The organism is Streptomyces sp. NBC_00287, from assembly GCF_036173105.1.
Classification (GTDB): Bacteria; Actinomycetota; Actinomycetes; order Streptomycetales; family Streptomycetaceae; genus Streptomyces.
Map to the genome: position 1 here is coordinate 620,827 of NZ_CP108053.1, position 113,223 is coordinate 734,049.

A 113,223-nucleotide genomic window follows, 5' to 3' on the forward strand; every position below is an offset into this window, starting at 1 on the left:
GCACATCGCCACGCTCGGGGCATGGGTGCTGGAGAACGCCGTCCACGATGCCGCGTCCCTCCAGAACCTGTCGCCGCCGCACGACGGCCCACCGTTCATCAGCGTCAACGTCTCCGCCCGGCAGTTCCGCGACCACGGGTTCCTGGACCAGGTAGGCCGGGCGCTGCGCACGCCCGGTCTGGCGCCGGGATCGCTCCAGCTGGAGCTCACCGAGACGGTGCTCCTGCGGCGTGACAGCGAAATCCAGGCGGTACTGCACGCGCTCAAGGACCTGGGGGTGCGCATCGCGGTGGACGACTTCGGCACCGGGTTCTCCTCGCTGCGCTATCTGCGGGACTTCCCCATCGACGTACTGAAGATCGACAAGTCCTTCATCGACGACATCACCAGCGATGCCCAGCAGGTCGCGCTGGTCGAGGGCATCGTCCGCCTGGCCGAGACCCTCGGCCTCCAGGTGATCGCCGAGGGCATCGAGGACCCGGCGCAGCGGGATCTGCTCGCTGGCATGGGATGCCGGCTCGGGCAGGGCTATCTCTTCGCCCGGCCGATGTCGATCGAACAGACCGAGCGGATCCTACGGCGGCGCGGCACCGGCAGTGCCACCGCCAAGGCCCACCCCGCTCCGCCCGTACGGCGCAGCCGCTGGGCCGACCTCGACCGGCTGCGCCGTACCAGCCCGATGAGCGACGCGGTCCTGGACGAGGTGCGCGGCCGCCACATCCGGTGCCGCGACCACTGGCTGATCGACTTCGCCTCGTGCAACTACCTCGGCTTCGACTGGGACCCGGAGATCGTCGCCCGCGTCGAACCCGCCGTACGGCACTGGGGCACCCATCCGAGCTGGTCCCGGCTGCTGGGCAGCCCGCGTCTCTACCCCGAGATCGAGGAACGGCTCAAGGGACTGCTCGGCGCACCGGACACCCTGCTGCTGCCGACGCTCACCCTCATCCACGCCTCGGTCATCCCCGTCCTCGCCGAGCAGGGCCATGTCTTCGTCGAGGCCACCGCCCACCGCACGGTCTACGACGGCTGTCTGGTGGCCCGCGGTCAGGGCGCCACCCTTCGCCGCTTCCACGCCGAACGGCCCGACGAACTCGAGGTGTTGCTGTCCTCGGCACCGGCGGGCGCGCCCCGGCTCGTGTGCCTGGACGGCGTCAACAGCATGACCGGCAACATCTGCGACCTGCCCACACTCGCCGCCGTGTGCCGCAAGCACGGGGCCACCCTGTACGTCGACGACGCGCACGGCTTCGGGGTGATCGGGGAACGCGGCCCGGGCGAGCCGTGTGAGTACGGTTCGCGCGGCAACAGCGTGGTGCGGCACACCGATGAGACGTACGACGGAATCGTGCTGGTCGCCGGGTTCTCCAAGGCGTACTCCTCGCTGCTGGCCTTCGTCGCACTGCCGACCGAGCTGAAGAACCGGCTGAAGACTGCCGCGGCGCCCTATCTGTACTCAGGTCCTTCCCCTACGGCGTCCCTGGCGACGGCGCTTGCCGGTCTGGACGTCAACGACCGCCGCGGCGACGCCGTGCGCGCCGATCTGCACCGCAAGACGGTCCGCGTCCTGGACCATCTGGCCGCTCTGGACGTGCACTGCCTCAACCGCGACCGGCTGCCCATCCTGGAGGTCCCCCTGGCCAATCCGGACGACCTGGACGCGGTCGCGCGATTCCTGTGGGACGAGGGCATCTATGTGACGCTCGCCGCCTATCCGCTCGTCCCGCGCGACCGGGTGGGCTTCCGGGTCCAGATCACCGCGCTCAACTCCGACGAGGACATCGGCCGGCTCAACGACACGCTGACCCGGCTGTCCGCGCGGTACCCACTGCGGCCGCGCGGAGAGCAGGCCGAGGCGCAGGGACCGGTGCGGCCATGACGACGCACAACGACGACGTGGACTGGGACCGCTGGCCGGTCGCGGACTATCTCGCCGAGAACTACCGGGAGGTGCACCCCTCGGACGCGGCGGTCATCGCCCACCACTCGGCGTTCTACCGGCGCCTCGCCCCCGGTTCCGTGGCCCGCTCGGTCGAGTTCGGTGCGGGCCCGAACCTGTATCCGCTGATGCTCGCCGCCGCCGTCAGCCGCCGCATCGACGCCGTCGAGGCAGGGGCCGGGAATGTGGCCTATCTGGAACGGCAGATCCTGTGCGGGCCGGAAGCGAGCTGGCTGCCGTTCCACGCCCTGTGCCGGCAGCTCAACCCCGCGGTGCCGGAGACCCCGGCGCGGGCGCTGGCCCAGGTGTACGTGGTGCACGCCGACGTCCGTGACCTGCCGCCGGACAGCTACGGTCTGGCGTCCATGCACTTCGTCGCGGAGGGCGCCACCGAGGACTTCGCGGAGTTCACCGCCTTCTGCCGGGCCTTCGTACGCTGTGTCGAGCCGGGCGGGTATCTGGTGGCGGCCTTCATGGAGAACATGCCGACGTACCGGATCGGCCCGGCCTCGCGCTGGCCCGGCTGTCCGATCGACCCGGACCGGGTCACCGAGGTATTCACGCCCCTGACCCGGGAGCTCTCCGTCACCCACATCGACTCGGACCCGACCCTTCCGGACTACGGCGACTCGGGGATGGTGCTGCTGTCGGGCGTCGCGCGCTGAGAAGCGCCGGAGGCCCCACCGGTGGTGCGCCCGGCGGGGCCTTCCGTCCTTGGCGTCAGCGCGTCGCCCGGACGCGGAAGCGCCGGTAGAGGGCGGCGCCACCGAGGACGAGGGCGGCGCTGCCCGCCACCGCGGGGACGGTGTGGTCGGCTCCGGTGTGGGCGAGCGAGGCCACGGGGCGGTCCGGGACGTGTGGCACGGGCTTCGGTGCGGGCCGGGTCCGGGGCGGCTCGGGAGCCGGTTCCGCGGGGCGTTCGGGTCGTACGGGGCGGTCGCCGGAGGTGTTCTCGGAGTCGTTGCCGACGGCCGCGTTGCCGATGCCGACCACGTTCACGCTGTTGCCGCTGACGTTCACCGGGAGGTGCACCGGCAGCTGCACGCCATTGCCGGAGACCACACCCGGCGAATCCTTTCCGCCGCCCTCGGCGGACGCCCCGCCGGGTGCGCCGCGCTCATCGCCCGCGCTCTTGTTGGCGCAGGTGTTGCCCGCGGCCGGGTTGAGCACCCCCACCACGTTCACGGTGTTCCCGCACACGTTCACCGGGACGTGCACCGGGAGCTGGATGGTGTTGCCGGAGATCACCCCGGGCGAGCCGACCGCGGCGCCGTCGGCCCCGGAGTCGGCCTGCGCGGGCATCGTCACAGCCATCGCACCGGACGCGGCGGCGACGGCGATCACACCGTTTCGGGTAACCCGTCTCATAGGTTCCCTGCCTTCCAGACATGGACGCGGGCACTCGCCCGCACCGGATAAAACGCAGGCGAACCATCCGAGTTATGGCTAATCGGCCTTTCACCCCATCGAGCGGCACGGTTATCGAACTAGCGGTAAAGCTGCCCTGAGCGGATACAGCGGGCGATGAGGGAAGCGCGGAGGGTAACCCGCCTCGCACTGTCCCGCTCGCCCGGAGGCGGGGCCCGCGGGGGCCGCTTATCGTGATCGAGGGCGCCGGATCCCGGTCCGCCGACGGGCGCCCCTGGAGGCATCGATGCTGGGCAAGCTGTGGAAGCGGCCCGCCCTGCGGCGCTGCGCCGTCATCTCGGCCGCAGGGCTGGCCGTGCTGGCCGTGGGACTGCCGGCCGCGGACGACGACGAGCCCGATCTGACGCGGTTCTACCGTCAGAAGGTGTCGTGGGGAAAGTGCGAGGGCATGGACGCGCCCAAGGACCTCCAGTGCGGCAAGGTCACGGTCCCCCTCGACTACGCGGACCCGGCGGCCGGGACGCTCGAACTGGCGCTGGCCCGCTATCGGGCCACGGGTGAGTCCAGGGGCTCGGTACTGCTGAACTTCGGCGGCCCCGGTGGTGCGGGTGTCGATCAACTCGCCTACGGCGGCAAGGACTTCATGAGCCTGACCAACGGCTACGACCTGGTCACCTTCGACCCGCGCGGCGTCGGCCGGTCCTCGCCCGTCAGCTGTGGCGACAGCTCCGAGGAGACGGCCGACTCCGCGGACGACAGCACCGAACTCGACGCCGATCCGCAGGCGGTACTGGCGGAGATACGCGCCACGGCCGCCGCGTGCGCCAAGCACTCCGGGCCCGTGCTGCCCCACATAGGCACGGTCAACGTCTCCCGGGACCTCGACGTGATGCGCCAGGCCGTCGGTGACAAGAAGCTCAACTACCTCGGTTTCTCCTACGGCACGCGCCTCGGCGCGGTGTATGCGACACAGTTCCCCGACCAGGTCGGCCGCATGGTGCTCGACGGCGTGGACACCCTCACCGAACCGCTGACCGAGCAGGGCGTGGCGGGCGCCGCGGGGCAGCAGACCGCTCTGGACGACTTCATCGACTGGTGCACCAAGGACATCGGTTGTCCCTTCGGACAGGATCCACGCACCGCGCGCACGGAGGTCGTACGGCTCGTGGAGTCGATGGACGAGGATCCCGTGCCGACGGACTTCGGGGACGTGTTCACCGGGCAGGATCTGGTGGGCGCCATCGGACAGGCGCTGTACAGCGAGGACTTGTGGCCTGAGCTGCAACGGGCCCTGACCTCCCTGGTCGAGGACGGCGACACCCGGGGCGTGATGGGCTTCGCCACCGGCGGCCTGGCCGCGCCCGGCCGGGACGAGGACGGCGACGGCGGTCTCGTCGACGCGGAGGACGTCCCCCTGGACAATCTCCCGGCGGCACTCATGGCGATCAACTGCGCGGACGATCCCGACCGCCCCACCGCCGAGGACATCACCCGCAACCTCGACCGGCTGCGCGCCGAGTACGAGCGGGCGTCCCCGGTGTTCGGCCGCTACCGGCTCACCGAGGTCCTGATGTGCTACGGCCGCCCCAAGGGCACCGACTTCATCCGCGAGAAGGTCAAGGACGTGGACGCCCCGAAGATGCTCCTGGTCGGCACCCGCGGCGACCCGGCGACACCGTACCGCTGGACCGTGGAGACCGCACGCCGCCTCGGCCCCTCGGCCGTGGTCCTCGACAACCGCGACGAGGGCCACACCGGCTACGCCTCGTCCCGGTGCGTACACGGCAAGGTGGACGCATTCCTGCTGTACGGCTCCCTGCCGGCGAGCGGCAGTTCGTGCGGGTCGGCGGAGGACGAGTAAGGCGTCAGAACGCCGCCGCGTAACAGCGGACGACCACCGTCTGCTCCGGGCTCCAGACCTGATCGACCGTGTCCAACAGTCGCCAGCCGAGCCGCTCGTACAGGGCCGCGGCGGCGGTGTCGGAGGCCACGACGTCGAGTACCGGGTGCCGCCCGAGTTCCCGCGCCGCAGCGACCGCCCGCTGCAGCAGCAGCGCACCGATCCCGTTCCCGCGCGCGGCCGGAGCGACGAACAGCCGGTTCACCACGGCGGCCTTGTCGGCGCCCACACCCGAACGGGCGCTCCACAGCTCCGGCGCCGCGTCACCTGGGCCGCTACGGGACAGACAGACATGCCCGACGACGCGCCCGTCCATGACCGCCACCCAGGCGGCGAGGAGCGAGGGCGGGGTCAGCCAAACGGCAGGATCGGCGGGCCGGTTGACCGGGTACCCGTCCTGGTCGTGTACCTCGGCAAGCACCTGGGCACAGGCGTCGAGGTCCGCGTCCGTCCTGGGACGCACGCTGATCCCGTAGGCGTCCTCCAGGGTCGGGATGCGCGGTGACAGCAGGGGTTCCGCGTGGTGCGTGACGGTGCCTCGGACGAGCCTGAGGACCCGCGCCTCGTTCTCGTGGCCCGGGGCCTCGTCGTCGAGGATGTGGAGGAGGCCGTAGGAGCCGGGGGCGAGCGTCGCCACGTGTTCGAACAAGGCGATGACGTCCGGCTCCGAGCGGTGGTTGGAGTGGCCTCCCAGGTGGATGAAGGCTTCGCCGTTCATCCAGCGGAGGTCGAGGAGGTAAGGGCTGGCCATCCGGTCGATGCACAGCCGTAGCTCGTCCACGATCTGGCCCAGGCGGGCGTCATCGTCGTCGGCTGCGGTCTCCCTGACAGTGATCCAACCGTGGTATTCGAACACATCGGGATCCTAGCCAACCGCGTTGTCAGTGGCGGCTGCCATGATTCCCGAGAACGTCACAAACCGGGGAGCGGGATCATGGTGGACCAGGCGGTACGGCCGATCGTCGAGGCGATGCTCTCGTACATGCCGGGCAGCTGGACGGAGGCGGTGATGCACGGCCGGGCCGGGCGGAGCGGCACGTCGGTGGCCGGTGGTTACAGTCCGCGCCGGAGCGACTGGCACTCCAGGGTGCCCGGCCGCCATGAGGAGCTCATGACCCTCGGGAAGATCCTGGGCCAGGAGCGCGGCTGGGATCCCGCCAGCCTGGAGATCCGGTGCCGGCCGTCTGGCGAGTACCGACTCGTCGCCTTCCACGACGCGGTCACCTGAGTCACCGGGACGGGAGGCGGCTTCCAGGTGGTCCTCGATCCCGGTTACCGGCTTTCACAGCCCGGGCTGCGGCAGGAGGCCGGCACCGCGGCCCCGGCGGGCGATCCCGAGCTGGCCGTAGCCCGTTTCCGCACGTATCTGGAGCGGCGCGCCGCGATCCTGGGACGCCCCCAGGAACTGGCCCCGCCCGCCACCGCCGCCGCGATCGACGCGGCCGAACGCCGGCTCGGCCACCGGCTGCCCGCCGACCTGCGGGCGCTCTACCTGATCGCGGACGGCGACAGCAGCCGCTGTCTGTTCCCGGGCAACGCCTGGCTGTCGCTGGACGGCATGGTCGCCGAGCACACGGAGTGGGGCGCGGACCAACGGCCCTGGTACGGCTGGGACTTGGAGTGGGAGTCCGTCGTCTTCGACACCACCCCGGCCGACACCGTCCGCCGATGCGGGGGCCACCCCGGCTGGCTGCGCTTCGGTACCGGCGAGGACGGCAATTTCCTGGCCGTCGACATGACCCCGGCCCGCGACGGCCACCCAGGCCAGGTCATCGAGACCGGCCGCGACTACGACGAGGCGCCCGCCTACGTCACCGACTCGGTCACCTCGCTCCTCGGCCGCTGTCTGGAGTTGCTGGAACAGGGCGCGTACGAAGTGCACGGCGACGACCTCTACTTGGAGAACCCGCGCTCCGAACCAGCCGAGACCCAGCAGATCATCGGCGTCGGCCTGCCCGACGAGATCCCACCGACCCTCCAGGCCCTGCACAGCAACAACACCCCCGGCATCGTCGACCTCACCCCGCTCAGCGCCGCCCCACACCTGCGCCGACTGCACCTCAACCGCTCCACCACCGCCGATCTGACGCCGGTGCGCGACCTGCCCGTGGAGTCCCTGCGCGTCACCCTCGACGACGGCGATCTGACCCCGCTCACGGGCCACCCCCACCTGGCCTCCCTCGATCTCACCACCACCGCCCCGGTCGACCTCGCGCCCCTGCGTACCGTCCCGCGCCTGCACGGCCTCGACCTCTCGGGGGCCGACATAGCGGACCCGTCCGTCCTGGCCGACCTGGGCGGGCTCCGCTACCTCGCCCTCACCGGACGGCAGTGGAACGCCCTGCTGGACGGCGCCGGAGCGCCTCCCGGTCTCGTGGCCGCCCATCTGGCCGACGCGGACGCCACGTTCGACGAGGCCCTCGCCTGGGCGGCCCACCTCGGCCTCGACACCGAGGGCGCCCTGCGCATCACGGGTTCCCTGAGCGCCTAGGAGGCGCTCAGTCCTCCCCGTACGCGATCCGGTGCAGGGCGGCGGCGGTCCGGCCGAAGCCGTCGTCGCCGAGGAGGGCACGCAGTTCGGCGTTGAAGCGGTCGATCTCCGGGCGGGCGGCCTCCAGGGCCCTCGCCCCGACGTCGGTCAACTCCAGGACCACGGCCCGGTGTTCGCTCGGATGCGCCCGCTTGGCGAGGAGACCGGCCGCCGTCAGCCGGGTCACCAGGCCAGTGACGGCCGACTCGCGCAGGCCGAGCGTGCGGGCGAGCTGTTGCTGCGTGATCCCCGGCCGCTCCTCGACGGCGAACAGCGCGCCGAGCTGGGCGGTGGTGATCCCGGCCGCCGCCAGACAGCGACGGTCGGCGGTGATGCGCAGCCGGTGGGCGGCCCGTTGCAACAGGAAGTACAGGCGCTGGTCGGGCTGGGACATGGGCCGATCTTGACAGAGGCGGCTGAACCGCGCCACCCTCAGTTCACTACTGAAGTGAGGCTTTCATGACCGAGGAACTCGACCTGGCGTCGGCCAGGAAGGTACTGGCCGCCCAGCCCTTCAGCACCCTGCTCGGGGCCCGGCTGACCGCGTTCGGCAAGGGCGCGGCGACGTTGGAACTGGACATCCGCGACGAGCTGCTCCAGCAGTACGGCTATGTGCACGGCGGGGTGCTCGGCTATGCGGCCGACAACGCGTCGGCCTTCGCCGCCGGCACCGTGGTCGGCCCCCGGCTGACCACCTCCGGGCTGACGCTCGACTTCCTCCGCCCGGCCAAGGGCGAACTCCTGCGCGCCCGTGCGGAGGTCGTCCGCGCGGGCCGTACCCGGGTCGTCTGTCGCTGCGATCTGCTCACTGTCGACAGCGAGGGCACGGAGACGCTCTGCGCGGTCTCGCAGGGCGCCATCGCGGTGACCTGACCTCCTGCCGTCAGAAGTCGACGGGATCCCGCACGATGGGGCAGGTCATGCAGTGGCCGCCGCCCCGGCCGCGGCCCAGTTCGGCGCCGACGATGGTGATGACCTCGACCCCGGCTTTGCGCAGCAGGGTGTTGGTCTGGGTGTTGCGGTCGTAGGTGAACACCACGCCCGGCTCCAGGGCCACCGCGTTGTTGCCGCTGTCCCACTGCTGGCGTTCGGAGGCGTAGACGTCCCCGCCGGTCTCGACCACGCGCAGCTTCGGCAGGCCGAGTGCCTTGGCGACGACGTCGACGAAGGGCGAGGGTGCCTCGTCGATCAGTTCGACGCCGGGCGACTTGTCGTTCGGTCGCAGGGAGAAGGTGTGGACGCCGTCCATGATGGCCGGGTAGAGGGTGACCAGATCGCGGTCCGCGAAGGTGAACACGGTGTCCAGATGCATGGCCGAGCGCAGTCGTGGCATTCCGGCGACGATGACGTGCTCGGCGGCGCCGCCCTCGAACAGCGCCTTCGCGACCTGGGTGATGGCCTGGCGCGAGGTGCGCTCGCTCATGCCCATCAGGACGACGCCGCGCCCCACCGGCATGATGTCGCCGCCTTCGAACGTCGCCTGGCCCCAGTCGAGTTCGGGGTCGCCCCACCACACGGTGGAGCCCGTGTAGTCGGGGTGGAAGGTGTAGACCGCCTTCATCAGCAGGGTCTCGTCGTGGCGGGCGGGCCAGTACAGCGGGTTGAGGGTGAGTCCGCCGTAGAGCCAGCAGGTGGTGTCGCGGGTGTAGAGGGTGTTGGGCAGCGGCGGCATCAGGTACTCGCGTACGCCGGTGGACTCGCGGGCCAGCGCGATACAGCTGGAGCGGTACTCGTCCGGCAGGTCGCCGGTGGCCATGCCGCCGATCAAGTACCGGGCCAGCTCCGCCGGTTCGAGGGTCTCCAGGTAGGCGCGGGTGCCGTCGACGAGGCCGAGGCCGACCTCGTTGGGGACGATCTTGCGGTCCAGGAGCCAGTCGCGGGCGCCGGGGACGGCCATCGTCTGTGCCAGCAGGTCGTGCAACTCGACGACGTCGACGCCCCGTTCGCGCAGCTTGTTGACGAAGTCGGCGTGGTCGCGCTGGGCGTTCTCGACCCACATCACATCGTCGAACAGCAGGTCGTCGGAGTTGGTCGGGGTGAGTCTGCGGTGGGCGAGCCCGGGAGCGCAGACCAGCACCTTGCGCAGCCGGCCGACCTCGGAGTGGACGCCGTACATTTCCTGACTGGTCACGGTGCACCTTTCCAGCAGCGGTTCAGAGGCTGATCCAGCCCAGCGCCAGGGCCGCGACGCCGGTCACCGCGCCGGCCACCGACACGGCGAGGATGACGAGTTCACGCGCGGTGAACGCCTGTCGGCCCTGTTCGCGGCGGGCCATCACGAACAGCACGGTGGCGGGGGCGTAGACGATCAGGGAGACGAGGAGATACTTCAGCCCGGCGGCGTAGATGAGGAATGCGGTGTAGATCGTCGCGAGCGCGGCGACGACCAGTTCGGTGGAGCGCTGCCGTTCCCCGGCCGCGGCGATCTTCAGAGCGAAGCCCGCGGCGAGCAGGAACGGGATCAGGGTGAGCGCGCTGGTCAGGTTGAGGGCGAAGTCGAAGGCGTCGTCCGAGAACAGCGTGACGACGAGGACGATCTGGCTCAGCGCGGTGGTCATCACCAGCGCGGGCACCGGGACGTCGGCAGGGGTGGACCGCTTGAGGAAGCGGGGCATGTCGTCGTCCTTGGCGGCCACGAAGAGCACTTCGGCGGCCATCAGGGTCCAGGCGAGATAGGCGCCGAGGACGGAGACGATCAGACCGACGCTGACGAAGACCTGCCCCCAGGTGCCGACCGCATGCTCCAGCACCTCCGCCATGGAGGGCTGGCGCAGCTCGGCGATCTCGCTCATCGGCATCAGGCCGTACGACACGATGGTCACCGAGGCGAAGATCGCGAAGACACTCAGGAAGCCCAGGATGGTCGCCCGGCCGACGTCCTCGCGGCGCCGCGCATGCCGGGAGTAGACGCTGGCGCCCTCCACCCCGAGGAACACGAAGACGGTGGCCAGCATGGTGCCCTTGACCTGCTGGAACAGGGAGCCCGCGTAGTCGGCGCCGCCCCAGTTGTCGGCGAAGACGCCGGGCTCGAAGTAGAAGAGCGCGAGCACGACGAAGACGAGGATCGGCACCACCTTGGCGATGGTGACGATCCGGTTGATGGCCGCCGCCTCCTTCACTCCGCGGCTGATCAGCCAGAAGAACAGCCACAGCCCGACGGAGGAGAGCACCACGGCGAGCACGGTGTCGCCGTCGCCGAGCGCGGGGGCGATCGCTCCGATGGTCGACATGATCAGCACCCAGTACGTCACATTGCCGACGCAGGCGCTGGCCCAGTAGCCGAAGGCGGAGAAGAAGCCGAGGTACTCGCCGAAGCCGGCCTTGGCGTACGCGTACACGCCGGCGTCGAGGTCGGGGCGGCGCACCGCGAGCGTCTGGAAGACGAACGCGAGCATCAGCATGCCGGTGCCGGCCACGGCCCAGGCGATCAGGGCACCGGCGACGCCGGTCTCCTGGGCGAACCGGCGCGGCAGGGAGAAGACCCCGGCGCCGACCATGGACCCGACCACCATGGTGGTGAGCGTCGGCAGGCTGAGCTTGGCGCTACGGGTTTCCTGGGCCGCGGTCTCGACCTCGGGCATGGGGGTCCTTGGACGGTCGGGCACCACCGCAGATCGGCGATGCGGAGACGTCATCCGGCGACCTGAGCGAGATTAACAGCGGAATGTCTTGAATGCCCGGCCAGTTTGCCCCCGATGCCCGATCGGGGAATCAGTCCTATCGTGCTGTCATGGAGCATGCACTGAGTCCCGCCACACTCGCCGAGCTGCGCCGCCCGCGCCCCTATCCCGCGGTGTCCGTACTGACCCCGACGCACCGCAGGGAGCCCGAGAACGCCCAGGACCCGGTCCGGCTGCGCAATGTCGTGGCCGACGCCAAGAAGCAGCTGGAGGCGGATCCCGCGGTCACCCGTGAGCGGCGGATCGACGTCGTCCGGCAGCTCGAGGAGGCGCTCGCCGAGGTCGATCTGACACACGCCGAGGACGGCCTGGTGATCTTCGCCGCGCCGGGTGAGCACCAGGTGTGGTCACTGGCGCGCCCGGTGCCCGAACGCGTGGTCCTCTCGGACACCTTCCTCACCCGCAACCTCGTCTCCGCGCAGGCCGCCGAACGGCCGTACTGGGTGCTCTCGGTCTCCGCCGACCGCGTCACGCTGTGGAACGGCGGCGCGGAACACGTGGTCGAGGAGCACGTCGCCGGCTTCCCGCTCACCCGGAGCGTGGACAACTTCGACGCCGAGCGCCAGGAGCAGATCGGCGATCTGCCGAGCACCTTCCGCGACGAGGGCACCAAGCACTTCCTGCGGGAGGCCGACACCGCGATCGGCAAGCTGCTGCGGGAGGATCCGCGCCCGCTGTACGTCACGGGCGAGACCGCGGCGCTGTCCCTGCTCGACGAGGTCGGCAGCGTCACCAAGGACGCCGTCCACGTCCGGCACGGCGGCCTCTCGCACGCCACCCCGGACGCGGTGTGGCAGGCGGTGCGGCCCATGGTCGCGGCCGACGGCCGCAGGACCACCGACGAGGTGGCCCGGGAGCTGGAGACGGCCATGGGCCGCAAGGCGTACGCGGCCGGTGTCGACGAGGTCTGGCAGAGCGCCCGCGAGGGCCGGATCCGGCTGCTGGCCGTCGAGGAGAACTACCGGGCGACCGTCCGTGACGAGTCCGGCGACCATCTGATCCCGGCCGAGAGCGGCGACCTCGACGCCCGCGAGGACATCGTGGACGAGATCGTCGAGCAGTGCCTGGAGACCGGCGCCGACGTCCGCTTCGTACCGGACGGCACACTGGGCGACGCGACCGGGATCGCGGGAGTCCTGCGCTACTGAGGGCCCGCGTCACACGCTCCCGAACAGCGCGCTCAGGCCCTCGTCGACGGCCGACTCGACATCCTCCTGGCCGGCCGCGACGACGGCGTAGCTGCGCAGCAGGAAGCGGCGTAGCGTGGCGCTGTCGAACTGGAGCAGGGCCAGCCCGTGCGGCGAGTGGAACTCCAGCACCGTACGGGCCGGGCCGCACGGCCAGATGTGCACATCACCGCTCCCGGCCGGGGCGCGCAGCCCCTCCGCCAGCAGCGTCCGGGCGAAGGTCCAGGTGGCACCGTCGCCGTCGAGAGAGATCTCGGGTGGAAAGTCGATGTGCACGGCCAGCGGATCCGCCGAGCCGTAACGGAGCGTGGCGGGAGCGGGCAGTTCCTGCTCGTCGGCGGTGATGAGGCGAGCGCGGACAGGCTGTTCAAGGGTGATGTCCATAACGATCTCCCCCGTGGTTGAGAGGTCGGACCGGCCGTAGCCGATGTGTTCTTTAGACCTCCCAGACGCCGCTTGCATTACACCGGAGCCGGACTGTTTGGCGTGACCTGCGTCACGGCCAAACGGAGCATTTTCCCTTTACGGCCATGAACCCTCTCGAAGTCACCACAGGGGTCGAGCCAGTTCCCGAACATGTGGCCGTCGAACACCCGGATGGGCTTCCGCACGTCGCCCCGACGCCCCGTCAAACCGCGTACGCTGTCTACGACTTGACCCACTCGGCGGTGTACCTCATTTACATGGCGGGACTGCCCCGTGAAGACTGTGGCATATGCCAGATGCACCACCGTATCGGGTGTTGCCAAATCCCTTACAGGGCGTCGCGCGCTGTGCAACAGTCGTAACGGTCCCTCCGTCAATCTGGTCGTACCGTCCCCTTCACCGGAGTGCGTCATGCCGTCCCATCTCTCTGCGGACCGCCCAGCCGCCCAGCCGCCCGGACGCGGCTCGGTCGACGCGCTGATATCGCAGGCACGGCGCCTCAAGGGCGACGTGGACGCCGTACGGCGGGACACGCCCAGTGACGCCACGGACCCACAGGAGCGCTGGCAGCGCGCGCTGTACGATCTCGCGCTCACCCAACTCGACGACCTCGACGCCCACTTGGCCCAGCTGCGGGAGGGGCCGCCGCCGGTGCCCGACGCACCGGCGACGCCCGCCGCCCCCGAATCCGTGCCGCCCGCCCCGCGCAGCGGCTCGCTGCTCAGCCGGGTCGGCAGCGCCGAGTGGAACCTGCTGACGGACGAGGCCAGTTGGTCCGGCGAGCTGTACCAGATCCTGGGCCGGGACGCCTCCGCTCCCCCGCTCACCCTCGACGAGCTGCCGTCCCTGGTGCTCGACGAGGACCGGCCGAGGCTGACCGCGATGGTCACCGACTGTCTCGTCGACGCCAAGCCCATCGACGGGGAGTTCCGCGTCGTCCGCCCGGGCGGCGAGGTGCGGACCGTCCACATGATGGGCGAGCCGGTGCTCGGCGCCGACGGCAGCACCGCCTCGATGTGGGCCGTGCTGCGTGACGTCAGCGAACTGCGCCGCAGCCAACGCGCGTTGAGCGAGACCCGTGACTCGCTCCAGCGCCAGCAGCACCGCGCGCAGACCGAGCACCGGCTGGCGGTCGAGCTGCAGGAGGCCGTGCTGCCGCCGTGGCGCGGCTCTCTGCGGCTCCCGCACCAGGGCCCGGAGACGCTGGACCTGGCGGCCCACCACCTGCCGTCCTCGACCAGTTCGCTGATCGGTGGGGACTGGTACGACGCGCTTGAACTCCCGGGCGGGGAGACGCTGTTGAGCGTCGGAGACCTCACCGGTCAGGGCGTCGCCGTGGCCTCGGGCATGGCGACCCTGCTGGGTGCCGTGCGCGGGATGGCGATGGCCGGCACCGAGCCGGGCCAGCTGATGTCCTGGCTCAACCAAATGCTCGACGCCACCGTGCAGCCGGCCCTCGGCAGCGCGGTCTGCTGCCGCTACCGGCCCGCGACCCGCACCCTGGTCTGGGCACAGGCAGGACACCCCGCCCCGCTGCTGTTCCGCAACGGGACGGGGTGCAGGTTGCGCTCACCGGACGGCGTCCTGCTGGGCGCGACGACCGGTGCCGCGTACGACCAGGCCGAAGTGACCCTGGAGACCGGCGACCTGCTGCTGATGCACACCGACGGACTGGTGTCCGGGCACAGCGGCGGCACGGATGCCGTGAACCGTCTCCTCGACCTGGCTCCGCGCTTCGGCGAGGCGCGCAGCGCACGGGACTGTGTGCGGATGGTCGTGGAGGAGTTCAGCGAGACCGAGCGCGCCGACGACGCCCGCGTGCTGGTCGCCAGGGTGACGTCCTGATCTGTGAGGCGGGTTCCGGCGCACAGGCCCCTAAGCCCGTGCGCTGTTGCCGCCCTTCGCCGCCTTGGGCAGGGCCAGCTTGATCTCCTCCCGCAGCTCGTTGATCCTCGGGTAGCTGGAGTACTCGGCGGTCAGCCGGTACATCTGGCGCAGCCGGTCCCAGGTGCGGTGGGAGGAGTTGGATCCCATCGACACCAGCGCGAGGCGCGCATAGCGGTCGGCCTGTTCGGGGTCGTCGGCGATGAAGCAGGCAGAGGCCATGGACAGGAAGTCGAAGATCTTCGACCGCTGCCGCCCGTCGACCCGCAGGGCCAGGGCCTTCTCCGCGTAGTGCTGGGCGTGCACGGCCGCTTGGGGCTCGAACTCCGCCAGCGTGCGGTAGGCCAGAGCCGACATGCCGTACAGATCCTCCTCCTTGAAGGTCTGCATCCAGCTCGGGGGCGGCACATCGCTCTTGTCGGAGACGAACAGGTCCTCCGCCTGTCCGAGGGTGCGGCGCATCGCCTGGCCCTTGCCCATGGAGGCCTGTGCCCAGGCCTCGATGGTGTACAGCATCGCCCGGGTCCGCGGCAGCACCTCTTCGCCGGAACCGGACTGGGCGAGCTTCATCAGGTCCAGTGCGTCGTCGGGCCGGCCCAGATGCACCATCTGGCGAGCCGCTCGGGAGAGCGCCTCCCCGGCGCGGGGCCGGTCGCCGCCCTCACGGGCCGCGTGGGCGGCGATGACGAAGTACTTCTGGGCCGTGGGCTCCAGGCCGACGTCGTGCGACATCCAGCCCGCGAGAACGGCGAGATTGGCGGCGACGCCCCACAGGCGCCGCTGAAGGTGTTCCGGGTGCCGGTAGGCGAGCATGCCGCCCACTTCGTTGAGCTGTCCCACCACAGCCTTGCGCTGCAGCCCGCCACCGCGGGCCGCGTCCCAGGCACGGAACACCTCTACGGAACGCTCCAGTTCCTCGATCTCCTGCGACCCGATGGGGGCGGCCTCGTAGCGGTCGAACCCAGCGGGGTCGGCGTGCAGGGGATCGTCGAGTCGGGGAGCGTCGGCCTTGAGAGTCGGATCGGTGTGCAGCCAGTCGTGCATGGCGCTGCTGAGTGCGGATCCTGCGGCGAGCGCGGCGCCCGCGCCCACCAAGCCGCGTCGGTTGAGCATGAGGTCCATTCCCGTGAATTCGGTGAGGACCGCAGCTGTCCGTTCGGGCGCCCACGGCACGCCGTCGGGATGTTCCACACTCCCGCCGCCCTGCCGTTTCCCCGCACGCCCGTGCCGGACCAGACCGAGGTCCTCAATGGTCACGACACGGCCGAGTCGCTCGGTGAACAGAGCCGCCAGCACCCGCGGTACCGGATCGCGCGGGATCTCTCCCATGTCGATCCAACGCCGCACCCGCGAGGTGTCGGTCGACAGCTGGGGGTGGCCCATGGCCGCCGCCTGCCGGTTGACCAGCCTCGCGAGCTCGCCCTTGGACCAGCCGGCCAGGCCGAACAGGTCCGCGAGGCGGGTGTTGGGTTGTCCGTTCACATCAAGCCCCCAGGTTCTCGGCTGAGTTGACAGTAGCCCGGTGAGAGTTGCCGGGCGACTATTCGCCAGGGTTCGCCAGGGTGCGCCAGATGGTGTGCCACTGGGCATCAGGTGTCAGGTAGGAACGCGCCACCCCGACCCGGTCGCCGCTCTGCAAAGGGCGCATTCCCCAGGGTGCACCCGTGCGACCGGGCCGGGTAGCGCGTTTGCGCAGAGCAGACACTGCAGGCACACGAAGGGATCTGTTTCGCCCATGTACGCAGCATCGTCCTCCGTGTCCGCCCCGCCCCGGACGCTGCACCCCCGCCCGGCGGGCAGCGGCCCCTACCTCGACCCCGCTCGCTCGGCGGCGACCCCCGTCATCGGAGCGGGCCGTCCACGGCGCGCCGCGGGGCTCGGCACCCAACCGCTCAGCGGGAGACTCGACTTGTCCGGCCCTCAGGGCGCCCAGCTGCGTACGGCCATCGCGTCGGTGCACCGGATCTACCCGGAGTTCACTCCGGTCCAGGTGTTGCGCCGCAGCGGGCGGTCCGTACTCCTCGTGGGGACGACAGGACGCAGCACGGCCGTCGCCAAGTGTTTACTCGACCACTCCCCGGTCTGGGCCGAGCGGATCAGGCATGAAATAGCTGCCTACCGCTCGTTCGTCCGGCACCGCCCGCCCGTGCGGGTGCCCCGGCTGATCGCGGCGGATCCGGACAACTGCACACTGGTCATCGAGCGAATGCCGGGGCGCGTGGCGGCCCTTCAGCGGCATCCGTCCGAGGCCCCGCCCCGCGCGGACGTCAGGGCGGCGCTTGCGGCGATCTGCCGGCTGAACGCCTGGCGGCCGCCGGCGGGCACCTTCGACGCCCCGCTGGACTACGCCTCGCGCATCTCCCGCTATCACGAGCTGGGGCTGCTCACCGATCGGGACATGGGCGATCTGCAGAAGCTGCTGCACGGCATCGCGCACTCGGCGGGCCGGCAGGGCATGGGCCAGTTCTGCCACGGCGAGGCGCTGCTCGCGAACATCCTGCTCTCACCGGCCGGTCCAGTGCTGGTGGACTGGGAGCACGCGGGCTGGTATCTGCCGGGGTACGACCTGGCCACCCTGTGGTCGGTCCTCGGAGACGCACCGGTCGCGCGTCGGCAGATCAGTCAGATCGCCCAGTCGGCCGGTCCGGCCTCACGGGACGCGTTCCTGGTGAATCTGATGCTCGTGCTGACCCGTGAGATCCGTACCTATGAGACGGCCGTGCAGCGTTCGATGCACGAAACAGCCCCGGCGGCACCCGGCTCGGCCCACCCGGGTGCTGCGCCGTCCGGCGAGGAACAGCGCCTGCTGCTCAGGCGGCTGCACGACGACTGCCAGCTGGCCCGCCGGGCCGTACGCGCTGCGGTCGGCACTCGCTGACGGGGACGGCGGTCCGCGGTGCGCCCTGAACAAGGGGGCGCACCGCGGACCTTCGTATGTCCGGGGCGAACGCCAACTGGCCCACGGAGCCATGAGGAAGGACTGTCGGTTCTCTTTACGTCGGCTACACACGGCGGTAACTTCCGCCCTCGAAAGCGATTGCAGCAACTTTCCGAAGTTTCTTGCACCCGTGCACACGGTCTGCTGACGAGGGAGTCCCATGGAACGCAGTCCCGCCCGACGGCTGAGACGGCCGTTGACGGCGTTGTTGATATCGGGCTCGCTGCTGAGCCTGGTGCAAGCCGTGCCGCAGGCCGACGACCTGGCTGCGGAACCGGTCGCGGACGCGGCGAACACGGCGACAGTCTTCTACTACACGAAGACGAGGAACTGGTCCCAGTACAACCTGCATTACGCCCCTGACGGCGGCGCCTGGACGACCGTCCCGGGCGTGACGATGGAGGCGGCCTGCACGGACTGGGTCAAGAAGACGGTGGACCTGGGCTCCGCGAGCGGTCTGCAGGCCACCTTCAACAACGGCAACGGCACCTGGGACAACAACAACGGGGCCGACTACACCATCCCCGCCGGCACCAGCACCGTGAAGAACCGCACCGTCGTCGAGGACGCCGCCGACCCGTGCGCCACCGAGGCCCCCGACACCGAGGCCCCCACCGTTCCCTCCGAGGTGAGCGCGAGCGCGGACGGGGTCTCGGTCGTACTGACCTGGGAGCCGTCGACCGACAACAAGGGCGTCGCCAAGTACCAGGTCACCCGGACGGGCGGAACCACGGGCACGACCGTCATGGACGTCGGCTCGACCGTCCTCACCGACACCGGCCTGGAGGAGAAGACCGACTACACCTACACGGTGGAAGCCGTGGACGCGGCCGGTAACGTCTCCGCCGCCTCCGCGCCCGCCCAGGTGAGTACCGGCGAGAAGCCCGCCGCCCCGGCGGCCGGCACTCCGCTGGGCACCGACCCGCGCAAGGACCCCATCTACTTCGTCCTCACGGCCCGCTTCAACGACGGCGACAGCTCCAACAACCGCGGCGGCAGCCAGCATGTGAAGTCCGGTAACGCGGCGAACGACGACCCCATGTTCCGGGGCGACTTCAAGGGCCTGGTCCAGAAGCTGGACTACATCAAGGCCCTCGGCTTCTCCGCCGTGTGGGTCACCCCGGTCGTACTCAACCGCTCCGACTACGACTACCACGGCTATCACGGCTACGACTTCTACAAGGTCGACCCCCGCCTGGAGTCCGCCGGTGCCTCCTACCAGGATCTGATCAACGCCGCCCACGCCAAGGGCATGAAGATCTACCAGGACGTGGTCTACAACCACTCCTCCCGCTGGGGAGCCAAGGGCTTGTTCACGCCGACCGTGTACGGCGTTCGTGAGGCGCAGTGGAGCTGGTACTACGACGAGAAGAACGAAGGCTTCGAGTACGACGGCCTGACCGTCGAGACCAAGAGCGGCAAGTCGTATTACAACGGCGACCTGTGGTCCACAGCGGAGCCGTCCGGCAACACCTGCGTCAACTGGGGGAAGCCGACCGGCGGCAAGAGCGCCGAAGGCTACACCGTCTACAACTGCCAATGGCCCAGCCCCACGTCCGGCATGTTCCCCACCGCGCTCTACCACCAGTGCTGGATCGGCAACTGGGAGGGCGAGGACTCCCGTTCGTGCTGGTTGCACGAGGACCTCGCCGACTTCAACACCGAGAACGCGGCGGTGCAGAACTACCTGATCGGCGCCTACAACAAGTACATCGACATGGGCGTCGACGGCTTCCGCGTCGACACCGCCGTCCACATCCCGCGCACCACCTGGAACCGCCGCTTCCTGCCCGCCATCCAGGAGCGCGTCACCCAGAGGTTCGGGGCCGAGGCCGCGAAGAACTTCTTCGTCTTCGGCGAGGTCGCCGCCTTCGTCAACGACAAGTGGAACCGCGGCTCGGTCAACCACTCCGCGCAGTTCTACACGTGGAAGGAGCGCAAGGAGTACGACGCCGACGACGCCAAGGCCGCGCTGGAGATGTACGACTACGAGCAGCAGCTGGGCACGGGAAACCAGCCCACCTCCACCAACGCCTTCCTCCAGGGCAACGGCTACCACACCCCGGACCACTCGAAGTTCTCCGGCATGCACGTCATCGACATGCGGATGCACATGAACTTCGGTGACGCGCACAACGCCTTCTCCAACGGCAAGGACTCCGACGACAGTTACAACGACGCCACCTACAACGTCGTCTACGTCGACAGCCACGACTACGGCCCCAACAAGTCGAGCGAGCGCTACACCGGCGGCACGGACGCCTGGGCCGAGAACATGTCGCTGATGTGGACCTTCCGCGGCATCCCCACGCTCTACTACGGCTCCGAGGTCGAGTTCCAGGCGGGCAAGAAGATCGACTGCGGCCCCAGCTGCGCGCTCGCCACCACCGGCCGCGCCTACTTCGGCGACCACATCGCGGGCGAGGTCAAGGCGGCCGACTTCTCGAAGGTGGAGTCCGCCACCGGCGCCGTCGCCGCCACTCTGGACAAGCCCCTGGTCAAGCATGTGCAACGGCTCAACCAGATCCGCCGGGCGATCCCCGCCCTGCAGATGGGCCAGTACTCCACCGAGGGCATCTCGGGCGGCATGGCCTTCAAGCGCAGATACACCAGCGGCTCCACGGACAGCTTCGCGCTGGTCACCGTCACCGACGGGGCCACCTTCACCGGCATCCCCGACGGCAGCTACGTGGACGCCGTCACCGGCGATGTCCGCCAGGTCAGCGGCGGCACCCTCACCGTCACCGCCCCCGGCAAGGGCAACTTGCGGGTGTACGTCCTCAATGGCCCTGGCCGGATCGGTACGGCGGGCCCCTACCTGAAGTAGGCCGCGGAAGTCACCACCGTGGGGTGCCGGATGAAACCGCATCCGGCACCGGTGTATGCCTCTGACGCCCCGCAGGCCCGAGAGCCGGCACGGCGAAACTCCCGGGAACCCTGGTTGACGAGGGAATTCTCCTCTGCCTGGGCATGATTGACGGATCGTCGGCCAGCCGGTACCACTGACGCACGCCCGGCCCCGCACGGCTCATCGCGCCCGACCGTCCCAGGAGGCTGCATTGCGACGATCCGTCACCGCCCTGAAGAGAGCCGCCGGTCCGGTGGCCTGCGCCGCGCTGATGCTCCCGCTGATCGGCGCGGCCCCGTCCGAAGCCCAGTCGTCCGCACTGCGCCTGCAGTCGGCGTTCTCCTCCGCCGCCGCCGAGTACGGCGTGCCGCGGAGTGTGCTGCTGGGCGTCTCCTATCTCCAGTCCCGCTGGGACGCGCACGCCGGAGCGCCGAGTGTGACCGGCGGCTACGGCCCGATGCATCTGACCGACGCCCGGACCGCGCTCGCCGGGGCGGCCCATCACAGCGAGGGCGCTGAGGACGCCCGCGGCGACGAGGCCCGTGCGCCGCTCGTCCCCGAGGAGCGGATCCCGGACAGCGGCGAGCTCCCGGCCCGCCTGAAGACGCTGCCGAAGGCCTCGGAGCTGACCGGTCTGAACCCCGAGCGGCTCCGTACGGACCCCGCCGCCAATGTGGCCGGCGGTGCCGCCCTGCTCGCCGCGGCCCAGCGGGAGCTGGGCGAACCGGCGAGCGCGGATCCGGCGGACTGGTACGGAGCGGTGGCCCTGTTCTCCGGCGCCGACGACCACGCCACGGCGGCGGCGTACGCGAACGACGTCTACGACGTGATCCGCACCGGCGGCGAGCGCCTCACGGACGCCGGACAGCAGGTCGCCCTGGCGGCCCAGCCGGACCTGGCGCCCGACACCGGAACCCTGGAAGGTGCGGGACTGCGCGCTTCGGCCGCCGGTGACACGGAGTGCCCGGCGTCGGTGTCCTGCGAGTGGATTCCGGCGCCGTACGAGGAGTTCGGGGAGGGCGACTACGGCAACCACGACCTGGGGAACCGGCCCACTTCCCAGAGCATCAAGTACATCGTCGTGCACGACACGGAGGGCGCCTGGGAGGGTGTGCTCAAGCTCGTCCAGGACCCGACTTATGTGTCCTGGAACTACTCCCTGCGCTCCACGGATGGTCACATCGCCCAGCATCTGAAGGCGAAGGACGTCGGCTGGCACGCGGGCAACTGGTACGTCAATGCCAAGTCGATCGGCCTGGAGCACGAGGGTTTCCTGGCGAACCCGGACGCCTGGTACACCGAGGCGATGTACCGCTCCTCGGCCCGCCTGGTGAAGTACCTCGCCAAGAAGTACGGCATCCCGCTGGACCGGCAGCACATCCTCGGCCATGACACGGTGCCGGGGCCGACCAGCGGGACGATCAGGAACATGCACACCGACCCGGGCCCGTACTGGGACTGGCGGCACTACTTCGAGCTGCTCGACCGCCCGTTCGAGCCGACCGCCGGGAAGAACGGCGGCGTGGTGACGATCCGCCCGGACTACGCCACACACCGGCCGGTGTACACGGGCTGCACGGCAGCGGGCGAGCCGTGCGCGCCTCACGGGTCGAGCGCGGTACGGCTGTACTCCGGCCCTGGGACGTCGTACCCCCTGATCAAGGACATCGGCCTGGGGACGACCCCGGGCACCGGGGTGAACGATCTGTCGTCCCGGGTCTCCACCGGCCAGCAGTACGCGGTCGCCGGGCAGGAGGGGGACTGGACGGCGATCTGGTACCTGGGGCAGAAGGCCTGGTTCCACAACCCGGCGAAGGAGCCGACGGCCGTGCACGCGACGGGCCTGGTGGTGACGCCGAAGGACGGCCTGGAGGATGTGCCGGTGTACGGGCGGGCCTATCCGGAGGCGTCCGCCTATCCGGAGGGGGTGCCGGCCCAGCCGGTGTCACCGCTGCCGTACCGGCTGGCGAAGGGGCAGAAGTACGTGGTCGGGGACAAGGTGCCCGGCCAGTACTACTACGCGGTGACCTTCGACGAGGCCTCGCACCGGGTGGTGACCGGGAAGGATCTGTACTACGAGATCCAGTTCGGCCACCGGGTGGCGTTCGTGCGGGCCGCGGATGTGACGGTCGTGCCCGCGGCCGGGTAGCCGCTTCAGCCCTGCTGGAAAAGCTCCGCGGGGAGCGGCTTCAGCAGGGCGTAGAGGTCGTCGGTGATGGGGCGGTCCCAGGCGGCGATGGTCACCAGGACGTTGTCGCTGCGGTCGAACTGCACGCAGGAGATCCGGCTCTCGGAGAGCTTCAGGCGGCGCACGATCAGGAGGTTGTCGCCCTGCATCACCGGCACGTCCTCGGTGCCGACGACGGTGATCTCCTCGTCGTTCTCCAGCGCCAGCAGCAGCTGGGCGACCTCGAAGGGGATCTCGCCCTCGGCGACGTCCCGGGCCGGGGAGCCGTCCGGCAGATTGCCGATGATCATCGCGGGGCCGCGGCCGCCGAACAGGTCGTAGCGCAGGAAGACGCCCTGGCAGCTGCCGTCGGGGGCGGGCAGCAGCCCGGCGCCCAGATTGCCTGGCCAGTCGCCCGGATCCATGGCCAGTACGTCGAAGTCGGGCCCGGCGGGCGTGGCGCTGCGGCGGCGGAGGAACGACATGTGGCCATGCTACTTGGCCGTGCGCGTAACTGGGGTGCCGCCCTGTGCCGTCGGGCGGGTGCGGATTGGCGTGCCGCTTCTCAATCCTCCGGGGGCGTTGGGGGCACTACCGCGATCGGGGCTGCTGCGTGCAGCAGGACTGCCTGGGTTACCGAGCCGAGCATGCGGGTCGGGGCCAGTAGACGGCGGCGGTGGCGGCCAACCACGATCAGGTCTGCGTCCTTCGAAGCCGCGACCAGGTGGCCGGCCGCGTCGCCGGGGGCCACGTACGGGTCGGTGCGGACGTCCGGGTGGCGGGCTTGGTGGGGGGCCAGGAAGCCCTCGGTCAGGGCTCGGGTCTCGTTTTCCACGGCCTTGTCGTCGACGGTCTGGGGCAGGAGCTGGCCGGGGGCGGTTGTCCAGATCTGTACGGGGGACGGGTAAGCGGCCACCACCTGGAGGCGGGCGGCGCGACGGGCGGCCTCGGTGAAGGCGAAGTCGAGGGTGGCCTCGTCGGGGCTGTCGACCTGGAGGCCGACCACGACTCTGGGGCCGGGGCCGGTCGGTACGCCCTCGTGGACCTCGCGGCCCGGCCGGGGTACCACCACGACGGGGCACTCGGCGTCCCGGGCGGCGGCCATGCCGTTGGAGCCCAGGATCAGGCTGGCGAAGCCGCCCCTGCCACGGGAGCCGAGCACCAACAGCTGAGCCGTGGCTCCCAGTTCGGGCAGTACGGCGCTCGGGGCGCCCTCCAGTGCGACGTACTCCGTCTCCGGCCGGTCCGGCACCGCCGACAGATGGCCGCGTACCTGCCCGAGCACCGGATCCTCCTCCGCGTCCGGCGGTCCCGACACCAGCACATCGGCCTGCATCCAGGCCGCGTACTGCCGTACATGGACCACGCGCAGTGGCGCCTCGCGTCGGCGGGCGGCGTCCAGGGCCCAGTCCAGGGCCCGCAGGCTGTCGTCCGAACCGTCGACGGCCGCGATGACCGGCAGGGTGCTCATGGGTTCCTCGCTTCCCGAGTACGACCGTCCCCCTCCGGGGTCAGCCTGGCTCAGGCCCCGCTCCCGAGAGGGTGCTGGAGGTCGCGTGTCCGGAAAAACGGGCGGAACACCCCCCGGATCGGCCCGCCGGACGGCTCCGGCGGGCGCGGTTCGTGAGGTCTGCCCGGCTCAGGTGAGGTCGAACTCTCCCTCCCGCGCGCCCGACACGAAAGCGCCCCATTCGGCGGGTGTGAAGATCAGCGAGGGGCTCTGTGGGCGGCCGCTGTTGCGCATCGCGATGAAACCCTCGACAAAGGCGATCTGGACGTCCCCCAGACCGCGGCTGCTCGAGTGCCACTCGGCGCTGCTGAGGTCCAGCTCCGGCTTGTCCCAGCCCGTGAGCGGCTGCTGCTGGATGGTGGTGCTCTCGGCCACGTCCGTGCTCCTCCCGGTTCGTCGTCCGCGGCCAGCCTAGCGATCGGTCCGGGGTGCCAACAGGCCACGTGAGGGGGACCTTTCCGGAGCGCTCTCAGGAGTCGGGGGGCTCGGCCCCCACGAGCCATATGGAGAAGAACTGCGATCCGCCGCCGTAGGCGTGTCCCAGGGCCCTGCGGGCACCCGCCACCTGGTGTTCCCCGGCCTGTCCGCGCACCTGGAGGGCGGCCTCGGCGAACCGGATCATGCCGGAGGCGCCGATGGGGTTGGACGACAGGACGCCGCCCGACATGTTGACGGGCAGGTCGCCGTCGAGCTCGGTGACCCCGGACTCGGTGAGCTTCCAGCCCTCGCCCGCGGCGGCGAAGCCGAGGTTCTCCAGCCACATCGGCTCGTACCAGGAGAACGGCACGTACATCTCGACGGCGTCGATGTCCCGGCGCGGATCGGCGATGCCGGCCTGCCGGTAGACGTCGGCCGCGCAGTCCTTGCCGGCCTGCGGCGACACGGCGTCCTTGCCCGCGAAGAGGGTGGGTTCGCTGCGCATCGCGCCGCCGTGCATCCAGGCGGGCGGCCCAGGTGCGCGGGCGGCTCCGGCACGGTCGGTGAGGACCATCGCGCAGGCGCCGTCGGAGGAGGGGCAGGTCTCCGAGTAGCGGATGGGGTCCCACAGCATGGGCGAGGACTGGACCTTCTCCAGGGTGATGTCGTGCTCGTGGAGATGGGCGTAGGGGTTCTTCAGGGCGTTGCGCCGGTCCTTGTAGGCGACGAGGGAGCCCACGGTGTCGGGGGCGCCGCTGCGGCGCATGTACGCGCGCACGTGCGGGGCGAAGAAGCCGCCGGCGCCGGCGAGCAGCGGCTGCTGGAAGGGGATCGGCAGGGACAGGCCCCACATCGCGTTGGACTCGGACTGCTTCTCGAAGGCGCAGGTCAGCACCGTGCCATGGACGCGGGAAGCGATGAGCCCGGCCGCGACGAGCGCGGTGGAGCCGCCGACCGATCCCGCGGTGTGCACGCGGAGCATGGGTTTGCCCACGGCGCCGAGCGCGTCGGCGAGGTACAGCTCGGGCATCATCACGCCCTCGAAGAAGTCGGGCGCCTTGCCGATGACGACGGCGTCGATGTCGGCCCAGGTCAACTCGGCGTCCTCCAGGGCCCTTTGGGACGCCTCGCGGACCAGCCCGGCGATGGAGACGTCCCGGCGCGCCGCCACATGCTTGGTCTGGCCGATCCCGACGACGGCCACGGGTTCCTTGCTCATCGCGGATCCCCTTCCAGTACGGCGACCAGGTTCTGTTGCAGACAGGGGCCGGAGGTGGCGTGACCGAGGGCCCGGTCGGACTCGCCCAGGTGGATGCGGTCGGCGGCCTCTCCGATGCGGATCAGCCCGGCGGCCATGACCGGGTTGGCGGCGAGGGCCCCGCCGGAGGGGTTGACGCGCACACTGTCGTCGAGCCGGAGCGCCTTGCGCAGGACGACCTCCTGGGCGGTGAAGGGCGCGTGCAACTCGGCGGTGTCGACGGGCCGTTCGAAGGCGCCGGCCTTCTCGGCGGCGAGGCGGGTCGAGGGCGAGTCGGTCAGATCGCGGACGCCGAGGGAGTGGGCCTCGATGCGGTGGTCGATGCCGCGGATCCAGGCGGGGCGGGCGCACAGGTCCCGGGCGCGGTCTCCGGCGGCGAGGATGACGGCGGCGGCGCCGTCGCCGATGGGCGGGCAGTCACCGGTGCGCAAGGGCCGTACGCGATAGTCCCCTTGGGGCACTGGACCCCGTAGCTGTGCGTGCGGGTTGTCGGTCGCGCGGCTGCGGGCGGCGATCGTCGCCAGCTCGGGTTCGTCCGTCTCGCCCGCGTCGATCAGCGCCTGGGCCTGGAGGGCGGCGAGGGCGATGGAGTCCGGCCACAGGGGGGCGACGTAGTACGGGTCGAGCTGGCGGGTCAACACGTCACGCAGCGATCCCGGGGAGGATTTGCCGTAGGCGTAGACGAGGGCGGTGTCCGCGTCGCCGGTGAGGAGTTTGGTCCAGGCCTCGTACAGGGCCCAGGCGCCGTCCATCTCGACGTGCGACTCGGAGATGGGGGGCCAGGCGCCGACGCCGTCGAGGGCAAGGGTGAAGGAGAAGGCGCGGCCTGCGAGGTAGTCGCTGGAGCCGGAGCAGGTGAAGCCGATGTCGGCGGTCTTCAGGCCGGTCCGGTCGAGGACCTCGTGCAGGACCGGCATGAGCATCTCGACCTCGGAGCGGTCGTCACTGGTGCGCTGGTGGTCGGTCTGGGCGAAGGCGACGACGGCGATCTCGCGGGTCACAGCAGCTCCCTGTATGTGTCGTAGTCCGCGTCCGGCTCGCCGGTGGGCCGGTAGTGGTCGGGGAAGCGGGCGCCCTCGGTCCACACCGGTTCCACCCGCAGCCCCATGCGGACCTGGTCGTAGGGGATGCCGGCGATACGGCCGTGCAGGGCGAGGCCCGCGCCGTCGAGGGCGATGTGGCCGTAGACGTACGGGACTTCGATGTCGAGGTTCTTCGCCTTGATGTTGACGATGCAGAAGGTGGTGACCGTGCCGTGCGGGCCCACCTCGACCTGTTCCGAGGTGGCGACGCCGCACGTCGGGCAGGCGCCTCTGGGCGGGACGTACACCTTGCGGCAGGACGGGCAGCGTTCGCCGACGTTGCGGCGGTCGGCGAGGGCGTTGATGTAGGCGCTCTGGGCGCGGCCGGGTGAGTAGGTGTAGTCGAGGCGGGCGGGGGCGACGATGCCGGTGACCATGTCCTCGAACCGGCCCGAGTGGCCGCCGGGTTGGGCGGGGTCGCCGTCGTACGGTTCGAAGCAGGCGATGTCGGTGATGGCGCCGGTGCGTTCCTGGGCCCAGCGGACGCGGACGCGCAGGCCGGTATGTACGGCGTCGGGGCCGGGGGCGTCGAGGGCGTGCAGGAGGGCGGTGTCGGCGCCGTCGAGGCGGACCAGGACCCAGGCGAAGGGGGTGTCCAGGGGCTGGCCGCGGCGGGGTTCGTGGTTCCAGGCCCAGGTGGTGACGGTTCCGGTGGGGGCCACCTCGACGAGGTCGCGCAGTTCCTCGGCGGTGACCGGGTCGTACTCGACGGGTGGGACGAGGGTGCGGTCGTCGGTGGTGCGTACCCCGAGGACGACACGTTCGCGCAGGCCGGTGAGGAAGGCGCTCTGGACGGGGCCGAGGGAGCGGGTGAAGGGGAACTCGACGACGAGGGGGGCTTTGAGGACTTCGGGCATGCCGGGTCTCCTTCAGTGGCGCTGGTAGTCGGGCGGTCGCTTCTCCGCGAAGGCGCGGGCGCCCTCCTTGGCGTCGGCGGTGTCGAAGATCGGCCAGCCGCGCTTGAGTTCGGCGGCGAGGCCCTCGGTCTCGGTCAGCTCGGCGGTCTCGTAGACCGATGCCTTGACGGCCTCCACGGCGAGCGGGCCGCAGGCGTTGATCTGTTCGGCGATCTCCAGGGCCTTGGCGAGGGCGGTGCCGTCGGGGACGACCTGGCCGATCAGACCGATGTCGGCCGCCTCTTGGGCGCTGTAGGGGCGGCCGGTGAGCAGCATTTCCAGGGCGTGGGTGCGCGGGATCTGGCGTTGCAGACGGACCGTGGAGCCGCCGATCGGGAACAGGCCGCGTTTGACCTCGAAGAGGCCGAAGGTCGCGGACTGTCCGGCGACGCGGATGTCGGTGCCCTGGAGGATCTCGGTGCCGCCGGCCACGCAGTACCCCTCGACGGCGGCGATCACCGGCTTGCGGGGGCGGTGGTGGCGCAGCATGGCCTTCCAGTGCAGGTCGGGGTCGGCGGTGAGCCGGTCTCGGTAGTGCTCGCCCGCCATGCCCTTCCCCGCGAGGGCCTTGAGGTCCATGCCGGCACAGAACGCGCCGCCCGCGCCGGTCAGCACGATCGAGCGGACGGTGTCGTCATCGTCGGCCTCGATCCAGCCGTCGTACAGGCCGACCAGCATGGGCAGCGAGAGTGCGTTCTTGGCCTCGGGCCGATTCAGTGTGAGCACGAGTGTGGCGCCCTCGCGCCGCACGGTGAGGTGTTCGGTTCCACCCATCGCCCGTCTCCCCTCTTGAGAACGAGAACAGGTTGCAGGAGGCGACGGAGCACTTCAAGAGTTTTCTGACAGACAGTCAGATTTGTTGTGCGCGGAGTCTTCACAGTCGTGCCGCCCTTTGCTCTGATGACCGGCAACCGAGGGACAGCGAGGTCAGGAGGAGCGGTGGAGTACAACCTTGCCGACCTGTTCGAGTCGGTCGTGGACGTGGTGCCGGACCGCGAGGCGCTGGTGTACCTCGACCACCCGGGCACGGGCGCGGAGCGCCGGCTGACGTACGCCGAACTGGACGCGGCGGCCAACCGGATCGGGCACCATCTGCTGGACAGCGGGATCCGCCCCGGCGAGCACCTCGGACTGCACCTCTACAACGGCGTCGAGTACCTCCAGACGGTGCTCGGCTGCTTGAAGGCGCGGATCGTGCCGGTGAACGTCAACTACCGGTATGTGGAAGAGGAGTTGGTCTACCTCTACCGGGACGCGGATCTGGTGGCGGTCGTCTTCGACGCCGAGTTCGAGGACCGGGTGGCGGTGGCCCGGCCGCGGGCGGAGAAGCTCAGGCATCTGGTACGGGTGGGGGAAGGCACCACGGGCATCGCCTTTGCGGAGGCGGAGGCCGGGGGCTCGCCGGAGCGGGGGTTCCCGGCGCGGTCGGGCGACGACCAGTTCATCATCTACACCGGCGGCACCACCGGGATGCCCAAGGGGGTCATGTGGCGCCAGGAGGACCTGTTCTTCGCGGGGCTCGGTGGCGGGGCGCCGACCGGTGAGCCGGTCAAGAAGCCCGAGGAACTCGCCGAGCGGGTCGCCGCCGGCGGGTCCGGGATCACCTTCTTCCCCGCTCCCCCGCTGATGCACGGCACCTCCACCCTCACCGCGTTCATCGGCTTCAACTTCGGTCAACGGGTCGTGCTGCACCGCAAGTTCGCGCCCGAGGAGGTCCTGCGCACCATCGAGAAGGAGAAGGTCACCAGCATGTCGCTGGTCGGCGACGCGATGCTGCGGCCGCTCATCGACGCGCTCGGCGGGCCGATGAAGGGCACGGACTGCTCGTCGATGTTCAGCGTCTCCTCGTCCGGGGCGATCATGTCGGAGACCGTGCGCCGGCAGTTCCTGGAGCTCGTGCCGAACGTGATGCTGCTGAACAACTTCGGCTCCTCCGAGTCCGGCTTCAACGGCACGGCCACCGAGGACGCGGGCCCCGAGCGGGGCTTCCGGGTCCGCGTCAACTCCCGTACCCAGGTGGTCGATCCCGCCACGCGCGAGCAGGTCGCCGTCGGCGAGGTGGGCCGGGTCGCCCAGTGCGGGCATGTGCCGCTCGGCTACTACAACGACCCCGCGAAGACCGCCGAGACCTTCTTCGAGAAGGACGGGCAGCGGTGGGTGCTGCTCGGGGACATGGCGACCGTCGACGAGGAGGGCGTGGTGACCGTCCTCGGCCGCGGCTCGCAGTGCATCAACACCGGTGGCGAGAAGGTGTACCCGGAGGAGGTCGAACAGGCACTGAAGTCCCATCCGGACGTGTACGACGCGCTGGTCGCCGGGGTCCCGGACGCGAAGTGGGGCCACCATGTGGCGGCCGTCGTCCAGCTCCGCGAGGGCGCGGACCGGCCCTCCCTCGAGGACATCCAGACGCACTGCCGGTCTCATCTCGCCGGGTACAAGATCCCCCGCCAGCTGGTGGTCACGGACGCCATCCGCCGCTCGCCGAGCGGGAAGGCGGACTATCGGTGGGCGCGGGAGGTGGCGGGGGCGGCGGAGGGGTAGCGCCCCGGCCATCGGCAGGCTGTTCTTTCCCTGGTCAGCGGCTTGAGGCGGCCGTCGGGCCGGCGCACCGCATGCCGACGCGTGGAGAAGCTGGGACTCTGGTGAAGGAGGACTGACCATGGCCTGACGGATGGTGGTGATGGTCGGCATGGTGGCGGTCGAACCGAGCGAGCCGGTCACACCGACGGCAGGGGTCGATCCCCTGGGCACGCCGTATCTGCCCGGGCGGTTCGCCATTCCCGCCAGGCCCCCCACCTTCCTGCGCCGCGGGCGTCTGCAGCGCCACCTCGATCTGGGCCGGACGACGCCGTTGACCATGGTCAACGGGGCGGCGGGGGCGGGCAAGACCCTGCTGGTCGCCGACTGGGCCGCGAGCCTGGACGGGCCGGTCGTCTGGCTCACCGCCGACGCCGGCCAGACACCCGGGCTGTTCTGGGCCTATCTGCTGGAAGCCCTGCACCACCAGGACGTGCTCGCGCCCGCCGAGGTCGGCTTCCCGGCGGACGCGCACCGGGTGGACCGCAAGCTGCTGGCCCGGCTCGCCGTCGGCCTCGCGGCCCGTGAGCGGCCCGTGGTCGTCGTGCTCGACGAGTTCGAGCGGGTGACCGGCCCCGCCGTCAGCGAGCAGGTGGAGTTCGTCCTGCGGCACGCCTGGCCCGGCCTGCGTCTGGTGCTCGTCACCCGCACCGAGCCCCTGCTGCCGCTGCACCGGTACCGCGCGGCCGGCACCCTCACCGAGGTCCGCAACGCCGACCTGGCCTTCACGCCCGAGGAGGCGGTCGGCCTGCTCGGCCTGCACGGTCTCGAGCTGTCCGTGGACGCGGCGCGGGCGCTGGTGGAGCGGACCGGGGGCTGGGCGGCGGGCCTGCGGCTGTGTGCCCTGGCCGCGCAGGAGGCCGATGACGCGGAGACCTGTCTCAAGGAATTCGAGGCCGGGCACAGCACGGTCGCCGACTATCTGCTCGACGAGGTGCTCAAGCGCCAGCCGGCCGAGACACAGGACCTGCTGCTGCGCGTCAGCGTCCTGGAACGGTTCTCCCCCGGTCTGGCGAACACGCTCACGGGCCGGTCGGACGCCGAGCCGATCCTGAACGAACTGCGCCGCCAGAACGCCTTCGTGGAGTCGCTGGGGCACTCGTGGTACCGGCTGCACCCCTTGTTCGGCGAGATCCTGCGGTCCTATCTGGAAGTGACCCGGCCCGGTCTGCGTCCCCGGCTCCATCGCCGGGCGGCACAGTGGCTGCGCCGCTCCGGGTACCTGCCGGAGGCGCTGGCCCATGGCGCCGCCGCGGGCGACTGGGAGTTCACCGCCGGCGCCCTCGTCGACGACCTGGCCATCGGGCAGCTCTTCACGGGCCTGCGCGCCGAGGGCCTGGCCGAGCTGTTCTCCCGTATGACCTGCGAGACCACGAGCCCCGCCGCCGAACTCGTCCGGGCGGCCCGCGCGCTGACCCACCACGACGTCGACCGCGCGCTGACCCATCTGCACCACGCCGAGCGGACCCTGGCCGACGAGGCGTCCGACCCCGCCGCGGCCCAGCTCAGCTGCGCCCTCCTGGAGGCCCACGCGGCCCGGCTGACCGGCGCCCCGGGCCGGGCGGAGAAGGCGGCCCGGTCGGCCCGGCACCTCCAGGGGGACGTGCCCGCCCGGCTCCTCGAACAGCATCCCGAGCTCAACGCCCTGCTGCTGACCCACCTCGGCACGGCTCATCTGTGGGCCGGGCGGTTCCAGGACGCGCGCGACGCCCTGGACGCCGTCGTCGCCTGCCCCGCCGGTGCCGCCACGGCACTGCCCCGCCAGGAGAGCCTGAGCCACCTCGCGCTCATCGACTACCTGGACGGCTGGCTCGACCGGGCCGAACGCAAGGCGCTCGCCGCGCTGACCGAGACCGAGCGGTACGGGCTGCCCCCGTCGGCGGGGTCGGGCGTGGGCCACCTGGTCCGGGCCGCCGTGGCCGTGGAGCGCGATGAACTGGAGGAGGCGCAGTATCTCCTCGACGAGGCGGCCGCGTGCGGTACGGCGGGACAGGACGACCCGGTGACAGCGGCGGGCCGGGCGCTGACCACGGCACGTCTGCGGCTCGCGCAGGGGGACGCGCCGGCCGCTCTCGCCGCGGCCGAGCCCACCATCACCGCCGACGTGGTCTCCCCCTGGGAGCGGGGCCGGACGGCCGCCATCGTCTGCGCCGCCCATCTCGCCGAGGGGCACCCCGAGACCGCCGTGCGGGCGCTGCTCGAAGCCCCGGACGACCAGACCGCCTGGGCGGTGGAGAGCGCACGGGCCCTGCTCGCCGCGGGGCATCCCGGCCCGGCGCTCGAACTGCTCGACGCCCTGCCGCCCGAGGACGGGGCCGGTCCCGCCGTCACCGTGCCGGCCCTGCTGGTCCGCGCGCAGGCCTGTGAGCAGGCCGGGGACCCGGACACCGCCCGGCGGATCCTCACCCGGGCGCTCCTGGACGCCCGCAGGGAACGGCTGCGCAGGCCATTCCTGGACGCCGGGCCCTGGGTCCTGCGGCTGCTGGGCACAGGGCCGCCGGAGGGACTTGCCGAGGGGTGGCTGCTGCGGGGCCGGGACCTGCCCGGGCCGCTCGTGGTGGAGGAGCTCAGCGCCCGCGAGCACGACGTCCTGGTGCGGCTCGCGCAGCTGATGTCCACCGAGGAGATCGCGGCCGACCTCTATGTCTCGGTGAACACCGTCAAGACCCATCTCAAGGGCGTCTTCCGCAAGCTGGCGGTGAACCGGCGCACCGACGCGGTGCGGCGGGCACGGGAGCTGGGCCTGCTGTGACCGGCGCCCCGGGCCTCCCCCGTGGCGGGTGAGGCGTCCGCGGGTCGCGTCGGGTGCCATGGGAGTGGTGGCCGGGCAGTCGAGGCCGCCGCCCGGCCGCCCTCACCGGCGCCCCGGGCCGAGTTCTGCGAGGTGGCACGTGGCGCACTGGCGGGCTCTGATGGTGCTCGGCACGGCCCAGTTCCTGATGGTCCTGGACACCTCGGTCATGAATGTCTCGATCAGCCAGCTGGTCGAGGACTTCGACACCGAGGTCACCGCCATCCAGGCCGTCATCACGCTCTACGCGCTGATGATGGCCGCGTTCATGGCCGTCGGCGCCAAACTCGGCGACATCCTGGGCCGCCGTCGGCTGTTCCTGCTGGGGCTGGTCGTCTACGGCGTCGGATCGGGACTCACGGCGGTGGCACCGAGCGTGTGGGTGCTGGCGATCGGCTGGTCGGTCATCGAGGGGCTCGGCGCGGCCATGGTGCTGCCGGCCATGGCCGCGCTGGTCGCGGAGTCCTACCGGGACCGGGAGCGCGCCGTCGCCTACGGCGTCATCGGCGGGCTCGCCGGTGCGGGCATCGCGGTGGGGCCGCTGCTCGGCGGCTGGGTGACGACGTATCTCACCTGGCGGCTGGTCTTCGCCGGTGAGGTCGTGCTCGTCGTGGCCATGCTGCTGTGCCGCGGGATGATCACGGAGGCTCCCCGGACGGGGCCCCGCCCCCGGATGGACGCCGTGGGCGCGGCGCTGTCCGCGACCGGCCTCGCACTCGGCGTCCTCGCCGTGCTGCAGAGCGGCAGCTGGGGCTGGGTCCAGCCCAGGAACCCGCCGTTCACGGTCCTCGGCTTCGCCCCGACGATGTTCGTCATCGGTGCCTCGGCTCTCGTCCTGGGCGCCTTCGTCCGGTGGGAGCACCGGCGTGCCGCCCTGCGCCGGGATCCGCTGGTGCACCTGGCGTTGCTGGAGCGGCCCGTTCTGCGGGCCGGGCTGCTGACGATGCTCAGCCAGAACCTCATCCTGCTCGGACTGTTCTTCGCCATCCCGCTCTATCTGCAGGTCGTTCAGGGCTTCGACGCCTTCGAGACCGGGCTGCGGCTGCTGCCGGTCTCGGTCACCATGCTCGTCGCCTCCCTGGGCGCCTCCCGGTTCGGGCGCCGGGTCGCGCCGCGCACGCTGGTCCGGGCCGCTCTGCTGACCTTGGCGGCGGCCATCGTCTGGCTGCTGGCCACCATCGATCCGAAGATCGACGACGCCCAGTTCGCCGCGGCCATGGCCCTGCTGGGCCTCGGGATGGGCCTGCTGGTCTCGCAGTTGGGCAATGTCGTCCAGTCCAGCGCCGCCGAGGAGGAGCGCAGCGAGGTCGGCGGGTTGCAGTACACCGCCCAGAACCTGGGCTCTGCGCTGGGGACCGCGCTGATCGGGTCGCTGCTCATCGGTGCGCTGGTCCACGCCTTCACGGCACATGTCGAGGACGACACGCGGTTGTCGGAGCAGGCACGGCAGCAGACGAGCGTCGCTTTGGAGGCCGGGGTCTCCTTCGTCCCCACCGATCAGGTGCGGACCGCGGCCGAGCGGGCCGGACTGCCGCCCGCCGAGGTGGAGGCCGTCGTCGACTCCTATGCCTCGGCGCAGTTGCAGGGCCTGAAGGCGGCCATCCTCGCGGCCGGCGGGGTCACCCTGGCGAGCTTCCTGATCACCCCTCGGCTGCCGGGGCGCGCCGACGCCTCCGTGGGTGAGGAGCACGTCCGGTGAGGCGCCCGGCAGTGGTCAGCGCGCACCACGAGCGCCGTGCGGAACGGCGAGCCCACGCCGATTTCACCGGAGGCGTGTACGGATCACTGCTCGCCGCCTCCGTGGTGCTGGGTGCCGGTTCGCTCGGGCACTTCCCGCGGGTGGAGCTGGTCCTGCTGCTGCTCCTGACCGGCACGGTGTTCTGGCTCGCGCACGTACACGCCAAGCTCTTCGGGGAGCGGCTGGCGCGCCAGGCCCTGCACCGCCGGGATGTGCTGCATGTGTGCCGCGAGGAATGGCCGATCCTGCGGGCCACCCTGCCGCCCGCCCTCGCCGTGGCCATCAGCCCGCTGCTGGGTCTGGACGTGAAGGGCGCCGTCTGGCTGGCGCTCGGTGTCGCCGTGGCGGGGCAGGTGGGCTGGTCGGTGCGGGGGGCCCGGCGGGCGGGGGCCTCCTTGCGGCTGGTGATCGTCACCGCGTCGATCAATCTGCTGCTCGGCCTGGTGATCGTCGCCGTCAAGCTCTTCGTGAAGCACTGACTGAGAACCCGGTATCACCTGTGCCGGGTGAGGACGTGTGGCGCCGTGGGCCGGAGTATCGGAGTGCGGGGTGCGGTCCGCCCGCTCAACGCCTTTCGCGGGAGAACGGCCATGCGCTATGAGATCCGCGTCGACGGGCAGATGTCGGAGACGCTCGCCAAGTCCTTCCCGGAGCTGAACCATGTGGTGATGGCCGGTCAGACCATCCTGTTCGGCTCGGTGATCGACGAGGCGCATCTCTACGGTCTGGTGGCCCGCTGCCAGTCCCTGGGCCTGCGGATCGTGGAGATGCGCCGACAGCCGGAGTGAGACGGCCCCTCGTCTCACAGGGTCCGCTGGTCTCACAGGGTCCGCGCGGTCACCCGGCCGGAGCGGACGGCCGCGGCCAGCGTCTCGAAGTCCCGCTCGTTCTGGTCCGCGTAACTCTGGGCGAACTCGGCGAGCGCGCGCTCGAAGCGGTCGCTGCCGCCGAGGTAGGCGGTGATGGCGAGGGGGTCGCCGGAGCGGGCGTGCGCGCGGGCCAGGGAGGCCCCGCACACCTGGGCGAAGAGCTCCAGCAGCCGCGGCCCCATGGTGTCGGGGCGGGCAATGCCCTTCCAGTCCCGCAGTTGCCGTACATAGAAGTCCCGGCCGCGGCCGTCGAGGCCGATGACGTGGGTCCAGCCCAGGAAGATGTCGCTGGTGGTCTGGATGAGCCGCTGCCCGCTGACCACGCGTTGGCCCTGGTTGTCGTAGTCGTCGCCGCCCGTGTGGGGGGCGAGCACCGAGCGCTGGGCCTCCTTGGCCTGGAGCAGGAGGGGATCGTCGTCGTCCCTGCCGAGCAGGAGCAGGATCCAGCAGCGGGTGCCGACGCTGCCGACGCCCACGACCTTGCGGGCCATGTCGACCAGCCGGAAGTGTCGCAGCAGATGGCGCCGCTCGGAGGACAGGCTGTCGGCGTACTGCTCGACCAGCGCCGCCAGTTCCTTCTCGTCATCGGCCTCGCCGGTGTCGGTGAGATCGGCGAGAGGGGTGATCAACGGTGGGTCCGGCGCGATCCGGCGCCCCTCGGGCGTGTTCCTGGTCAGCTGTGCGAAGGCCTGCATATGCGTGCGGGTGCGGGCCTTCGACGAGGCCTGCGCGGTGCGCCGTCTGGCCTTCTTGTCCATGGACGAGGCCAGCAGCTCCCTCATCCGGTCGGCGTCGTCCTGGGCGTACCAGATGTCCAGGGTGCGCATTTCGGCGAGCTCACGCATCCGCAGCCGGTAGGCCCGTACGCATTCGAGGACCGCGCTGTCCTGTTCGGCGGTCGTGAAGCCGTTGGCGCGGGCGGCGATGGCGAAGCTGGCGGCCAGCCGCTTGACGTCCCATTCGAACGGTCCGGCCAGGGTCTCGTCGAAGTCGTTGATGTCGAAGACGAGATGCCGCTCCGGCGAGGCCAGCAGCCGGAAGTTCAGCAGATGCGCGTCGCCGCAGAGCTGGACCGTGAGCCCGGTGTCCGGGGCGGCGCCGAGGTCCGCCGCCATGATCGCCGCCGCGCCGCGGTAGAACCGGAACGGCGACTCCAGCATGCGGCCGTAGCGGATGGGCACCAGCTCGGGCAGCCGGGTGGCCGACTGGGCCTCGATCACGTCGACCGGATCGGGGCGCCGGGGGCCGGGTTCGAACCGTGCCTGGGCCATGCGGGGCACGCGCGAGCGTGCCTGCTTGCCGTGGGCCGCCCGTTCGTCCGGTGTCAGGGAGAAGGAGAACGCGCTCCTCGAGGTCATGGCCGCCTCCTCGTCCGCGCCGTGTGCCGAGTCCACTGTTGCCGCCCCTCGGTGCGCGGGGATCACCCTTGACGGGTGATCCGGTCCGAGGCCGGGCGCGCGACGCTGGCCCGGTGGGAACTTCCCACACCCGTCCCGTCGGGGCGAGGAGGAGCCATGACCGAATCGCGCACGTCAGCGCAGCCCGGCGACCCCGAGGAGGTGCTCGGCCGGCTCGGCAGCTCGTGGACCTGGATGCTGGGCTCGGCGCTCGCCACCTTGGTGCCGGGCATCCTGCTCCTGGTCTGGCCGGACGCCACCCTGCAGGTCGTCGCCGTCCTCTTCGGGCTGTATCTGCTGGTGACGGGTGGCTTCCGGTTCGTGGCGGTCTTCGGTCAGGAGCGCGGCGAGCGGGTGCCCGGGCTGCTGATCGCGGTGTTGTACGTGCTGGCCGGGGTGCTGTGCATGCGCAACCCGCTGCAGACCATCGCCGCCCTGTCGGTGATCGTCGGCATCGTGTGGCTGGTGTCCGGGCTGCTGACCGCGTACGCGGCCCTCGCCGCGCCAGGTCTGCCGCACCGGGGCGTCCTCCTCGGCGCGGCCCTCCTCGGCATCGTCGCGGGCATCGTCGTACTGGCCCTGCCGAGCGAGTCGGCGGTGGCCCTGACCAGGCTGCTGGGCCTGTGGCTGGTGCTGCTCGGCGTGATGGAGCTCGCGGTCGCCTTCGCCTGGCGCTCGGCCCTGCGCCGTCTCACCCCCGGGGGGTGAGGCCATCCTCCTCTTGCCGTGCGCACGCTGAGAACGGACAAGCACTTTCGGGCACAGTGCCCGGACGGAGGCGACGACATGAACACAGCGATGTACCTCGCGTACGACTTCCCCCTGCTGAGCGCCTTCTGGGCGATGCTGTGGTTCTTCCTGTGGATCCTGTGGTTCATCCTGCTGTTCAGGATCATCGTGGACATCTTCCGCGACGACGCGATGAGCGGCTGGGCCAAGGCGGGCTGGCTCGTCTTCGTCATCGTGCTGCCCTTCCTGGGCGTGTTCGTCTATGTCATCGCCCGGGGCAAGAACATGGGACGCCGGGAGGTCGCGCAGGCGCGCGCCCAGCAGGAGGCCTTCGACTCCTACGTCCGTGAGACGGCCGGCGGCCACCTCAGCAGCGCCGACGAGCTGACCAAGCTGTCGCGGCTGAAGGAGAGCGGCCACATCACGGAGGACGAGTTCCAAAGGGCCAAGCAACTGATCTTCACCGACTACGGCCCCGCCGGCGCCCGCAAGCAGCCGGAATCCGCCACTCCTTCAACCGGCAGCTGAGGCCGGCGCACGACACGAGATGAGGCAAGCGGCATGACTGCGACACAGAGCGCACGTCCCCCCACGGCGAAGCAGAGCTGGGCCGAGGGCCTGACGGCCTTCGCCGCCGTGATGCTGATGATCGGCGGCGTGCTCGCCATCACGCGGGGCATCATGGCCATCGCCGAGGACGACGTCTTCGTCAACACCCCGAACTACGTCTTCGAGTTCGACCTGACCAGCTGGGGCTGGATCCATCTGATCCTGGGCGTGTTCGCCGTGCTCGTCTCCCTCGGTCTGTTCACCGAGGCGACTTGGGCCCGCGTCTCCGGCGTGGCGATCGGCTCCCTCGTCATCATCGCCAACTTCCTGTCCCTGCCGTACTACCCGGTGTGGTCGGTCGTCCTGATCGGAATCTCCGCGCTGATCATCTGGGCTCTGTGCGTGGAACGGCCCGGCCGCTCCGCCCCATGAGGCGACACGGCCGCGAAGGCCACTGACCTGCCCTCCTCGCGCGTACCGTGTGCGTTCGATCGACGCGTCGTATGAACAGAAGACGACGGCCGACCGTACGCATGATGACGGGACGCAGGGAAGGGATCACGGGTGTCGCAAGTCACGGGCCAACTGCCGGACGCCGAGACGGAGGACGACAAGGCCGAGGGCACGGCGCAGCGCCCCGGGCCGCATGGCTGGCGGCAACGACATCCACGAGCGGCCCGGGGCGTCACCGTGACGACCAACGTGCTGGCCGGCGCCCTCGTCCTGGCCGCGCTCCTGCTGCCCAACCGCGTCGAACGGCTGTCGTTCGGCGCGTTCTTGCGCATCCCCGCCGAGGGAGTCCTCCTCGCCGGTCTGCTGCTCTCGCTGCCGCCGCGGCCACGGCGGATCGCGGCGATCGTGACGGGCGCGCTCCTCGGAGTGCTCACCGTCCTCAAGTTCCTGGACATGGGCTTCTACCAGGTGCTGGCCCGCCCCTTCGACCTGGTCCTGGACTGGATCCTGCTCGACGACGCGACGGACTTCCTGCGCGAGTCGTTCGGGCGGACGGGCCAAGTGCTCGCCGTGACAGGGGTATTGGCACTCCTCGTGACCGTCCTCGTCGCGACGACGCTTGCGGCCGTACGCCTGACGAATCTGATGGTCCGGCATCGCCCGGTCGCCGCCCGCACGACGCTCATCCTCGGCACCGCATGGATCACCTGCGTCACACTGGGCGTGCAGGTCACCGAGGTGCCGGTCGCCTCGAAGATCAACGCCGATTACGTCGACAACCGTGTCGAGCAGGTCCGAGCGGGGCTGCGGGACGCGGAGGTGTTCGAGAAGCAGGCGGCCGTCGACGCCTTCGCCGACACGCCGCCCGAGCAGTTGCTGACCGGGTTGCGCGGCAAGGACGTGCTGTTCACCTTCATCGAGAGCTACGGCAGAGTCGCGATCGACGATCCGGCGATGGCGGGGCAGATCGACTCGGTGCTCGACGAGGGCGGCGACAGGCTGGAGTCGGCCGGGTTCGCCTCGCGCAGCGGCTGGCTCAAGTCCCCGGTGACGGGGGCGGGCAGTTGGCTCGCCCACTCCACGTTCCTGTCCGGTCTGTGGATCAAGAACCAGCAGCGGTACCGGAGCCTGACCACGAGCGACCGCGCCACGCTCGGCAGCTACTTCCGCAAGACCGGCGCGTGGCGCACGGTCGGCATCGTGCCGGGGGTGCGCAGGGCCTGGCCGGAGGGCGAGTTCTTCGCCCTGGATCACATCTACGACTCCGAGCATCTCGGCTACCACGGCCCGTACTTCAGCTGGACGCCCGTGCCGGACCAGTTCAGCCTGGAGGCCTTCGAGCGCCTGGAGCACGGCAAGAAGGACCGCGAGCCGATCATGGCCGAGATCATCCTGGCCTCCAGCCACAACCCCTGGGCACCGGTCGCCGGCATGATCGACTGGGAGGACCTCGGCGACGGCTCGGTCTTCCACCGGATCAAGGAGCAGGGCAAGGACCCCAAGGAGGTCTGGAAGAACCCCGACAGCGTCCGCGCCGAGTATGCGAACGCCATCGAGTACTCACTGCGCAGCCTCGTCGAGTACGTCGAGCGCTACGGCGACGACGACACGGTCCTGGTCTTCCTCGGCGACCACCAGCCGGTGCCGACGGTCACCGCGGGCAGCAGGAGCAAGGACGTCCCCGTCACGATCGTCGCCCGCGACCCGAAGGTCCTGGACCGTATCGCCGACTGGGGCTGGACGGACGGCCTCAAGCCCGCCGAGGACGCCCCGCAGTGGGGCATGGACAAGTTCCGGGACCGGTTCATGACGGCGTACGGCAAGTGAGGAACGGCGAGACCGCGGCAAGGAACTCGTCCGGACACGTCTCGTGCACGAGATGCCCGGCGTCGACGGTCACCAGCCTCGCCCCGGGAATGGCAGCGGCGACCGCGGCGACCTGATCCTGCGGAATCGGACTGCTGGGCCCGCCCCCGATCACCAGCGTCGGCATGGTGATCCGCCCCATGTGCTCCCACCACAGGGGATCGGGCGCATTGCGCTGTCGGTCGGTCGCCAGCACCATGGCCCAGTCGAACGGCAGGTCACCGTCGGGCCGTTCGGCCTCAGGCCGTGGCGGGTCGAGGGGAAAGGGCGCGGGGACGTCCTCCAGGACGAGGCGTCGTACGAGTCCGGGCGCCCGCTGGGCGAGAAGGCAGGCGACAGTGCCGCCCAGCGAGTGCCCGATGACGTCGGCGCGCTCGATGCCGAGCACGGTGAGGAAGTCCCGGATGTCGTCCCGCATCGCCTCGCACGCGTACGTGCCGGGCCACTCGCTGCGGCCATGCCCGCGCAGATCAGGGGCGTACACGCGACGCGGCCCCCGTGCGAGCCGCTCGGCGACCGGCGTCCAGTCCGAACCGTCGGCCCCGCGGCAGTGCAGCAGGACGACGGGCGGCGCCTCTTCGGGCCCCCAGGTCCGGTACGCGAGCGTGATGCCGTTCGCCTTCACGGTCTGCATACCGGGAGATCCTTCCGCAGCCGCCCCGGTCACGCTCCCTACTCTGCTGACGGCAGAGCGGTCCGGTCGAGGAACCCGTCAACGCATCCCGCGAACCACTGCGGGTCGTCGAGCCAGGGGTAGTGGCCGGCGCCGGGCTGGACCGCGAGCTCGGCGTACGGGAAGACGTCCATGGTGCGGCGGGCCAGTTCGGGGTTGGGAGCGCCGTCGAGTTCGCCGGCCAGGACGAGGACGGGAGCAGTCAGCCGGGCGAGCGCGGCGCGGGTGGCGGGTGGGTCGTAGGCGCCCTCGGAGCCGTACACCTCGGCCGCCTCGTCATTGAACTCCTCGTCCGCACGGGCATCGTGCTCCTGCGCCACCCGGTCCCAGCGCCCGTAGAAGAAGGGCGCGAGTTCCGGCCCGACCTCGCCTTTGCCCGCGAGCCAGGACTCGAAAGCGGGGAACGCCTCCTCGAACCAGGGCTCCCCCTTGCGCAGTCGCGCCGCCGAGAGGCGGTCCTCGGGTGTCGCGGTGGTGCCCAGTGCCCACGGGTTGGCGGCGACCAGCACCAGCCGTCGGACCCGCTGCGGATGGCGGGCGGCGTAGAGCAGCGCGAGGCTGCCACCCGCGGAGTGGCCGAGGAGGTCGATCCGTGCCAGACCCAGTTGGATCCGGAGCGCCTCCACGTCGTCCACGAGCCGATCGCAGCGGTACGTCGCCGGATCCGCCGGTATCTCCGAGTCGCCCGTGCCGCGCAGGTCCAGGAGGATCAGTCGGCGCTCGGCGTCCAGGCCGCCCAGGTTCCCGAGGTAGGAGGAGGCGCGCATCGGCCCGCCGGGCAGGACGACGAGCGGTTCGCCCTCGCCTTGCGGGTGGTAGGCGAGGCGGGTTCCGTCGGATGCGGTGAAGATCGGCATGGCGCCGATCCTAGGAGTCGGCGAACCGGTCGCGCAGTTCCCTCTTGAGGATCTTGCCGCTGGCGTTGCGGGGCAGCGCATCGACGAAGACGACCCGCTTGGGCGCCTTGAAGTGGGCGAGCTTCTCGCGGGCGTGGTCGATCAGTTCGGCCTCGGTCACGTCTCCGCGCGGGACGACGACGGCGGTGACCGCCTCGATCCAGCGCTCGTCGGGCAGTCCGACCACCGCGACCTCGGCCACCGCCTCATGCGTGTAGAGCGCGTCCTCGACCTGACGCGAAGCGACCAGCACGCCACCGGAGTTGATGACGTCCTTCACCCGGTCGACGATCGTGAAGTAGCCGTGGGTGTCCTTCACGGCCAGGTCGCCGGAGTGGAACCAGCCGTCGCGGAAGGCCTCGGCGGTCTCCTCGGGCTTGTCCCAGTACCCCTCGCACAACTGCGGGGAGCGGTAGACGATTTCACCCGGGGTGCCGTCGGGCACGTCCTTGCCGTCCTCGTCGACCACGCGCGCGTCGACGAAGAGCACTGGCCGGCCGCAGGAATCCATCCGCCCCTTGTGCTCGTCGGGGGCGAGGACGGTCGCCAGGGGACCGATCTCGCTCTGGCCGAAGCAGTTGTAGAAGCCAAGCTCCGGCAGCCGTTCCCGGAGCCGCTCCAGCACGGGCACCGGCATGATCGAGGCGCCGTAGTACGCCTTGCGCAGCCCGCCGAGGTCGCGCGTGGTGAAGTCGGGCCGGTTGGCCAGGCCGATCCAGACCGTGGGCGGCGCGAACAGGCTGTCCACACGGCCGGCTTCGATCAGGTCGAAGAGCCGGTCGCCGTCGGGCGCGTCGAGGATGATGTTGGTCGCGCCGACCGCGAGGTAGGGCAGCAGGAAGACATGCATCTGCGCGGAGTGGTACAGCGGCAGCGAGTGCGCGGGCCGGTCGCCCGCGCTGAGGTCGAGCGCGGTGATGGCACTCAAGTACTCGTGCACCAAGGCGCGGTGCGTCATCATCGCGCCCTTCGGCAGGGCCGTCGTACCCGAGGTGTAGAGGAGCTGTACCAGGTCCTCGCTGCGCGGCTCGGGCCCGTCGTACGCGGGGGCGGAGGCCAGCAGCTCCAGCAGCGACCCGTCGGCGTCGCGCAGGGGCAACGTCCGTACGCCGTCGGGCAGTCGGTCCGCCAGGCCCGGATCGGCGAGGACGAGGGAGCTGCCGGACTGGCCGACGAGGTAGGCCAGGTCGTCGCCGGTCAGGTTCTGGTTGACCGGGACGTGGACGAGCCCCGCGCGGGCGCAGGCGAGGAAGCCGATCAGGTAGGCGTCGGAGTTGTGGCCATAGGCGCCGACGCGGTCGCCGGGTTGGAGCCCCTGGTCGAGCAAGACGCTCGCCGCGCGGGAGACGGCCTCGTCGAACTCCTCGTACGTCCATGTCCGGTCGCGGTACTCCACCGCGACGCGTGCCGGGGTGCGGCGGGCGCTGCGCCGCAGTACTCCGTCGACCGTGCTGCCGTGTCCGGGCGTCATGACAGTTGATCCTCGGCCCCTGCCGAAAGGAGGTCAAGACACCTGACGATCGACACATTCCGCGGACACATACCGGTTGGTACGCTCAACCGCCCCTTCCCCCAAGGACGTTGGGAGGCTCGATGCGCACCCGCCTGAGACGGATCATCATCACGGCCGTAGCCCTGCTCACCGCCACCGCCACACTGCCTGCGGCCGCGGCCGACCGCGAGGACCGTCGTGAACATCCTTCGCACGGCGGCCTTTCGGCCGTGATCCGCTATACCGAGTACGGCATTCCGCACATAGTCGCGAAGGATTACGCGAACCTCGGCTTCGGCACCGGATGGGCGCAGGCCGCCGACCAGGTGTGCACCCTTGCAGACGGCTTCGTGACCGTGCGCGGCGAGCGCTCCCGCTTCTTCGGACCCGACGCGGCAACCGACTTCTCCCTCTCCTCGGCCACCAAGAACCTCTCCAGCGACCTGTACTTCCGCGGCGTACGAGAGGCGGGCACGGTCGAGAAGCTGCTCGCCGAACCGGCGCCGCGCGGTCCCAGCCGCCAGGTCGAGGAGCTGATGCGCGGCTTCGCGGCCGGCTACAACGCCTGGCTGCGCAAGAACCCGATCACCGACCCGGCGTGCAAGGGCGCCGCCTGGGTGCGCCCGATCACGACGCTCGACGTGGCCACGCGCGGCTTCGCGCTCGCGGTGCTGGGCGGTCAGGGCCGGGCGGTCGACGGCATCACGGCCGCACAGCCGCCAACGGGTACGGCCGCGGCGGCGCCCGACGCCCAGGCCACCGCCCGCGCGGCGCGCGAACTCCTCGCCGCCGACACGGCCGACATGGGCTCCAACGCCGTAGCCTTCAGCGGCTCCACGACGGCGAACGGCCGCGGGCTCCTGCTGGGCAACCCGCACTACCCCTGGCAGGGCGGCCGCCGCTTCTGGCAGTCGCAGCAGACGATCCCCGGCGAGCTGAACGTCGCGGGCGGTTCGCTGCTGGGCAGCGCCACCGTGTCCATAGGCCACAACTCCCAGGTGGCGTGGAGCCACACGGTCGCGACGGGCGTCACGCTCAACCTCCACCAGCTGACGCTGGATCCAGCGGATCCCACGGTGTACCTCGTCGACGGGAAGCCGGAGCGCATGACGAAGCGCACGGTCACGGTGGCCGTGAAGGACGGCGCCCCGGTGACGCGGACGCAGTGGTGGACGCGATACGGGCCACTGGTCACCTCGCTCGGCCCCTCGCTGCCGCTGCCGTGGACGACCACGACGGCGTACGCGGTGAACGACCCCAACGCCGTCAACCTGCGCGCCTCCGACACCGCGCTCGGCTTCAGCAAGGCCCGCAGCACGGCGGACGTGCTGGGTTCGCTTCAGCGCACCCAGGGCCTGCCCTGGGTGAACACCATCGCCGCGGACTCGGGTGGCCACACCCTGTTCACGCAGTCGCAGGTGCTACCCCGGATCACAGACGAGCTGGCCCAGACGTGCTCCACCCCGCTCGGCAAGGTCACTTATCCCTCCTCGGGACTCGCGATCCTGGACGGCTCCAGCAGCGCCTGCGCACTCGGCGCCGACCCCGACGCCGTACAGCCAGGCATCTTCGGGCCCGCGAAGCTGCCGACCCTCAAGGACGCGCCGTACGCGGAGAACTCCAACGACAGCGCCTGGCTGTCCAACGCGGACCGACCCCTGACCGGCTACGAGCGAGTCTTCGGCACGATCGGCACGCAGCGCTCGATGCGCACGCGCGGCGCGATCGAGGACGTGGCGGGGATGGCGGAGCGCGGTGAGCTGACGGTGCGGAAGCTTCAGGAGCAGCAGTTCGCCAACCGGGTACCGGCGGGCGACCTGGCTGCGAAGGACGCGGCAGCGGCCTGTGCCGAGTTGCCGGGCGGCACGGCGACGGGCAGCGACGGCAAGGCGGTTGACGTGTCCGGCGCCTGCGCGGCACTGGCGGCGTGGGACCGCACCACGGACACCGGCAGCAGGGGCGCGCTGCTCTTCGACCGGTTCTGGCGCAAGCTGACGGCCACGGTTCCGGCGGCCCAGCTGTGGAGGGTGCCGTTCTCTTCCGCGGACCCGGTGGGCACCCCGAACACCCTGAACACAGCAGCGCCGGGCTTCACCACGGCCCTGGCAGACGCGGTCGCCGAGCTGCGGGCGGCGGACATCGCGCTCGATTCCCCGCTCGGGGAGAACCAGTTCGTCGTACGCAACAGCAAGCGCATCCCCGTTCCGGGCGGTACCGAGTCCCTGGGCGTCTGGAACAAGATCGAGCCGGTGTGGGACGCGACGAAGGGCGGCTACACGGAGGTCACGACGGGCTCCAGCTACATCCAGGCCGTCGGCTGGGACGGCACCCGCTGCCCGGTCGCGCGCACGCTGCTGTCGTACTCCCAGTCCTCGAACCCGAACTCGGCCCACTTCAGCGACCAGACGCGGCTGTTCTCGGGTGAGAAGTGGGTGACGTCCAGGTTCTGCGAGAAGGACATCATGTCCTCGCCGGGGCTGCGGGTGGTGGTGGTTCGCGAGCGGCGTTGACGGTGCTCACTGCGCGGCCGTGCATGAGCCGTCGCAGCATCGCTTCGGCGGGGCTGCGGCGGTTCGCGTGTTCTGGGGCGTGGGCGAGACCCGGACGCTCCTTCACGCCGGCCAGGCATCATCCACCACGAAAGAGACCACCGTGCCACCGAAGGGGCTGGGCCCGGAGTGCCACGAGTCGGCGATGGCGTCGAGCAGGATCAGCCCGCGGCCGTGAGCTTCATCGGCATCCGGGTGCCGCAGCCGGACGGCGGCCGGGAATCCCGGGTTGTGTACGTCGACCCGGAGGGAGTTCTTCTCTCGGAACCACTCCACTCGTACGACCCAGTCGCCCTCGGATCGGCCGTAGAGGATGGCGTTGGTGACTAACTCCGAGATCATCAGCTCGCAGTCGCCGAGGGCGCAGGCCGGGTTGTACGGGGCGATGAACTTCCGGAACCAGTGACGGGCCCGGGGCACTGACTCGGCGACCGGATGCAAGGTCATCGCGCCGAGCCGGGGGGACTCCTCAGAGGGGTAGCGGTCGATCGTGTAGGCCATCCGCGCTCACTCCTTGCCGCTGCCCTCGCAGTCGAGGCAGCGCCGCTTCGATGTGGCACGGGCACAGTCGGCGGTAGTGGCGAGCGCCGGTGTCGTACGCGACGCACCTCCAGCCGCGCCCCGACACCCTGGTCCCCGGCCGCTGACTCGCGACGCCGTGCCCCATCCGATCAAGTGGCCTTAGCCACTTACTGGATAGTGGCATTAGCCACTTTGCCGCGCAAGTGGTTCACGGTAACTGGCGCACTGTCAGGTGAGTGGGTAGCCCTGCTCGAACGCCCAGCGATGCGGCGGGTAAGTGGCTTCGGCGAACTCCAACGGCCGGTCCTGGAGGTCGTAGACGACGTGATGCACGACCAGGACCGCGGATCCAGGATCAAGCCGGAGATCGACTACTTCCTCATCCGTCGCCGTCCGGGCGCACATCCGGTCTTCGGCGTAACTCCCCTGCCGTCCCGTCATGTTCTCGACGTGCATGAGGGTGCCTTCCTGGATCCGCCCCGGGTCCAGGAGCTTGGGCGCCCGCTGACCAACGTCCGGCGCGAACCACGACGTGGACAAAGTGATGGGCCCGTCCTGGTTGTTGGTCACGCGCCGACGGTGCACGGCTCGCCGGTCCTTCACCAGTCCCAGCGCCTCAGCCACGTGATCCGGCGCTTCCAGCCAGCCGGCCGAGGTGATGACGGCGTACTCGCCGGTCGTGTAGATCTTCCCCGTCTGCCGGGCACGGCCGTACAACTCACGTGCCCGCCGGTTGACTTCGAGGCTGCGCACGTACGTGCCGGACCCCTGCCGCTTCTCGACAAGCCCCTGATGACTCAGTGCTTCCAGCGCTCGCGCGGCCGTTGGCCTGGACACCTTCCAGTCCGACGCCAGTTGCCGTTCCGAGGGAACCTCGTCCCCCGCCCGCAAGTCGCCCCGAAGGATCTGATCGCGAATGAAGTGCGCGATCTGAAGATACTTCGGCTGAGCCTCCTCGATCTGGGGCACGTGCCCTCCTCGTCCTGGTCCCGGCCGCAAATGGCCAAGTGGCTAAGGCCTCTGGCCACTATAGGGTGAGTGGTCAAGGCCGTACCCCGTACGCTTGGGCCCATGACGCGGTTGATCGTCGCAGCAGGAGGAGGGGGCGACGCAGTCGCCGCCGCAATGCTTGATGCCGCCCTGTACGGCGACGCCGACCAGGCGGTGATCCTCACCTACGCGTGGGACCGCCTCCTGATCGACCCGGTGCCGGGCCCGCGAGGACCCAACGACTTCACCGGCCTGGAACCGATCACCCCAGCGGTCTGGAAGGTACCGGCGTCAGCACGCCCGATCGCTCCAGCAGGCTCCACGCTTCCGCGACTTGCTGCGGAGCTGCCCCACACGTTCGCGCTCATAGATCCCCGGCAGGGCGTGGAGGGCGTGACGCACCAACTCGAAGAGCTGGTGACCCACTTGGAGCCCGAGTCGATCGATCTCCTCGACGTGGGCGGCGACGCACTGGCCCGGGGTGACGAACCGACGCTGAAGAGCCCGCTCGCTGACGCCCTCACGCTGGCAGCATGCGGCCAAGTGAACGCGCAGATCCGCCTGCTGGTCGCGGGCCCGGGCCTGGATGGCGAACTGCCACTCGACGACTTGCGCGGCGCGCTCGGCCCCGTCGTCCACATCCTCACGCCGAAGGACGTGGACCCGATCAGCTCGGTCCTGGAATGGCACCCCTCCGAGGCGACGGGGATGCTCGCGGCGACGGCCCGAGGCGTACGGGGCACATGCGAAGTCCGGGACGCAGGCCTACCCATCCCCCTCACCGACGAGGGACCGACGGTCCACGAAGTCGACCTGGAGGAAGCCCTGAGCCGGAACGAGCTGGCCCGCGCCATCATGGCGACGGCCACGCTGGACGAGGTAGAGGCGCTGAGCCGCGAAGTGTGCGGCTTCTCGGAAATCGACTACGAACGCAACAAGGCCTTGTGGCTCAAGGAACAACGGCTGGTGAGGCTCGACCCCGAGTCCCTGCTTCCCCAACTCGACCAGTTCGAGGCGGAGGCCCGTAGCCGCGGAGTCACCCACACGACGTTCCGCCACCTCACCGAGGTCCTGAATCTCTCCGGCATCCAGCGCGATGCACTGCGCCAGCTACTCATGAACAGTCGGCCAGAGCGGTACGCAGCCCCGCTGTGGAGTGTCATCGCACCGCAGTAGACGATTTTGCCTGTAGCCCTACCGAGGCGTCGGACTCAGAGTTTTGCCGCCCTTGGCTGGTTGTGGAGTTGAGGCGCCCTGACCATGACGTCATGACCGACTCCTGGGATGCCCTGAGCGCCGTTGGAACCTGCGCTGCCACGATTGCCGCGGTAACCATTGCCACGCTCGATGCTCGACGCAACCGCCGCAAGGAGCTGGAGCAGCGGCTTGAGGACGCCGACCTTGAGAAGGAGAAGGCTCGTACGGTGGTGCCAGAGATTGACCACGATCTCACCAAGGCGCACGTGACGAACTTCGGCACCAGTCCAGTTCTCAACCTCGAACTACTAGGCGCGCAGATCACCATCACTCGTGAGTCCGGAGCCCAGGAACACCACTACCGTTCCCGGTGCGAGCGTGAACAGTTCGGATGGCAGGTAGTCGGGCCGGGGCAGACCACACAGGCAAGATCGATCTAGAAGAAGGTCTTGTGCACGTGACAGCAGGGCCAGAGGTGTACGACGTCGTGATCGATGTGATCTTCACCGATGCAGACGGACGGATCTGGAGACGACTCGGGGACCAACAGCCGGAGAGAATCACCGATGCTGAACGGCAGGTCCCTGGTGCTGATACCTATCGAAGCAGGCATCGCCCTAGCTGACAGGTCGGGGTGCTGCGAGAAAGCTCCCGAGATCGGACAAAGCACCAGCAGACCGACTGAGTTACAACTTTCTCTACTGGTCAAGGCGGCTCGCTCCGCTCCCCGCGCGCGGCCCGCCGCCCGGCCGGGCCTGCGCTCCTGTCTCCGCCCCGCTCCAGCCCGGCCGGCGCCCGTGCCGCGCGCACAACAATCAGCCGCTTGCCGTAGGCGGGGTGCGTCGTGGCTGGGGCGGTCGGCTCCACGGCTTTACGCAGCCACTTTGGCGCGAGCCTCGAAGATCATGGCCCCAACGTCGTGCTTTACCGGGCAGGTCCACAGACTGCCCGACGCGCGGAGGCTTACGGGGCCATGATCACTCGCGCCAAAGCAACTCCAGCCCAAAACCGTTCCACCGACCTCCGCAGGCCAGTCACAGGCGCCGTCCAGGCTGCGTCCACCGTCAGTGGCTGAGCTCCCCACTGATGTCCTACGACAATGCGCAATCGCTCTGTCGGGAGGTCCATTGGTGGGTCGTGAATGGGCTTCTGGGTGTTCGTATGGCAGTGCAAGGCGCCAACGGCGTAGCTGTCGGGCCTTGGCCGGCTCAGCGTGTCCCGTGGCGGGAACGCTGTTCGCGATCTTTACTGCCGCGCGGCGGGGAGGCAAACCGCGGAACGGGACCGATCGGGCAGTTGAGCTGTCTTACGATCCACTGCAGTGGTGGCGGTCGGCGACGTTAGGATGACGCGTGGTTACCGGTTTGGTTGTGGACTCCAACGGGTTTGAGCTGGTCGTTGCCGGGCACCGTGTCGGTCCACGTCGGATGCTGCAGACCTCCGACGTCGACCTGCTCAATGCCGTCGCCGCCCAGTATGTGGACGCCGTGCGCACCGGCTCCAGGGAACAGGCGTTGCTCGCGGTGGGGCGCGAGTTGTACCGGTGGCTCGACGGCGACCTTGGCCAGTTGACAGGCCTGCTCGATGCGGCTCCGGCGCCGCTGATGTTCGAGGTTAGGGCGTCGGCGAGACCGTCTGTGGCTGCGTGGGCGCTGCTGCGGGCCCCGTTCGAGCTGCTGGCCGTCCCCGAGGGCAGGTTTCTGGCCGAGGCGCCGGAGTTGTTCGCTGTGGCGCGTCGGCTCGGTCAGCCGGGCCCGGTACAGGCTCCGGACGGGTACCGGCTTGGGGTGGCGTTCATGGCTTCGGCGCCCCGGGGCCAGCATGAGCTGGACTTTGAGGCCGAGGAGATGGCCATCCTCACGGCTGTTGGGGAGACGAGCCTTGATCTTGTTGTTGAGGACTCCGGTAACCCCGAGCGTCTTGGGCTGCGTCTGTCCGAGCTCGGCGGGATGCCGGTGGTTCATCTGTCGTGTCACGGGCTGCACAACTGGCGGCCAGGTCCAGACGGGCCCGCCACCCCTGTCCTGCTGATGGAAGACGATTTAGGAGACGAGCGTCCGACCAGCGCGGACACTGTGGTGGGCCTGTTGACTCCTCGGCCGCGGCTGGCGTTCGTGTCGGCCTGCCTGACCGCCACCGGTGCCGACGTGGCCGGGCATGTACCCGCCGGCGCCGGCCACCGCGGCGGTGCGACAGGCGAGCCGGGCGTGCCGGTGGCTCACTCGATGGCCACCGGTCTAGTGGCCGTCGGGATTCCCGCGGTCATCGGCTGGGACGGCTCGGTCAGCGACCAGGCCGCCACGCATTTCGCCGAACACCTGTACAAGCAGCTCAGCCGTCGTGTCGACGTGGCCGAGGCCGTCGCCAGCGCCCGCCGCCACCTGCTGGCCTGTCCGGATGAGCTCCTCCGCGCCGACTGGCACCTGGCTCGGCTATGGCTGGGGCCGACTGGTGGCGGCCCGCTAGTGGCAGGAACCCGCAAACGCCAGATGGTGCCACCGCACCATGTGACCAAGACGTTCCTGGACCGCAAGCACGAGCTGCCGGTCGCGGCCGCGGAAATGTTCGTCGGCCGCCGCCCGGAAATGCAGCACACGCTGCGGGCCCTGCGCGGCGGGCAGAAGGCCGGGGTCCTGCTCCACGGGCAGGGTCGGCTGGGCAAGTCGAGCCTGGCCGCCCGAATCGCCGACCGTCACCCCAACCGGGCCGTCGCGGTCTTGTTCGGCGACTACACCCCGACGGCGATCCTTGACGCCATCGCTGACGCCGTCGCCGCCAACCCCGCCGCCCGCACCCTCATCGACGCCAGGCGCGACGAGGTCCGCCACCAGCCAGAACGCCTCAAGCCACTCCTGATCGATCTGCTGGCCGGACCATGCGCCCAGGAACTCGACGACGGGGGCAAACCCCTCCTGCTGATCATCGACGATCTCGAACAGATCCTGACCGCCAACCCTGACGGCCCGCACCGGCTCGACCACGAATACGCCACCGTCCTCGCCGACGTCCTCTCCGCGTTCAACCCCGCCATCACAGACAGCCGACTGCTGATCACCAGCCGCTACACGTTCACACTCCACGGCCTGGAGGCCAGCCTGGAACCGGTCCAGTTGCAGCCACTGTCACCGGCCGCCCAGCGCAAACTCCAACGCCGTCAGCAGGACCTCGCCCCGGCCGGATACCGGACCCAGCGCGCCGACCTGGCCCAGCGGGCCCTGGACGTCAGCTGCGGCAACCCCGGACTGCAGGACCTCATCGGGCTGCGCCTGGTCTACAGCAGCCAGGTCGACCATGCCCGCGCCGAAGCCGCCGTCGCCAGCATGGAGGAATACCTTCACCAAGGTGACCTCCCCGCCGACAACGCCGACATTCGCAAGTTCCTGGAGAACCTGGCTCTCGACGCGCTCCTCGACCAGGCCGGCCCCGCCCACCGCGACCTGTTACGGGCCTGCACTCTGTTCACACTACCGGTCCCGCAACCCGTCATCGACGTCCTCGCCGCCGCGGTCGGCGGATCAGCGTCCCGCCTGAGCGGCCTCGGGCTCCTGGACTCCTTTCCCGACCAGTACCGCAGCGCCATCCCAGCCTTGGCCGTCAACGCCCTCGCGGCCGGACGCCTGAAGCCCCTCACCCCCGACGAACAGGCCGCCCTCGCCACCCTGGCCGCCGAACCGCTGTACGACCAGTGGGGCGGTGCCACACCCGGCCCTGCCCGCGGCAGCGACCTTGACCTGCAGCTGACCCAACTCGCCCTGGCCGCCGACAACCCGACCATCACCGCCGACTGCGCCGCCGCGGCCGTGTCCGCCCTGCGGCAGGGCCCGGCCTCCACCGCCGCCGAGCTCGGCCACCAAGCGGTCACCCTCCTCGACCGCCACAGCCACGAGGTTCCCGTCACCCTGCTACGGGCCGTCGCCGACGCGGCCGTCACCAGCGGCGACGGCGACCACGCCGACACCCTGCTCCACCGTGCCGTCCAGCAGACCCGGACCAGCGACCGGCAGACCGAGCCGGCCGACCACGCCGCACTCCTCTACGACCACGCCAACCGCCTGATCACCCGCGGCGAGGTCGACCAGGCCGAGGACCTGCTCCACCAGGCCCGCCAACTGTTCACCGACGCCGGTGACACCCGCTCGGCCGCGGTCACCTGGGGGAAGATCGCCGACATCCTCCAGCAGCGCGGCGAAGTCGACGAGGCGCTGCGGATCCGCCGCGAGGTCACCCTGCCCGTGTACGAGCGGATCGGTGACACCCGCGAGGCCGCGGTCACCTGGGGCCAGATCGCCGACATCCACGAGCAGCGCGGCGAAGCCGACGAAGCACTGCGGATCCGCCGCGAGGTCGAACTGCCCGTGTACGAGCGGATCGGTGACACCCGCTCCACCGCGATCACCTGGGGCCAGATCGCCGACATCCACGAGCAGCGCGGCGAAGCCGACGAAGCACTGCGGATCCGCCGCGAGGTCGAACTGCCCGTGTACGAGCGGATCGGTGACACCCGCGAGGCCGCGATCACCTGGGGGAAGATCGCCGACATCCACGAGCAGCGCGGCGAAGCCGACGAAGCACTGCGGATCCGCCGCGAGGTCGAACTGCCCGTGTACGAGCGGATCGGTGACACCCGCTCCACCGCGGTCACCTGGGGGAAGATCGCCGACATCCACGAGCAGCGCGGCGAAGTCGACGAAGCACTGCGGATCCGCCGCGAGGTCACCCTGCCCGTGTACGAGCGGATCGGTGACACCCGCTCCACCGCGATCACCTGGGGGAAGATCGCCGACACCCTCCAGCAGCAGGGCGAAGTTGACGAGGCACTGCGGATCCGCCGCGAGGTCGAACTGCCCGTGTACGAGCGGATCGGTGACACCCGCTCCACCGCGATCACCTGGGGGAAGATCGCCGACATCCACGAGCAGCGCGGCGAAGCCGACGAAGCACTGCGGATCCGCCGCGAGGTCGAACTGCCCGTGTACGAGCGGATCGGTGACACCCGCTCCACCGCGATCACCTGGGGCCAGATCGCCGACACCCTCCAGCAGCGCGGCGAAGCCGACGAAGCACTGCGGATCCACCGCGAGGTCACCCTGCCCGTGTACGAGCGGATCGGTGACACCCGCGAGGCCTCGGTCACCTGGGGGAAGATCGCCGACATCCTCCAGCAGCGGGGCGAAGTCGACGAGGCGCTGCGGATCCGCCGCGAGGTCGAACTGGCCGTGTACGAGCGGATCGGTGACACCCGCTCCACCGCGATCACCTGGGGGAAGATCGCCGACACCCTCCAGCGGCGCGGCGAAGTCGACGAGGCACTGCGGATCCACCGCGAGGTCACCCTGCCCGTGTACGAGCGGATCGGTGACGTCCGCTCCACCGCGGTCACCTGGGGCCAGATCGCCGACATCCTCCAGCAGCGGGGCGAAGTCGACGAGGCGCTGCGGATCCGCCGCGAGGTCACCCTGCCCGTGTACGAGCGGATCGGTGACTCCCGCTCCACCGCGGTCACCTGGGGGAAGATCGCCAACATCCTCCAGCAGCGCGGCGAAGTCGACGAAGCCCTCGAACTGCAGCTCAAGCGCTTGGAAGTCAATAAGCAGCTAGGCGACATGGCGGGCATCGCGGCCGCCACCTGGGATCTGGCGCAAATCGATCTGAGTCGCCAAGATTTCGACGCAGCGATGCCGAGGCTGATCTCCTCGTTTCAGCTCCTTCTGAAGCTTCAACGGCCGGATGGCATCGTGGTCGTCGGGACTACCCTGGGCCAATTTCTGCTGGCCGCGGGTGAACGCGAGCAAGCCCGACAGGTGTTGCAGGCGAGCCGAGCAGCTGCCGCCAAGATCGGTTTTGCGGACACTGTTGACCTACTTGATGAATTACTGAACGCCACCGGCGACGAAAACGAGGAATGATGATCATCGAGTTTGCTGGAGTGGACGTCGAAGCCGCCATGAAGAGCGTCGCCGCGTTGACCGCGAGCTGGGGCTACCCACCCGAACCAGCTCCGACGCCGGAACCCGCAACCGGTCCGGAATCCAAGGGAGTCGATCCCGTCGCGGTGGCATCCCTGATCGTGTCCATTCCATCGGCCATGCTCGCGGTCGCGGACATCGCCGACCGTATCCACAAACGACGCCGTGCGGCCGAGCTCATCGAACGCGCCCGACAGCTCAGGACGCAGCAGGGGGCGGCACGACTCGTGTGCGAAGACCGCTCCGTCGACCTTGCCACTCTCACCCCCGACCAGCTTCTGGACCTCATCGCCGACGAACCAACAGCAACTTGACGCCAGGAACACGGCCGGACGGCCCGGACCCGATTCCGACCCGACGAACCCGGAACCGTAGCTGTCCGTGAGAGAGGGACGTGTGTCAAGGAATCTCGCACGTCATTCCTTGACACATGTGCCCCTGCGTTGGCCGCACCACAAGCGCACCCGATCGAGCGGGGAACAGCGGGGAATCACGGTGCAAAGCGGCCGAGCCCGCAAAGGCCTCGAGCCAGTCGTTTGAGCAGGTCAGCACCTACAGCAGGCCGTCGATGTCCGCAGCTTCCCAAGCTGAGAGTCCGGCGCTTGTCCGCGCGCCCCCGAGGAGTCAGAGAAGGTCCCGCCAGAACGGGACTGTTGCTCGCGGGTTCCAGTTGCTGTCGACTTCGCCCCGCGCTTCGTCGAACTCCTGGTGCATGTAGTCGAGCAGGTCCAGACCGTAATAGATGATGTCGGTCTGCCACATCGAGAGCACTGGGTGACCGAAGCTTCCGCGGCCTGCGGGCAGGTACCGATGGGCATAGAAGGGCACCAGAACCGGCGCCTCCGCCAGCTGACGCCGCGCGACGTCCAGCGCCGCCGTCCGCTCAGTGGGACGCTGACCCCAGCCTTCGTACCAGAACCCGTTGTGCTCCACGTCGAGCAGAACACCCTCGACGGGCCAGTCGAGCTGTCGATGCAAGCTGTCCATGTCGCCTCCGCGCCACTCCGGCCAGGGCCTGGCCCAGGTCTGTCCGTCCTCAGGAGGGACATTGACCGGGAGGCCGGCCGCAAGGAATGCTCGGTGGTCGTCGGCGAACTCGAAGCCGTAGTCGCGCTCGATGCGCGTAAATTCGGCGTCCGTCAGGCCCGGCTCAAACGCATACAGGCCCGTTTCTGCCAGACGGCGTGCGGCGTCCCCACCCAGGCGTTGTCCCTCAATGCTGATCACCGCCGCACGCTAGCGCCAATCGCAGCCCGGAGTCACCCGAGTTGTTGTGGACAACCGGCACCGCACTTCAGCGCATGCCTTTCTGTGAGTAAGAGCGACCCAGCACCGTTTCGTCGACACCTGCCGGTCATTCGCCACCCGCGCGGCATCTGGTCACACCGCCCGAGTCCGCCCCTCCCAATACGGATCCCGCAGCCGTCGCTTGTACAGCTTGCCGTTGGGGTCGCGGGGCATCTCGGTGATGAAGTCGACCGACTTGGGCCGCTTATAGCCGGCCAGGCGGTCGGCGCAGTGGTCGAGGAGGGTGGCGGCGAGGGCCGGGCCCGGCTCGTGTCCCGGGGCCAGCTCGACCACCGCCTTCACCTCCTCGCCCCAGTCCTCGTGCGGTACGCCGAAGACCGCGGCGTCGGCGACAGCTGGGTGGGCCAGCAGGGCCGACTCGATCTCGGCCGGGTAGATGTTGACCCCGCCCGAGATGATCATGTCGATCTTGCGGTCACGGAGAAAGAGATAGCCGTCCTCGTCGAGATAGCCGAGGTCGCCGACGGTGAAGAAGTCGCCGATGCGGTTCTTCTTCGTCTTCTGTTCGTCCTTGTGGTAGGCGAAGCCGCCGGTGTTCATCTTCAGGTAGACGGTGCCGAGTTCACCGGGCGGCAGACGGTTGCCTTCGTCGTCGAAGACCGCCAACTCACTGATGGGCCACGCCTTGCCGACCGTCCCTGGCTTCTTCAGCCAGTCCTCCGCCGTGGCGAACGCGCCGCCGCCCTCGCTGGCCGCGTAGTACTCCTCCACACAGTGGCCCCACCAGTCGATCATCGCCCGCTTCACATGGTCCGGGCAGGGTGCGGCGCCGTGGATGGCGTGCCGCATCGCGGAGACGTCGTAGCGCGCCTTCACCGAGTCGGGCAGGGCCAGCAGGCGGTGGAACTGGGTCGGGACCATGTGGGTGTGCGTGCACCGGTGGGTGTCCATCAGGCGGAGCATTTCTTCCGGGGTCCACTTGTCCATCAGCACCAGGCGGTGGCCGATGTGCAGGGACGCGCCCGCGAATTGGAGTACGGCCGTGTGGTACAGCGGCGAGCAGACCAGGTGCACATTGCCGTCGTACGGCTTGATGCCGAAGATGCCGAGGAAGCCGCCCAGATAGGCCTCCTCGGGGGCCTTTCCTGGCAGCGGACGGCGGATGCCGCGCGGGCGGCCCGTGGTGCCCGAGGTGTAGTTCATGACCCAGCCGAGGGTGCGGTCGGTGGGCGGCGACTCCGGTTGTCCGTCGAGGAGTTCGGGGTACGGCCGGAAGCCCTCGACCGCGCCGACGGCGTAACGGTGGGTGGCCGGGAGGCCTGCCTCGTCGGCCGCCTGGCGGGCGGGGTCGGCGAACCGCTCGTGCGCGATGAGCACCTTGGCACCGGAGTCCGCGGCTATCCACGCGATCTCCGGGCCAACGAAATGATGGTTGACCGGCACGAGGTAGAACCCGGCCTGGCTGGCGGCGAGATATGCCGTGAGGAACTCGATGCCATTGGGGAGTACGACCGCGAACGCGTCCCCGCGTTCGAGGCCCGCGGCGCGCAGGCCGTGGACGAGGCGGTTGGCGGCGGAGTGGAGACGTCCGGCGGTCCACTGCTCGCCGTCCGGGGCGATGAGGACCGTGCGGTCGGGGTCCTGGATTGCCTGGGCCCAGAAGCCCACGGGAGATGCGCTGGTCACTGGCCGCTCCTTCCGGCGATGCGGTTGATGCGGTCCACCGCCTGCTCGAAACCCCGGGTGAGGTCGTCGAAGACGGCCTGGACACTGCGTTCGCTGTTCATCCGGCCGACGATCTGGCCGACAGGCGTGCCGAGGAGCGGCTCGACCTCGTGCCGCTGGATGCGGGAGACGGCCTCGGCGACGAGGAGCCCCTGCAGGGGCATGGGGAGGGTGCCGGGTCCGGAGGGGTCGTCCCAGGCGTCGGTCCATTCGGTGCGCAGCTGGCGGGCGGGCTTTCCTGTCAGGGCGCGGGAGCGGACGGTGTCTCCGGAGCCCGCGGCGAGGAGCTTGCGGGTCAGCGCCGGGGAGTGGAGGTCGGCCTCTGTGGTGGTCAGCCATATGGACCCCAGCCACACACCCTGGGCGCCGAGGGTGAGTGCCGCGGCCACCTGTTGCCCGCTGCCGATGCCGCCGGCGGCCAGGACGGGCAGCGGGGCGACGGCGTCGACGACCTCGGGGGTGAGCACCATGGAAGCGATGTCGCCGGTGTGGCCTCCGGCCTCGTAGCCCTGGGCGACGACGATGTCGATGCCCGCCTCCTGGTGCTTACGGGCGTGGCGGGCGCTGCCCGCGAGAGCGGCGACGAGGATGTCCTGATCGTGGGCGCGGTCCACGACGTCCGCCGGCGGTGAGCCGAGGGCGTTGGCGAGCAGTCTGATCGGGTAGTCGAAGGCGACGTCGAGCTGGTTGCGGGCGACCTGCTCCATCCAGCCGGTGATCCGCCAGCCGGACGCCTCGCCCTCGGCGAGCTCGGGCACCCCGTACTTGGCGAGGGTGTCCTGCACGAACTGCCGGTGCGCTTCAGGGATCATCGCCTCTACGTCCGCCTCCGTCACGCCCTCCACCTTCTTGGCCGGCATGACGACGTCCAGCCCGTATGGCCTGCCGTCGACGTGCGCTTCGACCCAGTCGAGGTCGCGTTTGAGGTCGTCGGGGGCGGTGTAGCGGACCGCGCCGAGCACCCCGAAGCCGCCGGCCCGGCTGATGGCCGCGGCGACGGCGGGGAACGGCGTGAAGCCGAAGACGGCGTGCTCGACTCCCAGTTGCTTGCTCAGCTCCGTCTGCATGGGCGCAGGATGCCGGAGTCCTCCGGAGGACGGAAGGGTTTTCCTGATGACCCGTCAGATTTATTCCTGACAGCCCTTCAGATTTGTTGCGGCGAACGCCCGGTTGACACGACCCCCGTCTGACACGAAAGTTTCAGCGCGCAAGGTGATCCCGGAAAGATACTTTCAGGCGGACTCGCGGGAGGATCCTCGATGACCGACGACAGACACGGCCTGACCCGGCGTCAACTGGCCCGAAGAGCCCTGGCTCTGGGCGGCGCCCTGGCCATCGCCCCCTTCCCCGCGGGACCGGCGGCCGCCGCGTCCTCCGGCCGCAGCACCTTGCAGTACGGCTCGCCGGAGCGGGCCGGTCTCCTCTCCGCCCATCTCCGTCAACTCGTCACCGATGCCGGGGCGTTCCTCGGTCCCTCCCCCAAGCACCCCTGGTACGCGGGCGCCGTGCTGCTCGCCGGCCGGGGCGGCACCGTGGCGCTGCACGAGCCGATCGGCATGGCGGTGCGCTACTCGGCGTACGACGAAAAGACCGACACCGGCGTCGAGTTCCCGGCCGACCAGCAGATCCCCATGACAGAGGACACCGTCCTCGACCTCGCCTCGGTGTCCAAGCTGTTCACCTCGATGCTCGCCGTGCAGCAGATCGAGCGGGGCGCGCTGGAGCTGGAGGCGAAGGTCGCCTCCTATCTGGCGGAGTTCGGGGCGGCGGGCAAGCAGGACATGACTGTCCGTCAACTTCTCACCCATACCTCGGGGTTCCGCGCCTGGATCCCGCTGTACAGCGCGCCCACCTACGAGGAGAAGCTCAAGCTCATCTGGAACGAGGCCCCGCTCAACCCGCCGGGCACCCGCTACCTCTACTCCGACCTGAACCTGATCTCCCTCCAGCTCGTGCTGGAGAAGATCAGCGGCCGCCCGCTGGACGCGCTGCTCCACGAGGACATCACCGGCCCGCTCGGCATGGACCGCACCCGCTACAACCCGCCCGCCTCCTGGAAGCCCCGGATCGCCGCCACGGAGGACGCCCGCAAGCCCTGGTCGGGTCTTGAGCGGGGGCTGGTGTGGGGCGAGGTGCACGACGAGAACGCCTTCAGCCTCGGCGGCGTCGCCGGACACGCGGGCGTCTTCTCCTGCGCCTGGGACCTGGCGGTGCTCGGCCGGACGCTGCTCAACGGCGGCGCGTACGGCAGGACGCGCATCCTCGAACCGGAGTCGGTGGAGCTGATGTTCACCGACTTCAACACCGCTTTCCCCGGCGACGAGCACGGTCTCGGCTTCGAGCTCTACCAGCACTGGTACATGGGCGCCATGGCCACTCCGCGCACCGCGGGCCATACCGGGTTCACCGGCACCTCGCTGGTCCTCGACCCGACGACCGACTCGTTCCTGGTGGTGCTGGGCAACTCGGTGCATCCGGTGCGCAGTTGGCGGTCCGGCTCGGCACCCCGGGTGGCCGCCGCGAACAATCTGGCGCGCGCTGTCCCGGTCCGCCCACGCCATGGCCGTACCGCCTGGTTCTCCGGCATGGCCGGCTCCACCACCGCAACTCTCGCGCTGCCCGCGCTGGACACCTCGGCGGGCGGGGCGCGGCTGCGCTGTTCGCTGTGGTGGGACACCGAGCCGCAGGCGGACGTCCTCGCCCTGGAGGCCAGCGCGGACGGCGGGGCGACCTGGGAGCCGGTGCCGTTCACCACGACGCGCCACAGCGAGCAGGACCATCCGTCGGGCACGGTCACCGGCTGGTCCGGCCGCGTCTGGCACCGGCTGACGGCGGACCTCCCGGCCGCTGGGCAGCTCGCGCTGCGCTGGCGGTACGCCACGGACCGGCTCTATGTGGGCCGGGGCGCCTATGTGGACGGGCTGCGCGTCGAGGACCCTGACCGGGTCCTGTTCGACGAGGCGCGACCTGCCGACGCGGCACGGATCACCGCGGCGGGCTGGACCGCCTCGCGGGATTGACCGTCAGCCGGGCACGTCCATGCGCTGCGTGCCGACCACCGACAGCAGCCGCAGCGCCTCCTCGGACCGTGAGCCCGGTTCGGCGGTGTAGATGATGACCCGCTGGTCGCGGTCGGTGATGTCCAGGACATCGCAGTTGACCGCGACCGGCCCGACGAGCGGGTGGTCGAACGTCTTGCGCAGGGTGGGTGGGGCGATCACACAGTGCTGTGCCCAGAGCTGGGCGAACTTCTCGCTGCCCGCGAGGAGTTCGTCGACCAGGCCGGTCACTTCGGGGTCGCCGGGGTAGCGGGCCGCGGCGGCGCGCAGGTCGTTGGTCGAGGCACTGGCGAACTCGCCCCCGTCCGAGATGCCGTACAGCGGCCGTCCTTCGCGATACGGGCCGAGGAAGCAGCGCCGGATCAGATTGCGGTCGCGGCGGGAGAGCGCCGAGAAGTCCTCCATCAGGGCGGCGGCCAGGTCGTTCCACGCGATGACCTCGTACGTCGCCGAGATCACGATCGCCGCGGCCTGCGGCAGCCGGGCCAGTAGGTCGACGATGCTCTGCCGGACCTCGCGGGAGGGTCCTGGCGGCGGGCCCGGCGGGGTGCCGGCGAGGTGGTGGAGGTGATCGCGCTCGGGGTCCGACAGGCGCAGGGCGCGGGCGAGCTGGGCCAGCACCTCGCGCGAGGGGTGTGGTCCACGGGCCTGTTCCAGCCGGGTGTAGTACTCGGTGGAGATGTACGCCAGCTGCGCCACCTCCTCGCGGCGCAGCCCCGGGGTGCGGCGGCGCGGCCCTGCGGGCAGGCCCACGTCGGCGGGGGTGATGCGCTCGCGTCGGCTGCGCAGGAAGTCGGCCAGTTCTCGTCGGTCCACGGTCCCAGTGTGCGGGGGCGCCGGTGACCGTAGCCAGGTACTGGCGGTGCCTGGATGGGTGTCCGGTACGGCCGCAGGCTCATCGGCATGACAGAAACCACCATCACTCCCCTGCTCGCCGACAAGGTCGCTTTCGTCACCGGTGCCGGACGGGGCATCGGCGCGGCGGCCGCCCGGCTCTTCGCCCGCGAGGGTGCCCGAGTGCTGCTCGCGGCCCGCACCGAGTCCCAGCTCAAGGCGGTCACCGAGGAGATCCGGGCCGCCGGAGGCACCGCCGACCATATCGTCTGCGACCTGGCGGACCCGAACAGCCTTCGCGCCGCCGTGGACCGCGCCGTCGAGCTGTACGGCAGGCTCGACATCGCCTTCAACAACGCCGCGACCGCACAGGAACCCGGCCCGATGGACCAGCTCCAGGAGGCCGACTTCGATCACGTCTACACCGTCAACTTCAAGGGCGTCTGGCTCGCCATGAACGCCGAGATCGCCGCCATCCGGGCCACCTCCGGACGCGGGGCGATCGTCAACACCTCCAGCGTCGGCAGTCTGATGGCCAACCCCTGGCTGCCCGCGTACGGCGCCTTGAAGCGCGCGGTGAACAGCCTCACCGCATCCGCAGCCGCCACGTACGGCCCCGAGGGCATCCGGGTCAACGCCGTCTCGCCGGGGACCACGCTCACCGAGATGCTGCACGAGTGGGACGCGCGGACGCCCGGCATCATCGACCAGCTCAACGCCCAGACGCCCCTGGGCCGCGCGGCCGCCCCGGAGGAGGTCGCCGAGGCGGCGGCCTGGCTGCTGAGCGACCGCGCCTCCTACGTCACGGGCACGGTTCTGCGGGTCGACGGCGGCATGGCGGCCTGACCTCTCGGTCCCTGACCCCTCGTCCCTGACCTCTCAGTCCCTGACCCTCAGGCCTCGCCCTCCTCCAGCACCGCCATCGCCGCGTTGTGTCCCGGCACCCCGCTCACTCCCCCGCCACGCACCGCGCCCGCCCCGCACAGCAGGACGTTCTGGTGCTCCGTCTCCACGCCCCAGCGGCCGGTGCCGTCCTGGGTGTGGGGCCAGGACAGGTCGCGGTGGAAAATGTTGCCGCCCGGCAGGCGCAGGTCGCGCTCCAGGTCGAGCGGGGTCTTCGCCTCGATGCAGGGCCGTCCCTCGGCGTCCGTCGCCAGCAGGTCGGCGAGTGGTTCGGCCAGATGGGCGTCGAGCTGCGCCAGCGTCGATTTGAGGAGTTCCTCGCGTACGGCGTCGTTGTCCCGCGCGAAGAGCCGTGCGGGCGTGTGCAGGCCGAAGAGGGTGAGCGTCTGGTAGCCGCGCTCGACGAGGTCAGGGCCGAGGATCGTCGGGTCGGTGAGCGAGTGGCAGTAGATCTCCGAGGGCGGGGCGGCGGGCAGTTCCCCGGCGGCGGCCTGGGCATGGGCGGTGGCCAACTGCTCGTAGCCCTCGGCGATGTGGAAGGTCCCGGAGAACGCCTCACGCGGGTCGACGGCGCTGTCCCGGAGCCTGGGCAGCCGCTTGAGCAGCATGTTCACCTTGAGCTGGGCCCCTTCGGCGGGCTCCGGCGAGGTGCCGCCGGTCAGCGCCGCCAGTTCCTGCGGGGAGGCGTTGACCAGGACGTGCCGGGCGGCGGCGACGCCCTCTCCGTCGGCGGTGCGATACGTGACCTCGGCGGTTGCGCCGTCCGTGTCGATACGTACGGCTTCGTGGCCCGTGGCGACGACGGCCCCGGCCGCTCGGGCGGCTGTCGCGAGGGCGTCGGTGAGGGCGCCCATGCCGCCGACGGGCACGTCCCAGGCGCCGGTACCGCCGCCGATGACGTGGTAGAGGAAGCAGCGGTTCTGCTTCAGGGACGCGTCGTGGGCGTCGGCGAAGGTGCCGATCAGGGCGTCGGTGAGGACGACGCCCCGCACCAGATCGTCCGCGAAGCGATCCTCGATCGCGGCGCCGATCGGCTCCTCGAACAGGATCCGCCAGGCCTCCTCGTCGTCGACGCGGCGGCGCAGCTCCTCACGCGTGGGCAGCGGTTCGGTGAGCGTGGGGAAGACCCGCTCGGCGACCTCGCCGGTCAGGCCGTAGAAACGCTGCCAGGCCGCGTACTCCCGCTCGCCGCCGGTGAGTTGCGCGAACGCCTCCCGGGTCCGCCGCTCGCCGCCTCCGACCAGCAGTCCGGTGGCCAGTCCGGCGCGTTCGACGGGGGTGTACGAGGAGATGGTGCGGGCGCGGATCCGGAAGTTCAGGCCCAGGTCCCGCACGATCTTCTTGGGCAGCAGGCTGACCAGGTAGGAGTAGCGGGACAGCCGTGCGTCGACGCCCGCGAAGGGACGCGTGGAGATGGCGGCGCCGCCGGTGTGGTCCAGGCGCTCCAGCACCAGCACGGACCGGCCGGCCCGGGCCAGATAGGCGGCGGCGACCAGGCCGTTGTGGCCTCCGCCGACGATGACTGCGTCGTATGCGCGATGTCCCGGGTGTCCCTCATGTGCAGGCATGGTTCTTCGTAACACGAGGTGATCTAGGTCGGCCAGGGCTGCGGAGCGATCAGGTCCGGTCAAGTCCGATCAGTTGGCGGTACGGGGAACCGGCCGGACCCGCGGCGCCGTTCTAGTAGCTGAGTTCACTCGGTTCACTCGGCGCTAGGGGGCGCGCATGCAGGATCCGTCGGCGGCTTGGCGCGTGCCGTTCTCCGCGCGGGCATTTCCCGAGAGCGCGGCCGTGGCGCAATGGGTCATCCGGAACCGGCACGAGGCGTGGCGCGCGGTGATGGCGGCCGAGAAGCAGGCCGAGCGAGGGCCGGAACACCGGCATGTGTACGGGGTGGCGCTGCTCGCGGCGGGCCTGCCGTTCACCGCGTGGAAGGTGCTCAGAGAAGCCGAGCACGAAGCGTCCGAGGCTGCGGGCGGCAAGAGCGAGGGCCTGTTGCCGGAAGGGGCCGACGACGACCCGAAGGTGCGCGCGCTGCGGGCCGACTTCGCCACCGCCTCGGCGCGCTGCGGTCTGGGCCAGATGGCCATGAACCAGTTACTGGAGGCGACCAAGTGCCTCCAGGGCCCGGACGAGGAGTGGGTGGAGCTGTGCCAGCGCGGCGAGGAATTGACCGCCGCGCTGAACAAGCGCGAGCCGGAGCGCTCTCTGCACCGGTTACGGGCCGCGTATTTCGCGGAGCTGTCCGAGCGCGGTGAGGCCGGTTCCCTGCACCGGCTGGAGCAGGCCAAGTCCTTACTGGCGCTCGGCGACCTCGATCATTCGATGGCCGGCTTCGACGCGGCGGAGGATGTGCTGGTCCCCCTGGGAGAGGACGAGGAGTACGGCGACGTCGCCCTGGAGCTCCTGGTCGGCATGCATCTGCGGGCGGGCGCCCGCGACCGGGAGCTACGGGAGCGGGCCCGCAGGAAACTCCACCGCGTGCGACCGCACTCGGCGGTGCTGCGGGAGGGCGCGGACGCCGACGACGGCAGCCGTATGCTGCGCGATCTGGAGGTGCAGCACACCGCGGGCATCCTGGGCTTCCTGGCCCAGGTGTTCGATGAGACGGAGCATGCCCGGGGATACCTCGACCGGCTGTTCCTCCTGGCCCGCGCCCATCCTGATCAGCCGCACTGTGCCGTGGGCGCCGCCTTGGTCCACCACGCCAAGGGCGAGCACGCGAAGGCCCAGATGGCACTGGACTTCCTGGACGGCCCGCTGGGCGACGCCGACATCGCCGGTCTCGCCGCACTCGGCCTCACGGTGCCGCCCTCCGCACGCGCGCGAAGGGCGGCGGGATGACCGGGCCCGGCGTCGGAGAGACGCTCATCGAATTCCTGGTGACGCGCTCGACGGACTACGAGACGCTGCTGAGCAATCTGGACCGGCTGGGCGAGACCGTACGGCCCTACCTCCTGGCCACCCTTCGGGAGCAGGCCGGCGCGGCGGCCGGCGCGGGCCGCCCGGCCGAGGCCGAACTGCTGGAGTTCCTGGCCCGACAGGCGAGCAAGCGGTGGCAGATCAAGGTGAACGACCAGGGCCGTCCCGACTTCGCGGCGCTGGTGGACCGGGCCGTCCGGCTTGACCTGCTGGACGCCTTCCTCGTCTTCCGCGCCCAGCCCGATGTGCTGCCCGACGATCCGGTGCCGGTCGCCCAGAAGCTGCTCGGCCACTACAAAGGCCTCACCATGCACCAACGCTCGGCCGTACTGGCCGCGCTCGCCATGGCCGCCCCGGACTCGCCGATGTCCGCCGTACGGGCACGGACCTGGTGGGCGTTCAGTCTCATGGAGCGTGCCCGCGGCGAGGAGAGGATGGGGCGGGCCGACGTCGACCGGATGCGCGACCGGCGGCACGCACTGTTCCACGCCGGACGGGCCGTCGTCGCACTGCACGGCAGCGGTCGGGTCGGCGAGCATCCGGAGGCCGCCTACTGGGCGTACTCGATGCTGGCGCAGGCCCATCGCAGTCTGGGCGATCTCCGCCAGGGGCTGAAGGTCCTGCTGGACTGCCAGCGGGAGCTGCGCCATCTGGACGACGACGGGCAACGGTGGCTGGAGTTCGACCGGATCGTGGCGATCGAGATGTCGGCGCAGGGTCACCATCGCGGCGCGCTGCACTACTTCGACCGGGCGCTGGACGGCCTGCGCGACCTCAGCGGCGACCGTCCGCACCCGTTGCAACTCGATCTGCTGATCGAACGCGGGAAGACCCATCTGCACCACGGCACGTTGAACGCCGCGTCGGCGGACTTCCAGCAGGCCGCCGAGACCGCCGAGGCCCTGGGGCAGATCCCGACCGTGCTCAGGGCCCGGGCGCTGCGGGCCAGTGCGCTGCAGACCAGGGGACGCAACAGGGAGGCGCTGCGCGTCTTCCAGGAGAACCTCGCGACGGCGCTGCGCGGCGGCATCCTCATGTCCCACACCTTCCGCTGTGCCCTGGCTCAGCAGCTGTGCTTCATGGGGTACCTCGACGAGGCCGAGGAGCAGTACCTCGAAGCGCTGGCGGAGCTGCGCCAGGACTCGAGCACCCGGAGTGTGAACGAGGTCGGTTGTCTGGCCGGACTCGGCCGGGTCGCCGAGGACCGCGGGGACCACGACCAGGCCATGGCCTGGTACGAGGAGAGCAACCGCACGTCCCTCGCCTACCGCCGCACGATCGACGGCACCGTGCTCCTGGCCAACGCGCTCGAGCGCCGGTTCGCGCGGGACAGCAGCCGGGCGACGGCACAGGAACTGCTCCCCCGGGTCACCGAGCTCCATCGCGAGGCCCGCGAACGGGGCAGTTCCGTGGGCGAGTTCGTGACCGGACGGGCACTGATCGTATGCCTCACCCGGCTGGACCGGTGGGCGGAGGCCGCCGAGTTGTCCCGGCGGCTCATCGCCGAGGCCGACGAGCGCACAGCCGACATCGGCCACGGCGTCGGCGAGGCCACTGACGACGACAGCGTCAAGGAGCGCATGGCGTTCGTCAAGATCTTCGCTGACCGGCCCGAGCTGCTCGGGGAGCGGTTCGCCCTCCTGCAGTGGTGCCGGGACGTGGCGCTGCGCCGGATCGTGCGCACCCCGTGGCCGGTTCTGCGCGCCGAGTCCGGCGGGCGGGCGCTGACCGAGTACGAGGGTCTGCTGGACCTGCTCCACGGCCACGGCGACCAACTGCCGCCGCCCGACGACCGATCCGTGCCCGAGTGGTGCTTCGACCTCCATGAGGAGGTCAAGGCCCGGGACCTGCTGGCCGACCTGGCCCTCGGACCGCTGCCGGAACCTCCGTCGGTGCCCCAGCGATTGATCGCGGACGAACGGCGGCACTTGGCAGCCCTGCGGCGCGATCTGACCAGGTCGGCCCTGGGCGCCCTGGGCCCCGCGTCCGAGGAGGCCGCCGAGCAGCTCACGTCCCAACTGTCCGCGGTGCACACGGCGATCGGCGAGCACGCCCCGGAGTACACGCGCCTGCGCCAGGGCGCCCCCGCGCGGCTGAACGAAGTCCGCACACTGCTCACCCGACACGCCCCGCCCGAAGGGATGCTGCTCGCCTCCTACTTCTGCGGCAACGGCGCCACGTACTGCTTCGTGCTGACCTCCGACGGCGAGCCGCTGCGGATGCGCCGCATCCCGCTCGGCCGGGACCGGATCGAGGCCCTCTCCCGCCGCTTGCGCACCGTCTTCAACGGCGGCCGGGACCCCGACTCGGGCGTCCTGCTCCGCCCGCTGCCCGCACGCCGCCCCGACAAGCGGGACACGTCCTTCCTCACGGAGCTCACACCCCTCCTGGAGCCCTTCGCCGATCTCCTCGCCGAGCGGCAACTGGTGGCCGTTTCGGCCCACGGCCCGTTGTCCGGCGTACCGTTCGGCGCGCTCCCCCTCCCCTCGGGGACGCTCCTCGGGGAGTCGAACGCCGTGGTCAGCGTCCCCGGCGTCAGCAGTCTGCGCTATCTGCTGGCGCACCCCGTCACCCCGCCCCGCGCCGCGGTCGCGGTGGGCTGTGCGGGGCGGGAGGACGACACGGGGCTGTTCGAGGAGGACGACGCGTTGCTGGGCGAGGGCCCCTGGCGGTCCGTGTCCCGGGTGGCCGGCCTCGCCGCGACCCCGGCCGCCGTGCGCACCGCCCTCGGCCAGGCCGATCTCGCCCATGTCACCTGTCACGGCTTCACCGACACCGATGACCCGTTGGAGGCGGCGCTGCTGTTCTCCGACGGCCGCGAGCGCCCCAGCAGGAACTGGGAACCGCACAATGTGCCCGCCCACGCCCGCTATCTGCTGCGGGTGCGGGACGTCACCGTGGCGGACGCCGCGCCGCAGCGCCTGGTGCTGCGCGCCTGCTCGGCCGGCTGGGGCGAGGCCGACCATCCCGGCGCCGATCTCACCGGGCTGACCTGGGCGTTCCTGCGCTCAGGCAGCCGTAGCGTCATCGCGCCGCGCTGGGATGTGAACCAGCAGAGTTCACGCGAGCTGCTGGCCGCCTACTACCGGCGCCTCGGCCGGGGCGAACCCGCCTGGCGGGCCTTGTGGGAGGCGCAGCGCGAACTCGCCGGCGACCCGTCCCGACCGTGGCTGGGTCATGTCTTCCACTGGGGCGCGTTCACCCTCACCGGGGACTGGCGATGATCCCGGCCGTCCACTGTCCCGTACGACGTCACAAGGAGTCCGTATGACCACGTCCCCGCCGATGGCCCGCCGTTCCGTCGTCCTGGCGCTACAGGAGATCACCGAGGATCTGGCCGCGCAGCACGGTCTGGAGGCGGAGAACGACGAGGAGGCACTGCAGATCGTCGAGGCGCTGCTCGCGCATGCCGAAAGCCCGGTGTCGGCGGCGGTGTTGCTGGACGACGAGGACCAGGCACTCGACACCGGACGGCGGCTCCTGGAGGCGCTGGCCGACGACCCGGGGACCCGTCCGCTGGCCGAGCCGCTGCTCGCCGAGCCGCCCGTCGACGAGCAACTGGCCGTCGTCGAGGTGTCGGCCGGAGTGGTGGTCCTCGTCGCCCTGGTCGCCTTCCTGCAGACGAAGGTCAGCGTGAAGATGGAGCGCAAGACCTCCAAGGGCAAGGTCAGCTTCGAGCTGACGAAGGAGGCCACGAAGGGGTCGACGCTGATGCAGCTCGCGGATCTGTACCAGCGGATCCTCGGGCAGGGCGCGACACCGCCCGCAGACCCGGGCGCGCTCGACCCGGGCCAGGGGCCGACGAACCCGCCGGGCGCCGCGTAGTCAGTGCGGCGCGACGGACCACGCCGCCCAGTCCGGCCCGGCCGGTACCGCCCGACCGGCCCACCCATCTGGTCAGTGCCCACCCGACGGCCCACCACGCCCGGTGCCGCCGGGCCGCCGAGTCCGCCCGGCGTCTCAACCACCCGACGCCGCCCACCAGTACTGCCCGACGGCCCACCCCGTCGGGTGCCACCCCGTCAGAGCTCGCGTGACGTCCCAACCCGCCGAGTCAGCGCAAGCCAGACGTCCCCAACCCGCCCCGCGCCACCTGCTCAGTGCCCGCCCGACGCCCCCTGCTGCCGCAGCGCCGCGACCCTCCGGTACAGCTCCACCGCCTCGGCGGCGCGGCCGAGTTGTTCCAGGCAGTGGGCCTCGTCGTTGCGGCTGGCGAGGGTGTCGGGGTGGGCCGGGCCCAAGACGCGTTCGCGGGCCGTGGCCACCCTGCGGTACTCGGTGAGGGCGTCGGGCCAGCGGCCCAGCCAGCCGAGGCCGACAGCGACCTCGCGGCGGCTGACAAGGGTGTCCGGATGGTCGGGGCCGAGGACGCGCTCGCGGATCGCGCACACGTCACGGGACTCGGCCAGGGCCTCCTCCCAGCGGCCGAGCCGGCCGAGGTTGACGCCGAGGCCGTGGCGGGCGCGCAGGGTCTCGGGGTGGGTGGGGCCGTGCACCCGGGTGCGGTCGTCGATCAGCTCGCGGTAGAGCTGGAGGGCCTCCGCGCTGCGGCCGAGGCGGCCAAGGCTGATCCCGACCTCGTAGCGGGCGGCGAGGGTGTCGGCGTGGTCGGGGCCGAGCGCCTGGGCACGGGCCTCGGCGACCTCGTGGTAGGTGTGCAGTGCCTCCGCCCAGCGGCCCAACTGTCCCAGCGCGTAGGCGACTTCGTAACGGGTGACCAGCGTTTCCGGGTGGTCGGGGCCGAGCACCCGGGCGCGCGCGGCGACGACCTCGCAGGCCATGCGGTACGAGTCCTCCAGGCGTCCGAGGCGGCTGAGGTTGAAGGCCAGGTTGTGGCGGCAGCGCAGGGTGTCGGGGTGGTCGGCGCCCATGGCCCGTTCCCGCGCGGCGAGCACCGAGGTGTACACCTGGTGGGCGTCGAAATGGCGGCCCAACTGGCCCAGTACGTATGCCATTTCCTGGCGTGCGGCGAGCGTTTCGGGATGGTCCGGGCCGAGTGCGAGGCTCCTGGCCCGGGCGACGTGTTTGTACTCGCGCAGGGCGTCGGCGGCGCGGCCGGTGCGGCTGAGGGTGAAGGCGACCTCGTAGCGGCTGGCGAGGGTGTCGGGGTGGTCGGGGCCGAGCAGGTGCTCGCGCTCGGCGGCGACCGCACGGTGGACTTCTCCGGCCTCCGCCCAGCGGCCGAGCCGGCCGAGGCTGAGCCCGGCGTTGTGCCGGCCGGCCAGCGCGGTGAGCGCCTCCGGGTCGGGGGCGGGCGGGTTCTGGGCCGCGGGTTCCTCGGGCCGGCCGGCGGCGGGGCGCGGGATCCACTCGCCGGTGAGGCCGGCTCCGGCGTCCGGGGGTGCGGCGCTCAGTCCGGCGCCGGTGGCCTTGTGGCCGGTGGTCATGCCCTGCGTCCAGGACGGCAGCCGTCCCTCGCGGCCGAGGGGCTCGGGCGGCCGCAGCGCCGGACGCGGGGTGAGGACGGTCGGCACGTACGTCGGTGTGCCGCGGCCGACGCCGATCCGGCGGCCCACCTCGCGCGCGTCGTGCGGCCGGTCCTCGGGGCTCTTGGCCAGCAGGGCCAGGATGATCTCTTGCAGGAACTCGGGGAGTTCGGACCGGTGTTCACGGGGCGGCCGGGGCGGGGTGTCGCGGTGGCCGACGAGGACGGCCCAGGCGTCGTCGAGGTCGAAGGGCGGTACGCCGGTGGCGATCTCGTAGAGCACACAGCCCAGCGAGTACAGGTCGCTGCGCTGGTCGACCTCCGCACCGCCGATCTGCTCCGGGGACATGTAGTGCGGGGTGCCCATGGCGATGCCGGTGCCGGTCAGCCGGGAGGTGAAGCCGATGTCGGCGCCGAGGCGGGCGATGCCGAAGTCGCAGATCTTCACGGCGCCGTCGGTGAGGCGCACGATGTTCGCGGGCTTCAGGTCGCGGTGCACGATGCCCTGTTGGTGGGTGTAGGCGAGGGCTGCGGTGACCTGGTCGGCGATGTCGACGACGGCGGGCACGGGCAGCGGATGGTGTTTGTTGTCCTCCAGCAGCTGGCTGAGGTTACGCCCCTCCAGCAGTTCCATCACGAGGTACAGAATGCCGTCGGACTCCCCGAAGTCATGGACGACGGTGACCCCGCGGTGTTGAAGCGCCGCGGCCACCCGGGCCTCGCGGCGGAACCGCTCCCGCAGCACCCGCGTGAACGACTGGTCATGATGCGGGCCCAGCGGTTTGAGGCACTTCACGGCGACATGACGGCCGAGCGATTCGTCACGCGCCCGCCACACCTCGCCCATGCCGCCGCGCCCGATCAGATCCAGCAGCCGGTACCGGCCCTGGATCAGCCTGCTGTCCCCCATCTCCCGCGCTCGCCCCCGTCACTGTGGTCCCCCGCCCGCCCCTGGCTCGTCCAGTATGGCGAGCTGTCGTCCGAGTTTGTACGGTGCCGGGCGCGCGCCGGGCCGAGCCTCGACATGGCACGCAGGATGTGTTTGGGCGGGAGTTGCCGGCGCAGATGTGCGGGAATGGCGCGCGGCAGGATGCCGGTGGCACGCAACTGACGGGTGACGGTGGTGGGTTCGGGGGCGGATCTGCCGTGCAGCTCGTGGGCGTACGGCGGCAGAGCAGGCGTACGCCGGCTGCGCCACGCGCCGCCGTCAACTTGCCCTGCCCGCCCGCTAACGCCGAACGCGCGGCATCCCCAGACCGATCCACGAGATGATCTCCCGCTGGATCTCGTTGTTGCCGCCGCCGAAGGTGAAGATGACCGCGGAGCGGTAGCCGCGCTCCAGTTCGCCGTGGAGGATCGCGCCCGCGGAGCCCTCCTTGAGGGCGCCGGGTGCGGCGACGATCTCCATGAGCCAGGCGTAGGCGTCGCGGCGGGCCTCGGAGCCGTAGACCTTGACGGCCGAGGCGTCCTGGGGGGTGAGGGTGCCGTCCTGGACGGCTTGGACCATCTGCCAGTTGAGGAGTTTCAGGGCGTCGAGGCGGACGTGGGTCTGGGCGAGGCGGCGGCGCACCCAGGGCAGGTCGACGACGCGACGGCCGTCGGCGAGTTTGGTCTCGGTCGCCCAGCGCTGGACGTCGTGAAAGGCGCGGATCGCCATGGTGCCGTGGGCGGCGAGGGTGACGCGCTCGTGGTTGAGCTGGTTGGTGATCAGCCGCCAGCCCTGGTTCTCGGCGCCGACGCGACGGGAGACGTGGACGCGGACGTTCTCGTAGTAGCTGGCGGTGGTGTCGTGGCCGGCGAGGGTGTTGATCAGGGTGCAGGAGTAGCCGGGGTCGCTGGTGGGGACGAGCAGCATGGTGATGCCCTTGTGCGGCGGGGCGCCCGGGTCGGTGCGCACCGCCAGCCAGACCCAGTCCGCGGTGTCGCCGTTGGTCGTCCAGATCTTCTGCCCGTTGACGACGTACTCGTCGCCGTCGCGGACCGCGCGCGTACGCAGGGATGCAAGGTCGGTACCGGCGTCGGGCTCGCTGTAGCCGATCGCGAAGTCGAGTTCGCCGGAGAGGATGCGCGGCAGGAAGTACGCCTTCTGCTCGTCGGTGCCGAACTGCATGATCGTCGGTCCGACGGTGTTCAGCGCCATCAGCGGCAGCGGTACGCCCGCCTGGGCAGCCTCGTCGAAGAAGATGAACTGTTCCATCGCGCTCAGGCCGCGTCCGCCGTACTCCTTGGGCCAGCCCACGCCGAGCCAGCCGTCGCCGCCGAGGCGCCGGATCGTCTCGCGGTAGAAGCGCTTCTGGGCGGCGGGGTCGGTGTGCCGGGTGAGCGCTGTGTCCGGCACCAGCTCGGCGAAGTAGGCGCGCAGTTCGGTGCGCAGCCGCTGCTGCTCGGGCGTGTGGTCGAGATGCACGGCGCCTCCAGGGTTCCCCTCGGCCGGTCCTGACGGCGCACACCGTAGAACGTGTTCCAGAAATAGGGAATGCCGGGGACGCCTCACATCAGCAAGGCCAGAAAGTCCGTGCACGCCTGGGCGCACTCACGGCACGCCTTCGCGCCGTCCTCCGCGCCGGGCCATCCGTCGAAGACATGCGCGCACTCCAGGCACACCGTGCGGCACCACTCCAGTTGGACACGGACGCCGCCCTCGTCCGTGAGGCCCTGCTCGGACAGCACACGGCAGGTCGCGTCGCACACCTCGGCGCACATGATGCCCTTACGCCGTACGAGTTCCTCTTCCGCCGTCCCGTCCGGTTCCGCCAGGCTCGCGCGCAGCGCGCAGGCGCGCGCACACTCGGTGCACGCCTGCGCGCACGCGAAGCGGTCCTCCAGGTACTGGAAGAGCTGCTGCTGCGAAGTTGTCGAGGTCACAGGGTGCGGGTAGCCGTCGCGAGGGGCGTCAAACCAGGTTCGCCGCAGGCGCGAGGGGTACTCGCGAGCCCATGAACACGACCTGGCTGGACCTGGCCGCCGAGAGCGGCGCCCTCGGCATCGGACTGATCGTCGCGAGCGTGGTGGTCGTGGCCGTGCTCCTCGGTGCCTTCGTCCTGGGCGGACGGATCAGGCGCCGAGAACCGGCCCCGCCGCGCCCGGAGCAGCAGCCCCGGCTGCCCGACGAGGGCCCCGTCCGTGAGGAGCTGCAGAACCGGGAGCCCGACGAGGTGCCCAGGAGCGAGCACCGGCTGACCCCGCACGAGATGCCCGCCCACGGCAACCTCCCGTCCCGGCCGGGCCCGGAGCGCAAACGGCCCCGCTGGGACGAGGGCAGCAGCGGTTCCTTCGGCAGCGGCGGCCCGGGCGGAACCTGACGCACACCTGCGCAACCCATCCCGAGGGAAGTGAGAACCATGGCCGACCGCGACACCCTGCCCCTGCCCGACTACGATCATCTGCCGATCGGCGGGCTGGAGAGCCGCGTCCGGTCACTGAGCTCCGACGAGGTCGAGGAGCTGCTGGCGTACGAGCGTTCGCACGCCGACCGGCTGCCGGTGACCGAGCTGCTGGCCAACCGGCTGGAGCAGCTGGAGTCGGGCGCCGAGCCCACCGGGGGCGACCCCGGCGCCCTGCGTCCGGAACAGCGCGAGGGTCACTCGGGCTCCCCGGTGTCCCCCGCAACCTCGCCCCAGCCCTTCAGCCCGCCGCCGCACGGCACGCCGGACCAGCGGGGCAAGCCGAAGGGTGATCGTACGTAGCTCTCCGTTTCCCGGCGCGGCAGCCAGGGCTTCCTGCTGGCGCTCACCGAGGGGTTCGCCGGCTCACCCCTGCGCTCTCAGGAGCCCCAGCTCCACTCCGCGATCTCCGGCAGATCGGTGCCGTGCTCGCGGATCCAGACGTGGTGGCGGGTACGTGCGTCGGCCATTTCCTGGCGTACGGCCGCCGCGCGCACCGCGAGTCCGGGGACGCGGTCGATGACGTCCATGACCAGGCGGTAGCGGTCGAGGTCGTTGCGAACGACCATGTCGAAGGGTGTGGTCGTGGTGCCGGACTCCTTGTAGCCGCGTACGTGCAGGTGGCGGTGGCCGTTGCGGCGGTAGGCGAGGCGGTGGATCAGCCAGGGGTAGCCGTGGTAGGCGAAGATCACCGGCTTGTCGGCGGTGAACAGGCCGTCGTACTCGAAGTCGGTCATGCCGTGCGGGTGTTCCTCGCGGGGCATCAGGCGGGCGATGTCGACGACGTTGACCACGCGGACGGCGAGCTGGGGCAGATGGCGGCGGAGCAACTGGGCGGCGGCCAGCACCTCTTGGGTGGGTACATCGCCGGCGCAGGCCAGGACCACGTCCGGCTCGCTGCCGTTCTCGCTGCCCGCCCAGTCCCAGATACCGGCGCCTCGGGCGCAGTGCGCGCGGGCCGCGTCCATGGAGAGCCAGTCGAAGCAGGGCTGTTTCCCGGCCACGACGACATTGACGTAGTCGCGGCTGCGCAGCGCGTGATCGGCCACGGACAGCAGGGTGTTGGCGTCCGGCGGGAGGTAGACCCGTACGACCTGGGGGCTCTTGTTGAGGACGTGGTCGACGAAGCCGGGGTCCTGGTGGGAGAAGCCGTTGTGGTCCTGGCGCCACACGTGCGAGGTGAGCAGGTAGTTGAGGGAGGCGATGGGCGCGCGCCACGGCAACTCCCTTGATGTCTTGAGCCACTTGATGTGCTGGTTGACCATCGAGTCGACGATGTGCACGAACGCCTCGTAGCAGGAGAACAGCCCGTGCCGGCCGGTGAGCAGATAGCCCTCCAGCCAGCCCTGGCAGGTGTGTTCGGAGAGGATCTCCAGCACCCGGCCGTGCCGGTCGAGGTGTTCGTCGACGGGCAGGATCTCGGCCTGCCAGGCCTTGCCGCTGCCGTCGAAGACGGCCTGGAGCCGGTTGGAGGCGGTCTCGTCGGGTCCGACGATGCGGAAGTCCCGGCGGTCCGCGGTGTCCTTCATGACCTGGGCGAGGAGGTCGCCGAGGACCCGGGTCGGCTCGTGCAGGGTGGTGCCGGGTTTGTCGACGGGTACGGCGAACCGGTCGAGAGAGGCGATCGGCAGCTCGCGTACGAGCAGGCCGCCGTTGGCGCGCGGGGTGGCGCCCAGACGGCGGTCGCCCTCCGGCAGAGGGGCCAGGACGTCCGGGACGGGCCTGCCGTCGGCGTCGAACAGTTCTTCGGGCCGGTACGAGCGCAGCCACTGCTCCAGCTGCCGCAGGTGCTCGGGGTTCTCGCGGACACCGGCGAGCGGGACCTGGTGGGCGCGCCAGGTGCCCTCGACGGGGACACCGTCGACCTCGGCGGGGCCGGTCCAGCCCTTGGGCGTGCGCAGCACGATGACCGGCCACCTCGACCGCTCGGTCACCCCTTCCTCACGGGCGCCGCGCTGGATCCCGGCGATACGGTCCAGCGCGGTGTCGAAGGCCTGGGCCATGGCTCGGTGGACGGCGGCCGGGTCGTCGCCGGAGACGTACAGCGGATCGTGGCCGTAGCCGCGCAGCAGCTCGTCGAGTTCCGGCTCGGGCAGCCGGGCCAGCACGGTCGGGTTGGCGATCTTGTAGCCGTTGAGGTGCAGGATCGGCAGGACGGCGCCGTCGTGGACCGGGTCGAGGAACTTGTTGGAGTGCCAGGAGGCGGCCAGCGGCCCGGTCTCCGCCTCGCCGTCGCCGATGACGCAGGCGACGACCAGGCCGGGACTGTCGAAGGCGGCACCGTAGGCATGGGAGAGCGCGTAGCCCAGCTCACCGCCCTCATGGATCGACCCCGGCGTCTCCGGCGCCACATGGCTGGGCACCCCGCCGGGGAAGGAGAACTGCCTGAACAGCCGCCGCATGCCCTCCGCGTCCCGGCCGACGTCCGGGTACGTATCGCTGTAGCTGCCCTCCAGCCAGGAGTTGGCGACCACGGAAGGACCGCCGTGCCCGGGGCCCCACACGCACAGCGCGTCGAGCCCCCGCGCCTTGATCACCCGGTTCAGGTGGGTGTACACGAGGTTCAGGCCGGGCGAGGTGCCCCAGTGGCCCAGCAGCCGCGGCTTGAGGTGCTCGGCGCTGAGCGGCTCGCGCAGCAGCGGATTGGCGAGCAGGTAGATCTGTCCGGCGGCCAGATAGTTGGCCGCGCGCCAGTGGGCGTCCAGGGTGCGCAGCTCGTCGTCGGTCAGTACGGTGCTGTTCGGGTGTTCGACCTCGGACACGGGGGGACTCCTAAGTCATCGACGGGGTCATCGACAGGTCGTCGGGCGGTGGGAGGCGGCATGGCCGGCAACAAGGCGGAGAAACTGCCGCGCAAGACGTATGAGAAGGAACTGCTGCGGCTGCAGACGGAGTTGGTGCAGCTGCAGGAGTGGGTGCGTGCCGAGGGCGCCCGTCTTGTCGTCATCTTCGAGGGGCGGGACGCGGCGGGCAAGGGCGGCACCATCAAACGGGTCACGGAGCATCTGAACCCGCGCGTGGCGCGGATCGCGGCCCTGCCCACGCCGACCGAGCGCGAGCGCACGCAGTGGTATTTCCAGCGGTACGTCGAGCATCTGCCGGCCGGCGGGGAGATCGTGCTGTTCGACCGCAGCTGGTACAACCGGGCCGGTGTCGAGCATGTGATGGGCTTCTGCACCAAGGCGGAGTACCAGCTCTTCCTGCGGCAATGCCCCATTTTCGAGCGGATGCTCGTCGAGGACGGGATCCTGCTGCGCAAGTACTGGTTCTCGGTCAGCGACGAGGAGCAGCAGGACCGCTTCCGGCGCCGCCTGGAGGATCCGCTGCGGCGCTGGAAGCTGTCGCCGATGGACCTGGAGTCGATCACCCGTTGGGAGGAGTACTCCCGGGCCAAGGACGAGATGCTGATCCACACCGACATCGCGGAGGCGCCCTGGTACGTCGTCGAGAGCGACGACAAGCGCCGCGCCCGGGTGAACATGATCGCCCACCTGCTGGATTCGGTGCCTTACAAGGACGTGCCGCCGCCGGTGCTGGAGCTGCCGGAGCGGCCGCCGTCGACCGGGTACGAGCGCCCGCCGCGCGATCTGCAAACCTACGTGCCGGATCACGCGGCGAGCCTGTAGTCACTGGCCACCGGCGCGTACGACCGCGACCGGGCAGTGGGCGTGGTGCAGCACGGCCTGGCTGACCGAGCCGAGCAGCAGCCCGGTGAAGCCGCCCCGGCCACGCGCCCCGACCACCACGAGACCGGCCTCGGCGCTGGCCTCGATCAGCGTGTGGCGGATCCGGCCGCGCACGAGCCGGCGCTCTACCTCGACGTCCGGGTACTTCTCGCGCAGCCCGCCGAGCGCCTCGGCGAGCACCCGCTCCTCCTCGTCGCGCAGCCGGTCCTCGTCGTACGTCACGAAAGGCGGGTCGCCCGGGGCCTCGTAGACCCGTTCGGTGTGGGTGTTCCAGGCATGCAGGGCCACCAGGTCGGTGCCGTGCAGGGAGGCCTGCGTGAAGGCGAACTCGACCGCCGGCTCGGCTTGCGGCGAGCCGTCCACGGCCAGCAGGACCGGGCCGGCGGGTTCCGGCCGGCCGCGCACGACCAGGACGGGACAGCCGGCGTGGGCGGCCATGTGCGCGGCGGTGGAGCCGAGCAGCAGGCTGCCGAAGCGGCTCAGGCCCCGGCTGCCGACGACGGCCAGGGACGCCGTCCGGGTCTCCAGTTCCAGCACCATCACCGGCTCGCCGACGACGACCTCGCGTTCCATCGCCACGTGGGGTGCGGCCGTGCGGGCACGCCGTTCCGCCTCGGCGAGCGTGCCGTCGATCAGCTCACGCACTCCGGCGCTCGCCGGAGTCCAGGGCGGCACCCGGGGCGGCACATGGAGCGACGGCCACCCGAAGGCGTGCACCAGCCGGAGCCCCACACCGCGCAGGGCGGCCTCGCGCGCGGCGACCTCCACGGCGGTCAGGCTCGACTCCGATCCGTCCACACCCACGACGACAGGACCGCTCATCACCGGTCTCCCTTCTCCGGGCTCTCCCGGATATCCGGGTATCCGAAGAGCCGGTTTCCAGCCTCTCGCCCCGAGGTCAGTCCGGCAGCTCCAGCCGTGTCGACTCCCCCGGCTCGATGACGACCGTGCGGTCTGTCAGCCGTACCTCGATCGGGGACACGTCGGAGGACGGGACGGCGATGTCCAGCTCGCGGCGCTCCAGGTGCAGCCGTACGCCCCAATTGCCTTGGTAGCGCACCGCGAAGCCGTACGAGGAGAGTTCCGGCAGCGGTACCGGGTCGAGCCAGAGCGCTCCGTCGCGGGTCTCCAGGCCGGTCAGTCCGCGCTGGATGAGGTCGAGGGTGCCGGCCATGGCGCCGAGGTGGATGCCCTCGCCGGTGGTGCCGCCCTGGACGTCGGCGATGTCGCCCTGGAGGGCTTCCTGGCAGAACTTCCATGCCTCCGCCCGCCGGGCACGGGCCAGCACCCAGCCGTGGACGAGGCCGCTGAGGGTGGAGCCGTGGCTGGTGCGGTGCAGGTAGTAGTCGACGGTGCGGTGCCAGATGTCGTCGTCGAGCGTCAGTCCCAACCGGTGGAACAGACCCCGCAGTTCGGCCGGTGCGAAGAGATAGCCGAGCATCAGGACGTCGGCCTGTTTGGAAGCCTGGTAGCGGTTGACGGTGTCGCCCTCCGCCTCCAGGATCCGGTCCAGGCGGCGGATGTCGCCGTAACGGTGCCGGTAATCCTTCCAGGGGAGCTCGGCGAGCTCGCCGTAGCCGTCGAACTGGCTGATGACACCGGCGTGGAAGGGCACGTGGAGCGTGCGGGAGACCTCCTCCCACTGCTCCAGTTCGCTCCCGTCGAGGCCGGTACGTTCGGCGAGTTCACGGCGCCGGGGTTCCGGCAGGGCGGCGATCAGTTCCAGCGCGCGGGAGAGCACCCAGGCGGCGGTGACGTTGGTGTAGGCGTTGTCGTCGAGGCCGGGCATGGTCGCGTCGGGATAGGCGTCGTGGTACTCGTCGGGGCCGACCACGCCCTTGATGCGGTGCCGTCGCAGGCTGTCGTCCCAGACGGCCGCGTCGGCCCAGAAGCGGGCGATCTGGAGCAGCATCTCGGCACCCTTGGTGTGCAGGAACTCCATGTCGCCGCTGGCCTCGCAGTACTGCCACACGTTGTACGCGATGGCCGAGCCGACGTGGAACTGGAGCCGGGAGTTGTCGGGCAGCCAGCGGCCCGAGCGGGGGTTGAGATGGAGTTGCTGGGTCTCCTCACGGCCGTCGCTGCCGCTCTGCCAGGGGTACAGGGCGCCCCTGCGACCCGCTGCCAGGGCCGAGGTGCAGGCCTGTTCCAGACGGCGGTGGCGGTAGCGCAGCAGGGCTCGGGAGACCTCGGGGAAGTGCAGGTTGAGGAAGGGCAGCACGAACAGTTCGTCCCAGAAGACATGGCCGCGGTAGGCCTCGCCGTGCAGTCCCCGGGCGGGTACGCCGACGTCGAGGTCGGCGGTGTGCGGGGAGAGTGTCTGCAGGAGATGGAACAGGTGCAGGCGCAGGACGTGGCCCGGTTCCCCGGCGACTTCGAGGGCGGCCCGGCGCCAGAGCTGGTCCCAGGACGTGAAGTGTGAGGTCAGCAGGTCGTCGAAGCCGGGCGCGCGGCCGACCCGGTCGACGGCGGCGTACAGCGGATCGCTGATGGCGGGGTCGCGCGAGGTGTGCAGGGCGACGATCTTGTCGACGGTGCAGGTACCGCCTTCGGTCAGCGTCAGGAGGGTGTGCTGGGTGGTGCGCCGGCTCTTGTTGCGGACGGTGACCAGCGCGTCGGAGGTCAGCCGGGCGGCCATGCCGATGCGGAGGTCGGAGGTGCGGGTACGGCAGCGCAGCCAGACGGTGTCCGGGGTGGCGGTGCCCGCGTGGACGTGGATCAGGTGGTGGCCGTCCAGGTCGCGGTAGCGCGGCACGCCGGAGTTGGTGACGCCGCCGTCGAGGGACGCCTCGACCTCCAGCTCGCCGGAGAAGCCCTCGGCGGTGAACTCGGTGCGCAGCGCGGCCAGATGAGGGTCCGCCATGTGCACGATGCGCTGCTGGCGCACCGTCAGGACGCGTCCCTTGCCGAGGTCGTAGCGGGTGTGCCGCAGCAGCATCCCGGAGGCCAGGAGCAGTTCCAGACGGTGCTCCAGCAGCGTGGCGGTGTCGGGCGTGAGCCATGGCCCGCCGCGCAGGCGGAAGCGCAGCGGCAGCCAGTTCGGGAGGTTGACCATGTCCTCGTTCTCGACCTGCCGCCCGGCCACGTCGGAGGTGAGCCGGTTGTAGCAGCCCGCGACGTAGGTACCCGGGTAGTGGATGTCGTCGGCCGTGCACTCCGGGAATGCGCCTCGGGTGGCGAAGTAGCCGTTGCCCAGGGTGCACAGGGACTCGCGCAGCCGTTCGTCCGCGGGCTCGTAGCCCTCGTACTCCCAGGTCCATCCCGCCGTCACTTCGACTCCTCACCCAGCAGTTCCGCCAGATCTCGTACGACGATGTCGGCGCCGTGCCGGCGCAGCCTCTCCGCCGAGTCCCCCGAGGCGGCCCGGTCCACGCCCACCACGAGTGCGAAGCCGCCCCGCCTGCCCGCCTCTACGCCGGCCAGGGCGTCCTCCACCACGGCGGCACGGTCGGCGGGGACGCCGAGCCGGTCGGCGGCGGTGAGGAACAGATCGGGCTTCGGCTTGCCCGGCAGGCCCAGCCGGGCTGCCTCGCCGCCGTCCACGAGGACGTCGAAGAGGTCGCGCACACCGGCCCTGGTGAGCAGCTCACCGGCGTGCCGGGAGGCCGAGGCCGCCGCCACGGGCACCTGCGCCCGGCGCAGGGCGCGGACGAGTCGTACGGTGCCGGGGTAGGCGTCCACGCCGTGCTCGCGCAGCCGTCGGGTGAACAGTTCCTCCTTGTCGGCGGCGACGGACTGCACGGTGGCGTCCGACGTGTCGATACCACGGGAGGCGAGGAAGGCGGCGGCGCCGTCGAGGCGGGACTTGCCGTCGACGTACCGCAGGTAGTCGTCCGCGAGGTCGAAGGGCCGTCGCTGCTCGGGATCCGCGGGCGGATGCGCCCGTAGGAAGGCGTCGAAGGCCTCTTTCCAGGCCGCCGCGTGCACCCGGGCGGAGTCGGTGATCACCCCGTCCGTGTCGAAGACGACGGCTTGGACGTCCGTCAGCAGGGGGGCGAGGGGCTCCATGGTCACTCCGGCCTCCGTCGGCTGCAGCGCGGTGCTCCATTCCACGGTCGCACGGGTGACGACCGGGCGACCGCAGGGGTGAGCCGCCCGGCCCTGGTGGGTCCGCGATTCGTGTGGTGTCCTGGAGGTGACGGAAAGGGCCTCGAACGGACGCGGAGAAGCGGCTTCGGACCGCGCACCGCGCAATCAGGATCCGCGAGAAGCGGATGGGTCCTTTCCGCCCTTTCTGGCTCGGCGACAACTTCTGTGCAGGAGCGACACACAGGCTGCACACGGACTGTCGAAAGCCTCGCTACGGTTCTGGCCGATCGATCCCACGCGTGAACATCGATCTCACGTGCGAACGCCGAGCCAGGAAGACCACGGATGGACTACTGCTCCACATGCCGTCGGCACCTCAACGGTGCCCTGGTGTGCCCCGGGTGCGGCGCCTACGCCCCGGACATCGCTCCGCCCATGGCGATGGCTCCCGCGGCAGCCTCCGTCCCTGACCCGTGGCAGGACACGTATCCGCCCGTCGAGGAAGCGGCCGACGTTCCGTACGGGGAAACGGAAGCCGTGCCTGCCACGCCGCAGGGCCGGGCGGCACGGCGGCGCCAGCGGGCCCGCTGGAAGAAGAACCAGCGCAAGGCCGTGGTGGCCACCGCGGTCGCACTGGTCGGCGGCGGGCTGACCGTCGCCGCGATGGACGGGCGGTCCGGAGACCGGGCGCAGGCGGCCACGGCACCCGACAACACGGCGATGGGCGCCACCGAGGACCGGGCCACCGAGCCCGCTCCGGCGGCGTCGACACCGCCGGGCACGCGCCGCTCGCGGCCCGACACTCCTTCCGCCCGGCCGTCGGCCACCAACGCCCCGCGTGAGCAGGCCGTCGCCACCACGCCGACCAAGGCCCAGCCGCACGCCCCCACCTCTCCGGCGCCCACGGTGACCTCGGCCGCCCAGTCACAGGTCGTCCCCGGCATCACCGCCACGGTCCCCGAGCAGACGGCCACGCCCACACCCCCGGCCACCGAAGGCACGGCGACACCGTCGGCGACCCCCTCGCCCTCGGCGACCTCGCCGGCGGGGCTCTGCGTGCTCGTGCTGTGCATCAACTGATCCCACGGAACAGGGCGTCGTAGGCAGGGTCAGTCGTTCCGGTACAGGCCCGTCAGCAACTCGATCGCCGCCTGAGTCGCCGGATGCGGATCGTCCCGCCACCAGCCCAGCCGTACGGCGATGGGCTCGGCGTCACGCACCGGGCGGTAGACGACCCCCGGGCGCGGGTACTGGTTGGCGGTCGCCTCGGCGGTCATGCCCACGCAGCGGCCGGTGGCGATCACGGTCAGCCAGTCGTCGACGTCGTGGGTCTCCTCCGTCGCCGGGCGGGCGTCCGGGGGCCACAGGTCGGCCGTGGTCGTGCCCGTGCGCCGGTCGACGAGGAGCGTGCGCCCGCCGAGGTCGGCGAGGCGGACCGAGCGGCGCCGGGCCAGCGGGTCGTCGGCGGCCACCGCGCACAGCCGCCGCTCCAGACCGATGATCGCGGAGTCGAATCTGCGGTCGTCCAGCGTCCTGCGTACGACGGCCATGTCGCAGGCACCCTCCGCCAGGCCCGCAGTGGCGGAGTTGACGCGCACCAGCTGGAGGTCGGTCCCGGGGTGGGCGGCGGCCCAGCGGCGCAGGAAGTCCGGGGTGTGCCGGCCGAGGGCCGCCCAGGCGTAGCCGATCCGCAGGTGGCCGTGTCCGGACGTGGCCTCCCGGACCAGGTCGTCGACCTCGCCGAGCACCCGGCGGGCGTGCGCCAGTACGCGCAGTCCCGTCCCCGTGGGGGTCACCTCGCGCGAGGTCCGGCGCAACAGCCGTACGCCCAAAGCCCGTTCGAGGGAGGCGAGGGTGCGGGACACGGCCGCCTGGGAGACGCCGAGCGCTATGGCGGCATCGGTGAAGCTGCCCTCGTCGACGATGGCGACCAGGCAGCGCAGCTGGCGGAGTTCCACATCCATGACTCAAGCGTATAGATAGATCCGTGTACGCATTTTGCGTATGCGTCCGGCGACTCCACGCTGTCCGTATGCGCACCGCAGCCGCCCCCGAGGTCGCCCTTCCCCAGCCGAAGTCCACGCCCGGCAGCCTCACCGGTGTCGCCACGATGGTCGCGAGCGGGCTGTCGAACCAGACCGGTGCCGCCATCGGTTCGCTCGCCTTCCCCGTGCTCGGTCCGATCGGTGTCGTCGCGGTACGCCAGTACGTCGCCGCCCTGGCCCTGCTGGCCGTCGGCAGGCCCCGGCTGCGGGCCTTCACCTGGCGGCAGTGGTGGCCGGTCGCGCTGCTGGCGGTCGTGTTCGGCACCATGAACCTGTCGCTGTACACCGCCATCGACCGGGTCGGCCTGGGGCTCGCGGTGACCCTGGAGTTCCTCGGCCCGCTCGCCATCGCCCTGGCCACCTCGCGGCGCCGGGTGGACGCCCTGTGCGCGGTGATCGCCGCGGCCGGCGTGATCGCCCTGATGCGGCCGCAGCCCTCCGCCGACTACCTCGGCATGGGCCTGGGGCTGCTCGCCGCCGCCTGCTGGGCGTCGTACATCCTGCTCAACCGCACCGTCGGACAGCGCGTGCCCGGCGCGCAGGGCGCGGCAGCCGCGGCCACGCTGTCCGCCCTGCTGTTCCTCCCGGTCGGGATCGTCCTCGTCGTACGGCAGCCGCCGACCCCCGCGGCAGTCGCGTGCGCCGTGACCGCCGGAGTCCTGTCCTCGGCCGTCCCTTACCTGGCCGACCTGCTCACCCTGCGCCGGGTTCCGGCACGGGCGTTCGGCCTGTTCATGAGCGTCAACCCCGTGCTCGCGGCGCTCGTCGGCCTGGTCGGGCTCGGGCAGGGCCTCGGCTGGGCGGAGTGGGCGAGCATCGGGGCGATCGTGGCTGCGAACGCGCTCAGCATCCTGACCTCGCGCGCGCCTCAGGTCGACGCCTGATTGATTGTTTGAGTTCCTCGGCGAAGTCAGCTCTCCTCGTCGAAGCTCGCGAAGTACGCGGCCGCCATGTCCTCGTCGCCGTGCCCCTGGGCGGCCGCGCGCTCCAGTCGGGCGGCGCCCGCGGCGGCGACGTCCAGGCGGATGCCGCCACGCTCGCCCGCCTCGACGATGAGCCGGGCGTCCTTGGCGGCGGTGGACACCGCGAACTGCGCCGGGGAGAGCCGGTCTTCGAGGATCAGCCCGGACTTGGCGCGCAGATAGCCCATGTCGAGCGGACCGCCCGCGATGAGCTCGAAGAAGTGCTGTGGGTCGACGTCGAGGGCGCGGGAGAGGGCGAGCGTCTCGCCTGCCGCGGCGGTGGCGGCGATGACCCAGCTGTTGGCGACCAGCTTCAGCCGGGTGGCGGTGCCCGCCGCGCCGTCCTCGCCGGTCCACACCGTACGGGCGCCGACCGCGTCGAAGACCGGGGTCACCTTCTCCCGGCCCTCGACCGGCCCGGCGGCCAGCACGGTGAGCTGACCGGCCTCGGCGGGCTGACGGGTGCCGAGCACGGGGGCGTCGTAGAAGGCGAGTTGGTGCTCGCGGGCGAAGTCGGCCAGAGGGGTGTGGGCCTCGATCCCTGCGGTGGTGGACTGCACCCACGCGGTGCCGGGGCGCAGGGCGGGTGCGGCCTGGCGCATGACGTCGAGTGCGGCGGGGCCGTCGTGCAGGATGGTCAGGACGACGTCGGCGTCCCGCACGGCCTCGGCGGGGCTGTCGACGACCAACGCGCCCTCGTCGGTGAGCGGTTCGGCCTTGGCGCGGGTGCGGTTCCAGGCGCGGACGGTGTGCCCGGCGCGCGCGATGTTACGGGCCATCGCGGCCCCCATGATCCCGGTGCCGAGCACCGCGACGGTGAGCTTGTCGGTCATGACGTTCGCCTTCCTGTGTCTTCTCGGGTACCGCGTCAGCGGAGGGCGGCGCGGACCAGACCGTCCAGCCAGGCCTGGTGGCCGTTGAGCATCGGGTTCGGCCGCTCCTCGGCCAGGGCCGCGGCGGGCTCGCCGAGTTGAGTCTCCTGGGTGAGGATCCGTACCCGGCCACCGGGAAGATCCTCCACCAGCCAGGCGTCCAGCACATCGAGCCGCTCCGCGGGCCGCGGTTCAGCCCCGCAGCACCAGGTCCAGCAGCCCGGGAAAGCGCTCCTCGAACTCCTCGCGCCGCAGCCGGTTCACCCGCTTCGGCCCCTCGTCCCGCTGCTCGACCAACCCCGCGCCACGCAGCACCGAGAAGTGGTGGCTGAGCGCGGCCTTGCCGACCGGCACATCGAAGCTGCCACAACTGCGCGACCAGTCGGCGGAGCCCGCCAGCTCGCGGATGAGCTGCATGCGCACCGGGTCGGCGACCGCGGACAGCGCGGTCTGGACGGAGACGTCGTCGGGATCCGTGTGCACCGGTGCGGCGCGATGACTGCCGCCGGCCGCCTGGTTCGCCATGCCTCGCTCCCCATGTCACTTGCTGAGTGTTCGATCCGTATCTTACAGTCCAGGTGTTCGCTTCCGATTGAACACTCGCCCGAACACTTCACAGAAGGGCCCGTTCCCATGCGCGCAGTCGAGTTCCAGGAGTACGGCGGTCCCGAGGTGCTGGAGATCGTGGAGGTCGAGGCCCTGGAGCCGGGACCGGGCCAGGTCACGATCGACACCGCCTATGTCGGCGTGAACTTCGCGGACGTCAAGGCACGGGCCGAGGGGTACCGGGTGGACGCGTTGCCGTTCCGCCCGGGCCTTGAGGTCTCCGGACGGATCCGGGCCGTCGGCGAGGGCGTCGAGGGCCTGCGCCCGGGGCAGGAGGTCGCCGCTCTCGTCGGCCGGGGCGCCTACGCGGAGGTGGTCGTCGCCGACGCCGCGACCGTCTTCCCGCTCCCCGAGGGCCTGGACCTGCGGACGGCGGCGACGCTCCCCACGGTCGTGCCGACCGTGCATGCCCTCCTGCACGAGGTGGGGCGTCTGCGCGCCGGGGAGACCGTGCTGGTGCACGGCGCGGCGGGCGGCATCGGAACCGTGGCCGGGCAGCTCGCCCTGGCGGCGGGTGCCGGGGCGGTGTACGGCGTCGCCTCCTCGGCGAGCAAGGCCGAGTACGCCCTCAAGCACGGCTACGACGAGGTGTTCACCCCCGACGCCTTCCCCGAAGAGATCCGCCGCGCCACCGGCGGCCGGGGCGTGGACCTCGTACTGGACCCCGTGGGCGGCGACACCCTGCGCCGGGGCCTCGACGCACTGGCCGCCTTCGGACGCCTGGTGTCCTTCGGCAACGCGAGCGGGGCGGAGCCGTGGCACGTCGGACAGCCCGAGCTCTACGCACAGGGCCGTTCCGTCGCGGGCTTCTCCATCCTGGCCCTCGCCCAGTCAGCGCCGGACGCGCTCCGGGCGCTCGCCGAGCGGGCGTTCCGTACGGTCACGGACGGCACCGTGCACCTGCCGATCACCGCGGAGTTCGCGTTGTCGGACGCGGCGGGGGCGCATCGGCTGATGGGCGGCCGTACGTCTACGGGGAAGTTGGTGCTGCGGGTCACTGGCTGAGGGCGGCCACCACACGCACGGCCGCTCGCGGCAGCAGAAGTTGGCCGAGAATGTTGCTTAACTTAGGCAATGACTGTTGTTACGGTGGCCCCATGCCCCCACCCCCCACAAGCTCCGTCTCGGAGGACATAGCCGAGATCGAGCACGCCCTCACCCGCATCACCTACCTGGCCGCCAGGGCCCGGCAGCACGAGCGTCTGATGGCCGTCTCCGGGCTGTCGCTCGACCGGGCCGCGGCGGCGATCGTGCGACACCTCGCCGCCCTGGGCGAGCCGCTGCGTCCCGGAGTGCTGGCGGTCCGGCTCTCCGTGGAGGCCTCTCACGTCACCCGGCAGCTGCATCAGCTCGAGAGAGCCGGTTATGTGTCGCGGCAACCGGACCCCGACGACCGCCGTGCTCAGCGCATCCAGCTCACGGCAGCGGGCAGCGAGGCCGCGGACCGTATGCGCGCGGCCGGCCGCCGGGGAATGACGGCGGCCCTGGCCGGCTGGTCAGCCGGTGATCTGCACGTGCTGCCGCTCTCTTCAGCCGGCTGGTTGACGACTTCGAGGCCAACGAGGAGGTGGACGTATCCCCTTCCGGCGAGTCCGCACCTGTGACGTGTACTGAGAGCCCTACGCGAACGGTCCCCCATGTACGAGCACCTTTCACCGGCGCGTGACAGCGGCCCTCGGATCCTGATCGCGTCCGGCGATCCCGGCACAGCCGAACTCCTCACCACAGCCATGGAGTCGGCCGGCTATCGGGCCGCGCCGGTCGGCGGTGCCGAGGCCGTGTCGGCCATCATGCGCCACGCGTGCGATCTCGTGGTCCTGGACAGCTCGCCGCGCGTGATCGAGGAGTTCATCCGGTGGCGCCGATCCGCCACCGCGGCTCGCCCCCCGACGCTCTTTCTCACCACGGACGACGGTATTCACCGCCTCTTGCCCGAGCTGCGGGTCGGAACGGAGGACTACGTCCTCAAGCCGGTGCGGACAGCCGAGGTCCTCGCCAGGGTCCAGGGCCTGTTGCGAGACGGGCACCCCGCACGGCACGACAGGGCACCGTCCTACGGCGATCTGACCCTTGACGACGCCGCCTGCCAGGCCTGGCGCGGGCCCAGGGCTCTCGACCTCACCCCTGCCGAGTACCGGCTCCTGCGTCACCTCCTGCTCAACGCGGGGCAGGTGCTGTCCAAGGAACAGATCAGCCAACATGTATGGGGCGACTTTCGAGGCGGTCAGGCGATCGAGAAGCTGGTCTCCCGGCTCCGGCACAAGGTGGACCAGGACCGTCCCGCACTGATCCACACTCGCCGGGGCTTCGGCTACTGGCTCGGCCACTCCGTCCTGGGCAGGGACCCACGGGAGCCGGGCACGGTACTGCCCGCAGCCGACCGCGAGGTTCGTGAGGTCGCGGCTCCCGCCGGTCGTTCGTGATGTGCGTCACGTCAGCTTGTTGTCGGTGAACCGGCGGGGATCCGTCAGTCCGCTCCGCTTCCCTACGTGTGGTCTCCGGATTCCGGCTCCCTGTTTCGGCCGGTCCCCCCACCTCACCGAGGAGATGCCATGACCGATGCCCTGTCCTGCCCTGTCACCGGCGCGGCCGAGCCGCTGCCGGAGTATCCGCTGCCGCGGGCGGCGCAGTGCCCCCTTGCTCCCGCTCCGACCGCGCAGGAGCTGCGGGCGGAGAAACCCATCACGCGGGTACGCATCTGGAACGGCACCACTCCCTGGCTGATCACCCGTCACACCGACCAGCGCGCCCTGTTGCCCGACCCGCGCGTGAGTGACGACGACCTCGACCCCGGCTTCCCCTACGTGAACGCGCACCGGGCGGAGATCGCTCCGCTGACCCCACGGCTGATCACCAACACCGACGCACCGGAGCACACGCGGCTGCGGCGGACCGTCAACGGACCGTTCGTGGTCAAGCGGATCGAGACGATGCGGGCGCCGGTCCAGAAGATCGTCGACCACCTGATCGACGAGATGCTGGCGGGCCCGAACCCGGCGGACCTGCTCAAGGCGTTCGCGCTGGCCGTGCCCTCGCTCGTGATCGCCGAGCTGCTCGGAGTGCCGTACGACGACCACGACTTCTTCCAGCGCAACAGCACCGTGGTGTTGGACAGTTCGGTGGCGCCTGAGGAGGCCAGGAGGGCCAGCGGTGAACTGGCCGCCTACCTGGACAAGTTGATCCGGCACAAGACGACCGACCCGGGCGAGGACGTGCTGTCGGAGATGGCCGGCCGGGTGAAGGCCGGCGAGATGACCCACACCGAGGCCGTCCACATGGGCGTGGCGATGCTGATCGCCGGTCATGAGACCACCGCCACGATGATCAGCCTGGGCACGCTTGCCCTGCTCCAGCACCCCGACCAGCTTGCGCTGCTGAGGGAGACCGACGACCCGAAGCTGATCGCGAACGCGGTGGACGAGGTGCTGCGCTACCTGTCCATCGTGCAGACCGGTGTGCGCAGGGTCGCCAAGGACGACATCGAGATCGGCGAGGTCGTCATCCGCAAGGGCGAGGGCATGATCTTCGATCTGCACACCGCGAACTGGGACCCGGAGGTCTTCCCCCAGGCCGAGCGCCTCGACCTCACCCGCCCGGCCCGCGTCCACCAGGCCTTCGGTTACGGCCCTCACCAGTGCCTGGGCCAGAACCTGGCCCGCCTGGAACTCCAGGTCGTCTACGGCACCCTCTACCGCCGCATCCCCAGGCTGCGGCTGGCCGCCGACATCACGGACCTGGAATTCGACCACACCGGGACCACCTACGGCGTGCACAGCCTGCCGGTGGCCTGGTGAACCCGCGCGACGAGAACAAGGTGGCACCCATGCGTGTGGAACTGGACGTACCGAAGTGTGTGGCATCGGGGCAGTGTGTGATGGCCGCCCCCGATGTCTTCGACCAGCGGGACGACGACGGAGTGGCCGTCCTGCTTCAGGAACACCCGGGCGAGGAGCTCCTGGACGAGGTGCAGGAGGCCGTGGCGATCTGCCCGGCCGCGGCGATCCGGCTGGTGGACCAGTGAACCGGATCGTGGTGGTCGGCGCCTCGGCCGCCGGGCTCTCGGCGGTCGAGACGCTGCGCCGCGAGGGCTACGACGGCGCCCTGACGCTCATCGGTGACGAGCCGCATCCCCCGTACGACCGTCCCCCGCTGTCCAAGCAGATCCTCTCCGGCGAATGGAGCGCCCAGCAGCTGCCGCTGCGCCCGCCCGCCGACCTCGCCGCCCTGGATCTCGACCTGCGGCTGGGAGTGACCGCGACCGGGCTGGACCTGACGGACCGCAGGGTGCGCCTCGCCGACGGTTCGCAGACGCCGTACGACGGACTGATCGTGGCCACCGGCGTACGGCCACGCCGACTGCCCGGGGAGGGGGCGCACGTCCTGCGCACCCTGGACGACGCCCTGACCCTGGGCGCGCAGCTGAAGCCGGGCAGCCGCCTGGTCGTGGTCGGCGCGGGGTTCCTGGGCGCCGAGGCCGCCGCCGTCGCACGGAAGCTGGGCTGCGAGGTGACCCTCCTCGAACCCGCCCCGGTGCCGCTGGCCCACGCCGTGGGCACCGAGGTCGGCCGCGTGCTCTCCCAGGTGCACCTCGACCGCGGAGTGGAGTTGCGCACGGGTGTCACCGTGACGGAGGTGACCGAGGAGGGTGTGCGGCTCGCGGACGGTGAGGTGGTCGAGGCCCACGAGATCCTGGTCGCCATCGGCTCCCTGCCCAACACTGCATGGCTGGCGGACAGCGGGCTTACGGTGGGCGACGGAGTGGTCTGCGACCAGTACTGCGAGGCCGCCGAGGGCGTGTACGCGGCCGGTGACGTCGCCCGCTGGCACAACCCGCTGTTCGGGTTGCCGATGCGGATCGAGCACCGCACCAACGCCGCCGAACAGGGCATGGCCGCCGCCCGCAACCTGCTCGCCGCGCCCGAGACACGTAAGCCTTTCGCTCCGGTGCCGTACTTCTGGTCCGACCAGTACGACCTGAGGATCCAGGCGTACGGCTATCTGCGCGGCCATGACGAAGTCGCCGTCGTGGACGGCGACTTGGCCGAGCGCCGGTTCGTTGCCGCCTATCGCAGGGACGAGAAGCTGACCGGCGCGCTCTCGGTCGGCATGCCGCCCAAGGCCGTCCGCGCCTGGCGCCAGGCCATTGCCGTCGGCACGGCGTGGGACGCGCTGGTGCCGGCCGGGACGTCGGCGCCCGACGCGGCCTGACCCTGATGACAAGGAGGTTGTTGATGCACCACCGCACCGACGACGCGCGGGACGTGGTCGTCGTCACCGGAGCCGGCGGCATGGGGTCGGCGGTCGCGCGGCGGCTGGGCAGCGGGCGGACGCTGATCCTCGCCGACGCCTCCCGTGAGCGCCTCGACAGGACCGTCGAAGAACTGCGCGCCGAAGGGTACGAGGCACGGGGCGTGCCCACCGACGTCTCCGACCGGGCGTCGGTGCGGAACCTGGCCCGGACGGCCGCCGACGAAGGAAGGATCACCGCGATCGTGCACACCGCGGGCGTCGCCGCAGCGACCGCGTCCGTACGGCGGATCCTCGACGTCGACCTGCTCGGCACGGTGTATGTGATCGAGGCATTCGAGGAGTTCGCCGTCCGCGGCACTTCTCTGGTCTGCGTCGCCAGCGTGGCCGGACACCTGGCCTCGATCAGCGCCGAGGACGAAGCGGCCCTCGCGACGGCTCCGGCGGAGGAACTGCTCGCCCTGGACGCGGTCGCGGCTCTCGGCAACGACACGACAGCCGCCTACCTGCTGGCCAAGCGCGCCAACCTCGTACGCGTACAGGCTGCCGCGCTCGCCTGGAACCGGCGCGGTGCCCGCATCAACACCATCAGCCCCGGCGTCATCTCCACCACCATGGCGAAGGCCGAGTCCGAGTCGGACCCGGACAGGCACATGCTCAAGATGCTCGACGCGTGCGGCGCGGGCCGCCCCGGCACACCCGCCGAAATCGCCGATGCCGCGGCCTTCCTAACCGGCCCCGAGTCGCAGTACGTCACGGGCACCGACCTGCTCGTCGACGGCGGGCAGGCGGCATGGATCCGCCGGCACATGCGGCACGGCTGACAGCGCACGGCGGCCCGTACGACCGGACGCGCCCGTGGCCGGAAAGGTCGCCCACGGGTGGGCGCCGCGGCGCGCGCGGACCGCGGCGAGGACGACTTCAGCGGCGTTCCGGACCGTCGTACGTCACGGCCGGTGGTCAGGCGGGCGCGGGTGCCGGGCCGACCAGCTCCGACAGGACGTCCTCCATGGTCACGAAGCCCAGGACCGCGCCCGCCTCGCCGGTGACGGCGGCCAGGTGGCTGCCGTCGGCGCGCAGGGCGGTGAGGGTGTCGTCCAGCGGGGTGTCGATGCGGACCCGGGTGACCGGGTGCAGGGCGCCCCTCGGGAAGGGCCGGTCGCGGTCGGTGACACCGAGGGTGTCCTTGATGTGCAGGTAGCCCAGCAGGGTGCCGTTCGGGCCGGTGACCGGGAAGCGGGAGTAACCCGCGTCGGCGGCTGTCCGTTCGAGTTCGGCCGGGGTGACGGTGTGGTCGACGGTGCGCATCTGCTGCGTGGGGACGAGGATTTCGCCGACCGGTCGGGTGCCCAGCTCCAGTGCGTCGCGCAGCCGTTCGCCGTCGGCGGGCGAGAGCAGGCCGGCCTCTCTGGAGTCGATGACCATCCGGGCGAGCCGGTCGTCGGTGAAGCCGTGCCGCGTCGGGCGCCGACGTCCCGGCCGGCACCACCGCGTCCCACGCCGTGCCGACTTCGGCGTCAACGTCTGACGCGGTCGGGAAGCGACATGTTCGGACTCAGCACGCATCCTCAAGGCGGAGGGCCGGGCAGCGGAGAGGGAGCAGACACCGCCCCGTGTGATCCAGGGGGAGACCGCCGGCCCCACCGCCCCGGACGCGCCACGGCCACGGGAGTGAGGTGTACGAGAGTACCGAGCGTGAGGCCGAGCAGTGCAGCCACCGCGAAGGGTGCGGCGATGCCGAACAGCGCGGGCCACGGCTCCCCTTGGGCGTACTCGCCGTCTTCGAGCAGCACGTCGCCGACCAGATGGGCGAGCGTGCACGAGGCCAGTGCCAGGGCGTACGTCAGTCCTGCGCTCACCGGTGATCAGCAGCGCGCCGTGACGGCGGCCAGAATCTGGGCGACGTCGACGAGCCGGGCCGACGGGACCCTTCATCACCGTCTCGGGCGGAACCAGCACTCGGCGGGGCGCCTCTCCCGTGCGGCACGGTCTGCATAACGTACTCGGAGATCATCACCAGCCCGGGAGTCCCCATGACCGGTAGCCGTCGACCGCGCCCCACCGAAGACTTCGAAGCCATCGAGCCTCCGGGCAACGCCGAACTGGTCGCCGGAGTGGTGTCCGTGACGGTCCTGGTGGAAGTCCTCGGGGTCCTGTCCGGATCCACGGTGTGGCTTCTCGGGCTGCTGGTCTTCCTGCCGGGCACGGCGTCCGCGCTGTGCAGCGTCCGGCAGACACGCTTCGTCGCCGCCTGGACGACGCTCGTCGTCACCGCGAGCGTGGTGGTACGGCCCGTCGGCGGCGAGCACTGGTTCGACCGCATCCTGTTGATGCTGCTCACCCTCGCGCTGGGCATGACGTCCGTCTACGCCTGCGGCCGCCGCATCAGGCGCGAGCACGAGATGCTGAACCTGCGGTCCGCCGCCGCGGCCATGCAACGCCACATCCTGCACCCCCTGCCCGTGGTCAGCGACGACGTCCTGGTCAACGGTGTTTACGAACCCGTTCACGAGGACCGGCTCGTCGGCGGTGACATCTATGACGTCGTCGCCTCACCCTGGGGCACGCGAGTGCTGATCGGTGACGTGCAGGGTAAAGGGCTGGCCGCCGTCGGCGCCGCGTTCGCCGTCGTCGGCGCCTTCCGCGAGGCGGCCCACCGGGAACCCACCCTCACGGCGCTCGTCGACGTCCTGGACGCCGCCGTCGTACGACACAATTCCCAGGCCCAGCAGACCGGCGAAGACGAACGATTCGTCACCGCCCTCATCATCGGCATCGACGCCGGCCCCGAGGCCCAGGCCGTCAACTGCGGGCACATCCCGCCCCGGCTGCTGCACGAGGGCCTCGTCACCACGCCGCCGCTGGACTCCGGTGTCCCGCTCGGACTCGCCGAACTCGCCGTCGAGCCCACGACCGTGGACTGGTTCGACTTCCCGCCCGGCACCACGCTGTTGCTGACGACCGACGGCCTCACCGAGACCCGCGCCGACGACGGCACGTTCTACCCACTCGACGAGCGCCTGTCGAAGCACCTCGGCCTCTCCCCCACGGAGCTCCCCGGCGCCCTGCACGACGACGCCCGCGCCTTCGCAGGCGAAGCCCGCCGCCACGACGACATCGCCGTCCTGACCATCCGCCGGTCACCGCGCCGCTGAGTAACGCGCCGCCCGTTCCGGCCGCCCACGTGACCTTCCCCGCCGCAAGGTCGATACTGCCCAGAGCGGTCCGGAAGCTGTCTGCCCAGCTCACCAGGAGGTACCCATGAGGATGCTGATCAACGTCCCGGAGACCGTCGTCGCGGACGCGCTGCGCGGTGTCGCGCTCGCCCATCCCGAACTGGCCGTGGACGTCGAGAACCGGGTGATCGTACGGCGGGACGCGCCCGTGGCCGGGAAGGTCGCCCTCGTCTCGGGTGGCGGTTCGGGCCACGAGCCGCTGCACGGTGGGTTCGTGGGGCCCGGAATGCTGTCGGCGGCCTGCCCGGGCGAGGTGTTCACCTCTCCGGTGCCGGACCAGATGGTGCGCGCCGCGGCTGCCGTGGACAGCGGCGCGGGCGTGCTGTTCATTGTGAAGAACTACACCGGCGACGTCCTCAACTTCGACATGGCCGCCGAACTCGCCGAGGACGAGGGCATCCAGGTGGCGAAGGTCCTCGTCGACGACGACGTGGCGGTCACCGACAGCCTGTACACCGCCGGGCGGCGCGGTACCGGCGCGACGCTGTTCGTGGAGAAGATCGCGGGGGCCGCGGCCGACGAGGGCATGCCGCTGGAGCGGGTGCAGGCGATCGCCCGTCAGGTCAATGAGAACTCGCGCAGCTTCGGCGTAGCACTCAGCGCCTGCACCACGCCCGCCAAGGGCAGCCCGACCTTCGATCTGCCCTCCGGCGAGCTGGAGTTGGGCATCGGCATCCACGGCGAACCCGGCCGGGAACGGCGGCCCATGATGACCTCGGGCGAGATCGCCGACTTCGCGGTGCACGCGATCCTGGAGGACATGCCCCCGAGCAACCCCGTGCTGGTCCTGGTCAACGGCATGGGCGCGACCCCGCTGCTGGAGCTGTACGGCTTCAACGCCGAGGTCCAGCGCGTGCTCGCCGAACGCGGGGTCGCCGTCGCCCGCACTCTCGTCGGCAACTACGTCACGTCCCTCGACATGGCCGGCGCCTCGGTCACCCTGTGCCAGATCGACGAGGAGCTGCTGAGGCTTTGGGATGCGCCGGTGAAGACGGCCGGGCTGCGCTGGGGCATGTGAGCGGGCGGCGCCCGGGTGTCAACGTACCTACCACGCAAGGAGATTCCGTGCTCGACGCCGACTTCTTCCGCCGTTGGATGACCGCGACGGCCGCGTCCGTCGAACGTGAGGCGGAACGGCTCACCGCCCTCGACTCACCGATCGGAGACGCCGACCACGGCAGCAATCTCCTGCGCGGGTTCCGCGCCGTGACCGTGGCCCTGGACAAGGAGTCCCCGGAGACGCCCGGCGCCGTGCTGATCCTCGCCGGACGGCAGCTGATCTCGACGGTGGGCGGTGCCTCGGGGCCGCTGTACGGGACCCTGCTGCGGCGTACCGGCAAGGCGCTCGGGGAGGCCGCCGAAGTCGACGAGGCGCAGTTCGCGGAGGCGTTCCGTACCGGGGTCGACGCGGTGATGACGCTCGGGGGTGCCGCGCCGGGCGACAAGACGATGATCGACGCGCTGGTCCCGGCTATGGACGCGCTCGGCGACGGTTTCGCCGGGGCGCGGGCCGCCGCCGAGGAAGGAGCGCTCGCTACGACACCGCTCCAGGCGCGCAAGGGGCGGGCGAGTTATCTCGGCGAGCGCAGCATCGGGCACCAGGATCCGGGGGCCACCTCGTCGGCCCTGCTGGTCGCGGCTCTGGCGGAGGCGAACGGTGAGTGACGACAAGGTCGTAGGGATCGTGCTGGTCTCGCACAGTGCCGAGGTGGCCGCGTCGGTGGCCGAGCTGGCGAAGAGCCTTGCGGGCGGCGGGACTTCGGTGCCGGTGGCTCCGGCGGGCGGCACCGAGGGCGGCGGCCTCGGCACCAGTTCCGAACTGATCGCCGCGGCTGCCGCAGCCGTGGACCGGGGCGCCGGGGTGGCGGTCCTCACCGACCTCGGCAGCGCGGTGCTGACCGTCAAGGCCCTCCTCGCCGAGGGCGACGAACTCCCCGACCGCACCCACCTGGTGGACGCCCCCTTCGTCGAGGGCGCCATCGCCGCGGTCGTCACGGCGGCCACCGGCGCGGACCTCGCGGCGGTAGAGGCGGCGGCGGAGGAGGCGTACACCTACCGCAAGGTCTGATCAGGCAAGCCCCTGCGCCGCGACGGCTAGGGCCGAGCGCATGGTCGCCACCAGCTCGGTCTCCGCCCTCGCGGCGTCGCTCTCCTTGTCGTCGGTACGCCAGGCGTAGTGCTCGACGGCCGCGCGCAGGGCCGCGTTGAACATCGCGGCCTGGATCGTGGGCCGCAGATCGTCCGCGGGCAGCCCGGCACGGTCGCCGAGGGCGCGGGCGAACGCCGGCTCGGCCTCGTCGTACGTCTGGAGCCAGATCGCGCGCAGGCCCGGTTCGGTACGGGTCAGCCGTACGAGAGCCCCGACCGTGGCCCGTTCCGGGCCGGCGACGAAGTGGGGGTCGGCCGCGAGCCTTCGGTCGAAGAGCAGCTCCAGCGGCTGCCCGGGGCGCCAGTCCCGCAGACACTCGGCGATCGCGTCGATCCCCGCCGAGAACAGCGGCTGTACGCAGCTCTCCTTGCTGGGGAAGTAGCGCCACACGGTCCGCGCCGAGACGCCGACCGCCTGTCCGATCTGTTCGCCGGTGGTCGCCGTCACACCCTGGGCGACGAACAGGTCGACCGCGGCCCGGGCTATCTCCAGCCGGATCTCGGCCTTGCGCTCCTCGGTCAGCGGCGGTCTTCCCGTACGGGCGCGGGCTGCGGTCATCTCTTCCTCCGGTCCGGTGATCGCTCTCCCGGAATTCTCCACCACGACTTTATGTCAGTCGAAGACATTAAGTCGTAGAGTGAGCCCGCGCAGGGCAGTCGGCCCTGGCACACGGATAGGAGCAACTCATGACCGACGGACGCGGTGTCATCGTCACCGGAGCGGGTTCGGGTATCGGCCGGGCCGCGGCCCTCGCCTTCGCGGCCCAGGGCGACCGGGTCGTGGTGGCGGACCTCAACGCCGAGGGCGCACAGGCCGTCGTCAAGGAGATCGAGGAGGAGGGTGGGACCGCGGTCGCCGTCACCGGCGATCTGAGCGAGCAGTCGGTCATCGACGCGGTCGTGACCGCCGCCGTGGAGCGGTTCGGCGGGGTGGACGTGCTGGTCAACAACGCCGGGATCATGGACCGTATGTCAGCGGTCGCGGATGTGAGCGACGCCGAGTGGGAGCGGGTCATCCGGGTCAACCTCACCGCGCCGTTCCAGCTCACGCGGGCGGTACTGCCGCACATGCTGGCGGCGGGCAAGGGCGTGATCGTGAACACCGCCTCCGAGGCGGGCCTGCGGGGCAGTGCGGCGGGCGCCGCGTACACGGCCTCCAAGCACGGCATGGTCGGCCTGACGAAGAACCTCGCGGTGATGTACCGGGGGCAGGGCATCCGCGCCAACGCCATCGCGCCCGGCGGCACCCAGACCGGCATCGCCGTCGACGCCGAGCAGGGCGCCCACGGCCCGACGGCGCTCGGCCCGCACTTCGTGAACCTCGGCCGGCTCGCCCAGCCCGAGGAGCAGGCCGCGGCCATCGTGTTCCTCGCCTCGGACGCGGCGAGCAACATCAACGGCGTGGTGCTGCCGGTGGACGACGGCTGGTCGGCGGTCTGACCATGGGGCTCGGAGCGTCAACCGAACAGGGTCGGGAATAGCCCAGGGGCCGGGGTGTCTCGTCCGGGCCGAGATCCAGTCGTGGGAGCGGTGATTCCGGGGGTGGCGGAATGTGGCTGAAGGTGTCGAACGAGGATCTGCCCGCGAAGGAGCAGTTGCCGTTCTGGGCCGAGCTGGTCTCGCGTGAGCTGGCACCGCTCAGCCTCAGCAGCGCGAACCCGGGGGACTTCACCGCGTGGGCCTCGGTGCTGGACCTCGACTCCGTGCGGCTGGCCGTGTTCAGCAGCCCGCCCGCATACCTGAGACGCACCTGGGCGGACATCCGGCGCGCCGACCCGGGCACGTATCAGCTGACGTTCGTCTCCGGCAGCCCGCTGTGGATCAGCCAGCGGCGGCAGGACTCCGGGCTGGTGTTCGGCAACATGGTGCTCTTCGACCTCTCGCAACCGTTCGAGGGCGCCGTGCCCGACCGAGGCTGCAACACCGAGGTGGCCATCATGCAACTGCCCCGCGAGGAGCTGCCGCTGCCGCCGGACAAGGTCCACCGGCTCCTCGCCCAGCCCCTGTCGACCGGCACCGGCATGGGAGCGATTCTCGCCCGGTTCATGACCACGCTGGACGCCTACGGCCCCGACTGCGAGCCGCGCGACCTGAGCCGATTAGGGGCGATGGCACTCGACCTGGCGGGCGCCTGCATGGCCCAGCATCTCGACGCCTACGACGACCTTCCGGCCGAGACCCGCCGACACGCCATGCTGGCCCGCGTCAACGCCTTCATCGACCACAACCTCGGTGATCCGGACCTGGGACCGGCGGACATCGCGGCACGCCACCACATCTCCGTACGCTCCCTGCACACGCTCTTCCGGGAGCAGGGCGAGACCGTGGCGGCCTCGATACGCCGACGCCGCCTGGAACGCTGCCACGCCGACCTCACCGACCCCCGCCTACGACGGCGCTCGATCAGCGCCATCGCCGCCCGCTGGGGGTTCATGCGCCCTCCGGACTTCAGCCGAGCGTTCCGCGCGACATACGGCATGTCGCCCAGAGAACTCCGGCATACGGCACTGCGCAGCCTGCCGGACACACAACAGGCTGCGCTCAGCGACAACTAACGCCGCACCCATCACCAACTCGCAGCCGCCGGCGCGCGCCACGATGTGAGGGAGGGGGGGAGCACAGGGGCCCCGGCGTTGTACGGGGCCCCTGTTGGGCCTCTCAGCCGTCGCGCACGAACTTGCGTGCCAGTCGCTCCCCCATCGTGACCGCGGCCTCGGGGTCCTCGATCGGGTCCACCCTGGTGTCCTTGAAGACGATGTAGGTGACGCCGGAGGCCGTGCCGCCGCCGTGTGGGTCGGGGTGGATTCCGAGGGATTCGGCGGCGGCGTAGGAGGCCTCGCCGATGATGTCGTGCGGGCCTACGTCGCCGATGACCGCGTAGCGCACACGGTCCTGGTACACGAGGGCGACCAGCGAACCGCCGCGGATGCCGTGCGTCCGGTAGTCCCAGACCCGGCTCGGGGCGGGGACGACGACGTACGGGAGGCGTTCGGCGTCCAGGTAGCGGCCGTCGGACTGTGTGAAGGCGGTGGCGTCGCTGAAGTAGGGGTCGGTACGGCCGTTGCAGTGGCTGCCCGGGCGTCCGTCGCAGTCGATGTCCAGGTCGGCCTTCCAGAAGACGGCCTCCTGGGTGCCGCAGACCGGGATGGTCGCGGGCCGGCCGTCGTCGGTGCGGTAGCGCCCGCGGGAGATCTGGGCGCAGGTGCGCGCCTTGGCCAGCAGATCGGCGGCGCGGACCTCGCCCTGGGGCCGCACCGCCGGCCAAGTCTCGGCCTGTGGTGGGGCGGTGGGCAGCGTGGTCGGGGCAAGCAGGGTTGCGCTTGCCGCGACCAACGTCAGCGACTGGACACGCACGATAAGGCTGCCTCTCCGAGGGGACACTGACGAACACTCAGCCCAATCTGGTGCCTGGTTCATCATGGGGCCAGCGTTCGGGGGCCAGACGGGGTGCGTCGACGGGTCCCTTCGGCGGTACGGCGTCGAACTTCCGGCAGCGGCCGGGAGTCTGAGCCTGTGTCGGCTCGGCCTCCCGGCCGCGCACGGCCGGCGCGGGATCAGCGACGACAGCGGTCCGCGCCACCGGCATGAACTACCGAGCCCTTACGGGGAGTTCAGCCGTGAGAGGTCAGCATACGTAACTCTCGCGAAGAGTCGCCCACGACCGCCCTCTTGATGTGATCGCGTCAGCCGCGTCATATTGGTCCGGACCATTGCCGAGGGGTTCGCTCCCGGCGCCGTCCCCGGGAGGCTCAGCCGTGCGACGCATTCCCGTTCCCGCCCGTCCGCACCGACTCGCCGTGTTCTGCGGCGCCCTCGCCCTGGTCGCCTCCTGCGGCTGGCAGGGCCAGGCCGACGAGGGCCCGCTCCCCGGCGCGCCAAGGGGCGTCACGGCCGAGGCGGGCAGCGCGACCAGCGTGCATGTGATGTGGAACGCGGTGGCAGCGAGCCAAGGCACCGACGGTTACGAGGTGTATCGCGGCACCACAAAGGTCGAGGACGTGCCGGGTGACGAACACATGGTGGACGTCACCCGGCTCCGCCCCTCCACGACGTACGTCTTCACCGTGCGGGCCCGCGACACCGACGGCCGCGTCGGACCGCCGAGCGAGGAGGTCCGCGCGAAGACCCCCGCCTCCGCCGCCGCGGACCGCGCCGCCCCGACCGCGCCGGGCGCGGTGGAGGGCCGCGCGGTGGCCAGCCGGGCCGTCCAGCTGTCCTGGTCCGCGGCGAAGGACGACCGGGGTGTGGTGTCGTACGACATCCATCAGGGCGGCACGAAGATCCACAGTGTGGGCGGAAACCAGACCGCGACCGTGGTGACGGGGCTGCGGCCGGGCACCCGCTACACCTTCACGGTCCGCGCCCGGGACGCCGCCGACAACGCCTCACCGGCCGGCACCCCCGTAAGCCTGACCACACCCGGCACCGACGACGGCCGCGGCACCGCACCGACCGACTTCCGCGCCACGACCCACCGCAGTGACGAGGACGGGGCCTACTACATCGACCTGCGCTGGGTCCCGCCGCGCACGGACGGGGTCGTCACGGAGTACGAGGTCCACCTCGACGGGAAGCCCGCCACGTCGGTGGTGTTCGGCGGAGACGCGCCGCGCGAGAAGGCCACGTACAGCTTCTACGCGGACGGCGAGGCAGGGGTGAGCCATCGGGTGCGGCTGCGGGCACGGCTGCCCGACGGGACCTGGGGCGGGTTCTCGACGGAGCGGACGGTGACGACCGGCCACGCATCACCCTGACACCCCCTCCCATGGGCCGGACGATGGAATCCGTCACCTGCCCGGTGGCAGTCCGCATGCGGGGCGGGCCGGGGGCACGTTGGCTGCCCCTGAGGCAGCACGGGCATTCCCCGACCCTCGGCGGCGCAAGGGATGTACCGCCAACCGTGCCGCCGGAGGGCAGTCCACATGCGCAACTCATCGCCACTTCTCCGCTCCGGGCTGACCGTGGCGGCCGCCGCCGCGCTTCCGCTCGCCCTGACCGCCCCGACGGCCGCCGCGCAGTCCGGGATCTCGGTGAGCACGAGCGGCAACACGGTCTCGGTCACCACCAGCGCCTGCAGCCAGACCAACTCCGCCGGCAGCTGGGGCACCGCCTCACTGCTCACCAGCAGCCAGGCGAACTTCGCCCAGGGCCGCCAGGTAGCTCTGTCGGGCACCGCCACCCAGCAGTCCGCAGCCTGGTCGGGCGTCAGCCCGGGCACGTACACGGTCATCGTGCAGTGCGCGTTCAACAACCAGACCGCGGGCACCCAGTCCGTGGTGGTCTCCGCGGCCGCCACTCCCACCGTCTCTGCGACGGCCTCCCCCTCGCGCGGGGTCATGGGCGGTCTGGGCGGCGCCGCCGAGGACTACGGCACGCTGACGCTCGCGGCGGGCGGCGGTCTGCTCGTGGTGGGCGCCGGGGCCACGGTCTGGTTCCTGCGCCGCCGTGCGAAGCCGTACCGCCTCTGACGCGGGCGCGCATGCCACCAGCCGCTGATTGGCTCTCGACCCCCGAAGGGCGCGCCGGGGAGACTGGCTGATCTCATGCCGCCCTCCGAGGAGTTGTGATGCAGGTAGCCGTGGTCACCTTCGACGGGTTCAACGAACTCGACAGCTTCATCGCCTCCGCGCTGATCAACCGGTGTCGCAAGGAGGGCTTGGAAGCCTTCATCACGACGCCGACGCCGGTGGTCACGTCGATGAACGGCGTCGAGGTGACCGGGCAGCGCCCGATGGAGTTCGTGACCGAGGCCGATGCCGTGCTGATCGGCAGCGGGGTGAAGACGCGTGACGTGGTCGCCGACGACCGGCTGATCTCCCGGCTGCCGCTCGACCCCGCGCGACAGTTGATCGGTGCGCAGTGCTCCGGCGCGCTGGTGCTGGCCCGGCTCGGGTTGCTGAACGGCATGCCGGCCTGCACGGACAACAAGAGCCGGCCCTTCGTCGAGGCCTGCGACGTCACCGTGCTGGACGCGCCGTTCCACGCCGAGGGGAACATCGCCACGGCGGGCGGCTGTCTGGCGTCCCAGTACCTCGGCACCTGGGTCATCACGCGGATGCTCGGCGAGGACGCCGCGCGCGATGTCCTCGACTATGTGGCTCCGGTCGGCGAGAACGACGAGACCGTCGAGCGCGCCCTGCGTGCCGTCCGGGCGGGCGAGGTCGCACTGCGCTGACTCACTCGTGATGCGGCAGCTCGGCGAACTCCTCCAGCGCGTGTTCGAGCCACCGCGTCCAGAAGGTCTCCAGATCGATGCCCGCCCGCAGCACCAGGTGCCGCAGCCGGTCCTCGGGATCGTCCTTGCCGGGCGGGAAGTCGCGCTGCTCGATCTCCTCGTACTCGGCCAGCTGCTGTCGGTGCAGGTCGAGATGGCGGCGCAGATCGGCCTCGATGCCCTCGGTTCCGACCACGGCCGCCGCGCGCAGCCGCAGCAGCAGCGTGTCCCGGTGCGGCTTGGGCTCCTGGGAGGCGGCGCTCCAGCGGGCCAGTTCGGCACGGCCCGCCGGCAGGACCTCGTAGCTCTTCTTCTGACCGCGCGCCGGCTGCTCGGACGCCAGCGCGCGGATCAACCCGTCCGCCTCCAGTTTTCCCAGCTCGCGATAGATCTGCTGATGCGTCGCCGACCAGAAGTAGCCGATCGACTTGTCGAAGCGACGGGTCAGCTCCAGCCCCGAGGACGGCTTTTCGAGCAGGGCGGTGAGGATCGCGTGCGGGAGTGACATGACGTCATCCTAGGGACGCCCCCTTACAGGGCGGCCGCGACCTCCGTGCCCTGCTTGATGGCGCGCTTGGCGTCCAGTTCGGCTGCCACGTCGGCGCCGCCGATCAGGTGCGCGCTGCGGCCGGCGGCAACCAGCTCCTCGTACAGATCGCGGCGCGGCTCCTGGCCGGTGCACAGGACGATCGTGTCGACCGGGAGGACCGTGCTCTCCTCGCCGACGGTGACGTGCAGTCCGGCGTCGTCGATCCGGTCGTAGCGCACGCCTGGGACCATGGTGACGCCGCGGTGCTTGAGTTCGGTGCGGTGGATCCAGCCGGTGGTCTTGCCGAGGCCCGCGCCGACCTTGGTGGGCTTGCGCTGGAGGAGATGGACGGTGCGCGGCGGGGCGGGCCGCTCGGGTGCCGCGAGGCCGCCGGGGCCTTCGTAGGACATGTCGACGCCCCACTGGCGGAAGTAGGTCTCGGGGTCCTCGCTCGCCTTGTCGCCGCCGTCGGTGAGGAACTCGGCGACGTCGAAGCCGATGCCGCCCGCGCCGAGGATCGCGACGCGGTCACCGACGGGCACGCGGTCGCGCAGTACGTCGAGGTAGCCGACGACGCTCGGGTGGTCGACGCCGGGGATGTCCGGGGTGCGCGGGGTGACGCCGGTGGCGACGACGGCCTCGTCGTAGCCGGAGAGGTCCTCGGCGCTCACCCAGGTGTTCAGCCGTATCTCCACGCCGTGGGCCTCGAGTTGGTGGCGGAAGTAGCGCAGGGTCTCGTCGAACTCCTGCTTTCCGGGGACCTGGCGGGCGACGTTGAGCTGGCCGCCGATCTCGCTCGCGGCGTCGAACAGCGTGACGTCGTGGCCGCGTTCGGCGGCCGACACCGCGCAGGACAGGCCCGCCGGTCCGGCGCCGACGACCGCGACCCGCTTGCGCAGCCGGGTCGGGGACAGGATCAGCTCGGTCTCGTGGCAGGCGCGCGGGTTGACCAGACAGGAGGTGATCTTGCCGCTGAAGGTGTGGTCGAGGCAGGCCTGGTTGCAGCCGATGCAGGTGTTGATGGCCTCGGACCGGCCCTCGGCCGCCTTGTTCACGAAGTCGGGGTCGGCGAGCATCGGGCGGGCCATCGAGACCATGTCCGCAAACCCCTCGGCGAGCAACTCCTCGGCGAGTTCGGGGGTGTTGATGCGGTTGGTGGTCACCAGCGGGAGGGACACCTCGCCCATGAGTCGCTTGGTGACCCAGGTGTAGGCGCCGCGCGGCACGGAGGTGGCGATGGTGGGGATGCGGGCCTCGTGCCAGCCGATGCCGGTGTTGATGATGGTCGCCCCGGCGGCCTCCACGGCCTTCGCGAGGGTGATCACCTCGTCGAGCGTGGAGCCGCCCGGGACCAGGTCCAGCATGGACAACCGGTAGACGATGATGAAGTCCTCGCCGACGGCCTCGCGCACCCGGCGCACGATCTCGACCGGGAAGCGCATGCGGTTCTCGTACGACCCACCCCAGCGGTCCGTACGCCGGTTGGTCTGCGTGGCGATGAACTCGTTGATGAGGTAGCCCTCGGAGCCCATGATCTCCACGCCGTCGTACCCGGCCTGCTGGGCGAGCCGGGCGGTGCGGGCGTAGTCCTCGATGGTCCGCTCGACGTCGGCGTCCGTCAGCTCGCGCGGCGGGAAGGGGCTGATCGGCGCCTGGAGCGGGCTCGGCGCGACCAGGTCCTGGTGGTAGGCGTACCGGCCGAAGTGCAGGATCTGCATCGCGATCCGGCCGCCCTCGCGGTGCACGGCCTCGGTGATGACCCGGTGCTGCTCGGCCTCCGCCTCGGTGGTGAGCTTCGCGCCGCCCTCGTAGGGCCGTCCCTCGTCGTTGGGGGCGATACCGCCGGTGACGATGAGGCCGACGCCGCCGCGGGCGCGTTCGGCGTAGAAGGCGGCCATGCGCTCGAAGCCGTGCTCGGCCTCTTCCAGGCCCACGTGCATGGAACCCATGAGGACGCGGTTGGGCAGGGTGGTGAAGCCCAGGTCGAGCGGGTTCAGCAGGTGCGGGTAACGGCTCATCGGGCCCCTCCGTGCGCGGTGTCGTCACCCCTGTTGTAGAGGACCGCGCACGGTTTATGCAACTAGTTGCACAAGAGGAGAGACCCAGGTCACCGGCTTTCGAGACGGACGTGCAGCTCACGCTCCTGGTCACCGGAGGCGGTGCTGAGGTCGTGCACCGTGAACAGGTCGTGCAGGGTCGTGCGGAAGCGGTCGATCGCCCAGTAGCCGCCCTGCACATCGGCCTCGACGGACGCGGACAGCCGGCCGCCGGTGTGAGCACCGGGGTGCGGCTCGGAGACGTCGAAGGTGCCCAGCCATACCGTCGGCCGGGTCTCGTGCCACTCCTGGGGTACGTCGTCGTCACACCGGTCCGAGTCGAAGCACGCGCACAGGGCGTCGAACACGATCCGGGCATCCTCCTTGCTGCATCCGCTGATCTCCACGGAGACGGATTCCGGGTGCACTCGCTCACTGTCCATCGTGATCGCTCCTCTCGAGGCCGCGCCGCGTCACGGCGCCGGGTTCCCCCGCGACACCGTGTCGCACTCCCAGAAAACCACTACATTCCGGGATGTACAGCCCCGCGGCCCCGAGAGGAACGGCGCCGGGTCAGCTGCGCGTGAACCGGTACGTCTTGCTGTCGGTCAGGATGCAGAAGCCCGGCGACAGGACGATCACGCGCAGGGTGCCGGTACGGCGGTCGTAGTCGATGCCCTCCGTCTCGAAGCTGCCCGAGCAGCCGCTGCGCAGCGGGAGCTGGCGCAGGGCGGTGACATGGCCGCTGACGTCGGAGCTGCCCGGCTGGGCGGACAGGTCGATCTGGAGCAGCGGCTTGGTCATGCCGAAGAGGGTGCCCGCCGGGTCGTCCGAGGAGCACAGCAGGGTGGTCGGGCCCGAGAAGTCGCAGCCCTGTATGTCCCGTACGGCGTGGTCCAGATGGACGGTGGAGGCCTGCGGGAGGTTCGCCGACGGGGACGTGCTCGGGTTGACGCCCGGGGTCGGGAAGACGAGCAGGCGGTTCATGGTGCCCCACTCCCCCGCCAGCATCCACTGGCCGCCGGGCGCGACGGCGACCCAGGAGTTGTTGAGCGCTTCGCCGCTGCTGAGCGTGTGCACGTACTCGGACCAGGTGCCGCCCGGCGCCTGCACGCGGAACATTTTCGCGGTGCCGGAGTCGGCCTGGTACGGCTCGATGTAGTAGCCGTTGTAGGAGGCGTCCGGGTCGCCGACGTGGTTCCAGCCCCGGCTGCTCACGCTTCCGGGGATGGTGCCGATGCCGGTGTAGCGGTTGGGGCTGTTCGCCGGGACCTCGACCGAGGTCAGGCCCTGGCTCTCGGTCAGCGGGTCGGCGCGGTCGGAGCCGGCCTCGGTCCAGGTGTCGGCGGCGAAGGCGGGCGGGGCGCCGGCCAGGACGGCGGCACTGGCGAGGGCGACGAGACCGGTCAGGACGGCATGACAACGTTGCCGGGCGCGCAGGGGCATGAGCCGACTCCTCAGGTGGGGGGTGGGGTGCACGTGCTCGGCGGACAGTCTGGCGGGCCACGATGGTCATGTACAGACCAATAGAGGAACGGCAGTGGTCGTCTTCGTTGCGCTTCCCCGGACGCCCGCCCTCGTGTTGAGGGATGGTGGAGGTGAGCGACGCGAGAGGTCGCGGAGACGGTTGAACGCGGTAGAACAAGGGGAGTCGGCACGGGGGACGGCGTGCCGCGCGAAAAAGGGCGAAGGCGGTGCGTGGGATGACTGCAGCCGGATCTCCCGTGGCCCGGGGCGACGAGCCGGTGCCGGGCGATGCGCCGGTGCGCGTTTCCGCGCCGGGTGACGTGGCGGTGCCGGTGTCCGCGCCGGGTGACAAGCCCGTGCCCGCGGCGCCCCCGGGCGAGCAACCCGCGCCGGGTGCCGAGCCGGTGCGCGGTCCCGTGCACCCCAGTGGGCTGCTCGACGTGCTGGGCGTGGCCTCTGTCGTCCTGGACACCGACGGCCGGATCGTGCTGTGGAGCCCCCAGGCCGAGCAGCTCTTCGGCTACTCCGCGCAGGAGGCCCTTGGCCGGTCCGCCGTCAAGCTGATGATCCACGAACAGCACTTCGACCTGGTGGTCAAGCTGTTCGCCGATGTCCTGGAGACCGGCGAGAGCTGGGCCGGAGCCTTTCCGATCCGGCACAAGGACGGCAGCACCCGGCTGGTGGAGTTCCGCAACCAACGCCTGCTGGACGACCGCGGCGATGTCTACGCGCTCGGCCTGGCCGCCGACCAGTCGACCGTGCGCCGGCTGGAGCGGGACGTCGCGCTCTCCACGCGGATGGTCGCGCAGTCACCGATCGGGCTGGGCGTCCTGGACACCGATCTCCGGTACGTCTCCGTCAACCCGGCGCTGGAGCGGATCAACGGCGTACCCGCCGAGGAACACCTGGGCCGTACCGTCGCCGAAGTCCTGCCGGATGTCGACGCTCCCGCCCTGGAGTCCGCGGTGCGGCGAGTACTGGAGACCGGGGTGCCGCTGGTTGACCAGTCCACCGTGGGACGCACCCCGGCCGATCCGGACGAGGACCACGCCTGGTCGCTGTCCATGTACCGGCTCGAGGACGCCCTGGGGACAGTGCTGGGGGTGGCCTGCTCGGTAGTGGACGTCACCGAGCAACACCGGGCCCAGGTCGAGGCCGAGGCCGCGCGCCGGCGCCTCGCCGTCATCGCCGACGCCTCCACCCGGATCGGCACCACCCTCGAACTGGACCGCACAGCGCATGAACTCGCCGACGTCGCCGTCCCGGAGCTCGCCGACATCGCGGCCGTCGATCTGCTGGACGCCGTGGTGGAGGGCAGACGCAGCAGCCTCGGGCCCGCCGAGGCGGCCGTGATCCGCGCCCTGGCGGTCCAGGCGGGGCGGCCGTCGGAGGCCCTCGACGCCGCCGATCCGCCCGGGCAGATCGCCCGGTACGCGCCCGACCGGCTGGTCACCCAGTGTGTGCGCACCGGCAGCCCGGTGCTGGTGGCCGAGGTCGAGCCCGCGGACCTGCCCCGGATCGCCCGCTCCCCCGAGGCGGCCGAGCGGCTGGCCCGCGCGAGGGTGCACTCCTATCTGGCCGTGCCGCTCATCGCGCGCGGCGAGGTGCTGGGCGCCCTCGATCTGAAGCGGACCGACAACCCCCTGCCCTTCGGCGACGACGATCTGCTGCTGGCAAGGGAGTTGGCGGCCCGGGCGGCCGTACAGATCGACAACGCCCGCTGGTACCAGAACGCCCGCGACACCGCCCTCACCCTCCAGCGCAGTCTGCTGCCCAGCCATCCCCCGATGACCGGCGGGCTGGAGGTCGCCTCCCGCTACCAGCCCGCGGGCGCCACGGCCGAGGTCGGCGGCGACTGGTTCGATGTGATCCCCCTGGACGGCGGCAAGACCGCGCTGGTCGTGGGCGACGTCATGGGCAGCGGGGTGAACGCCGCCGCGACCATGGGCCGGCTGCGCACCGCGAGCAACACCCTGGCCTCCCTCGACCTCGATCCGGCCCGGCTGCTGGAGCACCTGGACAAGACCACCGAGGGCCTGGACCACTCCATCGCCACCTGCGTGTACGCCGTCCACGACCCGCATCTGCGGCAGTGCAGAATCGCCAACGCCGGGCACCTCCCACCGGTCCGCGTCCGCGAAGGACACGCCCCCGAGCTCCTCGAACTCCCCACCGGGGCACCGCTCGGCGTGGGCGGAGTGGAATTCTCGACGACCACCGTGGCCCTGGAGCCGGGAGACCGACTGGTGTTCTACACCGACGGCCTCGTCGAAACCCGCCAACACCCGCTCGACGAACGCCTCGACGCCCTCCTCCACCTCCTCGAAGGCCCCGACCGCCCCCTGGAGGAGGTCTGCGACCTCCTGCTGCGCACACTGCACCAGCCGGACAACTCCGACGACGTCGCCCTGCTCATCGCGCGCGCCGTGACGCCTGATTAGCTTCACAGGAAACCGTTACCGGCTTCTTACCGCCCCCATCCCACAATCACAGCAAGGCGTGGCACCGGACGGCCGGGCCGCCGTGGCCGAGGGAGCGAGCCATGACACATGAGCCGGACTCACCGGAATTGCTCACCAATGGACCGGACCGCGACCGCCCGCGCGGCCTGTGGCGACGGCAGTCCGCCCGCGCGCGGACCATCACCGCGGCGACCACGATCGCCGTCCTCGCCCTCGGCGGCACCGTCGCCTACGCGGCCACCTCAAGCGGCTCGGACGGCGGAGGCGGTTCTACGACGCCCTCCGCCTCGGCGTCGCCGGACGCACCGGACCGTCCCGGTGAACGGCACCACCGTGGCCCGTGGTTCGGCATGGGCGGTGGCGCCGTTCACGGTGAGGCCACTGTCCAGGACGGCGACAGCGACGAGTGGATCGTCCGCGTCTGGCAGCGCGGCACCGTCGAGGAGGTGGACGGCGAGCAGGTCACCGTCCGCAGCGAGGACGGCGCCGAGTGGACCTGGACGGTCGGCTCGGACACCACGGTCCACAAGCAGGGCGACTCCGACGGTCTGAAGGACGGGGACGAGGTGTATCTCGCCGGTACCCGCTCCGACGACGGCGAACGCACCGCCGACCATGTCCTGGCGGGCACTTGGGAGAAGCGCGACCCCGGCGACTGGCGCGACAAGCTGCCCTGGCGCGACGACCGGGACGGGCCGCCTTGGAACGACGCGGCGGCCTGACGCTACGGGACGGTACCGACCACGACTTGGGCGTACCGCTCCTCGCACTCGGCCACCCGGGGCATCAACCCGCCCCAGGTGAAGGCCTCGACGGCGGCCGCTGTCTGGCGCTCGCTCGTCTCGACGAGCAGGCATCCGCCCGGCGCCAGCCACCGCGCCGCCTCGTCGGCGACCCGGCGCAGCAGGTCCAGGCCGTCCGTGCCGCCGTCGAGGGCGGTCAGCGGTTCATGGTCGCGGGCCTCGGCGGGCAGGAGGGGGACCTCGTCGGTGGGCACGTAGGGGACGTTGGCGGCGAGGATGTCGATACGGCCGCGCAGGGCCGCGGGCAGCGCCCGGAACAGGTCACCGGCGTGGACCCGGCCGCCGTACGCGGCGATGTTACGGCGGGCGCAGCGCACCGCGGCCGGGTCGATGTCGGCGGCGTGCAGTTCGACCGTGCCCAGCGCTGCGGCCAGAGCCGCGCCGACGGCTCCCGAGCCGCAGCACAGGTCCACCACCAGGGAGGCGTCCGGGACTTGGGCGAGGGCCTGCTCGACCAGGAACTCGGTACGGCGGCGGGGTACGAAGACGCCGGGTTCGACGACGATGTGCAGGCCGCGGAACTCGGCCCAGCCGAGGACGAGTTCGAGGGGATGACCGGCCGCGCGCCGGTCCACCATGGAGGCGAGCTCGGCCGGGGAGGCGGCAGCGGCCAGCAGCAACCGCGCTTCATCCTCGGCGAAGACGCAGCCAGCGGCGCGCAGCGCCGTGACGACGGCGTCAGATGAGAAAGAGAGGGAAGACAAAGGGGGCCTTTCGGGATCCGAAGGGCGCTCCTCGGGTCACCGGTGACCGGCGACCACACCGACGCGTGGGGAGAGCACCCGACCTGACACAGCGGTAATGGGTCTCACCCCCTCGGTTCGGCACGTCCGGGACGATCCGCGGACGGGGCGTCAGCCTACCCAGTGATCACCGCCGCTGTCTGCCGAGTTGTACTCTGCAACCATGAGTACGAGGGACGTTTCGGACGCGGCCGTGGAGACCATCCAGCGCGAGATGACGGCCTTCGCCCGCCGTGCCCGCGCCTCGGCGGGACGGATGCACCCGGAGCTGTCGCTGGTGTCGTACACCCTGCTCGGGCATCTGGAGGAGAGCGGCGGCTGCCGGGCCACCGATCTCGCGGCGCACTACGCCCTGGACAAGTCCACCGTGAGCCGCCAGGTGGCGGCCCTGGAGCGCGACGAGCTGATCGGGCGGAGCCTCGACCCGGACGATCACCGGGTGCAGGTGCTGCATCTGACGGATGCCGGGCGGCGGCTGCTCGCCCAGGTCACGGAGCGGCGGCGGGAGGTCGTACGGGAGCGGCTGGCCGACTGGTCGGAGGAGGATCTGGAGCGGTTCGCCGGGTATCTGGTGCGCTACAACGCCGGTTAGGCCGCCGGCTCCAGAAGGTCGTCCGGGATCCGGGTGCCGAGGAACACGGTGGTGCGGCGCTCGCGGAAGCCGAGGGACTCGTACAGCCGGATCGCGCCCGTGTTGGTGGCGCCGGTGTGCAGGAAGGGCCGCTCGCCGCGCTGCTGGATGCCTTGGGCGACGGCGAGTACCAGGCGTCCGGCCAGGCCCTGGCCGCGCACGGCTGGGTCGGTGCAGACCGCGCTGATCTCCGTCCAGCCCGGCGGGCGCAGTCGCTCCCCCGCCATGGCGACGAGGGCGCCGTCCCGGCGTATGCCCAGGTAGGTGCCGAGTTCGAGGGTGCGGGCCAGGAACGGTCCCGGCCGGGTGCGGGCGACCAGGTCGAGCATCTCGGGTACGTCGGCCGGGCCGAGGCGGACCGCCTCCGGGTCCGGTGTCCCGGCAACGTCCTCGCCGACGAGCTGCACGCCGTCGGCGCGGAAGACGGTCTCCCAGCCCTCGGGCGTCCGGCCCCGGAAGCCGATCAGCAGGGCTTCGTTGCCGGGACCGGCGAGAGCGGCGACGTCCGCCCAGTCGGCGGCCTCCGGCTCGTCGGGCAGGGCCACCCAGGGCGACACCTCGGCGGGGTAGCGCAGCACCCCGCCGCGCCGCTCGGCGAAGTGGGCGTGCGGGCCGGTCAGCGCGGCCAGCGCCGGATTGTCGAGGACCCGGTCGTACCCCTTGGACATCTGCTCCCTCTCTCCCGCACCGACACAGAAGCCAAGCAAGATCGGCCGACGGCTAT

General features: G+C 70.9%; 99 protein-coding genes and 3 pseudogenes (1 of these 102 only partly in view). 54 read left to right on the plus strand and 48 right to left on the minus strand.

Annotation, left to right across the window (positions count from 1 at the left end):
* Together OHT76_RS03145 and OHT76_RS03150 are read left to right on the plus strand one after the other, a co-directional pair.
* A protein-coding gene (locus OHT76_RS03145) for an aminotransferase class I/II-fold pyridoxal phosphate-dependent enzyme (RefSeq protein WP_328869167.1) crosses the window boundary here: on the plus strand, positions 1-1,879 show its final stretch. Its footprint begins 2,444 nt before the window's first position; the window shows 1,879 of its 4,323 coding nt (coding positions 2,445-4,323); the start codon falls outside the window, past its left edge; it ends in the stop codon at positions 1,877-1,879.
* Entirely contained in the window at positions 1,876-2,604 is a 729-nt protein-coding gene (locus OHT76_RS03150) for a class I SAM-dependent methyltransferase (protein ID WP_328869168.1), read from the plus strand. Before OHT76_RS03145 ends, OHT76_RS03150 begins: the two co-directional genes overlap by 4 nt.
* Before the next feature lie 55 nt (positions 2,605-2,659).
* Here OHT76_RS03150 and OHT76_RS03155 read toward each other — a convergent pair whose 3' ends face one another.
* A complete protein-coding gene (locus OHT76_RS03155) occupies positions 2,660-3,307 on the minus strand; it encodes a chaplin (protein ID WP_328869169.1) in 648 nt (215 codons plus the stop codon).
* Between the two features lie 286 nt (positions 3,308-3,593).
* On the opposite strand from OHT76_RS03155, the gene OHT76_RS03160 reads away from it, so the two are divergent.
* On the plus strand, positions 3,594-5,168 hold the full coding sequence (locus OHT76_RS03160) for an alpha/beta hydrolase (protein WP_328869170.1): 1,575 nt from the start codon (positions 3,594-3,596) through the stop codon (positions 5,166-5,168).
* Between the two features lie 4 nt (positions 5,169-5,172).
* Here the strand turns inward: OHT76_RS03160 and OHT76_RS03165 are convergent, their stop codons facing one another.
* Entirely contained in the window at positions 5,173-5,628 is a 456-nt protein-coding gene (locus OHT76_RS03165; protein ID WP_328876440.1) for a GNAT family N-acetyltransferase, read from the minus strand.
* A gap of 69 nt (positions 5,629-5,697) precedes the next feature.
* Positions 5,698-6,063 (minus strand): annotated as a pseudogene (locus OHT76_RS03170) (Imm7 family immunity protein); the annotation flags it as partial.
* A 78-nt stretch (positions 6,064-6,141) separates the two neighbouring features.
* Here OHT76_RS03170 and OHT76_RS03175 point away from each other — a divergent pair.
* Together OHT76_RS03175 and OHT76_RS03180 are read left to right on the plus strand one after the other, a co-directional pair.
* Entirely contained in the window at positions 6,142-6,435 is a 294-nt protein-coding gene (locus OHT76_RS03175) for a hypothetical protein (protein WP_328869171.1), read from the plus strand.
* 27 nt (positions 6,436-6,462) lie between these two features.
* Positions 6,463-7,698: an SMI1/KNR4 family protein gene (locus OHT76_RS03180; protein ID WP_328869172.1), complete on the plus strand. Its 1,236-nt coding sequence runs from the start codon at positions 6,463-6,465 to the stop codon at positions 7,696-7,698.
* A 7-nt stretch (positions 7,699-7,705) separates the two neighbouring features.
* On the opposite strand, the gene OHT76_RS03185 is transcribed toward OHT76_RS03180, so the two are convergent.
* Positions 7,706-8,131 (minus strand): MarR family winged helix-turn-helix transcriptional regulator, encoded by a 426-nt coding sequence (locus tag OHT76_RS03185; RefSeq protein ID WP_328869173.1) that lies wholly within the window; start codon positions 8,129-8,131, stop codon positions 7,706-7,708.
* 65 nt (positions 8,132-8,196) lie between these two features.
* Between OHT76_RS03185 and OHT76_RS03190 the strand changes: the two genes are divergently transcribed.
* Positions 8,197-8,610 carry a PaaI family thioesterase gene (locus OHT76_RS03190; RefSeq protein WP_328869174.1) on the plus strand — a complete coding sequence of 138 codons (414 nt, stop codon included), beginning with the start codon at positions 8,197-8,199 and terminating at the stop codon, positions 8,608-8,610.
* A 10-nt stretch (positions 8,611-8,620) separates the two neighbouring features.
* Here OHT76_RS03190 and OHT76_RS03195 read toward each other — a convergent pair whose 3' ends face one another.
* Together OHT76_RS03195 and OHT76_RS03200 are read right to left on the minus strand one after the other, a co-directional pair.
* Entirely contained in the window at positions 8,621-9,853 is a 1,233-nt protein-coding gene (locus OHT76_RS03195) for an arginine deiminase (RefSeq protein ID WP_328876441.1), read from the minus strand.
* Between the two features lie 37 nt (positions 9,854-9,890).
* A complete protein-coding gene (locus tag OHT76_RS03200; protein ID WP_328869175.1) occupies positions 9,891-11,318 on the minus strand; it encodes a basic amino acid/polyamine antiporter in 1,428 nt (475 codons plus the stop codon).
* A gap of 149 nt (positions 11,319-11,467) precedes the next feature.
* Between OHT76_RS03200 and OHT76_RS03205 the strand changes: the two genes are divergently transcribed.
* Positions 11,468-12,565 (plus strand): baeRF3 domain-containing protein, encoded by a 1,098-nt coding sequence (locus OHT76_RS03205; protein WP_328869176.1) that lies wholly within the window; start codon positions 11,468-11,470, stop codon positions 12,563-12,565.
* 9 nt (positions 12,566-12,574) lie between these two features.
* Here OHT76_RS03205 and OHT76_RS03210 read toward each other — a convergent pair whose 3' ends face one another.
* A complete protein-coding gene (locus tag OHT76_RS03210; protein WP_328869177.1) occupies positions 12,575-12,988 on the minus strand; it encodes an SsgA family sporulation/cell division regulator in 414 nt (137 codons plus the stop codon).
* Positions 12,989-13,441: 453 nt separating this feature from the next.
* Between OHT76_RS03210 and OHT76_RS03215 the strand changes: the two genes are divergently transcribed.
* On the plus strand, positions 13,442-14,875 hold the full coding sequence (locus tag OHT76_RS03215) for a PP2C family protein-serine/threonine phosphatase (protein ID WP_328869178.1): 1,434 nt from the start codon (positions 13,442-13,444) through the stop codon (positions 14,873-14,875).
* Positions 14,876-14,905: 30 nt separating this feature from the next.
* Here OHT76_RS03215 and OHT76_RS03220 read toward each other — a convergent pair whose 3' ends face one another.
* Positions 14,906-16,396 (minus strand): DNA-binding protein NsdB, encoded by a 1,491-nt coding sequence (locus OHT76_RS03220; protein WP_328869179.1) that lies wholly within the window; start codon positions 16,394-16,396, stop codon positions 14,906-14,908.
* Positions 16,397-16,649: 253 nt separating this feature from the next.
* Here OHT76_RS03220 and OHT76_RS03225 point away from each other — a divergent pair, with 253 nt between their 5' ends.
* The 3 genes from OHT76_RS03225 (at position 16,650) to OHT76_RS03235 (ending at position 22,849) form a co-directional block, all read left to right on the plus strand.
* On the plus strand, positions 16,650-17,792 hold the full coding sequence (locus tag OHT76_RS03225; RefSeq protein ID WP_328869180.1) for an aminoglycoside phosphotransferase family protein: 1,143 nt from the start codon (positions 16,650-16,652) through the stop codon (positions 17,790-17,792).
* Between the two features lie 220 nt (positions 17,793-18,012).
* The gene (locus OHT76_RS03230; protein WP_328869181.1) at positions 18,013-20,679 is read left to right on the plus strand and encodes an alpha-amylase family glycosyl hydrolase; all 2,667 of its coding nucleotides are present in this window, start codon (positions 18,013-18,015) and stop codon (positions 20,677-20,679) included.
* A gap of 292 nt (positions 20,680-20,971) precedes the next feature.
* A complete protein-coding gene (locus OHT76_RS03235; RefSeq protein WP_328876442.1) occupies positions 20,972-22,849 on the plus strand; it encodes an N-acetylmuramoyl-L-alanine amidase in 1,878 nt (625 codons plus the stop codon).
* 5 nt (positions 22,850-22,854) lie between these two features.
* Here the strand turns inward: OHT76_RS03235 and OHT76_RS03240 are convergent, their stop codons facing one another.
* From OHT76_RS03240 to OHT76_RS03270, 7 genes are all read right to left on the minus strand, one after another.
* The gene (locus tag OHT76_RS03240; RefSeq protein WP_328869182.1) at positions 22,855-23,352 is read right to left on the minus strand and encodes a hypothetical protein; all 498 of its coding nucleotides are present in this window, start codon (positions 23,350-23,352) and stop codon (positions 22,855-22,857) included.
* An 80-nt stretch (positions 23,353-23,432) separates the two neighbouring features.
* Positions 23,433-24,338 (minus strand): universal stress protein, encoded by a 906-nt coding sequence (locus tag OHT76_RS03245; RefSeq protein WP_328869183.1) that lies wholly within the window; start codon positions 24,336-24,338, stop codon positions 23,433-23,435.
* A 168-nt stretch (positions 24,339-24,506) separates the two neighbouring features.
* Positions 24,507-24,752 (minus strand): DUF397 domain-containing protein, encoded by a 246-nt coding sequence (locus tag OHT76_RS03250; protein ID WP_328869184.1) that lies wholly within the window; start codon positions 24,750-24,752, stop codon positions 24,507-24,509.
* Positions 24,753-24,846: 94 nt separating this feature from the next.
* On the minus strand, positions 24,847-26,013 hold the full coding sequence (locus tag OHT76_RS03255; protein WP_328869185.1) for a thiolase domain-containing protein: 1,167 nt from the start codon (positions 26,011-26,013) through the stop codon (positions 24,847-24,849).
* Entirely contained in the window at positions 26,010-27,053 is a 1,044-nt protein-coding gene (locus OHT76_RS03260) for a thiolase domain-containing protein (RefSeq protein ID WP_328869186.1), read from the minus strand. Before OHT76_RS03260 ends, OHT76_RS03255 begins: the two co-directional genes overlap by 4 nt.
* Positions 27,050-27,991, minus strand: coding sequence for a Zn-ribbon domain-containing OB-fold protein (locus tag OHT76_RS03265; RefSeq protein WP_328869187.1), 942 nt, complete (start codon positions 27,989-27,991; stop codon positions 27,050-27,052). Before OHT76_RS03265 ends, OHT76_RS03260 begins: the two co-directional genes overlap by 4 nt.
* Before the next feature lie 12 nt (positions 27,992-28,003).
* Complete coding sequence (locus OHT76_RS03270; RefSeq protein ID WP_328869188.1) at positions 28,004-28,804, minus strand: crotonase/enoyl-CoA hydratase family protein; 801 nt, start codon at positions 28,802-28,804, stop codon at positions 28,004-28,006.
* 165 nt (positions 28,805-28,969) lie between these two features.
* On the opposite strand from OHT76_RS03270, the gene OHT76_RS03275 reads away from it, so the two are divergent.
* The 5 genes from OHT76_RS03275 to OHT76_RS03295 all read left to right on the plus strand — a co-directional run bounded on the left by OHT76_RS03275 (position 28,970) and on the right by OHT76_RS03295 (position 35,924).
* Complete coding sequence (locus OHT76_RS03275; RefSeq protein WP_328869189.1) at positions 28,970-30,571, plus strand: acyl-CoA synthetase; 1,602 nt, start codon at positions 28,970-28,972, stop codon at positions 30,569-30,571.
* 139 nt (positions 30,572-30,710) lie between these two features.
* Positions 30,711-33,359 carry a LuxR C-terminal-related transcriptional regulator gene (locus tag OHT76_RS03280; RefSeq protein WP_328876443.1) on the plus strand — a complete coding sequence of 883 codons (2,649 nt, stop codon included), beginning with the start codon at positions 30,711-30,713 and terminating at the stop codon, positions 33,357-33,359.
* Positions 33,360-33,498: 139 nt separating this feature from the next.
* Complete coding sequence (locus tag OHT76_RS03285) at positions 33,499-35,097, plus strand: MFS transporter (protein ID WP_328869190.1); 1,599 nt, start codon at positions 33,499-33,501, stop codon at positions 35,095-35,097.
* Positions 35,094-35,615: a hypothetical protein gene (locus OHT76_RS03290; RefSeq protein WP_328869191.1), complete on the plus strand. Its 522-nt coding sequence runs from the start codon at positions 35,094-35,096 to the stop codon at positions 35,613-35,615. The genes OHT76_RS03285 and OHT76_RS03290 overlap by 4 nt, the downstream gene beginning before the upstream one ends.
* A gap of 111 nt (positions 35,616-35,726) precedes the next feature.
* On the plus strand, positions 35,727-35,924 hold the full coding sequence (locus tag OHT76_RS03295; RefSeq protein ID WP_328869192.1) for a hypothetical protein: 198 nt from the start codon (positions 35,727-35,729) through the stop codon (positions 35,922-35,924).
* A 32-nt stretch (positions 35,925-35,956) separates the two neighbouring features.
* Here OHT76_RS03295 and OHT76_RS03300 read toward each other — a convergent pair whose 3' ends face one another.
* Positions 35,957-37,363 (minus strand): DUF2252 domain-containing protein, encoded by a 1,407-nt coding sequence (locus OHT76_RS03300; protein ID WP_328869193.1) that lies wholly within the window; start codon positions 37,361-37,363, stop codon positions 35,957-35,959.
* 156 nt (positions 37,364-37,519) lie between these two features.
* On the opposite strand from OHT76_RS03300, the gene OHT76_RS03305 reads away from it, so the two are divergent.
* The 4 genes from OHT76_RS03305 (at position 37,520) to OHT76_RS03320 (ending at position 40,960) form a co-directional block, all read left to right on the plus strand.
* A complete protein-coding gene (locus tag OHT76_RS03305) occupies positions 37,520-38,110 on the plus strand; it encodes an HdeD family acid-resistance protein (RefSeq protein WP_328869194.1) in 591 nt (196 codons plus the stop codon).
* A 78-nt stretch (positions 38,111-38,188) separates the two neighbouring features.
* A complete protein-coding gene (locus OHT76_RS03310) occupies positions 38,189-38,659 on the plus strand; it encodes an SHOCT domain-containing protein (protein ID WP_328869195.1) in 471 nt (156 codons plus the stop codon).
* 33 nt (positions 38,660-38,692) lie between these two features.
* A complete protein-coding gene (locus OHT76_RS03315) occupies positions 38,693-39,112 on the plus strand; it encodes a DUF7144 family membrane protein (RefSeq protein ID WP_328869196.1) in 420 nt (139 codons plus the stop codon).
* A 132-nt stretch (positions 39,113-39,244) separates the two neighbouring features.
* Positions 39,245-40,960 carry a sulfatase gene (locus OHT76_RS03320; protein ID WP_328869197.1) on the plus strand — a complete coding sequence of 572 codons (1,716 nt, stop codon included), beginning with the start codon at positions 39,245-39,247 and terminating at the stop codon, positions 40,958-40,960.
* Here OHT76_RS03320 and OHT76_RS03325 read toward each other — a convergent pair.
* Genes OHT76_RS03325 through OHT76_RS03335 form a run of 3 tightly spaced genes read right to left on the minus strand, consistent with a single transcriptional unit; the run spans position 40,938 to position 44,039 of the window.
* Positions 40,938-41,633 carry an alpha/beta fold hydrolase gene (locus OHT76_RS03325; RefSeq protein WP_328869198.1) on the minus strand — a complete coding sequence of 232 codons (696 nt, stop codon included), beginning with the start codon at positions 41,631-41,633 and terminating at the stop codon, positions 40,938-40,940. The genes OHT76_RS03320 and OHT76_RS03325 overlap by 23 nt on opposite strands.
* A 38-nt stretch (positions 41,634-41,671) precedes the next feature.
* A complete protein-coding gene (locus tag OHT76_RS03330) occupies positions 41,672-42,529 on the minus strand; it encodes an alpha/beta fold hydrolase (protein ID WP_328869199.1) in 858 nt (285 codons plus the stop codon).
* Positions 42,530-42,539: 10 nt separating this feature from the next.
* Positions 42,540-44,039: an acyl-CoA synthetase gene (locus tag OHT76_RS03335; RefSeq protein WP_328869200.1), complete on the minus strand. Its 1,500-nt coding sequence runs from the start codon at positions 44,037-44,039 to the stop codon at positions 42,540-42,542.
* Positions 44,040-44,161: 122 nt separating this feature from the next.
* On the opposite strand from OHT76_RS03335, the gene OHT76_RS03340 reads away from it, so the two are divergent.
* Complete coding sequence (locus OHT76_RS03340) at positions 44,162-46,570, plus strand: penicillin acylase family protein (RefSeq protein ID WP_328869201.1); 2,409 nt, start codon at positions 44,162-44,164, stop codon at positions 46,568-46,570.
* Between the two features lie 102 nt (positions 46,571-46,672).
* On the opposite strand, the gene OHT76_RS03345 is transcribed toward OHT76_RS03340, so the two are convergent.
* Both OHT76_RS03345 and OHT76_RS03350 read right to left on the minus strand, forming a co-directional pair.
* Positions 46,673-47,110, minus strand: coding sequence for an ATP-binding protein (locus tag OHT76_RS03345; RefSeq protein ID WP_328869202.1), 438 nt, complete (start codon positions 47,108-47,110; stop codon positions 46,673-46,675).
* Between the two features lie 249 nt (positions 47,111-47,359).
* A complete protein-coding gene (locus OHT76_RS03350) occupies positions 47,360-48,100 on the minus strand; it encodes a GntR family transcriptional regulator (RefSeq protein ID WP_328869203.1) in 741 nt (246 codons plus the stop codon).
* Between the two features lie 102 nt (positions 48,101-48,202).
* On the opposite strand from OHT76_RS03350, the gene OHT76_RS03355 reads away from it, so the two are divergent.
* The 4 genes from OHT76_RS03355 (at position 48,203) to OHT76_RS03370 (ending at position 55,598) form a co-directional block, all read left to right on the plus strand.
* Positions 48,203-49,297, plus strand: a complete 1,095-nt coding sequence (locus OHT76_RS03355; RefSeq protein WP_328869204.1) for a DUF1152 domain-containing protein — start codon at positions 48,203-48,205, stop codon at positions 49,295-49,297.
* 92 nt (positions 49,298-49,389) lie between these two features.
* Positions 49,390-49,758, plus strand: coding sequence for a hypothetical protein (locus tag OHT76_RS03360; RefSeq protein ID WP_328869205.1), 369 nt, complete (start codon positions 49,390-49,392; stop codon positions 49,756-49,758).
* A gap of 987 nt (positions 49,759-50,745) precedes the next feature.
* Complete coding sequence (locus tag OHT76_RS03365) at positions 50,746-55,224, plus strand: CHAT domain-containing protein (RefSeq protein WP_328869206.1); 4,479 nt, start codon at positions 50,746-50,748, stop codon at positions 55,222-55,224.
* Entirely contained in the window at positions 55,224-55,598 is a 375-nt protein-coding gene (locus OHT76_RS03370; protein ID WP_328869207.1) for a hypothetical protein, read from the plus strand. The genes OHT76_RS03365 and OHT76_RS03370 overlap by 1 nt, the downstream gene beginning before the upstream one ends.
* A gap of 310 nt (positions 55,599-55,908) precedes the next feature.
* On the opposite strand, the gene OHT76_RS03375 is transcribed toward OHT76_RS03370, so the two are convergent.
* The 3 genes from OHT76_RS03375 to OHT76_RS03385 form a co-directional block, all read right to left on the minus strand.
* Positions 55,909-56,511 (minus strand): hypothetical protein, encoded by a 603-nt coding sequence (locus OHT76_RS03375; protein WP_328869208.1) that lies wholly within the window; start codon positions 56,509-56,511, stop codon positions 55,909-55,911.
* A 153-nt stretch (positions 56,512-56,664) separates the two neighbouring features.
* Positions 56,665-58,218, minus strand: a complete 1,554-nt coding sequence (locus OHT76_RS03380; protein ID WP_328869209.1) for an acyl-CoA synthetase — start codon at positions 58,216-58,218, stop codon at positions 56,665-56,667.
* Positions 58,215-59,324 carry an NAD(P)H-dependent flavin oxidoreductase gene (locus OHT76_RS03385; RefSeq protein ID WP_328869210.1) on the minus strand — a complete coding sequence of 370 codons (1,110 nt, stop codon included), beginning with the start codon at positions 59,322-59,324 and terminating at the stop codon, positions 58,215-58,217. The genes OHT76_RS03380 and OHT76_RS03385 overlap by 4 nt, the downstream gene beginning before the upstream one ends.
* A gap of 192 nt (positions 59,325-59,516) precedes the next feature.
* On the opposite strand from OHT76_RS03385, the gene OHT76_RS03390 reads away from it, so the two are divergent.
* Complete coding sequence (locus tag OHT76_RS03390) at positions 59,517-61,277, plus strand: serine hydrolase (protein ID WP_328869211.1); 1,761 nt, start codon at positions 59,517-59,519, stop codon at positions 61,275-61,277.
* A gap of 3 nt (positions 61,278-61,280) precedes the next feature.
* Here the strand turns inward: OHT76_RS03390 and OHT76_RS03395 are convergent, their stop codons facing one another.
* Positions 61,281-62,132 (minus strand): helix-turn-helix transcriptional regulator, encoded by an 852-nt coding sequence (locus tag OHT76_RS03395; protein ID WP_328869212.1) that lies wholly within the window; start codon positions 62,130-62,132, stop codon positions 61,281-61,283.
* A gap of 87 nt (positions 62,133-62,219) precedes the next feature.
* Between OHT76_RS03395 and OHT76_RS03400 the strand changes: the two genes are divergently transcribed.
* On the plus strand, positions 62,220-62,996 hold the full coding sequence (locus OHT76_RS03400) for an SDR family NAD(P)-dependent oxidoreductase (RefSeq protein WP_328869213.1): 777 nt from the start codon (positions 62,220-62,222) through the stop codon (positions 62,994-62,996).
* A gap of 47 nt (positions 62,997-63,043) precedes the next feature.
* On the opposite strand, the gene OHT76_RS03405 is transcribed toward OHT76_RS03400, so the two are convergent.
* Complete coding sequence (locus OHT76_RS03405) at positions 63,044-64,621, minus strand: phytoene desaturase family protein (protein ID WP_328869214.1); 1,578 nt, start codon at positions 64,619-64,621, stop codon at positions 63,044-63,046.
* A gap of 157 nt (positions 64,622-64,778) precedes the next feature.
* On the opposite strand from OHT76_RS03405, the gene OHT76_RS03410 reads away from it, so the two are divergent.
* The 3 genes from OHT76_RS03410 to OHT76_RS03420 are packed head-to-tail and all read left to right on the plus strand — an operon-like array spanning position 64,779 to position 69,800.
* Entirely contained in the window at positions 64,779-65,897 is a 1,119-nt protein-coding gene (locus OHT76_RS03410; protein WP_328869215.1) for a hypothetical protein, read from the plus strand.
* The gene (locus OHT76_RS03415; RefSeq protein WP_328869216.1) at positions 65,894-69,199 is read left to right on the plus strand and encodes a CHAT domain-containing protein; all 3,306 of its coding nucleotides are present in this window, start codon (positions 65,894-65,896) and stop codon (positions 69,197-69,199) included. The genes OHT76_RS03410 and OHT76_RS03415 overlap by 4 nt, the downstream gene beginning before the upstream one ends.
* Before the next feature lie 43 nt (positions 69,200-69,242).
* Positions 69,243-69,800 carry a hypothetical protein gene (locus OHT76_RS03420; protein ID WP_328869217.1) on the plus strand — a complete coding sequence of 186 codons (558 nt, stop codon included), beginning with the start codon at positions 69,243-69,245 and terminating at the stop codon, positions 69,798-69,800.
* Positions 69,801-70,072: 272 nt separating this feature from the next.
* Here the strand turns inward: OHT76_RS03420 and OHT76_RS03425 are convergent, their stop codons facing one another.
* From OHT76_RS03425 to OHT76_RS03440, 4 genes and pseudogenes are all read right to left on the minus strand, one after another.
* On the minus strand, positions 70,073-72,310 hold the full coding sequence (locus OHT76_RS03425) for a serine/threonine-protein kinase (RefSeq protein ID WP_328869218.1): 2,238 nt from the start codon (positions 72,308-72,310) through the stop codon (positions 70,073-70,075).
* Positions 72,311-72,328: 18 nt separating this feature from the next.
* Positions 72,329-72,604, minus strand: a pseudogene (locus OHT76_RS03430) (oxygenase MpaB family protein); the annotation flags it as partial.
* 24 nt (positions 72,605-72,628) lie between these two features.
* On the minus strand, positions 72,629-73,807 hold the full coding sequence (locus tag OHT76_RS03435) for an acyl-CoA dehydrogenase family protein (protein WP_328869219.1): 1,179 nt from the start codon (positions 73,805-73,807) through the stop codon (positions 72,629-72,631).
* Positions 73,808-73,890: 83 nt separating this feature from the next.
* Positions 73,891-74,265 (minus strand): ferredoxin, encoded by a 375-nt coding sequence (locus OHT76_RS03440; RefSeq protein WP_328869220.1) that lies wholly within the window; start codon positions 74,263-74,265, stop codon positions 73,891-73,893.
* A gap of 71 nt (positions 74,266-74,336) precedes the next feature.
* On the opposite strand from OHT76_RS03440, the gene OHT76_RS03445 reads away from it, so the two are divergent.
* Together OHT76_RS03445 and OHT76_RS03450 are read left to right on the plus strand one after the other, a co-directional pair.
* The gene (locus OHT76_RS03445; RefSeq protein WP_328869221.1) at positions 74,337-74,702 is read left to right on the plus strand and encodes a DUF6479 family protein; all 366 of its coding nucleotides are present in this window, start codon (positions 74,337-74,339) and stop codon (positions 74,700-74,702) included.
* A 39-nt stretch (positions 74,703-74,741) separates the two neighbouring features.
* Positions 74,742-75,086 carry a hypothetical protein gene (locus tag OHT76_RS03450; RefSeq protein WP_328869222.1) on the plus strand — a complete coding sequence of 115 codons (345 nt, stop codon included), beginning with the start codon at positions 74,742-74,744 and terminating at the stop codon, positions 75,084-75,086.
* Between the two features lie 77 nt (positions 75,087-75,163).
* On the opposite strand, the gene OHT76_RS03455 is transcribed toward OHT76_RS03450, so the two are convergent.
* Positions 75,164-77,545: a phosphoketolase family protein gene (locus tag OHT76_RS03455; protein WP_328869223.1), complete on the minus strand. Its 2,382-nt coding sequence runs from the start codon at positions 77,543-77,545 to the stop codon at positions 75,164-75,166.
* 60 nt (positions 77,546-77,605) lie between these two features.
* Here OHT76_RS03455 and ppk2 point away from each other — a divergent pair, with 60 nt between their 5' ends.
* Positions 77,606-78,409, plus strand: coding sequence for a polyphosphate kinase 2 (gene ppk2, locus OHT76_RS03460; RefSeq protein ID WP_328869224.1), 804 nt, complete (start codon positions 77,606-77,608; stop codon positions 78,407-78,409).
* Here ppk2 and OHT76_RS03465 read toward each other — a convergent pair whose 3' ends face one another.
* From OHT76_RS03465 to OHT76_RS03475, 3 genes are all read right to left on the minus strand, one after another.
* Positions 78,410-79,291: a universal stress protein gene (locus OHT76_RS03465; protein WP_328869225.1), complete on the minus strand. Its 882-nt coding sequence runs from the start codon at positions 79,289-79,291 to the stop codon at positions 78,410-78,412. It abuts the gene before it with no gap.
* 76 nt (positions 79,292-79,367) lie between these two features.
* Complete coding sequence (locus OHT76_RS03470; protein ID WP_328869226.1) at positions 79,368-81,740, minus strand: glycoside hydrolase family 65 protein; 2,373 nt, start codon at positions 81,738-81,740, stop codon at positions 79,368-79,370.
* Complete coding sequence (locus OHT76_RS03475) at positions 81,737-82,477, minus strand: HAD family hydrolase (protein ID WP_328876444.1); 741 nt, start codon at positions 82,475-82,477, stop codon at positions 81,737-81,739. Before OHT76_RS03475 ends, OHT76_RS03470 begins: the two co-directional genes overlap by 4 nt.
* A gap of 366 nt (positions 82,478-82,843) precedes the next feature.
* Between OHT76_RS03475 and OHT76_RS03480 the strand changes: the two genes are divergently transcribed.
* Positions 82,844-83,578 (plus strand): SCO2400 family protein, encoded by a 735-nt coding sequence (locus OHT76_RS03480; RefSeq protein ID WP_328869227.1) that lies wholly within the window; start codon positions 82,844-82,846, stop codon positions 83,576-83,578.
* A 29-nt stretch (positions 83,579-83,607) separates the two neighbouring features.
* Here the strand turns inward: OHT76_RS03480 and OHT76_RS03485 are convergent, their stop codons facing one another.
* Complete coding sequence (locus OHT76_RS03485; protein WP_328869228.1) at positions 83,608-84,462, minus strand: LysR family transcriptional regulator; 855 nt, start codon at positions 84,460-84,462, stop codon at positions 83,608-83,610.
* A gap of 68 nt (positions 84,463-84,530) precedes the next feature.
* Between OHT76_RS03485 and OHT76_RS03490 the strand changes: the two genes are divergently transcribed.
* Positions 84,531-85,427 (plus strand): EamA family transporter, encoded by an 897-nt coding sequence (locus tag OHT76_RS03490; RefSeq protein WP_328869229.1) that lies wholly within the window; start codon positions 84,531-84,533, stop codon positions 85,425-85,427.
* Between the two features lie 26 nt (positions 85,428-85,453).
* Here OHT76_RS03490 and OHT76_RS03495 read toward each other — a convergent pair whose 3' ends face one another.
* Genes OHT76_RS03495 through OHT76_RS03505 form a run of 3 tightly spaced genes read right to left on the minus strand, consistent with a single transcriptional unit; the run spans position 85,454 to position 86,902 of the window.
* Positions 85,454-86,338, minus strand: a complete 885-nt coding sequence (locus OHT76_RS03495) for an NAD(P)-dependent oxidoreductase (RefSeq protein ID WP_328869230.1) — start codon at positions 86,336-86,338, stop codon at positions 85,454-85,456.
* Positions 86,339-86,373: 35 nt separating this feature from the next.
* Positions 86,374-86,544 carry a hypothetical protein gene (locus tag OHT76_RS03500; RefSeq protein ID WP_328869231.1) on the minus strand — a complete coding sequence of 57 codons (171 nt, stop codon included), beginning with the start codon at positions 86,542-86,544 and terminating at the stop codon, positions 86,374-86,376.
* Positions 86,545-86,569: 25 nt separating this feature from the next.
* On the minus strand, positions 86,570-86,902 hold the full coding sequence (locus OHT76_RS03505) for an ArsR/SmtB family transcription factor (protein WP_328869232.1): 333 nt from the start codon (positions 86,900-86,902) through the stop codon (positions 86,570-86,572).
* Positions 86,903-87,010: 108 nt separating this feature from the next.
* Between OHT76_RS03505 and OHT76_RS03510 the strand changes: the two genes are divergently transcribed.
* The 7 genes from OHT76_RS03510 (at position 87,011) to OHT76_RS03540 (ending at position 93,054) form a co-directional block, all read left to right on the plus strand.
* Positions 87,011-87,988 carry a quinone oxidoreductase family protein gene (locus tag OHT76_RS03510; RefSeq protein WP_328869233.1) on the plus strand — a complete coding sequence of 326 codons (978 nt, stop codon included), beginning with the start codon at positions 87,011-87,013 and terminating at the stop codon, positions 87,986-87,988.
* Between the two features lie 92 nt (positions 87,989-88,080).
* Positions 88,081-88,587: a MarR family winged helix-turn-helix transcriptional regulator gene (locus OHT76_RS03515; protein ID WP_328869234.1), complete on the plus strand. Its 507-nt coding sequence runs from the start codon at positions 88,081-88,083 to the stop codon at positions 88,585-88,587.
* A gap of 33 nt (positions 88,588-88,620) precedes the next feature.
* Positions 88,621-89,406, plus strand: coding sequence for a response regulator transcription factor (locus OHT76_RS03520; protein WP_328869235.1), 786 nt, complete (start codon positions 88,621-88,623; stop codon positions 89,404-89,406).
* A gap of 129 nt (positions 89,407-89,535) precedes the next feature.
* A complete protein-coding gene (locus OHT76_RS03525; RefSeq protein ID WP_328869236.1) occupies positions 89,536-90,777 on the plus strand; it encodes a cytochrome P450 in 1,242 nt (413 codons plus the stop codon).
* Between the two features lie 29 nt (positions 90,778-90,806).
* The gene (locus OHT76_RS03530) at positions 90,807-91,004 is read left to right on the plus strand and encodes a ferredoxin (RefSeq protein WP_328869237.1); all 198 of its coding nucleotides are present in this window, start codon (positions 90,807-90,809) and stop codon (positions 91,002-91,004) included.
* A complete protein-coding gene (locus OHT76_RS03535; RefSeq protein ID WP_328869238.1) occupies positions 91,001-92,191 on the plus strand; it encodes an NAD(P)/FAD-dependent oxidoreductase in 1,191 nt (396 codons plus the stop codon). Before OHT76_RS03530 ends, OHT76_RS03535 begins: the two co-directional genes overlap by 4 nt.
* A 23-nt stretch (positions 92,192-92,214) precedes the next feature.
* Entirely contained in the window at positions 92,215-93,054 is an 840-nt protein-coding gene (locus tag OHT76_RS03540; protein WP_328869239.1) for an SDR family oxidoreductase, read from the plus strand.
* A 136-nt stretch (positions 93,055-93,190) separates the two neighbouring features.
* Here the strand turns inward: OHT76_RS03540 and OHT76_RS03545 are convergent.
* Together OHT76_RS03545 and OHT76_RS03550 are read right to left on the minus strand one after the other, a co-directional pair.
* Positions 93,191-93,679 (minus strand): annotated as a pseudogene (locus OHT76_RS03545) (CBS domain-containing protein); the annotation flags it as partial.
* A 119-nt stretch (positions 93,680-93,798) separates the two neighbouring features.
* Positions 93,799-94,089 carry a hypothetical protein gene (locus tag OHT76_RS03550; protein ID WP_328869240.1) on the minus strand — a complete coding sequence of 97 codons (291 nt, stop codon included), beginning with the start codon at positions 94,087-94,089 and terminating at the stop codon, positions 93,799-93,801.
* A 174-nt stretch (positions 94,090-94,263) separates the two neighbouring features.
* Here OHT76_RS03550 and OHT76_RS03555 point away from each other — a divergent pair, with 174 nt between their 5' ends.
* The 4 genes from OHT76_RS03555 (at position 94,264) to dhaM (ending at position 97,534) form a co-directional block, all read left to right on the plus strand.
* A complete protein-coding gene (locus OHT76_RS03555) occupies positions 94,264-95,385 on the plus strand; it encodes a PP2C family protein-serine/threonine phosphatase (protein ID WP_328869241.1) in 1,122 nt (373 codons plus the stop codon).
* 106 nt (positions 95,386-95,491) lie between these two features.
* The gene (dhaK, locus tag OHT76_RS03560) at positions 95,492-96,484 is read left to right on the plus strand and encodes a dihydroxyacetone kinase subunit DhaK (RefSeq protein WP_328869242.1); all 993 of its coding nucleotides are present in this window, start codon (positions 95,492-95,494) and stop codon (positions 96,482-96,484) included.
* 47 nt (positions 96,485-96,531) lie between these two features.
* On the plus strand, positions 96,532-97,131 hold the full coding sequence (gene dhaL / locus OHT76_RS03565; protein ID WP_328869243.1) for a dihydroxyacetone kinase subunit DhaL: 600 nt from the start codon (positions 96,532-96,534) through the stop codon (positions 97,129-97,131).
* Positions 97,124-97,534 carry a dihydroxyacetone kinase phosphoryl donor subunit DhaM gene (gene dhaM / locus OHT76_RS03570; RefSeq protein WP_328869244.1) on the plus strand — a complete coding sequence of 137 codons (411 nt, stop codon included), beginning with the start codon at positions 97,124-97,126 and terminating at the stop codon, positions 97,532-97,534. The genes dhaL and dhaM overlap by 8 nt, the downstream gene beginning before the upstream one ends.
* Here the strand turns inward: dhaM and OHT76_RS03575 are convergent, their stop codons facing one another.
* Positions 97,535-98,173 (minus strand): TetR/AcrR family transcriptional regulator, encoded by a 639-nt coding sequence (locus OHT76_RS03575; protein ID WP_328869245.1) that lies wholly within the window; start codon positions 98,171-98,173, stop codon positions 97,535-97,537.
* Between the two features lie 128 nt (positions 98,174-98,301).
* Between OHT76_RS03575 and OHT76_RS03580 the strand changes: the two genes are divergently transcribed.
* Positions 98,302-99,054: an SDR family NAD(P)-dependent oxidoreductase gene (locus tag OHT76_RS03580; protein ID WP_328869246.1), complete on the plus strand. Its 753-nt coding sequence runs from the start codon at positions 98,302-98,304 to the stop codon at positions 99,052-99,054.
* A 110-nt stretch (positions 99,055-99,164) separates the two neighbouring features.
* Complete coding sequence (locus OHT76_RS03585; protein WP_328869247.1) at positions 99,165-100,169, plus strand: helix-turn-helix domain-containing protein; 1,005 nt, start codon at positions 99,165-99,167, stop codon at positions 100,167-100,169.
* Positions 100,170-100,272: 103 nt separating this feature from the next.
* On the opposite strand, the gene OHT76_RS03590 is transcribed toward OHT76_RS03585, so the two are convergent.
* A complete protein-coding gene (locus OHT76_RS03590; protein WP_328869248.1) occupies positions 100,273-100,968 on the minus strand; it encodes a glycoside hydrolase family 75 protein in 696 nt (231 codons plus the stop codon).
* A gap of 401 nt (positions 100,969-101,369) precedes the next feature.
* Between OHT76_RS03590 and OHT76_RS03595 the strand changes: the two genes are divergently transcribed.
* The 3 genes from OHT76_RS03595 (at position 101,370) to OHT76_RS03605 (ending at position 103,789) form a co-directional block, all read left to right on the plus strand.
* On the plus strand, positions 101,370-102,368 hold the full coding sequence (locus tag OHT76_RS03595) for a fibronectin type III domain-containing protein (RefSeq protein WP_328869249.1): 999 nt from the start codon (positions 101,370-101,372) through the stop codon (positions 102,366-102,368).
* A gap of 168 nt (positions 102,369-102,536) precedes the next feature.
* The gene (locus OHT76_RS03600; RefSeq protein WP_328869250.1) at positions 102,537-103,082 is read left to right on the plus strand and encodes a hypothetical protein; all 546 of its coding nucleotides are present in this window, start codon (positions 102,537-102,539) and stop codon (positions 103,080-103,082) included.
* Positions 103,083-103,180: 98 nt separating this feature from the next.
* On the plus strand, positions 103,181-103,789 hold the full coding sequence (locus OHT76_RS03605; protein WP_328869251.1) for a DJ-1/PfpI family protein: 609 nt from the start codon (positions 103,181-103,183) through the stop codon (positions 103,787-103,789).
* A 1-nt stretch (position 103,790) separates the two neighbouring features.
* On the opposite strand, the gene OHT76_RS03610 is transcribed toward OHT76_RS03605, so the two are convergent.
* The 4 genes from OHT76_RS03610 to OHT76_RS03625 all read right to left on the minus strand — a co-directional run bounded on the left by OHT76_RS03610 (position 103,791) and on the right by OHT76_RS03625 (position 107,839).
* Positions 103,791-104,336, minus strand: a complete 546-nt coding sequence (locus tag OHT76_RS03610) for a PadR family transcriptional regulator (RefSeq protein ID WP_328869252.1) — start codon at positions 104,334-104,336, stop codon at positions 103,791-103,793.
* Between the two features lie 23 nt (positions 104,337-104,359).
* Positions 104,360-106,375 (minus strand): NADPH-dependent 2,4-dienoyl-CoA reductase, encoded by a 2,016-nt coding sequence (locus OHT76_RS03615; protein WP_328869253.1) that lies wholly within the window; start codon positions 106,373-106,375, stop codon positions 104,360-104,362.
* An 89-nt stretch (positions 106,376-106,464) separates the two neighbouring features.
* Positions 106,465-106,836 (minus strand): hypothetical protein, encoded by a 372-nt coding sequence (locus OHT76_RS03620; RefSeq protein WP_328869254.1) that lies wholly within the window; start codon positions 106,834-106,836, stop codon positions 106,465-106,467.
* Between the two features lie 130 nt (positions 106,837-106,966).
* Complete coding sequence (locus OHT76_RS03625; protein ID WP_328869255.1) at positions 106,967-107,839, minus strand: hypothetical protein; 873 nt, start codon at positions 107,837-107,839, stop codon at positions 106,967-106,969.
* A gap of 257 nt (positions 107,840-108,096) precedes the next feature.
* Between OHT76_RS03625 and OHT76_RS03630 the strand changes: the two genes are divergently transcribed.
* Both OHT76_RS03630 and OHT76_RS03635 read left to right on the plus strand, forming a co-directional pair.
* Positions 108,097-110,301 (plus strand): SpoIIE family protein phosphatase, encoded by a 2,205-nt coding sequence (locus tag OHT76_RS03630; protein WP_328869256.1) that lies wholly within the window; start codon positions 108,097-108,099, stop codon positions 110,299-110,301.
* A gap of 101 nt (positions 110,302-110,402) precedes the next feature.
* Positions 110,403-111,044 carry a DUF5666 domain-containing protein gene (locus OHT76_RS03635; protein WP_328869257.1) on the plus strand — a complete coding sequence of 214 codons (642 nt, stop codon included), beginning with the start codon at positions 110,403-110,405 and terminating at the stop codon, positions 111,042-111,044.
* A 2-nt stretch (positions 111,045-111,046) separates the two neighbouring features.
* Here the strand turns inward: OHT76_RS03635 and OHT76_RS03640 are convergent, their stop codons facing one another.
* A complete protein-coding gene (locus tag OHT76_RS03640; protein WP_328869258.1) occupies positions 111,047-111,829 on the minus strand; it encodes a putative protein N(5)-glutamine methyltransferase in 783 nt (260 codons plus the stop codon).
* 202 nt (positions 111,830-112,031) lie between these two features.
* On the opposite strand from OHT76_RS03640, the gene OHT76_RS03645 reads away from it, so the two are divergent.
* Positions 112,032-112,460, plus strand: a complete 429-nt coding sequence (locus OHT76_RS03645; RefSeq protein WP_328869259.1) for a MarR family winged helix-turn-helix transcriptional regulator — start codon at positions 112,032-112,034, stop codon at positions 112,458-112,460.
* Here OHT76_RS03645 and OHT76_RS03650 read toward each other — a convergent pair.
* On the minus strand, positions 112,457-113,167 hold the full coding sequence (locus tag OHT76_RS03650) for a GNAT family N-acetyltransferase (protein ID WP_328869260.1): 711 nt from the start codon (positions 113,165-113,167) through the stop codon (positions 112,457-112,459). The two genes, OHT76_RS03645 and OHT76_RS03650, sit on opposite strands and share 4 nt — an antisense overlap.
* Positions 113,168-113,223 lie beyond the last annotated feature (56 nt).

What these genes read in the sequence shown, in the direction of transcription:
- OHT76_RS03315 (WP_328869196.1), top strand. Translation starts at nt 38,693, where the DNA reads ATGACTGCGACACAGAGCGCACGTCCCCCCACGGCGAAGCAGAGCTGG.
- OHT76_RS03370 (WP_328869207.1), top strand. Translation starts at nt 55,224, where the DNA reads ATGATCATCGAGTTTGCTGGAGTGGACGTCGAAGCCGCCATGAAGAGC.
- OHT76_RS03420 (WP_328869217.1), top strand. Translation starts at nt 69,243, where the DNA reads ATGACCACGTCCCCGCCGATGGCCCGCCGTTCCGTCGTCCTGGCGCTA.
- OHT76_RS03485 (WP_328869228.1), bottom strand. Translation starts at nt 84,462, where the DNA reads ATGGATGTGGAACTCCGCCAGCTGCGCTGCCTGGTCGCCATCGTCGAC.
- OHT76_RS03305 (WP_328869194.1), top strand. Translation starts at nt 37,520, where the DNA reads ATGACCGAATCGCGCACGTCAGCGCAGCCCGGCGACCCCGAGGAGGTG.
- OHT76_RS03325 (WP_328869198.1), bottom strand. Translation starts at nt 41,633, where the DNA reads ATGCAGACCGTGAAGGCGAACGGCATCACGCTCGCGTACCGGACCTGG.
- OHT76_RS03630 (WP_328869256.1), top strand. Translation starts at nt 108,097, where the DNA reads ATGACTGCAGCCGGATCTCCCGTGGCCCGGGGCGACGAGCCGGTGCCG.
- OHT76_RS03510 (WP_328869233.1), top strand. Translation starts at nt 87,011, where the DNA reads ATGCGCGCAGTCGAGTTCCAGGAGTACGGCGGTCCCGAGGTGCTGGAG.
- OHT76_RS03405 (WP_328869214.1), bottom strand. Translation starts at nt 64,621, where the DNA reads ATGCCTGCACATGAGGGACACCCGGGACATCGCGCATACGACGCAGTC.
- OHT76_RS03215 (WP_328869178.1), top strand. Translation starts at nt 13,442, where the DNA reads ATGCCGTCCCATCTCTCTGCGGACCGCCCAGCCGCCCAGCCGCCCGGA.
- OHT76_RS03150 (WP_328869168.1), top strand. Translation starts at nt 1,876, where the DNA reads ATGACGACGCACAACGACGACGTGGACTGGGACCGCTGGCCGGTCGCG.
- OHT76_RS03245 (WP_328869183.1), bottom strand. Translation starts at nt 24,338, where the DNA reads ATGAGCACCCTGCCGGTCATCGCGGCCGTCGACGGTTCGGACGACAGC.
- OHT76_RS03425 (WP_328869218.1), bottom strand. Translation starts at nt 72,310, where the DNA reads ATGGGGGACAGCAGGCTGATCCAGGGCCGGTACCGGCTGCTGGATCTG.
- OHT76_RS03605 (WP_328869251.1), top strand. Translation starts at nt 103,181, where the DNA reads ATGCAGGTAGCCGTGGTCACCTTCGACGGGTTCAACGAACTCGACAGC.
- OHT76_RS03615 (WP_328869253.1), bottom strand. Translation starts at nt 106,375, where the DNA reads ATGAGCCGTTACCCGCACCTGCTGAACCCGCTCGACCTGGGCTTCACC.
- OHT76_RS03505 (WP_328869232.1), bottom strand. Translation starts at nt 86,902, where the DNA reads ATGGCGAACCAGGCGGCCGGCGGCAGTCATCGCGCCGCACCGGTGCAC.
- OHT76_RS03450 (WP_328869222.1), top strand. Translation starts at nt 74,742, where the DNA reads ATGGCCGACCGCGACACCCTGCCCCTGCCCGACTACGATCATCTGCCG.
- OHT76_RS03540 (WP_328869239.1), top strand. Translation starts at nt 92,215, where the DNA reads ATGCACCACCGCACCGACGACGCGCGGGACGTGGTCGTCGTCACCGGA.
- OHT76_RS03385 (WP_328869210.1), bottom strand. Translation starts at nt 59,324, where the DNA reads ATGCAGACGGAGCTGAGCAAGCAACTGGGAGTCGAGCACGCCGTCTTC.
- OHT76_RS03280 (WP_328876443.1), top strand. Translation starts at nt 30,711, where the DNA reads ATGGTCGGCATGGTGGCGGTCGAACCGAGCGAGCCGGTCACACCGACG.
- OHT76_RS03155 (WP_328869169.1), bottom strand. Translation starts at nt 3,307, where the DNA reads ATGAGACGGGTTACCCGAAACGGTGTGATCGCCGTCGCCGCCGCGTCC.
- OHT76_RS03205 (WP_328869176.1), top strand. Translation starts at nt 11,468, where the DNA reads ATGGAGCATGCACTGAGTCCCGCCACACTCGCCGAGCTGCGCCGCCCG.
- OHT76_RS03610 (WP_328869252.1), bottom strand. Translation starts at nt 104,336, where the DNA reads ATGTCACTCCCGCACGCGATCCTCACCGCCCTGCTCGAAAAGCCGTCC.
- OHT76_RS03475 (WP_328876444.1), bottom strand. Translation starts at nt 82,477, where the DNA reads ATGGAGCCCCTCGCCCCCCTGCTGACGGACGTCCAAGCCGTCGTCTTC.
- OHT76_RS03225 (WP_328869180.1), top strand. Translation starts at nt 16,650, where the DNA reads ATGTACGCAGCATCGTCCTCCGTGTCCGCCCCGCCCCGGACGCTGCAC.
- OHT76_RS03185 (WP_328869173.1), bottom strand. Translation starts at nt 8,131, where the DNA reads ATGTCCCAGCCCGACCAGCGCCTGTACTTCCTGTTGCAACGGGCCGCC.
- OHT76_RS03200 (WP_328869175.1), bottom strand. Translation starts at nt 11,318, where the DNA reads ATGCCCGAGGTCGAGACCGCGGCCCAGGAAACCCGTAGCGCCAAGCTC.
- OHT76_RS03175 (WP_328869171.1), top strand. Translation starts at nt 6,142, where the DNA reads ATGGTGGACCAGGCGGTACGGCCGATCGTCGAGGCGATGCTCTCGTAC.
- OHT76_RS03365 (WP_328869206.1), top strand. Translation starts at nt 50,746, where the DNA reads ATGCTGCAGACCTCCGACGTCGACCTGCTCAATGCCGTCGCCGCCCAG.
- OHT76_RS03345 (WP_328869202.1), bottom strand. Translation starts at nt 47,110, where the DNA reads ATGGCCTACACGATCGACCGCTACCCCTCTGAGGAGTCCCCCCGGCTC.
- OHT76_RS03575 (WP_328869245.1), bottom strand. Translation starts at nt 98,173, where the DNA reads ATGACCGCAGCCCGCGCCCGTACGGGAAGACCGCCGCTGACCGAGGAG.
- OHT76_RS03360 (WP_328869205.1), top strand. Translation starts at nt 49,390, where the DNA reads ATGACCGACTCCTGGGATGCCCTGAGCGCCGTTGGAACCTGCGCTGCC.
- ppk2 (WP_328869224.1), top strand. Translation starts at nt 77,606, where the DNA reads ATGGCCGGCAACAAGGCGGAGAAACTGCCGCGCAAGACGTATGAGAAG.
- OHT76_RS03235 (WP_328876442.1), top strand. Translation starts at nt 20,972, where the DNA reads ATGCTCCCGCTGATCGGCGCGGCCCCGTCCGAAGCCCAGTCGTCCGCA.
- OHT76_RS03625 (WP_328869255.1), bottom strand. Translation starts at nt 107,839, where the DNA reads ATGCCCCTGCGCGCCCGGCAACGTTGTCATGCCGTCCTGACCGGTCTC.
- OHT76_RS03195 (WP_328876441.1), bottom strand. Translation starts at nt 9,853, where the DNA reads ATGTACGGCGTCCACTCCGAGGTCGGCCGGCTGCGCAAGGTGCTGGTC.
- OHT76_RS03495 (WP_328869230.1), bottom strand. Translation starts at nt 86,338, where the DNA reads ATGACCGACAAGCTCACCGTCGCGGTGCTCGGCACCGGGATCATGGGG.
- OHT76_RS03620 (WP_328869254.1), bottom strand. Translation starts at nt 106,836, where the DNA reads ATGGACAGTGAGCGAGTGCACCCGGAATCCGTCTCCGTGGAGATCAGC.
- OHT76_RS03330 (WP_328869199.1), bottom strand. Translation starts at nt 42,529, where the DNA reads ATGCCGATCTTCACCGCATCCGACGGAACCCGCCTCGCCTACCACCCG.
- OHT76_RS03525 (WP_328869236.1), top strand. Translation starts at nt 89,536, where the DNA reads ATGACCGATGCCCTGTCCTGCCCTGTCACCGGCGCGGCCGAGCCGCTG.
- OHT76_RS03490 (WP_328869229.1), top strand. Translation starts at nt 84,531, where the DNA reads ATGCGCACCGCAGCCGCCCCCGAGGTCGCCCTTCCCCAGCCGAAGTCC.
- OHT76_RS03410 (WP_328869215.1), top strand. Translation starts at nt 64,779, where the DNA reads ATGCAGGATCCGTCGGCGGCTTGGCGCGTGCCGTTCTCCGCGCGGGCA.
- dhaK (WP_328869242.1), top strand. Translation starts at nt 95,492, where the DNA reads ATGAGGATGCTGATCAACGTCCCGGAGACCGTCGTCGCGGACGCGCTG.
- OHT76_RS03635 (WP_328869257.1), top strand. Translation starts at nt 110,403, where the DNA reads ATGACACATGAGCCGGACTCACCGGAATTGCTCACCAATGGACCGGAC.
- OHT76_RS03270 (WP_328869188.1), bottom strand. Translation starts at nt 28,804, where the DNA reads ATGGGTGGAACCGAACACCTCACCGTGCGGCGCGAGGGCGCCACACTC.
- OHT76_RS03335 (WP_328869200.1), bottom strand. Translation starts at nt 44,039, where the DNA reads ATGACGCCCGGACACGGCAGCACGGTCGACGGAGTACTGCGGCGCAGC.
- OHT76_RS03555 (WP_328869241.1), top strand. Translation starts at nt 94,264, where the DNA reads ATGACCGGTAGCCGTCGACCGCGCCCCACCGAAGACTTCGAAGCCATC.
- OHT76_RS03415 (WP_328869216.1), top strand. Translation starts at nt 65,894, where the DNA reads ATGACCGGGCCCGGCGTCGGAGAGACGCTCATCGAATTCCTGGTGACG.
- OHT76_RS03645 (WP_328869259.1), top strand. Translation starts at nt 112,032, where the DNA reads ATGAGTACGAGGGACGTTTCGGACGCGGCCGTGGAGACCATCCAGCGC.
- OHT76_RS03390 (WP_328869211.1), top strand. Translation starts at nt 59,517, where the DNA reads ATGACCGACGACAGACACGGCCTGACCCGGCGTCAACTGGCCCGAAGA.
- OHT76_RS03465 (WP_328869225.1), bottom strand. Translation starts at nt 79,291, where the DNA reads ATGAGCGGTCCTGTCGTCGTGGGTGTGGACGGATCGGAGTCGAGCCTG.
- OHT76_RS03240 (WP_328869182.1), bottom strand. Translation starts at nt 23,352, where the DNA reads ATGTCGTTCCTCCGCCGCCGCAGCGCCACGCCCGCCGGGCCCGACTTC.
- OHT76_RS03445 (WP_328869221.1), top strand. Translation starts at nt 74,337, where the DNA reads ATGAACACGACCTGGCTGGACCTGGCCGCCGAGAGCGGCGCCCTCGGC.
- OHT76_RS03355 (WP_328869204.1), top strand. Translation starts at nt 48,203, where the DNA reads ATGACGCGGTTGATCGTCGCAGCAGGAGGAGGGGGCGACGCAGTCGCC.
- OHT76_RS03340 (WP_328869201.1), top strand. Translation starts at nt 44,162, where the DNA reads ATGCGCACCCGCCTGAGACGGATCATCATCACGGCCGTAGCCCTGCTC.
- OHT76_RS03585 (WP_328869247.1), top strand. Translation starts at nt 99,165, where the DNA reads ATGTGGCTGAAGGTGTCGAACGAGGATCTGCCCGCGAAGGAGCAGTTG.
- OHT76_RS03255 (WP_328869185.1), bottom strand. Translation starts at nt 26,013, where the DNA reads ATGAGCAAGGAACCCGTGGCCGTCGTCGGGATCGGCCAGACCAAGCAT.
- OHT76_RS03480 (WP_328869227.1), top strand. Translation starts at nt 82,844, where the DNA reads ATGGACTACTGCTCCACATGCCGTCGGCACCTCAACGGTGCCCTGGTG.
- OHT76_RS03160 (WP_328869170.1), top strand. Translation starts at nt 3,594, where the DNA reads ATGCTGGGCAAGCTGTGGAAGCGGCCCGCCCTGCGGCGCTGCGCCGTC.
- OHT76_RS03230 (WP_328869181.1), top strand. Translation starts at nt 18,013, where the DNA reads ATGGAACGCAGTCCCGCCCGACGGCTGAGACGGCCGTTGACGGCGTTG.
- OHT76_RS03190 (WP_328869174.1), top strand. Translation starts at nt 8,197, where the DNA reads ATGACCGAGGAACTCGACCTGGCGTCGGCCAGGAAGGTACTGGCCGCC.
- OHT76_RS03210 (WP_328869177.1), bottom strand. Translation starts at nt 12,988, where the DNA reads ATGGACATCACCCTTGAACAGCCTGTCCGCGCTCGCCTCATCACCGCC.
- OHT76_RS03265 (WP_328869187.1), bottom strand. Translation starts at nt 27,991, where the DNA reads ATGCCCGAAGTCCTCAAAGCCCCCCTCGTCGTCGAGTTCCCCTTCACC.
- OHT76_RS03300 (WP_328869193.1), bottom strand. Translation starts at nt 37,363, where the DNA reads ATGACCTCGAGGAGCGCGTTCTCCTTCTCCCTGACACCGGACGAACGG.
- OHT76_RS03400 (WP_328869213.1), top strand. Translation starts at nt 62,220, where the DNA reads ATGACAGAAACCACCATCACTCCCCTGCTCGCCGACAAGGTCGCTTTC.
- OHT76_RS03650 (WP_328869260.1), bottom strand. Translation starts at nt 113,167, where the DNA reads ATGTCCAAGGGGTACGACCGGGTCCTCGACAATCCGGCGCTGGCCGCG.
- OHT76_RS03580 (WP_328869246.1), top strand. Translation starts at nt 98,302, where the DNA reads ATGACCGACGGACGCGGTGTCATCGTCACCGGAGCGGGTTCGGGTATC.
- OHT76_RS03310 (WP_328869195.1), top strand. Translation starts at nt 38,189, where the DNA reads ATGAACACAGCGATGTACCTCGCGTACGACTTCCCCCTGCTGAGCGCC.
- OHT76_RS03520 (WP_328869235.1), top strand. Translation starts at nt 88,621, where the DNA reads ATGTACGAGCACCTTTCACCGGCGCGTGACAGCGGCCCTCGGATCCTG.
- OHT76_RS03530 (WP_328869237.1), top strand. Translation starts at nt 90,807, where the DNA reads ATGCGTGTGGAACTGGACGTACCGAAGTGTGTGGCATCGGGGCAGTGT.
- OHT76_RS03515 (WP_328869234.1), top strand. Translation starts at nt 88,081, where the DNA reads ATGCCCCCACCCCCCACAAGCTCCGTCTCGGAGGACATAGCCGAGATC.
- OHT76_RS03295 (WP_328869192.1), top strand. Translation starts at nt 35,727, where the DNA reads ATGCGCTATGAGATCCGCGTCGACGGGCAGATGTCGGAGACGCTCGCC.
- OHT76_RS03600 (WP_328869250.1), top strand. Translation starts at nt 102,537, where the DNA reads ATGCGCAACTCATCGCCACTTCTCCGCTCCGGGCTGACCGTGGCGGCC.